This is a genomic window from Shinella yambaruensis (assembly GCF_050859155.1).
Classification (GTDB): Bacteria; Pseudomonadota; Alphaproteobacteria; order Rhizobiales; family Rhizobiaceae; genus Shinella; species Shinella yambaruensis.
Window position 1 is genome coordinate 4108679 of record NZ_CP150638.1, and the last position, 115343, is coordinate 4224021.

Consider the following 115343-nt stretch of genomic DNA (forward strand, 5'->3'; position numbering starts at 1 on the left):
GCGCCGCGGGCCGTCAGGATCAGGACGGCCGCCTTGCTCCGGCGGGCCCGCATGGCGCGCAGCACGTCGAGGCCGTCCATCTCGGGCAGCGTGAGGTCGAGGATGACGAGATCGAAGCTCTCCGACGCGATGGCGGCATCGGCGGAGGCGCCGTCGCGCACCACGTCCACCGCATGCCCGGTGCCCTTCAGGATGGCGGACAGGCCATCCGCCAGGGCTTCGTTGTCCTCGACCAGCAGAATGCGCACGTCGTTCGTCCTCCCGCCGTGAACTTAACGGCGGGCGGCGCACTTGTGAACGGCCTCGCGCTTTGGCAAGGTCGCCCCATGCGTCTTGTCCTCATGCTTCTCGCGCTCCTGGCGGCGCCCCTGCCCGCATTTTCCGAGCCGGCCTTCTTTCCGGCCCGCAACGGCGATGCGGATGCGCCGGTGCTCGTGGTCTATTCCTCGCTGGACGAACCGCTCGCCCGGCCGATGATCGAGGGCTTCCAGCAGGCCAATCCCGATGTCGCGCTGCGCTATGACGAGATGCTGACCGGCGAGGTCTACGACCGCATCGTGCGCGAGACGGACGCGGGGGAGAAGACCGCCGATTTCGCCTTCTCCTCGGCGATGGACCTCCAGGTCAAGCTCAGCAATGACGGCTATGCCCAGCGCAGCGACCTGCCGATGAGCGACCGCTGGCCGGCCTGGGCCAACTGGCGCAACACCGCCTATGCGCTGACCTTCGAGCCCGCCGTCTTCGTCTACCACAAGCCGAGCTTCAAGGACGAAAAGCCGCCGGCCTCGCGCGCCGAGTTCGTCGACTACCTCAAGCGGCAGGGCGAGACGGTCTACGGCCGCATCGGCACCTACGACATCGAGCGCTCCGGTGTCGGCTTCCTCTTCATGGCGCGCGACCAGGAGCAGTTCGGCGACATCTGGACGGTGATCCAGGCCATGGGGGCTGCGGGTGTGAAGCTCTATTCCACCAGCTCGGCCATCCTGGAGCGCGTCGCCGACGGACGCTTCGTGCTCGGCTACAACATCCTCGGCTCCTATGCGGCGGACTGGGCCTCGCGCCATCCCGATGTCGGCATCGTGCTGCCGAAGGACTATACCGTCGTCATGTCGCGCATCGGCCTCGTGCCGCAGGCCGCCGCCTCCCCCGAGCTCGGCCGGCGCTACCTTGCCTTCTTCATGTCGAAGGAGGGCCAGACGATCATGGCCCGCGAACTGCAGATCGCCGCCGTCAGCCCCGAAGTGTCGGGCACCAACACGGCGCGCACGATGAGCGCGCTGCTCGGCGCGCAGCTCAAGCCCGTACCGGTGAGCCCGGGCCTGATGGTCTATCTCGACCAGGTGAAGCGGGCCCGGCTGATCGCCCGCTGGAACGAGGTTCTGCGCACGCAGTAGCGTGAAGCGCGACCGTGCGGCAGCGCAATGTCAGGTAGATGTCAGCTTCCTGTGATGCCTTTGGGCTCTTCATCGTCCGTGGAGGCGGACGGAAGACCGGGAGGAGAATTCTGCCGAGATCGCGCCCGCGGACAGCCGTTCGCGCCGCCACCGGCCGCCCATCCTCCCGCCAGAGGCAACGATGCGCGCAAAGCCGCGCCTGACGGAGGATACACTCTTGAAACACTTCTTCCTGGCATCCCTCATCGCCGGCGCCATGGCGCTTCCGGCGCTTGCCGCCGATTACACGATCATCGCCCCGGCCGGCCCGGGCGGCGGCTGGGACCAGACGGCCCGTTCGCTGCAGACCGTCCTGCAGGACGAGAAGATCTCCGGCAGCGTGCAGGTGGTGAACGTTCCGGGCGCCGGCGGCACGATCGGCCTTGCCCAGTTCGCCAGCCAGAACAGCGGCAACCCGAACGCCCTCATCGTCGGCGGTTACGTCATGGTCGGCGCGATCCTCACCAACCAGTCACCGGTGACGCTCAACGACGTGACGCCGATCGCCCGCCTCACCGGCGAATATGAAGCGATCGTCGTTCCGGCCGCCTCGCCGATCCAGACCATGGACGACCTCGTGACGGCCCTGAAGGCCGATCCCGGCGCGGTTTCCTGGGCCGGCGGCTCGGCCGGCGGCACGGACCACATCACGGCCGGCCTGATCGCCAAGGCCGCCGGCGTCGATCCGACCAAGATCAACTACGTCGCCTATTCCGGCGGCGGCGAGGCGCTTGCCGCCATCCTCGGCAACCAGGTGACGGCCGGCATTTCCGGCTATGGCGAGTTCGAGGCCCAGGTGAAGGCCGGCACGCTGCGCCTGATCGCCATCTCCAGCGCCGAGCGCGTGGACGGCATCGACGCCCCGACCATCAAGGAAGGCGGCCTCGACGTCGTCGTCGAGAACTGGCGCATGGTCGCCGCGGCGCCCGGCCTTTCGGCCGAGCAGGTGGCAGCCATCAACACCGATATCGAGAAGGTTGTGAACTCCGCCGCCTGGCAGGACACGCTGAAGACCAAGGGCTGGCAGAACACCTATCTGGCCGGCGATGCCTTCAAGGAGCAGCTCGAAAAGGACGTCGCCGCGACGGAAAGCATCCTCAAGGACATCGGGCTCGTCAAATGAGCGGGGCCTCCTCCAACGAAAGGCGCCGCCCCGACCGGGCGGCGCTGGTCATCGCTCCCGTCCTCTTCGCCATCGCCGCCTTGATCTGGTGGGATGCCGGGCGCCTTGCGGAGATGAGCAACTATTCCCGCATCGGCCCCGCCACCGTGCCGCATGTCGTTGCCATCGGCCTTGCCCTGCTCGCCGTCTGGACGGGCTTCGAAGCCTGGCGCGGCGACTTCCCGGAGCGCGAGCCGATCGAGGTCAAGCCGGTCGTCTTCATCGTGGCGGGCCTTGCCGGGCAGATGCTGCTGCTCAAGACCGCGGGCTTCTCGATTGCGACGGGCGTGCTCTTCGCCCTGACCGCCTTCGGCTTCGGCCGGCGCAAGCTATGGATCTCGCTGCCGATCGGCATCGCCTTCAGCTTCGTCGTCTACATCATCTTCGGCCGCTTCCTGCAACTCTCGCTGCCCGCCGGGCCGCTGGAACACCTGTTCTTCTGAGGAGCTGACGATGGGTACATTCGAATTCCTGCTGCAGGGCGTCACCATCGCCGCCCAGCCGATGAACCTGCTCTATGCGCTGATCGGCGTGACGCTCGGCACCGCCGTCGGCGTTCTGCCAGGCATCGGCCCGGCCCTCACCGTGGCGCTCCTGCTGCCCGTCACCTACAAGCTCGATCCGGCCGGCTCCCTCATCATGTTCGCCGGCATCTATTATGGCGGCATGTATGGCGGCTCGACGACCTCGATCCTGCTCAACACGCCGGGCGAAAGCGCCTCCGTCGTTACCGCGCTCGAGGGCAACAAGATGGCCCGTGCCGGCCGCGGCGGTCCCGCGCTCGCAACGGCGGCGATCGGCTCCTTCGTCGCCGGGCTCATCGCCACGCTCTGTCTCGCCTTCATCGCGCCCTTCGTGGTCAAGTTCGCGCTCTCCTTCGGCCCGCGGGAATATTTCGCGCTGATGGTGCTCGCCTTCGTCACCGTCTCGGCCGCCTTCGGCGATTCGACGCTGCGCGGCCTAACCGCCCTCTTCATCGGCCTTGGCCTTGCCGTCATCGGCATCGACCAGCAGACCGGCCAGGCGCGGCTTTCCTTCGGCATTCCGGACCTGCTCGACGGCATCGAGGTGACGACGCTCGCCGTCGCCATGTTCGCCATCGGCGAGACGCTCTACGTCGCCAGCCAGGGCGACCGCATCCCCGACAAGGTCGAGGCGGTGAAGGGCTCGGTCTGGATGAGCGCGCAGGACTGGGCCCGCTCGTGGAAACCGTGGCTGCGCGGCACCTTCATCGGCTTCCCGATCGGCGCCATGCCGGCCGGCGGCGCCGATATCGCCAGCTTCCTCTCCTATTCGACGGAAAAGCAGTTCTCCAGCCACAAGGACGAGTTCGGCAAGGGCGCCATCGAAGGCGTTGCCGGCCCGGAAGCGGCGAACAATGCGTCGGCCGCCGGCACGCTCGTGCCGCTTCTCTCGCTCGGCCTGCCGACCACGGCGACGGCGGCGATCATGCTTGCCGGCTTCCAGCAATACGGCCTGCAGCCAGGCCCGCTGCTGTTCGCGACCAATCCGCAGCTCGTCTGGGGCCTTATCGCCAGCCTGCTCATCGCCAATTTCATGCTGCTGGTCTTGAACCTGCCGCTGATCGGCCTCTGGGTGAAGCTGCTGACGATCCCGAAACCCTGGCTCTATGCCGGCATCCTGCTCTTCGCGACGCTCGGCACGATCGGCGCCAACCCGTCGGTCTTCGAGCTCGGCATGCTGCTCGCCTTCGGCTTGCTCGGCTTTGCCATGCGCATCTTCGGCTATCCGATCGCGCCCGTCGTCGTCGGCCTCATCCTCGGGCCGATGGCGGAGCAGCAGCTGCGCCGGGCGCTGGCGATCAGCCAAGGCGACGTCTCCGCGCTCTTCCTGTCGCCGATCGCCGCCGTGCTCTTCGTGCTGGCCATCCTCGCCGTCGTCGTGCCGCTCATCCTGCGCGCCCGCGGCAAGGGCGAAGTGCTCTCGCAGTTCGCGGCCAACGAAGACTGAGCCTTACCGACGGTCCCTCCCGAGACCGAACAGGACGCAGGCCGGAAACACCCGTTTCCGGCCTGCGTCCGTTGCATGGCTGGGCTGAGATTCCGTCGCTTGTCCTTTGAGGCGCGAGACATCATCTTTTGCTCGTAAGCTAAAACAGAAAGCGAGCAATCCAATGACCACCCTCCGCAACTCCTTCGCCCAGGGCTTCTTCGGCCGGGCCTTCGCCGTACTGAGCGCTGCCAATGCAGCCGCCGCGGCTGTCGAAGGGCACCGCCGCCCGAAGGAACGCGACCTGAGAACGCTCGGCATCAACCCCGCCGACTTCCCGCGCGTCTGACGCCGTAGAAAGAATTCCTTGAACGAAAAGGCCCGCTGGTCGCAAGACCGGCGGGCCTTCTGTATTCGGAGCCTCGTCTTCTTCTAGAGCATTTCCAGCCGAAGCGAACTCGCTTCGGCGTCGGATAAAGCGGTAAAGACGAGGAAGCCGGCCGTCGGAACGGCCGGCCGATGGTGCCTCAGGCGCGTTCGCCGAGTTGGGCCGCCACACGGTCGGAGCCGTGCAGGTCGCCATGGCTTTCCCGCGCGCGTTCCCGCTTGTTGTAGCGGATCGACGACCAGAGCGAGATGCCGATCAGCGTCGCGCCGCCAAGGCCGGTGATGACTTCCGGGATGTGCACCAGCGTCTGGCAATACATGACCACCGAGAGGATCAGGATCGCGTAGAACGCGCCGTGCTCCAGGTAGCGGTATTCGGCAAGCGTGCCCTTGTCGACGAGCATGATCGTCATCGAGCGCACATACATGGCGCCGATGCCGAGGCCGATCGCGATGACGAAGAGGTTCTGCGTCAGCGCGAAGGCGCCGATGACGCCGTCGAAGGAGAAGCTGGCATCGAGCACTTCCAGGTAGATGAAGGCGCCGAGGCCGCCCTTGGCCGCTTCCGACATCGCCTTCTGCGAGGCATCGAGCAGGCCACCGACGACTTCCACCGCAAGGAAGGTCAGGAGGCCGTAGATGGCGGAGAAGACGAAGGTGTTGGCTTCCTCGCCCTCGAGCAGGTTCGAGAAGACCAGGATCAGGAGCAGCACGAAGGCGATCTCGATGCCCTTGACGGTGGCCGAGCGGGCCATGTGCTTCTCGATGAAGCCGATCCAGTGCACGTCCTTCTCATGGTTGAAGAAGTAGGTGAGGCCGACCATCATCAGGAAGGTGCCGCCGAAGGCGGCGATCGGCAGATGCGCCTCGTTCATGATGCGGGCATATTCCGCCGGCTCGCGGGCCGCCAGCATGATCGCCTCGAACGGGCCGATGCGCGCCGCGATCACCACGATCAGCAGCGGGAAGACGATGCGCATGCCGAAGACGGCGATGATGATGCCCCAGGTCAGGAAGCGGTGCTGCCACACCGGCGTCATGTCCTTGAGCTTGTTCGCGTTGACGATGGCGTTGTCGAAGGAGAGCGAGATCTCCAGCACCGCAAGCACGGCGCAGATGAAGAAGATCGTCGCCATGCCGGAGAGCGTTCCGGTCGTCTGCCAGCCGAGCCAGGCGCCGAGCACCAGGCCGATGGCGGTGAAGATGAATGCCCACTTCAGGTAGGAAAGAGTGGATTTGCCTTCGCCGTTACCGATCATGACAGCACCTCCTGGGTGGAAGCCACGGTGTTGCGGAAAAGGGAACAACGCATACCGGAAAGGGCATGCGGGTCAGGCATTGTCAGGATTTTCATGTTTTTGAATCCGCCGGCTCGATTGCTGGCGGTACCGACATCACGAGAGCGCCGTAAAACTCTCGCCAGAGGGGCCCGGCACCTAAGTTCACCGCGGCTACCGATGTCCAAGGCCGCGGTTATCCGGTGTTTTCACCGAAGTTGCCGTCCGCGTCAAGGGGCGGGGTGCCGCTTGGCCTACAAATGCCGCAGGCCGCGCGCCGGTTCCGTATTTTAAAGCCGCCACCCTGTACCAACCCCCTTCTCCATTCCTATATTCGCCGCACGGTGATTTGCCAGAAAGGACCAGACCCCATGACCGAAACGCGCATCGATCCCGCCCTCGTCGAGTGGACCGGCCTCAACGGCCTGCCGCGTTTCGATCTCGTGAAGGATGACGCCTTCGCGGACGGGTTTGCCGCCGCGCTCGCCGCGCACGAGGCGGAGATCGACGCCATCGCCGGCAATCCGGAGCCCGCGACCTTCGACAACACGATCGTCGCGCTCGAAACTGCCGGCGACGAACTTTCCCGCGTCTCCGCGCTCTTCTGGAGCCGGGCCGGCGCCAACACCAACGATATGATCCAGGCCCTGGAGCGCGACATCGCGCCCAAGATGGCGCGGCACTATTCGAAGATCGGCACCAATGCGGCGCTCTTCGCCCGCATCGACGCGCTCTGGGAGGGCCGCGAGGCGCTGAACCTCTCGCTGGAACAGACCCGCGTGCTGGAGCGGCACTGGAAGGGGTTCGTCAAGTCCGGTGCCAGGCTGGCCAAGCCGGAGCAGGACCGCCTCGCCGCGATCAACGAGACGCTGGCCGGGCTCGGCGCGAAATTCGGCCAGAACGTGCTGGCCGACGAGAAGAGCTGGGCGCTCCTGCTCGACGAGGGCGATGCGCTCGACGGCCTGCCGGACTTCCTGAAGGACGCCATGGCCGCTGCGGCCCGCGAACGCGGAGAGGACGGCCGCTTCGCCGTCACGCTGTCGCGCTCGATCATCGAGCCCTTCCTCACCTTCTCCGCCCGCCGGGACCTGCGCGAACAGGCCTTTCGCGCCTGGGTGGCGCGCGGCGAGAACGATGGTGAAACGGACAATCGCGGCATCGTCAGGGAAACGCTGGCGCTGCGCGCCGAAAAGGCCGGCCTGCTCGGCTATACGAATTTCGCCGCGCTGAAACTCGACAACACCATGGCCAAGACGCCGGAGGCGGTGAACGGCCTCTTGATGCAGGTCTGGGAAAAGGCCGTGGCGCGGGCGCGCGAGGAAGAGGCGGAGCTCGCCGCCCTCGCCGCGGAGGAAGGCCACAACCACGCGGTCATGCCCTGGGACTGGCGCTATTACGCCGAAAAGCTACGCGCGAAGAAGTTCAGCTTCTCAGAGGCGGAGCTGAAACCCTATCTGCAACTGGAAAAGATCATCGACGCCTGCTTCGACGTCGCCGGGCGGCTGTTCGGCATCCGCGCCGTCGAGAAGACCGTCGTGCCGGTCTATCACCCCGATGTCCGCGTCTTCGAGATCCGCGACCGCGACGACCGGCTCGTCGCCATGTTCCTCGGCGACTACTTCGCCCGCGCCTCCAAGCGCTCGGGCGCGTGGATGAGCGCCTACCAGAGCCAGCACCGCCTGCCGCTCAAGAACGGATCGGTCGGCGAACTGCCGATCATCTACAATGTCTGCAACTTCGCCAAGCCTGCGGAAGGCAAGCCGGCGCTGCTTTCGCTCGACGATGCGCGCACGCTCTTCCATGAATTCGGCCATGCCCTGCACGGCATGCTCTCCGACGTCACCTATCCCTCGGTCTCGGGCACCGGCGTCGCGCGCGATTTCGTCGAACTGCCCTCGCAGCTTTACGAGCACTGGCTGACCGTGCCGGAAATCCTGACGCGCTATGCGGTGCACTACCAGACCGGCGAGGCGATGCCCAAAACGCTGCTCGACAAGGTGCTCGCCGCCCGCACCTTCAATTCCGGTTTCGCGACGGTGGAGTTCACGTCCTCCGCCCTGGTCGACATGGCCTTCCACACGCGCGGCGCCGTCGAGGACCCGATGGCGGTGCAGCAGCAGGTGCTGGAGGCGATCGGCCTGCCGGCATCCATCGTCATGCGCCACGCCACGCCGCATTTCCAGCACGTCTTCTCCGGCGACGGCTATTCGGCAGGCTACTATTCCTACATGTGGTCGGAAGTGCTCGACGCCGACGCCTTCGCCGCCTTCACCGAGACGGGCGATGCCTTCGACCCGGCCATGGCCGCGCGGCTGAAGACCTATATCTACGCCGTCGGCGGCTCGGTCGATCCGGAAGACGCCTACAAGGCCTTCCGCGGCAAGCTGCCGAGCCCGGAAGCGATGTTGGAAAAGAAGGGGCTCGCCGCCTGAGGGCCATTCCGGCCGGGCAGCCTGTCTCAGCCGGCCTGCGCCGGCGCGCCGAGCGCCTTTTCGATGGCGGGATAGAGCCCGTCCTCGAGGCTCCTGTCGTCGAAGGGGCCGACCTTCTTGTAGAGGATCGTGCCGTCCGGCCCGACGAGGTAGGATTCCGGGATGCCGTAGACGCCCCAGTCGATCGCCATCTTGCCGACAGGGTCGAGGCCGATGGCGGAGAAGGGATTGCCAAGCTCGCCGAGGAAGCGCAACGCGTTCTCGCTGCCGTCCTTGTAGTTGACCCCGACGACATTGAGACGCGGATCCTTCGACAGCGCCAGGATGACCGGATGCTCCTGCCGGCAGGGCACGCACCAGGACGCCCAGAAATTGACGAGCGTCAGCTTGCCCTTGCCGCTCTCGGCCGTCAGCGCCGGCACCTGCGCGCCGTCCTTCATCGCCCCCACCAGCGGCTCGAGATCGCGGTAGGGCGCCTTGGTGCCGATCAGCGCGGAGGGGATTTCAGACGTGTTGCGGTTGGGGTCGGTCAGCATGGCAAAGAAGATCGCCGCCATGCCCGCGAAGATCGCCAGGGGAAGCGCCGCAAGGACGAGGCGCGTGCGCTTTCCGCCGCTCTGCGCATCGCCGTCGGTGCTGCTCATGGTTTTTCCCCGCTGCGCGCCGAACGGCGGCGGATGCCCGCCGCTTCGAGCTGCGCCAGCTCACGGTGGCGCGCGCGATGGTCCAGCCAGACCCAGAGGACAAGGCCCGCTACGACGGCGAAGGCGGCGACATAGGACGCCGTGACATAGAAGGCATGGCTCATGCCGCATCTCCCGAACGGCCGGCGGACCGGGCGGCATGCCGGCGCAGCACGGCGATGCGCCGGCGCAGGATCTCGTTGCGCATGGCAAGGACGTGCAGCGTGAAGAACAGGAGCGTGAAGGCGACCGCCATCACGAGGAGCGGCCAGAGGAATTCCGGGTCGATGGTCGGCCCGTCGAGCCGCACGACGCTGGCCGGCTGGTGCAGCGTGTTCCACCATTCGACGGAGAACTTGATGATCGGGATGTTGACGAAGCCGACGAGGATCAGCACGGCGCTGACCTTGGCCGCCCGCGTCGGGTCGTCCATGGCGCGGTTGAGCGCGATCAGGCCGAGATACATCAGGAACAGCACGAAGACGGAGGTGAGCCGCGCATCCCACACCCACCAGGTGCCCCACATCGGCTTGCCCCAGAGCGAGCCGGTGATGAGCGCGACGAGCGTGAAGCAGGCGCCGATCGGCGCGGCCGCCTTGGCGGAGACGTCGGCGAGCGGATGGCGCCAGACGAGCGTGCCGAGCGCCGAAAGCGCCATGACCGTGTAGCACATCATGGAAAGCCAGGCCGCCGGCACATGCACATACATGATGCGCACCGTCTCGCCCTGCTGGTAGTCGCCGAGCGTCGTGAAGGATAAATAGAGCCCCGCGGCGAAAAGACAGAGCGTCAGCCCGGCAAGATAGGGCCAGACGATCGCGACCAGCGCCAGGAACCGGGTCGGGTTGGCGAGGTCGCTGAATTTGCGGATGGCAAGGCTCGGTTCGCTCATGATGGTTCTTTAACGCGGAAGCCCCCCGGCTTCAATTGATCTGCCGCAATCACATTCCCGTCAATTCGTCGCGTCAGTCGCTCGAAAGCCGAAGCGCCGCCGCCGCCGCCACTGGCCCGATGACGGCGAAGAACAGGTTGAGCGCGACGAGGACGAGGAAGGGCGGCAGGAAGGGCGCCGGATCCTCGATCGCCGCATGGACTGCGCTGACGCCGAAGATCAGCACGGGAATGGCGAGCGGCAGAACGAGGATCGACACGAGCAGGCCGCCACGCGGCAGCGCCACGGCAATGCCCGCCCCCGCCGCCCCGATGAAGGTGAGCGCCGGCGTGCCGGCAAGCAGCGTCAGCGTCGTCGCCCCGATCACAACCTCGTCCATGTTCATGAACAGCCCGAGCAGCGGCGAGGCGACGACGAGCGGCAGGCCGGTCGCGATCCAGTGCGCCAGGCACTTGACGAACACGGTCAGCACCAGCGGTGTCTCCTGCATCAGGAGAAGGTCGAGCGATCCGTCCTCGCGCTCGGCCTGGAACAGCCGGTCGAGCCCGAGCAGCGCGGCCAGCAGCGCGCCGATCCAAAGGATCGCCGGGCCGATGCGCGAGAGCAGGTTGAGGTCGGGCCCGACGCCGAAGGGGATGACCGCGACGACCGTCATGAAGAACAGGACGCCGATCAGCGCGCCGCCGCCGGCACGCACGGAGAGTCTGATATCGCGCAGGAGCAGGGACATCATGCCCAGCTCCCCGCATCGACCAGCGCGAACCCGGTCATCTGCAATTCCCGCGCCCCCGTCAGCCCGAGCGGCTGGTGCGTCGCGGCAATAGCGAGGCCGCCGCGGGCAAGATGCGCCATGACGAGGCCGGAAAACATCTCCTCGGCGGCAATGTCGAGCGCCGCCGTCGGCTCGTCGAGGATCCAGACCGGCCGCCAGGCGACGAGCAGCTTGGCCATCGCCATGCGGCGCTGCTGGCCCGCCGAGAGGTAGCCGAACGGCAGGTGGGCGATGCCGCCGAGGCCGACGGCCTCCACCGCCGCATCGACCGCCATGCCCTGTCCGCCGGCAAAGTCGCCGAAGAAGGCCTTCCAGAAGGCGAGATTCTCCTCCACCGTCAGCTCGCGCTTCATCGCATTGCGGTGGCCGAGATAATGCGCGGCCTCGCCGACACGCTCGACCGGGTGCGCTGCAGCAAGAAGTTTCGCCGTTCCCGATTCGGCAGGCAGAAGGCCCGCGAGCACCCGCAGCAGCGTGGACTTGCCGGAGCCGTTCGGCCCCTTGACGACGAGCGCCTCGCCGTCGGCGATTTCGAAGGAAATATCTTGGAAAATCAGGTCCTCGCCGCGCTTGGCACTCAATCCTTCGGCGACGAGCCGCATGATGTTTCACTTTCCCTTACGACCTTGGTCGCAACGCAAAAAATTGTCCGATTGCCGGCCGGCACTCTGGAACGTTTCTTAGAAATTATCTATAACGCGGTCGCCACGCCAGCGGTCGGCGTGAATTTGATGTTCAGCGCCGAACACGGGGAGAGATTTCCGGGTACGGACAGCGGAAATGGCCGCACCCGCATCCCGCAGGCGCTTTGGCGCGAGGGCGTTCGTACGTCAGTTTCTGGCGACCAGACGGAACGGGGTATAACGTGTCCAGATCCCTAGACAGTTTCCATTGTCGTTCGACCTTGACGGTGAACGGCACCGACTATGTGTATTACAGCCTGCCGAAGGCCGAGGCGAACGGGCTTGCCGGGGTCTCCAAGCTGCCCTATTCGATGAAGGTGCTGCTGGAGAACCTGTTGCGCTTCGAGGACGGCCGCTCGGTAACGAAGGAGCACATCCTGTCGGTCGCCGAATGGCTTTCCAACAAGGGCACGGTCGAGAACGAGATCGCCTACCGCCCGGCGCGCGTCCTGATGCAGGATTTTACCGGCGTTCCGGCGGTGGTGGACCTTGCGGCGATGCGCGATGCGATGGTCTCGCTCGGCGGCGATCCGGAGAAGATCAACCCGCTGGTGCCGGTCGACCTCGTCATCGACCATTCGGTCATCGTCGACGAGTTCGGCACGCCGACCGCCTTTGCCCGCAACGTGGAGCTGGAATACGAGCGCAACGGCGAGCGCTACCGCTTCCTCAAATGGGGCCAGCAGGCGTTCAAGAACTTCCGCGTCGTTCCGCCCGGCACGGGCATCTGTCATCAGGTCAATCTGGAATATCTGGGCCAGACGGTTTGGACCAAGGACGAAGACGGCGAGATCATCGCCTACCCGGATACGTGCGTGGGCACGGACAGCCACACGACGATGATCAACGGCCTCGGCGTTCTCGGCTGGGGTGTCGGCGGCATCGAGGCGGAGGCGGCCATGCTCGGCCAGCCGGTCTCCATGCTGCTGCCCGAGGTCATCGGCTTCAAGCTGACGGGCAAGTTGAAGGAAGGCGTGACGGCGACCGACCTGGTGCTGATGGTCGTGCAGATGCTGCGCAAGAAGGGCGTGGTGTCGAAGTTCGTCGAGTTCTTCGGCCCCGGCCTTGACAACATGACGCTGGCCGACCGCGCGACGATCGGCAATATGGGCCCGGAATACGGCGCGACCTGCGGCTTCTTCCCGGTCGATGCCGAGACGGTCAACTATCTCACCATGTCGGGCCGCGAAGAACAGCGCATCGCGCTGGTCGAGGCCTATTCGAAGGCTCAAGGGATGTGGCGTGACGGCGACGGCTCCGACCTCGTCTTCACCGACACGCTGGAGCTGGACCTAGGCGACGTGGTTCCGGCCATGGCCGGCCCGAAGCGCCCCGAGGGCCGCATTCCGCTGGAGAACATCGCCTCGGGCTTTGCGAGCGCGATGGAGAACGACTACAAGAAGCCGGGCCAGCTCGAGAACCGCTATCCGGTCGAGGGCACGGACTACGATCTCGGCCATGGCGACGTGGCGATCGCCGCCATCACGTCCTGCACCAACACGTCGAACCCGTCGGTGCTGATCGCCGCCGGGCTTCTCGCCCGCAACGCGGTCGCGAAGGGTCTGAAGACCAAGCCGTGGGTGAAGACGTCGCTGGCGCCGGGATCGCAGGTCGTCGGCGAATACCTTGCCAAGTCCGGCCTGCAGGCCGATCTCGACGCGCTTGGCTTCAACCTCGTCGGCTTCGGCTGCACGACCTGCATCGGCAATTCCGGCCCGCTGCCGGCGCCGATCTCCAGGACGATCAACGACAAGGGGCTGATCGCCGCGGGCGTCCTGTCGGGCAACCGCAACTTCGAGGGCCGCATCTCGCCGGACGTGCAGGCGAACTACCTCGCCTCCCCGCCGCTCGTCGTGGCTTACGCGCTGGCCGGCTCCGTGCAGAAGGACCTGACGAGCGAGCCGCTCGGCGAGGACAAGGACGGCAAGCCGGTCTACCTCAAGGACATCTGGCCCTCCTCCAAGGAGATCCAGGCCTTCATCATGAAGTATGTCACGCGCGAGCTCTACGCCACGAAATATGCCGACGTGTTCAAGGGCGACGCCAACTGGCAGGACGTGCAGGTGCCGGCGGGCCAGACCTATGCCTGGGACGACCAGTCGACCTATGTGCAGAACCCGCCCTACTTCGTCGGCATGGGCAGGACCGGCTCGGGCCTTTCCGACATCAAGGGCGCGCGGGTGCTGGGCCTGTTCGGCGACAAGATCACCACCGACCACATCTCGCCGGCCGGCTCGATCAAGGCGGCCTCGCCGGCCGGTGCCTACCTGATCGGCCATGGCGTCGGCGTCGCCGACTTCAACCAGTACGGCACGCGGCGCGGCAACCATGAGGTGATGATGCGCGGCACCTTCGCCAATATCCGCATCCGCAACCACATGCTGGGGCCGAACGGCAAGGAGGGCGGCTACACGATCCACTATCCCTCCAAGGAGGAGATGTCGATCTACGACGCGGCGATGAAGTACAAGGAGGAGGGCGTTCCGCTCGTCATCTTCGCGGGCGTCGAATACGGCAACGGCTCCTCGCGCGACTGGGCGGCCAAGGGCACCAACCTTCTCGGCGTCAAGGCCGTGATCGCCCAGTCCTTCGAGCGCATCCACCGCTCCAACCTCGTCGGCATGGGCGTCGTGCCCTTCGTCTTCGAGGACGGCACGACCTGGGCGTCCCTCGACCTCAAGGGCGACGAGACCGTCACCATCGAGGGCCTGGAAGGCGACATCAAACCGCGCGAGAAGAAGATCGCGAAGATCACCTATGCCGACGGAACCGTCCGCGACATCCCGCTCCTCTGCCGCATCGACACCCTCGACGAGGTCACATACATGAACAACGGCGGCATCCTACAAACCGTCCTCAGAGACCTCGCTGCCTGAGCGGTTTCAGTGCCCACCCACCGCCGTCATCCTCGGGCTTGACCCGAGGATCCTGTGTGTTTGGTCTGATGTAAGATGGTTGCGGGAAGGAGGCCGAGAGGATCCAGGCCGCCGTTTGTGACGGCAGGCCGCGGCATGGCTTGGTCCCTTCCCGCTTCGCCCATCAACCTGAACAGTTGCACGGGGCTGTCGCCACAGACCCCGCACACAGGAGCAGGCGCCATGACGATACACCATACCTTCATCGGCTGCGACATCGGCAAGGACATGATCGACATCTTCGATCCGAAAACGGCCAGGTTCTGCCGCATTCCCAACGAGCAGACCGCGCTGTCCGCTTTTGCCCGTGGCCTCGACCCGGCCACCGACCTGGTCGTCTTCGAGGCGACAGGTCATTGCGACCGGCTGCTGCGCCTGTGTCTTTCGCAGGCCGGCATCGCCTTTGCCCGCGTCAACCCGAAGACGGCCCGGCGCTTTGCCGAAGCGCGGGGACGGCTGGCCAAGACCGACCGCATCGATGCCCGCTCGCTTTGCGAGATGGGAACCATGTTCGGCCTGACGGCCGAGGCGCCGCCTTGCCCGGTGCGCGAGCGGCTGGCGGCCCTTGCCCGCCGCCGGGACCAGCTCGTCGATGCCCGTGCAACCGAGCGCCGGCATCTTTGCGATGCCTTCGATCCCGCCGTCCGCGCCGACATCGAGGCCATGATCGCCATCCTCGGCGAGAGGATCGCCTCGATCCAGGCTGCGATCGACGAGCAGATGAAGAATGGACATCTCGCTCAGCAGGCGCACCGCCTTACCTCCGCGCCCGGCGTGGGCAAGGTGACAGCCTTGACCCTGCTGGCCCATATGCCCGAACTCGGCAGCCTTTCGCCCAAAACAGCCGCAAGCCTTGCCGGCCTTGCTCCCTTCAATGACGATTCCGGCAGGAGATCCGGCCGCCGCCGCATCAAGGGCGGCAGGCCACGCGTGCGAAAGGCCCTCTACATGGCGGCTCTCGGCGCGATCAAGGCTTCAGCGCGCCTGCGCGCCTTCCATCAGGCCGTCTCAGCCAGAACAGGTTCCGCAAAGGCCGGCATCATCGCCGTCGCAAGAAAGCTCATCACGATCCTCAATGCAATGCAGCGCGACAAAACCAACTTCGATTGAACACAGTTGCCATGCGGCACCTGCGGCTGTAGATGGTCGGGTCGAGCCCGACCATGACGGAGGGGAGGTTGGTGGACGTGATCAACAGTCCAATGCCGGGGTTGCAAACCCCGGCATTGCTATTTTCCAGAGCATTTTTCTCAGCTATGAAGCTCACTCCATCGTGACTTCCTGTTGAAGCGGCAAGCGCGTATGACGGGCTCAAAAGGCCGGTATTTGCCGGCGCTCCACTGGAATTGATCATGCCGAGACCGCACATACCGCATTGTCTGGCGATCCTGCTGATGCTGGGGGCCGGCATCGACGCCGCCCATGCCGGGGAGACCGTTCGGCCCAAGGGCGTGGTCGAGCTTTTCACCAGCCAGGGCTGTTCGTCCTGTCCGCCCGCCGACAAGGCGCTGGAGACGCTGGCACGCGAGGGCGAGGTCGTCGCGCTTTCCTACCACGTCGACTACTGGAACTATCTCGGCTGGGCCGACACGCTCGCTTCCAAGGACAATACCGACCGGCAATATGCCTATGCCCGCATGTTCGGCCGCAACGGCGTCTACACGCCGCAGGCCGTGTTGAACGGCCGCGAGCACTTGAACGGCGCCGACATCGCCGGCATCCGTTCGCGGATCAGCGCCATGCCCGGCGAGAGGAAGGGCCTCGAAGTACCGGTCGATGTCGAGGTGAAGAACGATGAATTGCGCATTCGCGTCGGCCCCGGCGAAGGCAAGGCCAATATCGTCATCGCCTATTTCGAGCGCGAGCGTACGATCAACATCGACAAGGGCGAGAACCGCGGCAAGACCGTGAACTATTGGCACGCCGTCACCGACATGGAGACGATCGGCATGTGGGAGGGCAAGGAGACCAACCTGGTGCTGCCTGCCGACATGCTGAAGAAGAAAAAGAAGTCCGGCGGCTGCGCCGTGCTGCTCCAGCGCATGCGCACGGCCGATACGCCCGGCGCCATCCTGGGCGCGACGGTGCTGACGGGCCACAAGGCCTCGCGGTAGGACAGCTGCACCCCGTGCAGCGCCTGCGGCGGCCTTGCGGAAACAGCATGGAGAAAACGAACACCCTGGGACGCGCGAGCGTTCCGGGGGAGGTCCGGTCCGGCTTCTTCGAGGGGCTTGGGGCTTGAGGGTTCGAAGAAAGACGGACCGGACCTGGACGAAGTCGCCGGCAACGGAATACAAGGCGACCTCGACAGACGCTTCCCATACCGGCCGCTTCCCGCACAAGGCAGCGGGCCGGCACGAGCTGCGACCGGCGAACTCTCTCCTGTAATTTGGGCGTCTGTTTGTCTGAATTGCGGCGAGACGGATTTTTGCGAGAACGCCCACGCCGACCATCCGCCTTGCATTTCGACACCGCTCAGGCACACTGTCATCGAGCCGTCATGGACGAAGCGCGGAGATTCGATGACCGACCAGCCGGATTTGCAGGCTTCCAACGTCGTGGTCGACCTGCTGGATTACCGAAACAGCAAGGATCCGCTGCCGGTAACCTTCCATCGACGCGAGCTCGACGCAATCCTCTGGGTCTATGGCCGCATGGTCGGCGAAGGGGAATGGCGTGACTACGCCATCGACCACCTGCGCGACAGGGCGGTGTTCTCCGTCTTCAAGCGTTCCGGCGAAATGCCGCTCTACCGCATCGAGAAGAACCCGAAGCTTGCCGCCAAGCAGGGAGCCTACAGCGTGATCAACACGCATGGCACCATCCTGAAGCGCGGCCACGAGCTGAAACAGGTGCTGAAGGTCTTCGACAAGGTGCTCCGTCTCGTCGAGACGTGAACCGCTACACCATCGTTCCCGGAAAATCCGTGGCGGACGGCTCGGTTTCCGCGCCGTCGCCGAGCGCGCGCTGCATGAAGACCGTATCGAGCCAGCGCCCGTGCTTGAAGCCGGTCGCCGTCATGTGGCCGCTATGCGCGAAGCCCGCCGCGCTGTGCACGGCGATGGAGGCCGGATGCGCCCCGCCGATGACGGCCACCATCTGCCGGAAGCCGAGCGCCGTGCAGCGGCGGATGAGTTCGGCGAGCAGCGCCCTGCCGACGCCCTTGCCGCGCGCGTCCGGCGCCAGATAGACCGAATCCTCGACCAGCCAGCGATAGGCCGGCCGCGTGCGGAAGGCCGACGCATACGCGTAGCCGAGGATGAGGCCGGTCTGCTCCACCGCGACGATATAGGGATAGCCCTTGCCGGTGATCGCCTTGAAGCGCGCCTCCATCTCGTCGAGCGACGGCGGGTCGATCTCGTAGCTCGCCACCCCGTTCAGCACGGATTCGCGGTAGATTTCGGTGAAGGCGGAGATGTCGCCGAGGGCGGCGGTGCGGATGATGAAGCTCATGGAAGCCTCAGGGTCTCGAAGGTGATTTCAGGAAAAGCGAGCGCCGGTTTTGCGTCCGAAATCATCCGAAAACAAGGGAAGGATGCGGAATGGAGCGCCCATCCCACATCCTTTCCTGGTTTTTTTTGAACGTCAGGCGCCGTAGACGATCAGCAGGTCCTTGGCGTCGATCTGATCGCCCGCTTTGACGAGGACCTCGGAGATCGTGCCGTCCTTTTCGGCATGGAGCGCCGTTTCCATCTTCATCGCCTCGATGGAGAGCAGCACGTCGCCGGCCTTGACCTCCTGGCCGGCCGAGACCGAGACCGTCGAGATGACGCCCGGCATCGGCGCGCCGAGATGGGCGGCATTGGCGGTATCGGCCTTGCGGCGGACGGCCGAGGTGGCGGCGCGGTTGCGGTCCGGCACCTTGATGAGGCGCGGTTGGCCGTTCAGCTCGAAGAACACCTTGACCATGCCCTGCGCATCCGGCTCGCTCCTCGCCTGGTGCAGGATGACGAGCGACTTGCCCTTCTCGATTTCCGGCTGGAGCTCCTCGCCCGGCGCAAGCCCGTAGAAATAGGCCGGCGTCGGCAGCACGCTGACCGGACCGTACATGTCGGCGGCCAACGCATAGTCGGTGAAGACCTTGGGATACATCAGGTAGGAGGCGAATTCGAAGTCGTCGACCTTGCGCTCCAGCTTCTCCTCGATGGCCTTGCGTTCGGCATCGAGATCGGCGGCCGGCAGCAGCGAGCCGGGCACGGCCGTATAGGCCGCCTCGCCCTTCAGCGCCTTCTTCTGCAGGCCCGCCGGCCAGCCGCCCGGAGGCTGGCCGAGATCGCCCTTCAGCATCGAGACGACCGATTCCGGGAAGGCGATGTCCTTGGCCGGGTTCTCGACGTCGGCGACGGTGAGGTCCTGGCTGACCATCATCAGCGCCATGTCGCCCACCACCTTGGAGGACGGCGTCACCTTGACGATGTCGCCGAACATCTGGTTGGCGTCGGCATAGGCCTGGGCGACGCGGTGCCACTTGGTCTCGAGGCCCAGCGAGCGGGCCTGTTCCTTGAGATTGGTGAACTGGCCGCCCGGCATTTCATGCAGGTAGACCTCCGACGCCGGTCCCTTGAGGTCGCTTTCGAAGGCGGCGTACTGGAAGCGCACGGCCTCCCAGTAGAAGGAGATGCGGCGGATCCATTCCGGATCGAGGCCCGGATCGCGCTCGGAGCCCTTCAGCGCCTCGACGATGGAGCCGAGGCAGGGCTGCGACGTGTTGCCGGAAAGCGCGTCCATGGCTGCATCCACCACGTCGACGCCGGCATCGACGGCGGCGAGCACGGTCGCGGCCGCGATGCCGGACGTGTCGTGGGTGTGGAAGTGGATCGGCAGGTCCGTCGCCTCGCGCAGCGCCTTGAACAGCACGCGCGCGGCCGCCGGCTTCAGAAGGCCCGCCATGTCCTTGACCGCGATCATGTGCGCGCCGGCCTTTTCGAGATCGGCGGCGAGCGCGGTGTAGTATTTCAGGTCGTATTTCGGGCGGGCGGAATTGAGGAGGTCGCCGGTATAGCAGATCGCCGCCTCGCAGATGCGATTCTCCTCGGCGACGGCGTCCATCGAGACGCGCATGTTGTCGACCCAGTTGAGGCAGTCGAAGACCCGGAAGACGTCGATGCCGCCCTTCGCCGCCTGGCGCACGAAATACTTCACGACATTGTCGGGATAGTTCTTGTAGCCGACGCCGTTGGCGCCGCGCAGCAGCATCTGGAGCAGCAGGTTCGGCGCATCCTCGCGGATGCGGGCAAGACGATCCCACGGGTCTTCCGTGAGGAAGCGCATGGAGACGTCGAAGGTCGCGCCGCCCCAACACTCCAGCGAGAAGAGCTGCGGCAGCGCCCGCGCATAGGTGCCGGCGATGCGGGCGATATCGTGGGTGCGCATGCGGGTGGCGAGCAGCGACTGATGGCCGTCGCGCATGGTCGTGTCGGTGAGGAAGACCTGGTTCTCACCGCGCACCCATTCGGCGAACTTCTTCGGCCCGAGTTCGTCGAGCTTCTGCTTGGTGCCGGCGGGAATGTCCCCGTCGATGAAGGGAACGACGGGCTTGGCGACATCGGCCGGCGGCTTCGGACGGCCCTTGGCCTCCGGGTGACCGTTGACGGTGACGTCGGCGAGGTAGGTGAGCAGCTTCGTCGCGCGGTCCTGGCGCTTCACCTGCTGGAAGAGTTCCGGCGTCGTATCGATGAAGCGGGTCGTATAGCTGTTGTCGCGGAACTTCTCGTGGCCGATGATCGCCTCGAGGAAGGTGAGGTTGGTGGCGACGCCGCGGATGCGGAATTCGCGCAGCGCCCGGTCCATGCGGGTGATCGCTTCCAGCGGACCCGGCGCCCAGGCCGTGACCTTGACGAGCAGCGGATCGTAGAAGCGGGTGATGACCGCGCCCGGATAGGCCGTGCCGCCGTCGAGGCGGATGCCGAAGCCCGAGGCCGAGCGGTAGCCGGTGATGCGGCCATAGTCGGGGATGAAGTTCTGCTCCGGATCTTCCGTTGTGATGCGGCACTGCAGCGCATGACCGTTGAGGCGGATATCCTCCTGCTTCGGCACGCCCGATTGCGGCGTGCCGATCGCCTCGCCGTCGAGGATGTGGATCTGCGCCTTGACGATGTCGATGCCGGTGACGACTTCCGTGACCGTATGCTCGACCTGGATGCGCGGATTGACCTCGATGAAGTAGAATTTGCCGGTATCGGCATCCATCAGGTATTCGACCGTGCCGGCGCCGACATAGTTGGTGGCGCGGGCGATCTTCAGCGAATAATCGGCAAGCTCCTGGCGCTGCGCCTGCGAAAGATAGGGCGCCGGCGCGCGCTCGACGACCTTCTGGTTGCGGCGCTGGATGGAGCAGTCGCGCTCGAAGAGATGCACGACATTGCCATGCGTGTCGCCGAGAATCTGGCTTTCGACATGGCGGGCGCGCTCGACGAGCTTTTCGAGATACACTTCGTCCTTGCCGAAGGCGGCCTTGGCCTCGCGTTTGGCCTCCGTCACCTCGCGGATCAGGTCCTTCGCATCGCGGATGGCGCGCATGCCGCGCCCGCCGCCGCCCCAGGAAGCCTTCAGCATGACGGGATAGCCGATCTCGGCGGCAAGGCGATGGATTTCCTTCTCGTCGTCGGGCAGCGGATCGGTGGCCGGCACGACCGGCACGCCGACGGAAATGGCAAGATTGCGGGCGGCGACCTTGTTGCCGAGCTGGCGCATCGTATCCGGCCGCGGGCCGATGAAGGTGATGCCAGCGGCATCGCAGGCATCGACGAATTCCGGGCTTTCCGACAGGAGGCCGTAGCCGGGATGGATCGCATCGGCCCCCGAAAGCCTGGCGACGCGGATCACCTCGTCGATGGAAAGATAGCTCTCGATGGGGCCGAGATCGCGCGTCAGATGCGGGCCGCGGCCGATCTGGTAGCTCTCGTCCGCCTTGAAGCGGTGCAGCGCCAGCTTGTCTTCTTCCGCCCATATCGCGACCGTTTTGAGCCCCAGTTCATTGGCCGCGCGGAACACGCGGATGGCGATTTCTGAACGGTTGGCGACAAGGATCTTGGAAATGGGCAAGTCGGACTCCTCAATGACTTGGAAGCGGGAAATGCTGCACCCGCGAAGAGGATTATTAGCGGGTAATTTTCAAAGTTCAATTTTGGAGTCGCCATCCGGCGAAAGATTTGCGGCTTGGAGAGCAAGTTCCGCAAAGGCATGCCGGGGCGCAGCGCAACGGAATTGCGCAAAACCGGACGGATGAAACGTTTTCGCAAAGCGCGGTGAGCCACGGCGGCTCAGGAAACGAGCCCCAGCCGGAAGGCGAGGGCGATGGCATGGTGGCGGTTGCGCGCACCCAGCTTCTCCTGGATCCCGTTCATGTACCAGTCCACCGTATGGCTGGAAATACCGAGCACCCGGCCGATATCGTGGGAGGTCATGCCTTCGGCCAGGAGGCTGAGCGCCTCCATTTCGCGGCGCGTCAGCTCCACGTCCACCACGGCGGAAAGGCGCGCGGCGGCTTCCGGATCGGCGGCATGGATGAGCTTCCAGTAGAGCCGCCGCGCAATGCTGTCGAACAGCCCGATCTCCACGCTTTCCAGGTCGATCGGCTTGCCGCCGAGGCTGAGGCTGCCGAGAAGCCCCCGCCGGCCGTGGACGGGAAACACATAGCCGTCCTCCAGCCCGTTCTGGCGGGCATCCACCATCATGCGCTCCATGCGTTTGCGATGGGGACTGAGACGGAAGGCGCCGAGCGTGTCGCGCCAGCGGAAACCCGCCTGCGCATGGCCGAGATAACGCATCGTCGGATCGACCTGCATGTAGCGCTTGCGCAGATAGGTTTCCGGCCAGCCCTTGGGCCAATGCCCCGCGAGCAGCAGGCTCGGCGGGCTCTCGACCGGCCTCGGCGCCTGGAGAAGGCCGTAGTAGTCGAACCCGTACAACTTGATGAGACGCTCGAACTCGGCCGTGGTTTCCTCCCGGCCGCGCAACTCGTCGATCAGTGCAAGAAACTGCACCAGCAAGTTGATCTTCATGTGCCCCGCGCTTGAATAGCTTTGTTAACCAACTGATAAAGCTGAACCCGGCCGCAATCGGCCCAAGCGCCCCATTCATTTTCCCCGTCTGACAGATGGCAGGAAGGCGGCGCGAAAATCAATCGCTTTGCATGCATCGAGGGCGTGAAATCGCATAATCACGCAAGATTTCAGTCGAGTCATGAAATTTGCTTGACCACGAAGAACTTTTGCCCCTTCCGCTGATTAATACGCTGAGCCAAGGGACAAAGGGTGCCAACGCTGCACCGCACAACAGGTATCGCCGGAAAGGCCCGCATTCGTGTCTTTGTTTCAGGTTTATGCAAGAGCCCTCAGCTATCTTGGGGTCTACAAGCTCCGTGTCGGCTCGGTGGTCGTCGCCAATATCGTGCTCGCGGTGATCACCATTGCCGAGCCGGTTCTGTTCGGCCGCATCATCGATGCCATTTCCACCAAGGGCGACGTGACGCCCATGCTGCTCCTGTGGGCGGGCTTCGGCCTGTTCAACACGATCGCCTTCGTTCTGGTCGCGCGCGAGGCCGACCGGCTGGCACATGGCCGGCGGGCGAGCCTGCTGACGGAAGCCTTCGGCCGCATCATCTCCATGCCACTCGCCTGGCATAGCCAGCGCGGCACCTCCAATGCGCTGCACACGCTGCTGCGTGCCTGCGAGACGCTGTTCGGCCTGTGGCTCGAATTCATGCGCACGCACCTTGCCACCGCCGTCGCGCTCGTCCTGCTCATCCCCACCGCGTTTGCGATGGACTATCGCCTCTCGCTGGTGCTGGTGGTGCTCGGCGTCGCCTATGTCATCATCGGCAAGGTGGTCATGAACCGCACGCGCGAAGGCCAGGCCTCGGTCGAAAACCACTATCACACCGTCTTCTCCCATGTGTCGGACTCGATCAGCAATGTCTCCGTCGTGCACAGCTACAACCGCATCGAAGCCGAAACGCGGGAGCTGAAACGCTTTGCCGAGCGGCTGATCAATGCACAGTATCCGGTGCTCGACTGGTGGGCATTGGCGAGCGCGCTGAACCGCATCGCCTCGACGATCTCGATGATGACCATCCTCGTCATCGGCACGGTGCTGGTGCAGCGGGGCGAGATCAAGGTGGGCGACGTCATCGCCTTCATCGGCTTCGCCGGCCTCCTCATCGGGCGCCTCGACCAGATGAAGGCCTTCGCCACGCAGATCTTCGAGGCCCGCGCCAAGCTGGAGGACTTCTTCACGCTGGAAGACGCCGTCAAGGACCGCGAAGAGCCGACCGGTGCCGGCGATCTCGGCGAGGTCAAGGGCAAGGTCGAATACCGCAATGTCAGCTTCGACTTCGCCAATGCCACCCAGGGCGTCAGCGACGTCTCCTTCACGGTGGAGGCCGGCCAGACCGTTGCCATCGTCGGCCCGACAGGCGCCGGCAAGACGACGCTCGTCAACCTGCTGCAGCGTGTCTACGAGCCGAAGTCCGGCCAGATCCTCATCGACGGCGTCGACATCTCCACGGTGACGCGCAAGTCGCTGCGCCGCTCGATCGCCACCGTCTTCCAGGATGCGGGCCTGCTCAACCGCTCGATCTCCGACAATATCCGCCTTGGCCGCGAAGGCGCGACACAGGCGGAAATCGAGGCGGCGGCCGAGGCGGCCGCGGCGGGCGACTTCATCGCCTCGCGCCAGGGCGGCTACGAGACCCATGTCGGCGAGCGCGGCAACCGCCTGTCGGGCGGCGAGCGCCAGCGCATCGCGATTGCCCGCGCGATCCTGAAGAACGCGCCGATTCTCGTGCTCGACGAGGCGACCAGCGCGCTCGACGTGGAGACGGAGGCGCGCGTGAAGGCGGCGATCGACCAGCTGCGCCGCAACCGCACGACCTTCATCATCGCACACCGCCTCTCGACGGTCCGCGAGGCCGACCTCGTCGTCTTCATGGATCACGGCAAGATCGCCGAAATGGGCACGTTCAACGATCTCAGCCAGAGCAACGGCCGCTTCGCCGCCCTGCTGCGCGCCAGCGGCATCCTGACCGACGACGACGTGCGCAAGAGCCACACCGCCGCCTGAACACCGTCGTCACTGCTTCGGCGTATCGCTTTTGACCGGCAGGGCCTGAAGGCCCTGCCGTTTTGCGTTCTGGGCGATCACGGCGGCCTGCCAGTCGAGGTAGCGCGCATAGGCGACGTGCAGCGCGATGCCGAGAAGCGCATAGAGCGTGCCGAGGACCGGGTTCTTGCCCGTCACGAACATCATCACCTGCCCCGCCATGGCGAGGATCGTGCCGAAGATGAAGACGGCCAGCGAATGCCGCCCGATCGCGACCAGCGGATGGGAGAGCGGCAGGGCGGCCCAGCTGGAGAGAACCGGAATCGTCGCCACCAGATAGGCCCCTGCCAGCACGTGGAGAAGACGGGTCGTCGAGAGGAACGTCTTGTCGAAGCCGGTCAGCACCGCCGGCAGGCCGTAGGAGAGGTCGATGTTCCACCAGGAGAACACGACCCAGGCCAGCGAGACGGCGAGGTAGGCAGCCGACAGCACCATCAGGATCGGATGACGGGGAATCCCCTTCCTCCTGGCGCGCAGCACGCCGACCATGCCGATGACGAAGAGGAACTGCCAGGAGAGCGGATTGAGGAACCAGTAGCCGTCATCGAGGAAATTCGACGGCGCGATCCGCCAGAGGCCGGCACAGAGCCAGAGCGTGCCGGAAACGGCGAGCAACAGCACGGCGCTGCGCTGGTAGAGCCAGAGGAAGCCCGGCAGCATCAGGAGCACCACGGCATACATGGACAGGATGTTGTTGTAGCCGAACTGGTGGCCGAGCAGCACCATGCTGACGACGCCCTGTTCCGTGCGGTCGACGACGGCACGCAGGTTGATTTCCGACAACAGGTCCGGCCGGCCGAACCACAGCGCCCCACCGGCGAAGATGGCGAAGGTGATGACGCTCGTCATGATATGGGCGACATAGAGCGTCAGCGCCCGGCGCAGGATACGCAGCGTCACCGCCAGACGCTCGCCGATGGCGAAGCGCGCGCCGTAGGCGAGGCCGACCGACATGCCCGAGATCAGCACGAAGGCCTCCGCCGAATCGGAGAAGCCGAAATTCTTGTGCGTCAGGTGCTCCAGATACTGGCCCGGAACGTGGTTGACGAAGATCGTCAGGAGGGCAAGCGCCCGGAAGACGTCGAGGCGCGTGTCGCGTTGCCGCGGCACGACGCCCGTCGGTCCATGTCTGTCTGTCATGGTGCTCTGATCCACTTGGCGTGGATCAGAGCAAATAGCCCTCGTTTGAAGATTTGATGACAGAGCCGTTCACACTTGCCTGCCATCCCCCGTCGCCGGCGCGCTCGACGCGGATCGACAGTTTCCTGCCCTCAAGGTCGAGCGTCGCCTCGTAACCGTCCCACGCCGCCGGCAGCACCGGATTGACGAAGAGGCGATCCCCCTCCTTGCGGATGCCCAGGATGCCCTCCACCGCCGCGCGGTAGAGCCAGCCCGCCGAACCCGTATACCAGGTCCAGCCGCCGCGCCCCGTGCGTTCGCCCTCGCCATAGACATCGGCGGCGACGACATAGGGTTCGACGCGGTAAAGCTCGGCGGCTTCCGGCGTCAGCGCGTGGTTGACGGGGTTGAGGATGTTGAAGCAGGTCCAAGCGTCCTCCGCCCGGCCGAGGCGGGCAAGCGCCAGCACGACCCAGGTCGAGGCATGGGTGTACTGGCCGCCATTCTCCCGCACGCCCGGCGGATAGGCCTTGATATAGCCCGGATCCTGCGGCGTCTCGACGAAGGGCGGGGTGAACAGGCGGATGACGCCGTTCTCCCGGTCGACCAGCTCGGCCATGACCGCGTCCATCGCCTGCCGCGAGCGCGCCGGATCGCCGACACCGGACAAGACGCTCCAGCTCTGCGCGATCGAATCGATCCGGCATTCGGCATTCCCGGCCGAACCGAGCGGCGTGCCGTCGTCGAAATAGCCCCGGCGGTAATAGGCACCGTCCCAGCCGGTCGTTTCCAGCACCACCTTGAGGCGGCCGAGATGTTCCTGCCACCGGTCTGCGCGCTGATGATCGCCGCGCTCGCGGGCGACGGAGATGAAGCCGCCGAGCGTACCGGCCAGGAACCAGCCGAGCCAGACGCTGGTGCCCCTGCCCGCCTCGCCGACGCGGTTCATGCCGTCATTCCAGTCGCCGCCGAGAATGAGCGGCAGGCCGTTCTCCCCGGTGCGGCGGAGCGCAAGGTCGAGCGCGCGGGCGCAATGCTCGTAGAGCGGCGCTTCTTCCGCCGAGCGCTCCGGCGTGTAGAAGGCGTCGTGCTGGCCCTCGGCGAGCGGCGCGCCCTCGATGAAGGCCAGCGTCTCGTCGAGGATCGCCCGGTCGCCGGTGGTGCGGCAGTAATATTCCACCGCATGGGCGAGCCACACCACGTCGTCGGAGATCATGGTGCGCACGCCCGCGCCGCTGTCGGGCAGCCACCAGTGCTGCACGTCGCCCTCGACGAACTGGCGCGCGGCCGCATTGAGGATCTGGCGACGGGCAAGCTCCGGCCGGTGCAGGACGAAGGCCAATGTATCCTGCAGCTGGTCACGGAAACCGTAGGCGCCGCTTGCCTGGTAGAAGGCCGAGCGGGCCTGGATGCGGCAGCCGAGCGCCTGATAGGGCAGCCAGTCATTGACCATCCGGTCCAGCGCCGCATCCGGCGTCTTCACCTGCAGCGTGCCGGTGAAATCGCTCCAATAGGCGCGGACGGCGGCCATGACATCGTCGAAATCGGCCTCGCGGCTTTTTTCCGCGAGCGCCCGGGCACTTTCCGCATCGGCGGTATCGCCGAGCACGAAGAGAAGTTCGCGCTTCTCGCCCGGCTTCAGGACGATATCGACGGCCAGCGCCGCGCAGGGATCGCCGATGCCTTCGGCGGAGCCGGACAGCGCCTGGCCCGTGGCGACGGCACCCGGCAGCACGATATCGCCGCCGCGGCCGATGAACTCGCGGCGCCTGGCGGTAAAGCCCGTCACCGGGGCATCGACGGCGAAGAAGCTGGTCCGGCCGGAAAAATCGAAGCTGTAGGGATTGGTCGCAAAGAGCGCGCCGCTCTCCTCGTCATGGCTGGTCAAGACGAACGGCGCGGTTTTCGCCGGGTTGTTGCCCAGCACCCATTCGACATAGCCGTAGACCGCCAGGCTGCGTTCCGTCTCGCCGGTGTTCTTGAGGACGAGGCGGGAATATTTGACCGGATCCTCGGGATCGACCGTCTGCACGAGGTCGAGCTCGATACCGTCCTCCCAGCTGCGGAAGGCGGAATAGCCGAGGCCGTGCCACGTCTCGAACCGGACCGAATTCTTCCGCGACAGGGCGGCGAAGGGCGCCATGACCGTGCCGCGCTCCTTGTCCCTGACATAGAAGGCTTCGCCCGGACGGTTGACGACGGGATCGTTGGTCCAGTGGGTGAGCTGGAAGTCGCGCGAATTGCGGCTCCAGGTATAGCTTGCGCCTTCCGCCGAGACGTGGAAGCCGAAATGCGGGTTGGCGATGACGTTGATCCACGGCTGGGGCGTCGCATCGCCGCCGCGAAGCCGCACGGCATATTCCCGGCGCTCCTCGTTGAAACCGCCGAAACCGTTCCAGAAGCTGAGGCCCTTGCCGTCGATCTCCACCGGCTCGCCGGCGGGCGCCGGCAGTTTCGGCACGGGTGCCGGCGTCGTCTCGGCCTTCGCCTCCTCCTCGCCGCGGGGCGTCGCGAAGAGGGAGACCGTGCGGGCGATCTGGTCGGAGAGCGTGCCATTGCGGGCGTGGAAGACCGCGCGGGCCGTCGCCAGCAGCGCCTGCCAGGTGGTGACGTCCATCAGGTCGCGGCGCACCGTGAAGACATGCTGGCGCGCACCGTCGGACTGGCTGCGGATGCGCAGGTTCTCGCACATATGGTCGAGCGTGTGCTGCATGTCCTGCGCATAGGAGGCGGCGCGCTCGTTGAGGATGACGAGATCGGCGATGACGCCGCGGTGGCGCAGGTAATCCTGTGCGCGCAGCGCCTCGCGGGCGACCTCCACGTCGATCTCGTCATTGATGCGCAGCACGAAGATCGGGAAATCGCCCGAGATCGCCAGCGGCCAGAGCGCCGACTGGGCGGTGAGGCCGTTCACGATCGTGCCGGTATCCGCTCTGAGGTGCATGTCCGGATAGGTGAGGTAGCGGCCGAGCATCTGGAAGCTCGCCGCCTCCTGCGAGGTGACGCCGACATGGCGCATATGCACCTGCGAGCGCGTCCAGGCATGGATCATCTCGTGGTTGAAGCTGTCCGGATGGCGGTAGCGGTCGATGGCGGCATCCACCTCCGCACGGCTCGGGGCCGCGATGGTCCAGAAGATGACCTTGACCTTCTTGCCCGCCGGCACGCGCACGACGCGGCGCAATGCCATGACCGGATCGAGCGTGAAGCCGTCCGTGCCGGAAAGCTGCGCGCCCGGATCGAAGGCGGCGGCGGTCGCCAGCGAGCGGCCGCGGCCGATGAAGCGGCGGCGGTCGGTCTCGATCTCGGTGCGGCGCGAGGGGCCGGCATTATCCACGATGAGGTGGGCGATCGACATGTCCGGTTCGTTCGGATTGCGCTTCTGGCGCTCGGCGCGGATGACGTCGCCGCGCTTGCCGATCTCCGTCTTGATGAACATCTTCGAGAACAGCGGATGGGCGTTGTCGGCGTCGTCGGTCGAAATGACGGGCTCCATATAGGAGGTCACCTCGATGAAGCGGTCCTCCGGCCCGGTATTGAGCAGCGTCAGGCGGCGGCCTTCGGCATCGTGCTCGGTGGCGACGATGCATTCGACCTCACTCGTCAGCGTGCCGACGGTCTTGATGAACTCCGCCTTGTCGTCGCCGAACTGGGTCTTCGTCACCTCGCCCTCGACCCGCTTCGGCTCCGCCGTGGCGGACCACCAGTCGTTCGTCGCGGTGTCGCGCAGGAAGATGAAGGAACCCCAGCGATCCTCGGTCGGGTCGGGCTTCCAGCGGGTGACGGACTGGCCGTTCCAGCGCGAATAGCCGGCACCGGTCGCCGTCAGCATCACGGCATAGTGGCCGTTCGACAGGAAGACGGTCTCGCGCTCCCGGAAGAAGGGTTCCTTGATGATGCGGATTTCCGGGCGCAGCAGGTCGGCCTGCGTGCTGCCGACGGTTTCCGGCTCGCGCTTGGCGTTGATGACCGGAATATCGCGCGGGGCCTTTTCCTGCAGCAGCAGTTCGGCCGCCTCGATGACGGGGTCCGCGTGGAAGCGCTCGCGCAGCGCGCCGTTGAAGACGACGTTGGCGACGGCGGCGATCGACATGCCGTGATGGTGCGCCATGTAGTTGCGCACGACGGCGCAGGTCTTGCCCTCCGGCACGCGGGTCGGGGTGAAATCGACGGCATCGTGGAAGCCGTAGACGCCGAGCGCGCCGAGCTTCCTGAGGCGCTCGAGGTTTTCCAGCGCCGCCTTAGGCGCATATTGCGTCGCCAGAAGCGAGGCATAGGGCGCGATGACGGCATTCTGGCCGAGGCCGCGCTTGAGGCCGAGCGTCGGCACGCCGAAATTGGTGTACTGGTAGGTCAGCTCGTGGTCGCGGGCGTTGAAGGCCGCTTCGGAAATGCCCCAGGGCGTGCCGAGACGGCGGCCATGGTTCATCTGCTCGACGACGACGAGGTTGTTCGTCTGGTTCAGGATGCCGCCCTGGCGCTCCTGCATGACGAGCGGCGGCATCAGATATTCGAACATCGAGCCGGACCAGGAGACCAGCGCGCCGCGCGAGCCGACCGGCACGACCGGACGGCCGAGCTTGTACCAGTGCTCGGTCGGAAGGTCGCCCTTGGCGATGGCGAAGAGGCTGGTGAGGCGCGCCTCGGAGGCGAGCAGGTCGTAGCAGGCCTCGTCGAGCTCGTTGGTCTCGACCCGGTAGCCGATCGACAGCAGCCGGCGTTCCGGGCGGAAGAGGAAGCCGAAATCCATCGAGAAGGCGATGTCGCGCGCGCGGTCGCGCAGCACGACGAGACGCTCGCGCAGGCCCTCGATGCTGCCGAGGTCGAAGACGCTGTCGGCGATATGCGCCTCGCAGGTGGAGACCAGCGCGCCGGCCCACCGGGCGAGCTCGCCGCTCTCGGCGGACTTGATCTCGTGGTCGAGATTGACGATCAGCTTGTTGACGTCGCGCGCCAGCACCGAGAGGTTGATGACGCGGATGGAGGCGAATTCGTGCTCGCGCTTGACGGCGGCGAGCGCATTGTGGAAGCCGACGATGCGCTCCTCGATGAGGCGGCGCAGCGGGCGCACGGTCTTCCGGTCGTCCGGCAGGTCCTTCAGCGTTTCAGAGAGGATCGAGGCGACGTCACCGATGCCGTCGAGGCTGCCCTGGAGATGCGCCGAGGGGGCTTCGGCCCATTCGCGGCACATCGAGGAGACGGCGATGAGGTGGCCGGCGAGGTTGCCGCTGTCGACCGCCGAGACATAGCGCGGCCCCAGCGTTTCCAGCGTGTTGGTGCGATACCAGTTGTAGAGATGGCCGCGATATTTCGGCATGCCGTCGATGGTGGCGATCGTCTGTTCGAGGCGGCGCACCGTCTCCTCGAAGCTGATCCAGCCGAAATCGCGGGCGGAGATGACCGAGAGCAGGTAGACGCCGATATTGGTCGGCGACGTGCGCTCGGCGAGCACCGGCTGCGGCGTTTCCTGGAAATTGTCCGGCGGCAGGTAGTGCTGCTCGGCGGTGACGAACTCCTCGAAGTAGCGCCAGGTGCGCCGCGCGATCTTGCGCAGCTCGTTGGCGACGTAGTCGGAGACGACGAGCTGGTCCTCGGTCTCGGCCGTCTGGCTGACATACCAGGCGATCATCGGCGAGAGCGCCCAGACGAGCGCGAAGGGAATGCCGATGAAGGGAAGGCCGGTGTCGGAAACCATGGCGAGCGCCACGGACAGGGCCGCGAGCGCCGGGGCCTGCCACATCGACTTGTAATGGGCGAGGATGCCGCCGCGCGCCGCGCTGTCGGCCTGCGCGGCCGTGCGCCATTCCAGCATCAGCTTGCGGCTGACGAGGGTGCGGTAGAGCGAACGCACGATGGCGTCGGCCATCAGCGCGGCCGAATGGGCGATGAAGGCGATGCGCAGCGCCACCTGCGCGTTCGCCGCGCGGATATCGGAGATCACGCGATGCACATGGGCCCGGGCGACGATATCGTTGCGGCGCGGCATGACGCCGGAAATCAGCGAGAGCGTCGGGGCGACGAAGAGCAGGAAGATCAGCACGAGCTGCCAGATCAGCGCCTGGCGCGGCTCCATGTAGTACCAGCCCATGACCGAGGCGACGAGCCAGCCGATCGGGATCAGGCTGCGGCGCAGGTTGTCGTACATCTTCCAGCGGCCGAGCATGGAAATGCCGCTCGATGGGCCGAAGATGTAGGGCAGCAGCTGCCAGTCGCCGCGCGCCCAGCGATGCTGCCGCGAGGTCTCGGTGCCGTAGCGGGTCGGGAAGTCCTCGACGAGCTCGACATCCGTCACCAGCGCGCAATGGGCGAGCGAGCCTTCGAGCAGGTCGTGGCTGAGGACGGAATTCTCCTCGATCCGGCCCTTCACCGCCGTCTCGAAGGCATCGACATGGTAGAGGCCCTTGCCGGTGAACGTGCCTTCCCCGACGAAATCCTGGTAGACGTCGGACACGGTGAAGACATAGGGGTCGATGCCGCGGTCGGCGGAGAAGATGCGCTGGAAGGTCGAGGCTTCCTTGCCCGTCGTCAGCGACGGCGTGACGCGCGGCTGCAGGATGCTGTAGCCGGCGGTGACCTCGCCCTTTTCCGCATCGATGACCGGGCGGTTGATCGGGTGGTGCAGCTTGCCGACGAGCTTCGTCACCGCATCGCGCATCAGGCGCGTGTCGGAATCGAGCGTCATGACGTATTTCACGTCCGCCGGCACGATGTTCGCGCCCGGCAGGAAGGTCGTGTCGCCGTCGCCGCGCAAGAGGAGGTTCAGCTCGTGCAGCTTGCCGCGCTTGCGCTCCCAGCCCATCCAGCAGCCTTCGGACGGATTGTAGAGGCGGCGGCGGTGCAGGAAATAGAAGCGCGTGCGGCCGTCATAGGCATAACGCGCCGAGAGCGTCGCGATCTCGCGCTTGGCATAGTCGAGCACGTCGAGGTCGGCGGGGGATTCTTCCGCCTGGCTGTCGGCCCAGTCGCTGAGCAGCGCGAAATAGATCTCGCCGCGCGGATTGGCGAGGTAGTGAACCTCCAGGTTGCGCACCAGCTCGTCGACATGGTCGCGCTTGGAGATCAGACACGGCACGACGACGAGCGTGCGCGCATCCTCGGGAATGCCGTCCTTGAACTCGTAGCCGACAAGGCGGGACGGCGTGACGAAGAAGGTGACGAGCGTGTTGAAGAGGCCCGTCGCTCCCTCGGAGGCCGGCAGCGCGAAGAGCACCAGCATGATCAGCCAGGCGCCATCCGGGATATCGAGCTGATCGAGGAAATAATAGACCGCGATCATCGCCAGAAGCGTCAGGACGATGTTGGGGCCGGCAATGGCGAACCAGTCGAGCTTGCGGCCGAAGCGTACGATGCGCTGGACGATCGACGGCCGGTAGCCGATGCGCTTTTCCAGCAGCTTGCGCTTCTTGCCGACGAGGAAAGCGGCGACATTGGCCTCGTAGTCGAGGTCCTCGACATGCGCCGCGGCGTCTTCCGCCGTCATCGCCAGCGCCGTCTCGGTCACCTCCAGCTCGGACTTGCCGGAGCGGCGGGCGAAACGCTCGATCGTGTTGCGGTACTTGTTGCGCGAGCCGAAATCGAGGTCGCTGTAGTCGGATCCCTGGCGCAGCGCCTCGTCGAGGCGGCTGACGCTCTCGAACCAGACGGGCCATTCCGTGTCGTCCACCGCGCGAAGGCTCTTGATGAGCGAGCTCATCGTGACATTGCCGGAGGAAAGCCGGTTGTTCTCCGCGACGATCAGCTCCTCGAGGTCGCTGCCGCGGCTCTCGATCTTGCGCTCTAGCCACTGGATCACCGCACCGGAGGCCTGCAGGCCGTCACGCAGGCGATAGAGCAGCTGGATGACGAAGGTGTTGTCCTCGATGAAGCTTTCCAGCGTCTGGAGATGCGCGATGGACTTTTCCGGATCGTTGAGGCGGATCAGCTCGTCGGCCACCTCATTGGCCTTGAAGCGCATCTTGCGCGAGCGCTCGACGCGGCTGGAAATGCGGCGCAGGTTCTCCAGCAGCACGAAGCGGATGAAGGAGGGCAGCGCCCAGAGTTCGCCGATCTTCAGCGCGTCGATCTTCTGGAAGCCCTGCACGAAGGCGGTGAGGCCCTCATGCGAGACGCCGCTATGGGTATGCGCGACATAGAGCCAGGCGAGCGCCAGCGTGCGCGGCATCACCTGCCCTTCGATCTCGATGGTCGGAAGCTGGCGATAGAAGCGGCGCGGGAAGTCGCGGCGGACCTCCTGGATCGCCTCTTCGACGACATAGTAGTTGTCGAGCAGCCATTCGGCCGCCGGGGTGATCTGGGCACCCGCCTCAACATCCTTGGCCGTGGCGCGATAGACGCGGAAGATTTCCTTCTCGTTTTCCTTGTGCCGGGCGCGGAATTCGAAGGGCTGGAAACCGGGCAGCGGCGCGCCCTTGTCGCGCGCCAGGGCCTCGCCGCAATCGGCCAGCTCCTCCAGCGTCAGATAGGTGGCGCGGATCGAATCGTTATAGTCGATCTGCTTGGCGTCAGCGTCGCGCGAGGAGGCTTGCGGCGTATTGTGAAGGGGCATGTTTCTGATTCTGGATCCGGCCATGTTGAACCATCCGGCAACGGCCTTTGTGCCGAACGGTTTTTTGCGGGCAGGCTTCATCTCGGTGCCGCGATCAGCCATGGGACCAAACGGCGCCCGGACGACGCGGCTGGGATGGACATGGCTCAAGCGACACGCTGGTTGGCATCCTGGCCGCGTGGTGCATGAAAACGGCATTTTTTAGCCGTAAGGACAGAGACTTGCAACATGTCAACAGGACCGGATGGCGCAGCATTGACCCTCATCTGCGGTTTTGGTGAATCGCACGCTCCGCGTATCGGGCGAAGGGGCGCATAGGACGGGCTGATGCCAAATGCGCGAGGGCGACAAAAGTTCCGGGCGCCCGTGCCGGCCTGTGCATGAGCGATCCCGCCATTGACTTGCAGCCCCGCCCAAGCCAGTCTGCCGGCGTCAGGGTCTTCCGAGTCGATTGGGCTCGGAGGCTAAGAGGGAAGCCGGTGCGATGCTCCGAAAGGAGCGCCAAGACCGGCGCTGCCCCCGCAACTGTGAACGGCGAGCTGCTGTCGCTCCAGGCCACTGGTGGATGTCACCGGGAAGGCGAGACAGACGCGATGACCCGCAAGCCAGGAGACCTGCCCTGACAGTCGTAACGTCCATGGGCGGGGTGTCCCAGTGGTGCGCTTGCTTGTCGCCTCGCGGCGACGTTCCAGCAGCGTGCGTCCGGTCATCCCCCAATTTTCCGATTGGGGAAGAAAATGCTTGCCATCACCAATGACGGTCCTGCCGGCACCGGAAAGCCGGAATCCATCTTCATCTCCTGGCTGCTCTGGCAGCCGCGCGGTGCCGACCTTGCCGTCGAGGCGCTGAAGGAGGTGCAGAAACTTTCGCGCTACGAAAAGGTCGATCCGGATATCGCCCGCCTGAAGGCGCTTTTCGCCTCGCTGGCCGGGTCGGATCGGTTGGTACACTGATCACAGTCGCATAAAGACATATTGACATAAAGATATCTTTATGTGATCTCCGGTGCAGGATCATTGCACCGGAGGGCTTTGCCATGGCCAAATCGCACCTGGACACCCTGTTCGGCCCCGAACTGCCGCGGCGCGACGGGCGCGAGATCCTCGCCGCCCTCAAGGCCGCCGCGCGCGAGCGCATCCTCGTGCTCGACGGCGCCATGGGCACCGAAATCCAGACGCTCAAGCTGGTGGAGGAGGATTTCCGCGGCGACCGCTTCGGCGACTGCGCGTGCCACCAGCAGGGCAACAACGATCTCCTGACGCTGACCCAGCCGGCCGCGATCGAGGACATCCACTACCGTTATGCGCTCGCCGGCGCGGATATCCTCGAGACCAACACCTTCTCCTCGACGACCATTGCCCAGGCCGACTACGGCATGGAGGACATGGTCTACGAGCTCAACCGGGACGGCGCGCGTCTTGCCCGCCGCGCCGGCCTCAGGGCCGCCGAGAAGGACGGCCGCCGCCGGTTCGTCGCCGGTGCGCTCGGCCCGACGAACCGCACCGCCTCCATCTCGCCGGACGTCAACAATCCCGGCTACCGCGCCGTCACCTTCGACGATCTGCGCATCGCCTATGCCGACCAGGTGCGCGGCCTCATCGACGGCGGCGCCGACATCATCCTCATCGAGACGATCTTCGACACGCTGAACGCCAAGGCGGCGATCTTCGCCACCCGCGCGGTCTTCGAGGAAAAGGGCATCGAACTGCCCGTCATGATCTCGGGCACGATCACCGACCTTTCCGGCCGCACGCTCTCCGGCCAGACGCCTGAGGCCTTCTGGAACTCGGTGCGCCACGCCGAGCCCTTCTCCATCGGCCTCAACTGCGCGCTCGGCGCCAATGCCATGCGCGCCCATCTCGCGGAGATCTCGTCCGTCGCCCAGACCTTCGTCTGCGCCTATCCCAATGCCGGCCTGCCGAACGCCTTCGGCAAATATGACGAGACGCCGGAGGAAATGGCCGCGCAGATCGAGGGCTTCATGCGCGATGGCCTCGTCAACATCGTCGGCGGCTGCTGCGGCTCGACGCCGGATCATATCCGCGCCATCGCCGCGGCCGCCACGCGCCACGCGCCACGCGAAATCCCCGACATCCCGCGCCACATGCGCCTCTCGGGCCTCGAACCCTTCACGCTGACCGAGGCCATCCCCTTCGTGAATGTCGGCGAGCGCACCAACGTCACCGGCTCGGCGAAGTTCCGCAAGCTGATCACGGCAGGCGACTATGCCGCGGCGCTCGATGTCGCCCGCGACCAGGTGGCGAACGGCGCGCAGATCATCGACATCAACATGGACGAGGGCCTGATCGATTCCACGAGGGCGATGGTGGAATACCTCAACCTCATCGCCGCCGAGCCCGACATCGCGCGCGTTCCGGTGATGATCGATTCGTCGAAATGGGAGGTGATCGAGGCGGGCCTGAAATGCGTGCAGGGCAAGCCGCTGGTCAATTCCATCTCGCTGAAGGAGGGCGAGGAGGCCTTCCTGCACCATGCCAGGCTCGTGCGCGCCTATGGCGCCGCCGTCGTCGTCATGGCCTTCGACGAGAAGGGCCAGGCCGACACGAAGGCACGCAAGGTGGAGATCTGCACCCGCGCCTACAGGCTGCTCACCGAGGTCGCCGGCCTTTCGCCGGAGGACATCGTCTTCGACCCCAACATCTTCGCCATCGCGACGGGCATCGAGGAGCACGACAATTACGGCGTCGACTTCATCGAGGCGACGGCCGAGATCACCGCGACGCTGCCGCATGTCCATGTGTCCGGCGGCGTCTCCAACCTTTCCTTCTCCTTCCGCGGCAACGAGCCGGTGCGCGAGGCGATGCACGCCGTCTTCCTCTACCACGCCATCCAGGCGGGCATGGACATGGGCATCGTCAATGCCGGCCAGCTCGCCGTCTACGACACGATCGAGCCGGAGCTGCGCGAGGCCTGCGAGGACGTTGTGCTGAACCGCGTGCCGAAGGCCGGCGGCACCGCCACCGAGCGCATGCTCGACATCGCCGAGCGCTTCAAGGGCGCGGCCGGCAAGGAAGCCAGGGAACGCGACCTCGCCTGGCGCGACTGGCCCGTCGAGAAGCGCCTCGAACACGCCCTCGTCAACGGCATCACCGAATTCGTCGAGATCGACACGGAGGAGGCACGGCAGAACGCCGAACGCCCGCTGCACGTCATCGAAGGTCCGCTGATGGCCGGCATGAACGTCGTCGGCGACCTTTTCGGCGCCGGAAAGATGTTCCTGCCGCAGGTCGTCAAATCCGCCCGCGTGATGAAGCAGGCCGTCGCCGTGCTGCTGCCCTACATGGAGGCCGAAAAGCTCGCCAATGGCGGCGGCGGCGAACGGCAGAGCGCGGGCAAGATCCTGATGGCGACCGTCAAGGGCGACGTACACGATATCGGCAAGAACATCGTCGGCGTCGTGCTCGCCTGCAACAATTACGAGATCATCGACCTCGGCGTCATGGTGCCGGCGACGAAGATCCTCGAGACGGCGAGGGCGGAGAAGGTCGACATCATCGGCCTCTCCGGCCTCATCACGCCCTCGCTCGACGAGATGGTGCATGTCGCCGCGGAGATGGAGCGCGAAGGCTTCGACATCCCGCTCCTCATCGGCGGGGCGACGACGAGCCGCGTGCACACGGCGGTGAAGATCCATCCACGCTACGACCGCGGCCAGGCGGTCTACGTCACCGACGCCAGCCGCGCCGTCGGCGTGGTCGGCTCCCTGCTGTCGCCGGAGATGAAGTCAGGCTATGTCGAGACGCTGGAGGCCGAATATCGCAAGGTCGCCGATGCGCATGCGCGTAGCGAGGCGGAAAAGCAGCGGCTGCCGATCGCCAGGGCCCGCGACAACGCCTTCAGGGCGGACTGGTCCGCCTATGAGCCGAAGACGCCCTCCTTCCTCGGCACCCGCGTCTTCCAGGACTGGGACCTGGCGGAGCTTGCCCGCTATATCGACTGGACCCCGTTCTTCCAGACCTGGGAGCTGAAGGGCGTCTATCCGAAGATCCTCGACGACGAGAAGCAGGGGCCTGCCGCCCGCCAGCTCTTTGCCGATGCCCGGGCGATGCTGGAGAAGATCATTTCGGAGAAATGGTTCACGCCGAAGGCCGTCGTCGGCTTCTGGCCGGCCGGCACCGTCGGCGACGACATCCGCCTCTTCACCGACGAGACGCGGAGCAAGGAGCTTGCCACCTTCTTCACGCTGCGCCAGCAGCTTTCCAAGCGCGACGGGCGGCCGAACGTGGCGCTCTCCGATTTCGTCGCGCCGCTCGACAGCGGCAAGCACGACTATCTCGGCGGTTTCGTCGTGACGGCCGGCATCGGCGAGATCGCCATTGCCGAACGCTTCGAGCGGGCGAACGACGACTACAATTCGATCCTCGTCAAGGCGCTCGCCGACCGCTTCGCCGAGGCCTTTGCCGAGCGCATGCACGAATATGTGCGCAAGGAACTCTGGGGCTATGCGGCGGAGGAGACCTTCTCGCCGACCGACCTCATCGGCGAGCCCTATGCCGGCATCCGTCCAGCGCCGGGTTACCCCGCCCAGCCGGACCATACGGAAAAGACGACGCTCTTCCGCCTGCTCGATGCCGAGAGGGAAATCGGCGTCGAGCTCACCGAAAGCTATGCGATGTGGCCCGGCTCCTCCGTCTCCGGCCTCTACATCGCCTCGCCGGAAAGCTACTATTTCGGTGTCGCGAAGGTGGAGCGGGACCAGGTGGAGGACTATGCCCGCCGCAAGGGCATGGCCGTCACGGAGGTGGAGCGCTGGCTCGGCCCGGTGCTCAACTATGTGCCGGTGACCGCGCGGGAAAACGCGGCCTGAGCTTCCTCAGGCCGTCGCAAGGTTCAAAAGCACGACCATTCCGTAGCTCACGACGACCAGCACGCCGAGCGACAGGACGACCGCGGCCGTCACCCGCGGGCCTGCCCGCATCACGCGCCTGAGGTCGATGCCGAGGCCGAGGGCGGCCATGGAGAGGATCGTCAGCACGGTCGCGGCACGCGCCATGCCTTCGGCAAGCCCCGCATCGATCACCCCGAAGCTGCGCGCGGCGAGCATGGCGAGGAAGCCGAGGATGAACCACGGCACCAGCCGGTGCAGCGCCGGGCGACGGCCGCTCTCCTTGCCCGCGGCAAGCGACAGGAGGAAGATCACCGGCCCCAGCATCAGCACGCGCACGAGCTTGACGAAGGTGCCGATCTGGATGCTGAGCGCGGAGACCGGGGCGGTGGCCGCCAGCACCTGGGGCACCGCATAGACCGTCATGCCCGCCATCACGCCGTAGCCCGTCGCCGACAGGCCGAGCAGCGGCACCAGCACCGGCAGCAGCAGCACCGTGACCATGCCGAGAACGGCGGTGAAGGCGATGGAGGAGGCGACGTCCTCCGCATCGGCGCGAATGACCGGCGCCGTCGCGGCGATCGCGGAATTGCCGCAGATCGAATTGCCGCAGGCAACCAGCAGCGCCACAGTGCGGGAGAGGCCGAGGCCGCGCCCGATGGCATAGCTTGCAAGGAGAACGGCGCCCACCACCGCCGCGATCGCCCCGATCAGCGGCCAGCCCATGCCGGCGATCGCCGTGGCGCTGACGCCCGCGCCGAGAAGCACGATCGCGATCTCGAGGAAGTATTTCGCGGAGAAGGCGATGCCGGGATCGAACACAGCCGGCCGCCTCAGCAGCAGCCGACAGGCGGCGCCGAGGAGGATCGCCAGCACGAGCGCCTCGATCCACGCCCCGCCGGCAAGCCGTATTTCCAGCCGTTCGGCGAGCACCGCGAGCCCCGACACGAAGCCGGACAGGAGCACGCCGGGCAGAAGTACGCGAATTCCAAGGATTGCTGTTTTGTTAGGTGAATTTTCCATGCGCGGACGATGCGCTTGAAAACCTATTCGATCCATCGGTAAATATCGGACATTTCATTCGACTGGATCGAACAGATGATGACGCTGGAACAGCTCCGGATCTTCGTCGCCGTGGCGGAACGGGAGCACCTGACCAAGGCCGCCGATGCGCTGAACCTCACCCCCTCGGCCGTCAGCTCGGCGATCCGCGTGCTGGAGGAGCGCTACGGCATCGCGCTGTTCCACCGCACGGGGCGGCGGATCGAGCTGACCGAGACGGGCGAGGCCTTCCTGCCGGAGGCGCGGGCCACGCTGGCACGGGCGGGCAGCGCGGACCTCTTCCTCACCGAGATCGGCGGCCTGAAACGCGGCACGCTGACGCTCGCCGCCAGCCAGACCGTCGCCGGCTACTGGCTGCCGCCGCGTCTCATGCATTTCCGCGACGCCTATCCGGCGATCGATATCCGCCTGACCGGCGGCAATACCGACGAGGCCGCCGAGGCGGTTATCGACGGGCGGGCGGAGCTCGGTTTCGTCGAAGGCGAGATCGACCATCCCGCCCTCGCCCAGCGCATCATTGCGCGCGACCGGGTGGTTATCGTCGCGCCATCGGACCATCCGCTCGCCGGCAAGCCCGGCATCGATGCGGAGGATCTGGCCGCCGTCCGCTGGGTGCTGCGCGAGCCGGGCTCGGGCACGCGACGCGCCCTGACGGCGGCGCTGCCCGAGGAGGCGCTGGACATCGCGCTTTCCCTGCCTTCCAACGAAGCCGTGCGCAGCGCCGTGCTCGCCGGCGAGGCGCTGACGGCGGTCTCCGAATTCGTCGTGGAGGACGACCTTGCCGCCGGCCGCATGGCCCGCATCGCCTTCGACCTGCCGGAACGCGCCTTCCGTCTGCTGCGCCACAGGGAACGCTACCGCTCGAGGGCCTCGCTCGCCTTCGAAACCCTATTGGCCTAAAGCCCGTCGCGTCCCCGGAACCGGCGCTGGTAGGCGGGGTCATAGAGCGAGCTTTCGCGAAAATCCTCCGCGCCGAGCGAGCGGCCGACGAAGATCAGCGCCGTGCGCTCGATCGGCTCCTCGGCGACCCTCGCCACGATATCGGCCAGCGTGCCGCGCACCACGCGCTCATCGGGCCAGGAGGCCTTGACCACGATCGCCACCGGGCAATCCGCGCCATAGAGCGGCGTCAGGTCCAGGACGACCTTGTCCAGCGCGTGGATGGCAAGATGGATCGCCAGCGTCGCCCCCGTCGCGCCGAAATTCTCAAGCGTCTCGCGGTTCGGCATCGGCGAGGCGCGGCCGGAGACCCGGGTGAGCACGAGGCTCTGCGCGACGGCGGGAATGGTGAGCTCGCGGCCGAGCGCGGCGGCGGCAGCGGCAAAGGAGGGCACGCCCGGCGTCAGCGTATAGGCGAGCCCGTGCTTTTCCAGCCGGCGGATCTGCTCGGCGACGGCGCTCCAGACCGAGAGATCGCCGGAATGCAGCCGCGCCACATCCTCGCCCGCCGCGGCGGCGCGCAGATATTCGGCCTCGATCTCGTCGAGCGACATCGGCGCCGTATCGACGATGCGCGCGCCCGGCGGGCAATATTGCAGGAGCTCCGGCGACACGATGGAGCCGGCATAGAGGCAGACCGGGCAGGCGCCGATGAGATCGCGGCCGCGCACGGTGATGAGATCGGCAGCGCCGGGGCCGGCGCCGATGAAGTGAACGGTCATTCCTCGTCCTCGATAGGTTGCGCCGGCTTCGCCCACGTCCACTGCGTGACCGGCATGGCCGGCCGCCAGCCCGTCATCTGCCCGACGGGCGATGCGCGCGCGATGTCGATCCGGATCAGCGAACCGCCGAGCCGGGCATGCTGGGCGAGGAGCACGGCTTCCATTTCCGTCGTCACCGCATTGGCGACAAGCCGGCCGCCCGGCTTCAGGCCGTCGATCGCCGCCGGCATGACGCCCGCCTCGCTGCCGCCGCCGCCGATGAAGATCGCGTCCGGCGCGGCAAGTCCCGCAAGCGCCTCCGGCGCCGCCCCCTCGACCACGGCAAGGCCCGGCACGCCGCAGCGCCCGGCATTGCGGCGGATGCGGGCGGCGCGCTCCGCATGGCCCTCGATGGCGATGGCCCGGAGCGATGGATCGGCCAGCATCCATTCGATGCCGATCGAGCCCGAGCCGGCGCCGATATCCCAGAGAAGCTCGCCGCGGCGCGGCGCAAGGGCCGAGAGCGTCAGCGCACGCACCTCGCGCTTGGTGATCTGGCCGTCATGCTCGAACAGTCCGTCGTCGAGGCCCGGCGTACAGGCGAGCACCCGCGCGCCATCTCCGGCGACAACCTCCACCGCGCAGACATTCAGCATGTCGGCTCCATCGAGGGCGAACCGGCCGGCCTGATGGTGGCTCACCCGCTCCCGCGCGCCGCCGAGCGCTTCCAGCACGGTCAGCGCCGAGCCGCCGAAACCACTTTCCGCCAGCAGCGCGGCAAGCGCCGCCGGCCCGTCGCTGTCCGAGGTCAGCGCCAGGATGCGGCAGCCGGGATGCAGGTGCGGGCGGACGAGATCGACGGGACGGCCGTGCAGCGAAACGCAGACCGTGTCCTGCAGGGCCCAGCCCATGCGCGATGCGGCAAGGCTGAAGGCGGAGGGCGCCGTGAAGACGCGCATCTCCGCCCGCGCGATGCGCCGGGAAAGCGTGACGCCGACGCCGTAGAAGAAGGGATCGCCCGAGGCGAGCACGACGACGGGCCGGCCCCGCGCGGCCAGAACCGCCTCCACCGAGCGTTCGAAGGGGCTGAGCCAGCCGTGGCGCACGCCGCGGATCGCCGCATCGGCTAGCTCCAGGTGCCGCGCGCCGCCGAAGACGATTTCGGCGCAGCCGATCGCGGCCTTGGCCTCGTCGCCGAGACCGGCTAGACCGTCTTCGCCGATCCCGACGATGGAAAGCCAGGGAGCGGCTGTCGAAAGGGGCTGATCAGGCGTGGACAAGCGACGCATCCTCATCTTGGGCGGCACGGCGGAGGCGCGGGACCTTGCCGGTGCGCTCGCCGGCAGGGCCGATCTTGCCGTCACGCTGTCGCTCGCCGGCCGCACGCTCGATCCCGCGCCGCAGCCCGTGCCCGTCCGTACCGGCGGCTTCGGCGGCGTCGAGGGACTTTCGGCCTATCTTTGCGAGAATTCCATCGATCTCCTGATCGACGCGACGCATCCCTTCGCCCGGCAGATCTCCGCCAATGCCCGCGCCGCCAGCGCGGCGACCGGCACCCCGCTGCTGCGGCTGGAGCGGCGCGGCTGGGACGCGGTGGAGGGCGACCGCTGGACATGCGTCGCCACGGTGACCGAGGCCGTCAGCGCGCTCGGCGAAGCGCCGCGTCGCGTGTTCCTCGCCATCGGCCGCCAGGAGGCGAAGGCCTTCGATGCCGCGCCGCAGCACCACTATCTCGTGCGCAGCGTCGATCCCGTCGATCCGCCGCTTGCCGCCCCCGACGTCGCCTACCTGCTCGCCCGCGGCCCGTTTGCCGTGGAAGCGGAGGTCGAACTTCTGCGCGACCATCGCATCGATGTCGTCGTCAGCAAGAATTCCGGCGGCGACGCCACCTATGGCAAGATCGTCGCCGCGCGCATTCTCGGCCTGCCCGTCGTTCTGGTCGAGCGGGCGGAAGCGCGCGATAGCCACCACGCGGGAACCGTCGAGGATGCGGTGCGGCTCGCCGATCATCTTGTCGGCTCTTCGAGGAAGCGCGGCGTATAGACGAGGTCCGGCAGGCCCGGGCGGGAAACGACGCGCGTTGCCGGCGAGCCGATGACGACGCAGGTCGCCATGTCGGCACGCTCCGCCTCGGCCTCGCCGAGCGGCATGACCAGCATGCGCTCGTCCGGCCGGCCCGCGGCGCGGCCGAAGATGACGGGTGTTGCGGCCGGCAGCGTCTCGCGCAGGATCTCGAAGGCCCGGCCTAGCTGCCAGGGGCGCGCCTTGCTGATCGGGTTGTAGAGCGCGATCACGAGGCCAGCCTCGGACACGAGGCGCAGCCGCGTCTCGATGACCTCCCAGGGTTTCAGGTTGTCGGACAGCGAGATGGCGCAGAAATCGTGACCAAGCGGCGCGCCGATGCGCGCAGCGACCGCCAGCATGGCGGTGACGCCGGGCACGATGGTAAGATCCACCCTCTTCCATTCGTCCGGCCCCGCATCGATCGCCTCGCAGACGGCGGCCGCCATGGCGAAGACGCCGGGATCGCCGCCCGAGACGACGCAGACATCGACACCCTCGGCCGTCCGTCTCAGCGCGGCCTCGGCCCGGTTCAGCTCCTCGCGGTTGTCGGAGGCGACCTTGATCTGGTCCGGCCGGAGGTTCAGCCGGTCGATATAGGGAAAATAGCCGAAGAATTCGCGCGCGGCCTCGACCGCCTGCCGTGCCTCCGGCGTCATCTGGTCCGGATTGCCCGGCCCGGTGCCGATCACGAAAAGCCGGCCCGTCATGCGCGGCCGCTCCAGCCCGGCACGAGGACCAGCGAGAAATAGGGCGCGGTATCGTCGAGCTTTTCGGAAAGCCGCATGGAGCGGCTCGTCGGCATGGTGCCGCGCTCGACATAGATCGCCTCGCCGAGCCGGCCGGCGCTTGCCAGCGCCCGGCGGATCTTCGGCAGGTTGCGGCCGACCTTCATGATGACGGCGGCCTCGGTGTCGACGAGGCGGCGCGACAGTTCCGCCTCGCCCATCGTGCCCGGCAGCACGGAGAGCACGTCGTCGCCCTGCACGATCGGCAGCCCCGACAGCGACCAGCAGCCGGACATGGCCGTGATGCCGGGAATGACCTCGGTCGGGAAACGGTCGGCGAGCCGCACATGCAGGTGCATGTAGGAGCCGTAGAACATCGGATCGCCTTCCGAGAGGATGGCGACCGTGCGGCCGGCGGCAAGGTGCTGCGCGACGGCGGCGGCCGAGGCGTCGTAGAAGGCCGTGATCTGGCGCTTGTAGTCGTCGTGGTCCTTGTCGATTTCCGTCGTCACCGGATAGTAGAGCGGCAGCTCCGCCATGCCGGGCCTCAACAGGCCCTCGACGATCGCCCGCCCATTGCCCGCACGCCCGGCCTTGGCGAAATAGGCGAGCACATCCGCCTCGCCGATCGCCCGCACCGCCTTGAGCGTCAGGAGTTCCGGATCGCCCGGTCCCGTGCCCACGCCGTAAAGTCGTCCCGTCACCGTCGCCACCATGTTCACAGTCCCGGCCTCGCCAGCGAATTGAGCGCCGCTGCCGTCATGGCGCTGCCGCCCAGGCGGCCGCGCACGATGGCGAAGGGCACGCCATAGGAATTTTCGGCGAGCGCATCCTTGGATTCCGCGGCGCCGACGAAGCCGACCGGCATGCCGAGGATCGCCGCCGGTTTCGGCGCGCCATCCCGCAGGAGTTCGAGCAGGTAGAACAGCGCCGTCGGCGCATTGCCGATGGCGACGACGGAGCCGGCGAGGCGATCGAGCCAGAGGCGGATGGCCGCGGCCGAGCGCGTATTGCCGATGTCCCGGGCAATGTCGGGCGTGCGCGGATCGCGCAGCATGCAGAGCACGTCGTTGCCGGCCGGCAGGCGCGCTGCCGTCACGCCGCGCGCAACCATCTCCGCATCGCAGAAGATCGGCGCGCCGGCCTGGAGCGCACCACGCGCCGCCGCGACGAAACCGGGCGAGAAGGCGAAATGCGGCGCCGCCTCGACGAGGCCGGCGGCATGGATCATGCGCACGGCGACATCCGACTCCTCTTCGGAAAAGCGCGAAAGATCGGCTTCCGCACGGATGATCGCGAAGGATTTCTCATAGATGGCCGTGCCATCCTTGATGTAGTCGTAATCGGTCATTGTTGGCCTTGGTAAGCGGAAACGAGGATGGCGGGCGCGGTGCGGTCTATGAGGTTTCCGGCCGTCTCGCCCTCCGCACGGCGCGCCCGCAGGAGGGCGCCGAGACGGTGCAGGGCGGGCCGCAACGCATCGGCGGGCAGGATCGCCGCGGCGGCATCGCCCGCGCGTCCATCAAGAACAAGGCCGACGCCGGCGGCAGTGCCGCACAGCGTGACGGCGGCGGCGGCCGGATGGGCGCAGCCCTTCGGGCAGCCGGAGACATGCACGTCGAAGGAGCCGTCCAGGAGATCGCCCGCCTCCGCCACAAGGGCATCGGCGACGGTATGGGTATCGAAGCTGGCCGCGGCGCAGCCGGCGGCACCGGCACAGACGGAGACGGCCCGTCCGGGCGCATCCTGCGTGCTCCAGACGCGCTCCCGCATCGCACAGGCCTGCGCGGCGGCAAGCGCTTCCGCACGGAGCCCGCGCACCAGCAGCGTGTGGTGCGGCGCAAGGCGGAATTCCGTCGCGCCGCAGCCGGCAAGCGCGCGCACCAGCGCGGCAAGTCGGTCGGCATGGATCTGGCCATAGGCCGGGGCAAGCCCCAGCACCGTTTCGGCGCCGATCCGGTGCACGCCGAGCGGATGGACGGATGAAGCGGCGGAAAGCGGCGGTACCGGATCCGCACGGAGCACGGCCGCCAGCAGCGCCGAATCGAGATCCCGTCCCCGCGCCGCCGGCCCGATGGCGGCAAGGGCGGCGGCGACCGTCATCACGCCTTCGACGGCCCTTTCGCCGGGCAGCAGCGCGACGGCCATCGCCGTGGCGCGATCACCACCGACGGAAAGCCGCCAGGCGAGGCCTTGTGCGCCGGCGACGGCGTCGAGCCGGATATCAGCGACCATGTCGGCAAGGGAAAGCACGCCCCCGCCATCGACGACGACGGCAAGCTTGGGCGCCAGGGAAAGGGCGGCATCGGCAAGGGCCGCGCGCAGCGCATCGGCAAGCGGCGCGGCATCAGCAAGCTCGGCCGGGTCGATGCCGGCAAGCGGCGGCACCTCGATGGCGACGCCCGTCTGCGGGGTAATGCCGGCCGCGGCAAGGCCGGCGGCAAGATGCGGAATGGAGGCTTCGGTGAGGCCGCGAAGCTGGAGATTGCCGCGCGCGGTGATCTCGATGAGGCCGTTGCCGTGCGCCCGCGCCAGATCGGCAAGGACGAGGAGGTCTTGTGCCGTCAGGGCCGTCGCGACGGGGCGCAGGCGCACCAGAAGGCCGTCGCCGGTCCGCATCGGGGCGGCGATGGAGGGGCACGCGCCGCGCCGCAACGCACCGGCTTCGCCCGGAAGTATCGCTGAGGTCGCCGTCATGCCGCGCCCTCCTCCGCCTCGGGTGCCGGGCGGCGGATCAGGTAGGTGTCCATGATCCAGCCGTGCGCCGCGCGCGCCTTGCGGCGGGTCTCGCTGATGGTGTCGGCGATATCGGCAAGCCGGCCGGACAGCAGGATCTCGTGCGGCGTGCCGAGATAGGCGCCCCACCAGATGTCCGCCTCCGGGTCCTCCACCCTGCGGAAGGCCTCGACGCCGTCGAGCATGACGAGCGCATCGCGCGCGGTGCCCGGCCAGGCCTCGGCGAGGCGGCGGCCGGTGGTGATCTCGACGGGCAGGCCGATGCGGTTGAGCGTGATGGCATGGCCGGCGCAGAGCGCCTGGATGCTGGTGATGCCCGGAATGACCTCGATCTCGAAGGCGACGCGGCCGGCCGTGCGCACATGATCGATGATACGCAATGTGCTGTCATAGAGCATCGGATCGCCCCAGACGAGCAGGCCGAGCGTCTCGTCCTCGCCGACGTCGTCAAGAAGGCTGCGTTCGTAGATGGCGGCGATGGCGCGGTGCCAGTCGTTGACGCCGTCCTCGTAGCTGCCATCGGCGCGGCGCACCGGCACAGCATAGTCGAGGATGCGGCAACGCGCATTCTCGAGGAACCGGTCACAGATCTCGCGGCGCGCATCGGCCAGAAAGGCCTTCTCGTCGCCCTTCGTCGGAATGAGCAGCACATCCGCCCGGTTCAGCGCACCCACCGCCTGAACGGTCATGTGCTCGGGATTGCCCGCGCCGATCCCGATGACCAGTATCTTTCTCAAAGTCCGTCTCCCGTGCGACCCCGCGCTCCCGGTTCGCGGCCCGAATTGGGTCCCGCACCTCTTCCTAATCCCAAAAGCCGGCGGAAAACAGTCCCCGGATCGCGTCCTTTGCCGGTCTTTTTGAGACTCAGGCGGCCGCGCGGCTGGTCAGATAGGCGCGCGGCGAGGCCCCCAGCATGCGCTTGAACATGGTGGTGAAGGCCGGCACGCTCTCATAACCGGCATCGAGCGCCACGCGCGTCACCGGCTCGCCGGCGGCAAGGCGCGGCAGGCAGGCGAAAAGACAGGCCTGCTGGCGCCAGGTGACGAAGCTGACGCCCGTCTCCTGCCGGAAGAAGCGCGTGAAGGTGCGCCGGCTCATGTTCAAGCGCCGTGCCCAATCGTCGATCTTGGCCACCGGCGAGGGCTGTTCGACGAAATCCCGGCAGAGTTCGGCCAGCCGGCCGCTTGCCGGAAAGGGCAGGCCGAGCCGGCGCTCCGGCAGGCGGCCGATCTCGTCGAGCAGCAGCGCCATGACGAGTTCGCTGCGCCCGCGGTCCTCCGCCAGGTCATCCTGCCGGACGGTTTCCGTGATGAGCTGGCGGGCAAGGTCGGTGACCTCCAGCACGGTGGGAACCAACGAGGCGGCCCGGCCTTCCGGCGAATAGATATAGACCGAGCGCATGCTGACATCGCTGAGCATCTCGACGGAATGTTCGAGACCGCGCGGGATGAGCAGCGCATGGCCGGGCGGAATCATCCAGCGCCCGCGATCTGTCCCCACCAGCACCACACCGGCGAAGACGCACAGGAACTGCGTGCGGCGATGGCGGTGCGGCGGCACCGTATAACCGCCCGGAATCTCCGAACTGTGGACCAGGACATCCGTATTCGCCTGTTCCATGCGGGAAAGGTTGCGGATGTGGTCGTCATCGAGCGCCTTGCGGCGCGCATCGGTCAGTTTTTCCATCTTTGGCCCACTCGCGTAAGAAATGGACCTCAGCACGAAAGCAGGCCGCTGGCAATCCCTGTATGGGAAGCAGCCATGACGCGGAATTCGCGCGTATCATTCGAGGCCACCATGTCGACAGTCGTTCCCGCAGCGCCCCGCAGCGCCGCCACCACCACCTATTCCATCATCGTCGCCGTCAGCGCCTGCCACATGCTGAACGACATCATGCAGTCGCTGCTGACGTCGCTCTATCCGCTGCTGAAGGAAAACTACGCGCTCGATTTCTTGCAGATCGGCCTTCTGACCATGGCCTTCCAGGTCACCGCCTCGCTGCTGCAGCCGGCCGTCGGCATCGTCACGGACCGCTGGCCGATGCCCTTCTCGCTGCCGGTCGGCATGGGCAGCACCTTCGTCGGCCTCATCATGCTCGCCTATGCGCACAGCTTCCCGGTCCTGGTCTTCGGCGCCTGCCTGATCGGCCTCGGCTCGGCGATCTTCCACCCGGAATCCTCGCGCGTCGCCCGCCTTGCCTCCGGCGGCCGCCACGGGCTTGCGCAGTCGATGTTCCAGGTCGGCGGCAATGCCGGCACGGCGATCGGGCCGCTGCTCGCCGCCTTCATCGTGCTGCCCTTCGGCCAGACGAGCGTCGCCTGGTTCTCGGCGGTCGCGCTCCTCGGCATGGTCATCCTCACCTGGGTCGGCAACTGGTATGCCGGCGAGCGGCGGCTTGCCGCGGGCCGTCCCGCCGTCAGCCGCGCGCTGCCGCTGCCGCGCGGCCGCGTCGCCTGGGCGCTTGCCGTCCTGGTGCTGCTGACGACGACGAAGAACGCCTATCTCGCCAGCATATCGAGCTATTTCACGTTCTACACGATGGAGAATTTCGGCCTCGGCGTGCGCGACGCGCAGCTCATGCTGTTCCTCTTCCTCGGGGCCTCGGCGCTCGGCGTGTTCATGGGCGGGCCGATCGGCGACCGGTTCGGCGCGCGCTTCGTCATCTGGTTCTCGATCCTCGGCGTCATCCCCTTCGCCCTGATGCTGCCCTATGCGAACCTGTTCTGGACGGGCGTGCTGACGGTGCTGATCGGGCTGATCTTCTCCTCCGCCTTCTCCGCCATCGTCGTCTTCGCGCAGGAGCTGATCCCGGGCCGCGTCGGCATGATCGCCGGCATCTTCTTCGGCTTCGCCTTCGGGGCGGGCGGCCTCGGCGCGGCGGTGCTCGGCATCTTCGCTGACAGCCACGGCATCAACTTCGTCTACCAGGTCTGCTCCTACATGCCGCTGCTCGGTATCCTCACCATCTTCCTGCCGCGCCTGCCGGCAAGCCACTGAGGCGATCGCAGACGTTCCCGAATATGAAAAGGCCGGCGTTTCGCCGGCCTTTCGTCGTCTTCGGCTCAGCCCATGCGCTCGGAGGCGTAGGAACCGGGGCTGGGCGGGAAGACGATGGTCTTGTTGCCGTTCATGAAGACGCGGTGGTGGATATGGGCATGCACCGCGCGGGCCAGAACCTGGCTCTCCACGTCCCGGCCGATCGACACATAGTCGTCCGCCGACTGCGCATGCGTGATGCGCGCCACGTCCTGCTCGATGATCGGACCCTCGTCGAGGTCTTCCGTCACATAGTGCGCCGTCGCACCGATCAGCTTCACGCCGCGCTCGAAGGCCTGCTTGTACGGGTTCGCCCCCTTGAACGACGGCAGGAACGAGTGGTGGATGTTGATGATCCGGCCCGACATCTTCTTGCACACCGCATCCGACAGCACCTGCATGTAGCGGGCGAGCACGATCAGCTCGGCGCCCGACTGCTCGACGATCTCCATCAGCCGCGCCTCGGCCTGCGGCTTGTTCTCCTTCGTCACCTTGACGTGGTGGAAGGGGATGTCGTGGTTGACGATGACCTTCTGGTAATCGAAATGGTTCGAGACGACGCCGACGATGTCGATCGGCAGCGCGCCGATCTTCCAGCGGTAGAGCAGGTCGTTCAGGCAATGGCCGAAGCGCGAGACCATCAGCAGCACCTTCATGCGCTCGTCGCTGTTGTGGAACTCGTAGGCCATGGCGAAGGCCTTGGCGACCGGCGCAAAACCCGCGTCGATATCGTCCTGGCTTGCGCCGCCTTCGCTCTTGAAGGTCAGGCGCATGAAGAACAGGCCCGTCTCCTGGTCGTCGAACTGCGAACTGTCGACGATGTTGCACTCCTTCTCGGCGAGGTAGCCGGTAATCGCGGCGACAATGCCGCGGGTCGATTGGCACGATACGGTCAGCACATAGGTCTTCATCGGTTCGTTTCTCGCGTTCGGCCGATGCGGAGGGCTGGCACCGGCGGATCCCCTTTCATACGCCGCATGGACGGCTTGGCGCATATTTCAGGCCGCTTGCCTTCGCGCAAGCCCCTGCAATGGCGAGAAGCTACCCCCGCTCTTGCAAGGAATCCCTCCGGTTCGCGACATTCAGTGCGTCGAAAATACCAACGGGGCCATTCCGGCGCGCGGCGGAAGCGCCCGGAGCATCCGGCCTGATGGACGCAACCGGCGGATTCTTTCAGCAATGCAAGCAGCGATGCAAGCCGCGCGGCACCGCATCGAAAATCCTTCTGGACACTATTATGGACAGATGTTCTATAAAATGGACAGATTTGCCGGGAGCACGCCATGCATCTTTCCATGTGGACCTATCCCTGGGACATCCAGGACCAGGGATTGCAGGCGTTCGCCGCCGATCTTTCCGGCCGGGCCGGCCTCAACACGGTGAGCCTTGCGACCGCCTACCATGCCGGCCGCTTCCTCCAGCCGCGCAGCCCGCAACAGAAGGCCTACTTCCCGGAAGACGGCACCGTCTATTTCCGGCCGGACGAAGCGCTGTGGCAGGGCAAGGAAATCCGCCCCCTGATGGCGCAGAACGTCACTGACCGCGGCGACATGCTGGACGCGCTGACAAAAGCGCGCGCGACGACCGGCCTTGCCGTCTCCTGCTGGACGGTCTGCCTGCACAATACCCGCCTCGGCATGCTGCATCCCGATCACGTGACCCGCAACGCCTTCGGCAATGCCAACCATTACAATCTCTGCCCCTCCAGCCCGGCGGCGCGCGACTATGTCGTGACGCTGGTGCGCGACATCACGGTGAACCACAGGCCGGACATGCTGGAGCTGGAAAGCCCCAACTTCATGGGCTTTGCCCACGAATACCACCATGAGAAGGATGGCGTCGGCCTCAATGCCGAGGACGACTTCCTCCTGTCGCTCTGCTTCTGCGACCATTGCACCGCCCGTGCCCGGAAGGCGGGCATACCGGTGGACGGCGCGCAGGAAACGGTGGCGCGCTTCATCGCCGAACTGTGCGAGCGCGCGGTGCCGGAAAAGCAGTTTCCCGATTTCCCCGCCGCCGGCATCGATGCTTTCCGCGATCACCCCGACCTGCATGCCTTCCTCGCCTGGCGCACCGAGCCGGTGACGAGCCTGATCGGCGAGATCAAGGCGGCCGCCGACCCGGCGACGCGCATCGTGCTGATCGACCTGAAGGACGGCTGGCTCGGCGGCGTCGACCTCGAAGCGGTCGGGAAGCTCTGCGACGGCGCAATCCTCTGCTGCTACGACATGGCGCCGGAGGCCGTCGGCGACGTCATCCGCACCGGCCGGGCGATGCTCGGCCCGGGCAAGTTCCTAGGGCTGGGGCTGCGCGTCTTCTATCCCGAGGTCGATGGCCCGGCCATCCTTTCCGCCCGCGCGAAGGCCGCCGTCGAGGCCGGCGCCGACGGCGTGAACTTCTACAATTACGGGCTCATTCCGGCAAAGCGCCTCGACTGGGTGAAGGAAGCCGTCGGCGCGATCACCTGAGGGCTCAGCCGTCGATCGGCTCGGCGACCTGGATCAGGCAGTCGCCGGCCTGGCTGTCGCAATGCAGCCGGTGCGAGATGACGATGCCGCTTTCGGCAAAGTGCAATTCCTCTTCCGGCTGCTCCAGCCGTTCGAGATCGTGATACCAGCCGGCAAGATCGCCCGCCGAGACGGTCGTGCCGAGCGGCACGGCGGGCTCGAACCAGCCGCGCCGGTCCGCATAGATGCCCTGGCTGTGCCGCGACAGCGACAGTAGCTGCAGCGCCGGCGGCGCCGCGAGCGGCGCGCGCGACAGCACCGGCTCTTTCGCAATGCCGAGTGCCATGAGCAGCCGGTCGATCGCCGCCGCCGTGAACGCCATGCTCTCCGGCGTCACCGTGCCGCCGCCGCCGAATTCGCCGGAAAGGCCGATCGTGCCGGCGCGTCCCGCCGCGCCCATCGAGGTCGGCGCCGCCGGTCCGTTGTCGGCGATGAAGGCATGCGCGGCGCCCATCGCCCGCATCAGCGCGACCGAGCGCGCAAAGCGCGCGGCATCCGCCTGCCGCTCGATCAGCGTGCAGGGCAGATGCGCCATGGAGGTGCCGCCCGAATGCAAGTCGAGCACCGCGTCATGGCGCGGAAAGAGATCGTGTTCGAGGAAATGCGCCAGCCGCGCCGTCGGCGTGCCGGCCGGATCGCCGGGAAAGGCGCGGTTGAGATTGCCGCCGTCGAAGGGCGAGCAGCGCCGCGCCGCCATCACCGCCGGCAGGTTGGCCATCGGCAGGATGGTGACGGCGCCGCGGATTTTCGTGATGTCGAGCCGGCGCATCAGCCGCCCGAGCTGGAGCTCGCCCTCGTATTCGTCGCCATGATTGCCCGCCATCAGCAGCAGGCTCGGCCCCTCGCCGTTCTTCAGCCGCAGGATAGGGATGCGGATCTGGTAATAGGGCGAGCGGTCGACCGAATAAGGGATGGCGAGATGCCCGGCCTGCCGGCCGTCCCGGGAAAGATCGATCGGATTGACGAGGCCGCTGTGCATGGTGGCTCCAGTTCGGGCGGGGGTGTCAGAGCGCGGCGACGGCGGTCATTTCGACGCGCAGGTCCGGATCGGCAAGGCGGGCTTCGACGCAGGCGCGGGCCGGCGGGTTTTCGGGATCGATCCAGGCATCGTAGACGCCGTTCATCGCCTCGAAATCGACGATCGCCGGCAGGAAGACATTGACGGCGAGCAGTTTCGAGCGATCCGTGCCGGCTTCCTTCAGAAGGGCGTCGATCTTGCCGAGCACGTCGCGCGTCTGGTCCTCGAGGCCGGCCTTGCGGTTCTCCGCGACCTGGCCGGCAATATAGACGAGCCCGCCATAGCTGACGGCCTGGCTCATGCGCGAGCCCTTCTGGTAACGCTGGATCATGGGGTATTTCCTTTCTTCTTGGGAGGATCAGCCGAAGCTGGTGGGATAGGCTGCCGTGACCGTGTGGTCGGGGGCAAGGCCATAGAGGATCGCGTGCCGGTCGAGGCAGGTGCAGGGATGCGAGATGCCGAACTCGACCACGTCGCCGATGCGCATGTCGCTGCCGGCGGGAAGCGACATGAAGGCATGCTGGTCGTTGAGGCGGAGCACGTCGGCCCCGGCAAGGCGGCCAAGCAATGCGCCGTCGCGATAGAGCGCCAGCGGCCGCGGCAGGCCCTGGTCCATCGCGACATCGCGCAGGCCCATGCCGCAGATCGCAAGGCCCGGCTCGGGCAGCGAGAGCACCTCGGCCCAGACCCGCAGCGCCGGCCTGAAGCCGCTGCCGGCCGAGCGGACCTGCCCGCCGAAGCGGAAGCCCGCGCGGGCATCCAGCCCGGCAAGGCCGCGCTCGTAGACGCCGTGGTCATGGAAGAAGATCGCGCCGCTGCGCAATACGAGCCGGCTGTCGGGATCGGCGGCGACCGCGGCGGAGAGGCCGGCCACCACCCGGTCGAAGAAGACCGAGCCGCCCGCCGTGACGATCAGCGGGCGCGCATCACCGACCCGGGCGCGGACCTCTGGCAGGAAGGCCGCCGTCAGCGCCACCAGCCCGTCGATCCGGCGCAGGGTCTCTTCCGCGTCCGCCGTTGCGGCGGCGCCCTCATAGGTCGCGATGCCGGTGAGCCGGAAGGCGGGCGTTTCCGCGGCGAGGATGGCATCGAGGATCGCGCCCGCCGCTTCGGCGCTGCGTGCCCCGGCACGGCCGGCGCCGAGCTCGACGAGAAGGCCGAGCGGCGGGAGACCCTTGCGCCCCTGCCAGGCGGCCCGCAGGGCTTCGACCAGATCGACCGAATCGACGAAGACGTGCAGTTCCGCATCGGGATGGTTTGCGGCAAGCGCCGCGAACCGGCGCGCGGCCGCCGCACCGCCGATCTCGTTGGCGAGGATCAGCCGGCGCTGGCCGGCCTTCAGCAGCACGGCGGCCTGGCGGATATCGGCCACCGTGGTGCCCCAGGCGCCGGCCGCCAGCAGCGCGCCGGCAAGCGCCGCCGACATCGGCGTCTTCGCATGGGGCGCGATGGCAATACCGTGATCGCGCACATAATCCATCATCAGCGCGACATTGCCGGCAAAAGCCTCCCGGTCGAGCGAGATCAGCGGCAGGGCCATCGCGCCGTCATAGGGCTTCCAGCCCTGCGCCCCGATAGCATCGAGCGGCAGAGCCGCCTGGCCCGGCGGAAAGCCGCGGATGCGATCGTCGATCACCGGATTGTCCGGTCCGGTCACGGAAAGGTCAGGCATGGTTTTCTCCCTTGGCCGCGACGGGATCGGCGATCCCGAGGCGATAGGTGTCGTTGGCGGTCGTGAAGAAGAGGGCGCGCTGTTCATCGAGCGACAGCGGCCCGGCCGCGGCGCGAAAGACGGCGTAGATCGCGTCGAACGAGGCGTGCAGGCCGGTGACGGGAAAATCGCTGGCGAACATCGCCCGGCGAGGGCCGAAACAGGCGAGGCAATGCTCGATTACCGGGTGCAGGCTTTCCGGCGTCCAGTCATTGTCATAGGCGACGAGGTCGGAAATCTTCAGCCGCACATTCGCTTCGCGGCCGAGCGCCGCAAGGCCCTCGCGCCAGAGCGCCATCCCCTCCGCGCTGCGGTCGGCCGGGCTGCCGCCATGGTTGAGCACGAACAGCGTCTGCGGAAAGGCGCGCACGAGATCGAGCGCCTCGTCCATCTGCCAGGGATAGAGCATGAGGTCGAAGACAAGATCGTGCCGGGCGAGATGGGACAAGCCGGCGCGCCAGGCGGGATCGGCCATGCGGTGGGCGCGGGAGGCGAAGCTCTTTGCCGGCTCCGGATGCCAGCTGACGATATCGCGGATGCCGGCGACATCGGGATTGGCCGCCTCCGCCTCGATCAGGCGGGCGGCGTCCGGGCTGTCGAGCGGAACGCGGGCAACGCAGCGCTTCGCGACGCCGGACGTCCGGTCGAGACCGGCAAGCCAGCGGCTTTCCTCCAGCGGATGGGCGTCGGACCAGCCGGCCTCGACATGCACGCTGGCCACCACGTTCTGGTTCGCCGCATCCCGGCGGTAGTCTTCCACGCCGTAGTCCCGCAGGATCGGCGCAAGGCTGCCATAGACCATTTCCCCGCCCTCCGTCCGCGCCTTTTCCAGCCAGGGGTGACGCTTCAGCGAGAGGTCCCAGAGGTGGTGGTGCGGGTCGATCACCGGCCCGTCATAGCGCACCGTCATCGCCGCGCCTCGCGGCCGGAGATGAGCAGAAGCGCGAGGATCAGCGAACCGAACATGATGGAGCGCCAGCCCGGCGAGGCATTGACGACGGTGATCAGCGCCGTGGTGGTGACGAGCAGGATGGCGCCGGGAATGGTGCCGGCATAGGTGCCGCGCCCGCCGAGGATGGAGGTGCCGCCGAGCACGACGGCGGCGATCGACATCAGGAGATAGGGATCGCCGATGCCGACATAGCCCTGCCGGTTCATGCCGAGCACCAGGATGCCGGCAAGCCCCGCGAAGAAGCCGGACAGCGCATAGAGGAGCAGCGTGTTCCGCGCAACGCTGACGCCGGAAAGCCGCGCGGCCAGCGGATTGGCCCCGAGCGCGAGGAAGCGCGCGCCGAGCGGCATGCGGTGGATGATGAGGAGCACGACGACCGAGACGACGATCCAGAGGAGGATGCCGGCGGGAATGCCGAGGGGGCGGGCCTGGCCGAGCAGGATGACCGCGGGATTGCTGACGGTGACGGCGCTGCCGCCTGCGACGATGACGAGCAGCCCCTGGAGAAACGTCGCCATGGCGAGCGTCATGATGATCGGCGGCACGCGCAGATAGGCCGCGCCCGCCCCATTGAGGAGGCCGATTCCGGTGGCGAGGGCAAGGGCGAGCACGATGCCGACGAGGCCGGTCGGGTCGGCGGCCGGCGAGATCAGCGGCAGCAGGATCGCCGTAACGGTGATGACCGCCCCGACGGAGAGGTCGATGCCGCCCATCAGGATGACCAGCGTCTGCCCGGCCGCGACGATGCCGATGACGGCGGCAAGCTCCAGGAGATAGCGCAGGTGCCCATAGGCGCCGAAACCGCGCAGCGTGAGGCTGGCGACGAGCCAGACGAGGGCCACCAGGAGGAAGGTCAGGAGCGGCGGATTGCGGAACACGGCTTTCACGGCCTTCATCGCCTTGCCCTCCATTGCTTCAAGAGTTCCGGCACCGCCACGGCGCCGACGATGATCAGGCCCTGCGCGACATATTGCGCGACCGGCGGGAAACCGAGGAAGAACATGACGTTGATCATGACCGAGAGCAGGAGGCTGCCGCAGATCGCGCCGCGCATCGTGCCCTTGCCGCCGAGGAAGCCGACGCCGCCGAGCACGGCGGCCGCAATCGAATTCAGCGTGAAGGGCGTGCCGATGACCGGATCGCCCGAGCCCGTCTGCGCCGCGACGAAGAGACCGGCCAGCGCCGCCAGCAGGCCGGACAGCGCGAAGGCGACGATTTTCACCCGATCGACCGGAACGCCGGAGCGGAAGGCGCCGATCGGGTTGTCGCCGGCGGCATAGATGCCGATGCCGAGCGGCGTCGCCAGGAACGCCTTCCAGGCAAGGAGGATGGCGACGAGCAGCAGGAAGGCGACCGGCGTATGGCCGGCCAGCGTCGTCGACAGCCAGTCCGGAATGAAGCCGCCCGGACGCGGCAGCAGGATCAGCGCGACGCCGGTGATGATGAAGGAGCCCGCCAGCGTGACGATGATGGCCGGCAGCCGCAGATGCGCCACGATGGCGCCGATGACGGCACCGATGGCAAGGCCGGCAAGCGCGACGGCGAGGATGCCGCCGGGAACGCCCAGCGCGCCGCCCATGGTCGTCGCCGCGATCACCGCGCCGAGGCTGACCAGCGGGCCGATGGCAAGCGTGATGCCGCCATTCAGCATCAGGAGCGCCTGCGCCATGGTGACGAGTGCCAGCGGGAACCAGTTCTGCGTGAACTTGGAAAAGCCGCTGACGGAGAGGATGCCGGGAAACAGCACCGCATAGAGGACGAGGAAGGCGGCGACGACCAGGTAGAGGCCGCCGAGGCCGCGATTGCGGCCGCGCTGGATGGCCCCGTAAAGCCAGCCGGAGGACGGAACGGCGCTCATGCGGCCTCTCCCTTTTCGTGGATGCCCATGGCGGCGCCGACGATGGCCTCCTCGCTGATCGCCGCGCCGGAAAGCCGGGCAGCGACATGCCCCTCGCGCAGCACGACGACGCGATCGCACAGATGCACGAGTTCCGGCGTATCGGAGCTGGCGAGGATGACGAGCCGCCCTTCGGCGGCAAACGCGCGCAGCATGAGGTAGATCTCGCGCTTGGTCTCGATATCGACGCCGCGCGTCGGATCGTTGAGCAGCAGGATGGACGGATCGAGCGGCAGCCACTTGGCGAGCGCCACCTTCTGCTGGTTACCGCCGGAGAGCGCCTGCACCGGCCGGGCGACGTCGCCCTTGATCGTCAGGCGCCGCGCCAGGTCGGCGATCAGCCCGGCCTCCGCCGCACGGTCGCGAAAACCGCGCCGGGCGAGCCGGCCGAGCGAGGGCAGGATGAGATTGGCGGCGATGGAATGGGGCAGGACCAGCCCCTCATGCTTGCGATCCGCCGGCACATAGACGATGCCTGCGGCATTCGCCTCGCCGACATGGGCGGGCAGGCGGGGAAGGCCGGAGACCTCGGCATGGTCGGCCCTTGCGGGAATGGCACCGTAAAGACCGAGCAGCAGGTCTTCCTGCCCCTGCCCGACGAGGCCGCCGATGCCGACGATCTCGCCGGCGCGGGCGGAAAAGCCGATCTCGCGCACGAGGCCGGCCGAGAATGTCTCGACGTTTATACGCGTCGCACCGGGAGCGGTGGCGGAACGCGGCGGGAAGAGATCGCCCGTCTCGCGGCCCACCATGAGACGCACCAGGCCCTCGCCGTCGATGCCGGCCAGCGACTGGTCCGCGGTGACGCCGCCGTCCTTCAGCACGGTGACATGGGCGCAGAGCGCCTGCACCTCGTTGAGCCGGTGGGAGATGTAGAGGAGCGCCGTGCCGCGGTCGCGCAGCGTCCCGATGAGGCGGGCGAGAATGCCGGCCTCATGCGCGGAAAGCGAGGAGGTCGGCTCGTCGAGGATCAGCACGCGCGGCTTGCGGAACAGCGCCTTGGCGATCTCCACCATCTGCCGGCGGCCGAGCGAAAGATCGGCGACCGGCATGTCGAGCGGCTCGGTGAGCCCCACCATGGCGCAGACCTCCCGCACGCCCTTCTGAAGCGCGGCATAGTCGATGAGGCCGAAACGGCGCGGAAAGGCGCCGAGCCCGATATTCTCGGCGATCGACAGGTCGGCAGTCAGGCTCAGCTCCTGCTGCACCACGGCGATGCCCGCGGCGCGGGCGGCGGCCGGGCTGAAACGCCCGACCGGCCGGCCATCGACGAGGATGGCGCCGCTGTCCGGCTGGAGAGCGCCGGAAAGGAGATTGATCAGCGTGGATTTTCCCGCGCCGTTCTCCCCGAGCAGGGCATGGACCCTGCCCGGATGAAGGGCTATGTCGACGCCCTTCAGAACGGGATTGCCGAAAAACCCCTTGAACACCTGCCGGGCCTCCAGCAGGGGTCTTGTTTCCGTCATGACGGCATCCTTCACGGGATTACTGGGCGAGCAGCTTGTCGAACAGCGCCTTGTCGTAATCCGAGTAGATGTAGCCGTCGGCCGGGAACTGGTCCGCGCGGGCGAGGTAGGTGTCGATGGTGCTGTCGTCGATGACGGGCAGCGGCACCTTGACGAAGGCCGGCACGTCCTTGCCTTCCAGCGCCTGCACGGCCGTGTAGACCGAGAGCGCGCCGAGCCAGTTCGGCTGCATGGTGGCCCACCCCTTCAGGCCCTTTTCCTTCCACAGTTCGAGGAACTGGCGGGCATTCTCGCCGGTGATCGGCACCTGCTCGCGGCCCTGGCGGTCGAAGGCCATGACGGAACCGGCCGAAATCGCGCCGCCGAGCGAGAGCACGCCGTCGATTTCCGGATTGGCGAAGAGCAGGCTGGTCATCGCCTCCTGCGCCGGCGCGACATTGTATTCCGTGTTGGTCTCGGTGATGATTTCGAGGCCCGGATTGGCGTCGAGCACCGGCTGGGCGCCCTTGCGGCGGTCATCGCTGACGGAAATCCCGGCCGGGCCGTTCATGACGATGATCTTGCCCTTGCCGCCGAGCTGGTCGGCAAGCCACTTGGCAGCGCCCGCGCCCCATTCGCTGGAATCGGTGTTGATCTTCGCCGTCACCTTTTCCGTGTTGACGAGGCTGTCGAAGTTCACCACCGCGATACCCTTGTCGCAGGCATCCGAAATGACGCGGTCGAGCGCGTTGGAGGAGCCGGCGATGACCACGATCGCATCGACATTGGCGTCGATCATCGACTGGATGTGCTGGATCTGCGTCTGGGCGTTGCCCTGCGCGTCCGTGATCATCAGGTTCTTCACGAGTCCGGCCTTCTTCAGCTCCTCGACCTCGGCAGCAATCGTGCCTTCGGTCTGCTTCATCCAGGTCGGCACCGAATAGATGTTCGCCCAGCCGACCGTATAGGGCGCCTTGCGGTCGCCCTTGATGCAATTGGCGGCGGCCGAGGCGCTGCCGGCCGAAAGGGCAAGGATGGCCGCAGCGGCGGCGGCGCCCGCGAGAAGGCGGCTGCGCCGCGAAACGGTCGGGCTGTTTTCAAGCGTTTTCATGTCGTTCCCCTTTTTTGCGGCAGCGGATACGGGCTTGCCATCCGTCAATGTCCAATATATTGAACATATGATCTTTATAATGGACGATGCGATCTTATGCCGAATTTTCCGCCCCGCAAGGGGAGGTCGAAAATTTCGTATGCGACGACGGCCGGCCGCCGCGGATTGACAGATCGCGCGGGCGGCGTGAGAAGTTTGACGAGGACGAAGGCAGGAACGGACGAGATGGATGCTATTGCGGACGATGCTGGCGGCAAGCGGGCCCGGGGACTCGATCGCGCCTTCGAGATCCTCGATTTCCTGCGCCAGAAGCGGCAGGCGCTGAAGCCGAACGAGATTGCCGCGCAGATCGGCGCGCCGCGCTCATCGGTCTACGAGCTGGTGAACCTCCTCCTGCGCAACGGCATCCTGGAATTCACCGGCGGCGACGGCCGCGTCTATCTCGGGCGGAAACTCTATTTCCTCGGCGCGGCCTACGAGAACCATTTCGACTTCACCCGCGAATGCGAGGCGGCGCTGGAGCGGCTGGCCGGCGAAACGCGCGAGACCGCGCAGTTCTGCATGCTGGACGGCAACAAATACACCGTCGTGCACATGCGCGAGGGCGCAAGGCCCTTTCGCATCTCCACCGATATCGGCCAGTCGGTGCCGATCCCGTGGACCGCTTCCGGCCGCCTGCTCGTCGCCCACATGACGGACGAGGAAATCCTCGCCTTCATCCCGCCGCAGGATTTCCAGCTGCCGGGCGGCGAATGGCTCGACCCGCAGGCCTTCCTCACCGAGGTGCGCCAGGCCGGGCACGAAGGCTTCTTCACCTTCAACAGCATCGTCGACAGCTTCACCCATTGCTTCGCCGTGCCGGTCATGGACGAGGGGCATGCCGCCGCCACGCTGTGCCTCGTCACCCCGCGCGACGACGGACTGGCCAACCGCGATCGCTACCTCGCCTGCCTGAAGGATGCGGCCGCCAGCCTCGGCCAGGCGCCGACGCGGCCGAAGCGCAGCTGACCGTGTCGGCTCAATCCGCCCGATTGGATAGCCAGCGATCGATCCCCTCCGCTGCCGCCCGCCCGGTCGCAAGGCAGGCCGTCAGCAGATAACCGCCGGTCGGCGCCTCCCAGTCGAGCATTTCGCCGGCCACGAAGACGCCCGGCAGGGCCTTCAGCCCATAGTCCGCATCGATGGCATCGAACCGGATGCCGCCCGCCACGGAAATCGCCTCCGCGATCGGCCGCGGCCGGACGAGGGAGATGGCCAGGGCCTTGATCGCCGCGGCCAGCGCGTCCGGGGGCAAGATGTGGACATCCCGAACGCATTCCCGTAGCAGGGCCGCCTTGACCCCGTCGAGGCCCGCGCCCTTGCGGAGCCGGCTGGAAAAGCTCGCCTTGCCGCCCTGCCGGGCGAGGTCGGCCGCAAGCCGCGCGAGACTGCGCCCGGGTGCAAGATCGAGCGTGAGGGAGGCCGCGCCCGACGCCTCCAGCGCATCGCGCAGAACCGCCGCATGGGCATAGACGAGGCTGCCCTCGATACCCGTCTTCGAGACGACGAATTCGCCGGGGATCGTGCCCGCCGCGGACTGCGCCGTGACGCCCTTGACCGGCGCGCCGGCAAAGCGCTCGGCGAAGACCGGCGACCAGTCCACGTCGAAGCCGCAATTGGCCGGGCGGAAGGGCGCGATGCCGACGCCCCGTTCCGCAAGGCCATCGATCCAGGCCGCATCCGAGCCGAGCCGCGGCCAGCTCGCGCCGCCGAGCGCCAGCAGGACCGCATCGAACGCCATCACGGCCACGCCGTCGGGCGTCTCGACACGCAGCCCTTCCGGCGCAAATCCCGTCCAGCGATGGCGCACGCGGATGGCGACGCCCTGCCCTTCCAGCCGCGCCCGCCAGGCCCGCAGCAACGGCGAGGCCTTCATGGCGACCGGAAACACCCGTCCGGAGGATCCGACAAAAGTCTTCGTGCCAAGCCCCTCCGCCCAGGCCCGCAGGTCCCCGGGCGTGAAGGCATCGAGCGCCGGCCGCAGATGCGCGCCTGCCGCGCCGAAGCGGGCGGCGAAACGGTCATAGGGCTCGGAATGGGTGATGTTGAGGCCCGACTTTCCGGCCAGCAGGAACTTTCGCCCGATGGTCGGCATGGCTTCCAGCACGCTCACCGCATGGCCGCGCGCCGCAAGCACCTCCGCCGCCATCAGCCCGGCCGGCCCACCGCCGACGATCCCGATCCGCCGCTTGTCCATTCCACACCGCCTTGAAACCTTGCGTCGTTCTCATAAATCGTCTCCGGCGGCTCCGCCAGCACTCTTGCCGGTATAGGATCCGCACAGCAGAATCAGGAGACGGATATGGACATCAAGCGCAACGGCACCAGCCCCTCGACGCCAGGCCCGGCCGACTACTTCACCGGCAAGGTACGCCTCGACACGCCTTTCAAGGCGGAAGCCCCCGGCCGCGCCGGCGGCGCTATCGTCACCTTCGAACCCGGCGCCCGCACTGCGTGGCACACCCACCCGCTCGGCCAGACCGTCATCGTCACCGCCGGCCTCGGCTGGGCGCAGCGCGAGGGCGGGCCGATCGAGGAGATCCGCCCGGGCGACGTCGTCTGGTTCCCGCCCGGCGAAAAACACTGGCACGGCGCGACGGACAGGACCGCGATGACCCATGTCGCCATCGCCGAAGCGCAGGACGGCTCGCCCGTGACCTGGCTGGAACAGGTGACGGACGAGCAGTATCTCGGCAAAGGCTGAGAACTGGCCCCTCGCCCCTTAGTTCAATTCGGCAGCCCGGGCGCCTCGTGGCCGGTCTGGGCGACGTATTCGGTATAGCCGCCCGGATATTGATGCACGTCGTCGCCGTTGAGCTCGAGCACGCGGTTCGACAGCGCGCCGAGGAAATGGCGGTCGTGCGACACGAAGAGCATGGTGCCCTCGTATTCCGAGAGCGCCTTGATCAGCATTTCCTTGGTGTCGAGGTCGAGATGGTTCGTCGGCTCGTCGAGGATCAGGAAGTTCGGCGGATCGAACAGCATCGCCGCCATCACAAGCCGCGCCTTCTCGCCGCCTGACAGCACCCGGCACTTCTTCTCCACGTCGTCGCCGGAAAAGCCGAAGCAGCCGGCCAGCGTGCGCAGCGGCCCCTGCCCCGCGCGCGGAAACTCCGCCTCCAGCCACTGGAAGACGGTCAGGTCCCCGTCGAGCAGATCCATAGCATGCTGTGCAAAATAGCCGACCTTGACGCTCGCCCCGATCGTCACGCTGCCCGTATCCGGGCTTGCCGCCCCGGCGACGAGCTTCAGCAGCGTGGACTTGCCGGCCCCGTTGATGCCCATCACGCACCAGCGCTCCTTCCGGCGGATGAGGAAGCTGAAATCCCGGTAGACGGACCGGCTGCCATAGGCCTTGTCGACATTCCTGAGGCTGACGACGTCCTCGCCCGAGCGCGGCGCCGGCTGGAACTCGAACATGACGGCCTGGCGGCGGCGCGGCGGCTCGACCCGCTCGATCTTGTCGAGCTTCTTGACCCGGCTCTGCACCTGCGCGGCGTGGGAGGCGCGCGCCTTGAAGCGCTCGATGAACTTGATCTCCTTGGCGAGCATCGCCTGCTGGCGCTCGAACTGCGCCTGCTGCTGCTTCTCGTTCTGGGCCCGCTGCTGCTCGTAGAAGGCATAATCGCCCGAATAGGTGGTAAGCGAGCCGGCATCGATCTCGATGATCTTCGTCACGATGCGGTTCATGAACTCGCGGTCGTGCGAGGTCATCAAAAGCGCCCCGTCATAGCCCTTCAGGAACTGCTCCAGCCAGATCAGGCTTTCGAGATCGAGATGGTTGCTCGGCTCGTCGAGCAGCATGACGTCCGGCCGCATCAGCAGGATGCGCGCCAGCGCCACCCGCATCTTCCATCCGCCGGAAAGCTTGCCGACATCGCCGTCCATCATCTCCTGGCTGAAGCTCAGGCCCGCCAGCACCTCGCGCGCCCGGCTCTCCAATCCGTAGCCGTCGAGCTCCTCGTAGCGCGCCTGCACCTCGCCATACCGCTCGATGATCGCGTCCATCTCGTCAAGCCGGTCGGGATCGACCATCGCCGATTCGAGCGCGCGCAGCTCCGCGGCGACCGAACTCACCGGCCCTGCCCCGTCCATCACCTCGGTGACGGCGCTGCGGCCTTCCATCTCGCCGACATCCTGGCTGAAATAGCCGATCGAAACCGCCTTCTCGACCGAGACCTGCCCCTCGTCCGGCGCCTCCTGCCCGGTGATCATGCGAAAGAGCGTTGTCTTGCCGGCCCCGTTCGGCCCGACAAGCCCGATCTTCTCCCCCCGGTTCAACGCGGCGGACGCCTCGATGAACAGGATGCGGTGGCTGTTGGACTTGCTGATGTTCTCGATGCGGATCATGAAAAACCGGGCCTCGTCGTGTCCCGCGCCCTATGCCATGAGGCGGCGCATCAAGTCCATGCCGCCGGCGCGCCCGACAGAAATGAAAAATTCCGCTTCGATGGAATAAGCCGCCACGCGCGCCGTTCCTCCCGCGCAACACGGCAATTCTGCCCGTCGACGAAGGAGTTTTCACATGGTTACGAAACGCGGAAATGACGACGACAACCGTATCATCGGTACGAACCAGAAAGACCATCTCTATGGCCGCTCGGGCGATGACTTGCTTTTTGGCCATGGCGGTAACGATTTCCTCTATGGCGGGGAAGGCAACGATCGCATCGATGCGGGTAGTGGCCGAAATCATGTGTGGGGCGGCGAAGGCAACGACCGGATCGTATCGGGCGGCGGCGACGACAAGCTATGGGGCGGGGACGGCAACGATGTCCTGCGCGCCGGCGACGGCGACAACCACCTCGTTCTCGGCGAGGGCAACGACCATGCCGTCGCGGGCAGGGGTCGCGATCAAATCAGCGGCGGCGAAGGCAATGACGTGATCTATGCCGGGGCCGGCAGCGATGTGATCTCTGGCGGCGAGGGCGACGACAGGATCTGGGGCCAGTCCGGCAACGACCGCATCGTCGCGCATGAGGGCAACGACGTTCTGAACGGCGGCGCCGGAAACGACAGGATGACCGGCGGCGAAGGCGCCGACGTCTTCGTCTTCAACGGCGGCCGCGACATTATCACCGACTTCGAAAACGGCGACGACCGCATCGACCTTTCCCACTACGACCGGTTCGACAGCTATGCGGCCATCCGCGCGGCCGCCAGCCAGTCCGGCAACAACGTCATCATCCGCGCCGGCGACGACAATCTGGTCCTTGAGAACACGCGGCTCGGCGAACTCAGCCGTGACGACTTCAGCTGGTAAGACCGATGGGCAGATAACGATGCACAAAACCAAACATGAGGTAGGGTACCGCCGATCCGTTCGGCGGCGCTTGCCGGGAACCGAAATATCGGGCGATTATGGCGGAGAGGGTGGGATTCGAACCCACGATACCCTTGCAGGTATGCCGCATTTCGAGTGCGGTGCATTCGACCTCTCTGCCACCTCTCCGCATCGGGTCGACGCTTTCCAGCGCGGGCGGTACATAGCGGGTGTCGGGCGGGGTTGCAAGGGGGCTGGCGCGCGGAAAGTTCATCTATTTGTCATGGTGACGGAAATCCCCTTGACAGTTTTCATGGCCTCACCTATTGCGCAAGGTGCAGTGGCATAGGTCCGACCTGTGCCGCTACGTTGGTTCTTTGTGCCATGCCGAGAGGCTATCCCGCAAGGAACCGCTTGAGCCGGCGGTGCGCCAATGCATCGCCATTACCGACTGACAAAAAGACGGCCTTGCCTTCAGAGGCAAAGAGCCGGCACGAACATGAAAGGATAAAATATGTTCGCAGTCATCAAGACCGGCGGTAAGCAGTACCGCGTGGCCGCCAACGACGTCCTGACGATTGAAAAGCTGTCGGGTGACGCAGGCGCCAAGATCGAATTCACCGAAGTGCTGATGGTCGGCGTCGGCGCCGATGCCACGATCGGCGCGCCCTTCGTCGAAGGCGCCGTCGTGACCGCCGAAGTCGTCGAGCATGGCCGTGGCAAGAAGGTCATCGCCTTCAAGAAGCGCCGCCGCCAGAACTCAAAGCGCTCGCGCGGCCATCGTCAGCACAACACGACCGTCCGCATTCTCGACATCGCCGCAGCCGGCAAGGCCAAGAAGGCTTCCAAGAAGTCCGAAGCCGCCGCTGAAGCCGCAGCCGAATAATCTGGACAGGTAAAGGAGAACTCCCATGGCACACAAAAAAGCTGGCGGCTCCTCGCGCAACGGTCGCGATTCCGAGTCCAAGCGCCTTGGCGTGAAGAAGTTCGGCGGCGAAGCCGTCGTCGCAGGCAACATTATCGTCCGTCAGCGTGGCACGCAGTGGCATCCCGGTGCCAATGTCGGCCTCGGCAAGGATCACACGATCTTCGCCCTTACGGCTGGCAATGTGAATTTCCGTACGAAGGCCAACGGTCGCGTCTACGTGTCTGTAGCCCCGAAAGCGGAAGCAGCGGAATAAGCCGGTAGCGCTCTAAAACAGCCGGCGTCTCATCGACCCGGCTGACGCTACAGGTTCAGACCTGAAGAAAAAAGGGGAGATGGGGCAAGACCTTATCTCCCCTTTTTGCTCTGGAGGACTGAACCATGCAGACCGAATTGTTAAGGGAAGGCCAATCACGGTCTCCCAAGGAACGGCTGAGGCCTGAACGGTCGAGGACCGATTGCCCGATCTTGCTGTCGCAGAGGCTCGTCATGAGAGCCCCGCACGAAGACGACATCGACGCCCTTGCCCATCTCGCCAACAACGCCAATATCGCCAACATGGTCGCCCGCATGCCGCACCCCTACACGGTCGCGGATGCTGCCGATTTCGTGCGACGCACACGCGCCGGCGCGATTGGCAAGTGCGTCTATGCCATTACGAAAGCCGACAACGGCGCCTTCCTCGGATGCTGCGGGATCGAACCGCACGAGGACGGGCGGACGGTCGAACTCGGCTATTGGCTGGGCGAGCCCTACTGGAACCAGGGATATGTCACCGAGGCGACCCACGCGCTGATCGACATGGCCTTCCGCACCCGCGACATCGAGCAGATCGATGCGCGCTGCCGGGTCATGAACATCCCCTCGCGGCGGGTCATCCAGAAGTGCGGCTTCCAGTTCCAGGCGACCGGCATGGTGCAGAGCCTTGCCGTCGGCGGCATGGTGCCCGTCGAATGGTACCGGCTGGACCGCAAGACCTGGGTCTCGCTGAAGAGCTGGGGAGGCATGCGATGAACGTCCTGCAGACCCAGACGGAAGGCGCGCGCATCGTCGGCCCCGGGCCCTGCCCGACCGTCGCGACGGCGCGCCTCGTCCTGCGCCCGCACCGCATGTCCGATGCGCAGGCGATCGCCCAGTCGCTGAACGACTTCCAGGTCTCGCGCATGCTGGCGCGGGTGCCCGCGCCCTATGACCGGCAGGATGCGGCCGAATGGCTTTCCGTCGCCACCACCGATCTCAACGAGGGCTGGGCCTTCGCCATCACCGCGGGAGACGACGTGCATATCGGCTGCGTTTCCTTCGAGCGCCGCAATGGCGGTTGGGAGCTCGGCTACTGGCTGAACCGCTTCTACTGGGGGCGGGGCTACATGAGCGAGGCCGTGCATGCGGCGACGGCACGCTTCCTGATGCGCATGCCCGGCACGGACATCCGGTCCGGCATCTTCGCCGACAACGTCGCCTCGCTCAGGGTGCAGGAGAAGGCGGGCTTCCGCATCACCGGATGCAGCGATCTCTTCTGCGTCGCCCGCGGCGCGATGGTGCCGCATATCGAAACGCGGCTGGAGCCGGGCGATTTCCGCCCGGCGGCACCGCGGCACTGAAAAGGGACCGGGGCGGAGACATCCGCCCTGTCCCCCACCGACGTCATCCTCGAGCTCGACCCGAGAATCCACGCAGCTAGCGTGGCGTGGATGGTCGGGTCGAGCCCGACCATGACGGAGGAGAGGGTTTCCCGGTTTTAGAGTGTTCGGCTCGTTTCACTCACGAAAGCTCGAACCAGACCGGCATATGGTCCGAGCCGTAGGCGGTCTCGTCGACCCAGGCGTCCGTCAGCCGTTCCACGAGGCCATGGCTGAGGAAGCAGTAATCGAGGAAGAGGCGCTCGGCATGGTTCTTCGGATCGACCCAGCTGTAGCTGGCGGCATGGCGCTTGCCGAGGCCGGCCAGCGCGTCCACCGGATGGGTAGCGCGAATCTGGCGGCCGTAGAGCGCATCCACGCCGCCGACCATCTCGCAATATTCCGGCGATTCCGGCACCATGTTGAAATCGCCCATCAGCACGTAGTCCTCCGGCACCGGCGGCTCGGCAAGGTCGAATTCATGGGCGCCGGAAATCGCGCCGCCCTCGGCGGGGTAGAGCCGGGCACGGTCCTTCAGATACCGGATCTGCGCGATGCGCTCGTCGCGGTGCACATGGTCGAGATGCACGGAATAGACGCGGAGCGGCCCCCTGGGCGTGGCGATCACCGCCTCGGTCGCGCCGCGCTGCAGGTTCAGCTTGTCGAGGGTGCGCGTGCGCGGCAGGAGGATGGTGCGGGTCGACAGGATCGGCCAGCGCGAGAAGATCATGTTGCCGAACTGGAAGCGGCGGTTGACCACGCGGCCCTGCTCGATCGCAGAGCCCGCATCGAGATCGCAGGCCGCGCCGAAGACGGAATAGTGATTGGCAAGCAGCGTCTGCAACTCGGCGACCATGTCGACATGGCCGTTGCGGCTGAAATTGCGGGTCACTTCCTGCAGCGCGATGATATCGGCGCCGTGAATGCTGGAGACGATGCGCGGCAGGTCGAACCGGTTGTCGAGACCGATGCCGTACTGGACGTTGTAGCTGACGAATTTCACGATAGTCTTTGACCTCTCACGGAAGCGGCTATATCGAAGACGGCACTATGAAAATACGAGAAAAGCGAACGGCGAGCCGATGAAGTTCCTGGACGAAGCAAAAGTCTATATCCGGTCCGGTGACGGCGGGGCAGGGGCTGTCTCGTTCCGTCGTGAAAAATTCGTCGAATTCGGCGGCCCCGATGGCGGCGATGGCGGGCGTGGCGGCGATGTCTGGGTGGAAGCCGTCAACGGCCTCAACACGCTGATCGACTTCCGCTACCAGCAGCATTTCAAGGCCGCGACCGGCACGCACGGCATGGGACGCAACCGCACCGGCGCGAACGGCGCCAGCGTGACGCTGAAGGTGCCGGTCGGCACGCAGATCTTCGAGGAAGACAACGAGACGCTGATCGTCGACCTCGTCACGGAAGGCCAGCGCTTCAAGCTGGCCGCCGGCGGCAATGGCGGCTTCGGCAATGCGCATTTCAAGTCGGCGACCAACCAGGCGCCGAACTGGGCCAATCCGGGCCTGGAGGGCGACGAGAAGACCATCTGGCTCCGATTGAAGCTGATCGCCGATGCAGGCCTTGTCGGCCTGCCCAATGCCGGGAAATCGACCTTCCTCGCCACCTGCACGCGGGCCCGGCCGAAGATCGCCAACTATCCCTTCACCACGCTGCACCCCAATCTCGGCGTCGCGACGATCGACGGCAGCGAGTTCATCCTCGCCGACATTCCCGGCCTCATCGAGGGCGCGCATGACGGCATCGGGCTTGGCGACCGGTTCCTCGGCCACGTCGAGCGCACGCGCGTGCTGCTGCACCTCGTCTCCGCGCAGGAAGAGGACGTCGCGAAGGCCTATAGGACGGTGAAGCACGAGCTGGAAGCCTATGGCGGCGGCATCACCGACAAGCCGGAGATCGTCGCGCTCTCGCAGATCGACCTGCTCGACGAGGACGAGCTGAAGAAGAAGACCAAGGCGCTGGCGAAGGCGAGCGGGCAGACGCCGTTCCAGATTTCCGCCGTCGCCAATGTCGGCATGACGGGCACGCTCAGGGCGCTGCGCGACATCATCGTTGAGGCGAAGAACTCCGGATCCGACGACTGAGATGACGAAGCACCGCAAACCGCTCGGAAAATACCGCCGGATTGTGATCAAGATCGGCTCGGCCCTGCTCGTCGACCGTGCGAGCGGCCTGAAAAAGGCCTGGCTCGATGCCATGTGCAGGGACATCGCGGCGCTGCGCGCCGGCGGCACGGAGGTGCTCGTCGTCTCCTCCGGCGCCATCGCGCTCGGCCGCTCCGTGCTGAAGGTGCCCTCGGGCGCCCTGAAGCTGGAGGAGAGCCAGGCCGCCGCCGCCGTCGGCCAGATCGCGCTGGCCCGCGCCTGGTCGGAAAGCCTCTCGACGGACGGCATCGTCGCCGGCCAGATTCTCCTGACGCTCGGCGACACGGAGGAACGGCGTCGCTACCTCAACGCCCGCGCCACGATCAACCAGCTCCTGAAACTCGGCGCCGTGCCCATCATCAACGAGAACGACACGGTCGCGACGACCGAAATCCGCTACGGCGACAATGACCGGCTCGCCGCGCGCGTCGCCACCATGACCGGCGCCGACCTGCTCGTCCTGCTCTCCGATATCGACGGGCTCTATACCGCCCCGCCGCATCTCGATCCGGAAGCGCGTTTCCTCGAAACGATCGCGGCGATCACGCCCGAGATCGAGGCCATGGCCGGCGGCGCGGCCTCGGAACTGTCGCGCGGCGGCATGCGTACCAAGATCGATGCCGGCAAGATCGCGACGGGCGCGGGCTGCGCCATGATCATCGCCTCCGGCAAGGTCGACCACCCGCTGCGCGCCGTCGAGCAAGGCGCGCGCTCCTCCTGGTTCGCGCCCTCGGGCTCGCCGGTGACGGCGCGCAAGACCTGGATCGCCGGGCAGCTGCAGCCGGCCGGCCGGCTGGAGATCGACGCCGGCGCGGAAACGGCGCTGACCTCGGGCAAGAGCCTGCTGCCCGCCGGCGTGCGCGGCGTCTGGGGCACGTTCTCGCGCGGCGACACGGTCTCGATCTACGGCACGAACGGGCGCGAGATCGCCCGCGGGCTTGCCGGCTACGACGCGGACGAGGCCCGCATGATCATCGGCAAGAAATCGGCGGAGATCGCCGCCATCCTCGGTTATGCCGGCCGCGCCGCCATGGTGCACAGGGACGACCTCGTGGTGACCGGCCTTTCCGCGCCGCTCGCCGACGAGGCGAAAAGGGACGTCAGCCATGCTTGACCAGGTCAGGACCGATATCGACAGCCTGATGGCCGAAATCGGCCGCAATGCCCGCGCCGCGGCGCGGCCGCTCGCCATCGCCACCGCCGATGCGAAGAACCGCGCACTCGACGCGATGGCCGCGGAAATCCTTGCCGGCCGCGATGCCATCCTCGCCGCCAATGCCGTCGACCTTGCCAATGCCCGGGAAAGCGGCGTCGCCGCTTCCTTCATCGACCGGCTGACGCTGACGGCCGAGCGCATCGAGGGCATTGCGGGCGCGATCCGCGACATTGCCGGCCTGAAGGACCCGGTCGGCGACGTCATCGCCGAATGGGACCGGCCAAACGGCCTGCATATCGAGCGCGTGCGCACGCCGCTCGGCGTCATCGGCGTCATCTATGAAAGCCGGCCGAACGTGACGGCGGATGCCGGGGCGCTGTGCCTCAAGGCCGGCAATGCGGTGATCCTGCGCGGCGGCTCGGACAGCGTGAATTCATCGCAGGCGATCCATTCCTGCCTCGTCGCCGGCCTCAAGGCCGCCGGCCTGCCGGAACACGCCATCCAGTACGTGCCCGTCACGGACCGTGCCGCCGTCGGCGCCATGCTGTCCGGTCTCGGCGGCACGATCGACGTCATCGTGCCGCGTGGGGGAAAAAGCCTCGTCGCGCGCGTGCAGAGCGAGGCGCGCGTGCCGGTCTTCGCCCATCTCGAAGGCCTGTGCCACATCTATGTCGACAAATCCGCCGATCTCGACATGGCAAAGACGATCGTCGTCAACGCGAAGATGCGCCGCACGGGCATCTGCGGCGCGGCGGAGACGCTGCTGATCGACCGCGTCGCGGCCGACACGCATCTCGCGCCGCTTCTCGAAGGCCTGCGCGCCGCCGGCTGCGAGGTGCGTGCGACGGACGAGATCCGCGCCCGCATCGAGAACCTTGTCGCCGCGACGGAGGCGGACTGGTCGACCGAATATCTCGACGCCATCATCTCCGTCACGCTCGTCGACGGCATCTCCGGCGCAATCGAGCATATCAACCGCTGGTCCTCCGCCCATACGGAAGCCGTGGTCGCCGAGGATCCCGCGGTCGTCGAGCGCTTCTTCACGGAGATCGATTCGGCGATCCTGCTGCACAACGCCTCCACCCAGTTCGCCGATGGCGGCGAGTTCGGCATGGGCGGCGAGATCGGCATCGCGACGGGCAAGATGCATGCGCGCGGCCCCGTCGGCGTCGAGCAGCTCACCTCCTTCAAATACCGCGTGCGCGGCACCGGACAGGTGCGGCCCTAAGGTGACGTCGGACGCGATTGCAGAGCGCTACCTGAGAATGCCGCATGCGGAAAAGGGCATGGCGATCGGCCTGTTCGGCGGCTCGTTCAACCCGCCGCACGAGGGCCATGCGCTGGTCGCGGAAATCGCCCTGCGCCGCCTCGGCCTCGACCAGCTCTGGTGGATGGTGACGCCCGGCAACCCCTTGAAGAACCACCGCGAACTCGCTCCGCTCAGCGAGCGCATCCGGCTCAGCGAGGACATCGCCCCCGGCCCGCGCGTCAAGGTGACGGCCTTCGAGAAGCGGCTCGGCCAGAGCTATACGGCAAGGACACTCCAGCGCGTGCAGGCGCTGAACCGCGGCGTCCACTTCGTCTGGATCATGGGCGCCGACAATCTCGGCACCTTCCACCGCTGGCAGAACTGGCAGAAGATCGCCTGCACCTTCCCCATCGCCGTCATCGACCGGCCGGGCTCGACGCTCGCCTATCTCTCCTCGCGCATGGCCAAGACCTTCGACTATGCGCGCATCGACGAGGAGGACGCGATGTCGCTTGCCCGCCGCCGGGCGCCGGCCTGGACCTTCATCCACGGCCCCCGCTCGCCGCTCAGCTCCACGGCGCTGCGCAGCCAGGCGGCGCTAGAGAAAACCATCCCTCAGAAGTGACGTCTTGAAAGTGGTAACCTTTGATGCCTACATTTGGTAGGTGCCGGCCCGACACGCCGGCACAAGACGTGCTTGTCCTGTTACACAGAAAGGAACGAACCTGACAACAGTGCACGCGAAGGGAAACGTCATCGGCGTTTTCTCCAAGAGCGCGGGAAGGGGCGACGATGCCGCCGACCGTGCCCTTCAACTGGTCCTCGCAAGCCTCGAGGACTCGAAGGCAGAAGATATCGTCACCATCAACATTGCCGGCAAATCGGCGCTGGGCGACTACATGGTGGTCGTGTCCGGACGCTCGAACCGTCATGTCATGGCGATTGCCGACCATCTCATCTCCGATCTCAAGGACGAAGGCCTGGGCAATGCCCGCGTCGAGGGCCTGGAGGCGGGTGACTGGGTGCTGATCGACACGGGCGATATCATCGTTCACGTGTTCCGGCCGGAAGTCCGGGAGTTCTACAACATCGAACGGATGTGGGCAGCTCCCGAGATCGAGGACGGCACCGTCCATTGAAATGACGCCGGGCGCCTGTCCGGCAAGGAAAACGGTGGCGCGGCTTAGGCGTCACCCGAACGGGCAGGGCTTGGGGCGATGCGGGTTGGACTTTTTGCGGTTGGACGGCTGAAGGCCGGCCCTGAGAAGGATCTTGCGGCCCGCTACATGGACCGTTTCGCCAAGGCCGGCCCCGCGATCGGCCTCGAGCTCGGCAAGCTCGCCGAGGTCGGCGAAAGCCGCGCCGGCAATGCCGAGACGCGCAAGCGCGAGGAAGCGGCCATGCTGCAGAAGGCGCTGCCCGACGGCGCCGTGCTGATCCTGCTCGACGAGCGCGGCAAGGCGCTCGACTCCCCCGCCTTCGCCGATCTCATCGGCGGGTTTCGCGATGCCGGCAAGCGCGAGCTGATGATCGCCATCGGCGGTGCCGACGGGCTCGATCCCGCCCTCTACGAGCGCGCCGACGCCACGCTCTGCCTCGGCAAGATGACCTGGCCGCACCAACTCGTGCGCATCCTCATCGCCGAACAGCTCTATCGCGCCGTCACCATCCTCTCCGGCCACCCCTATCACCGCAGCTGACGCAAGCGTCACCGCCGCGCAAGGCTGAAGGCACAGGATGGGCGCAGCCGTATTTTCGGCGCGGTTTGTTGGCCAAGTGACGTTCTTGGCGAAAGCGCCAAATCAGCATAGAGCGGGAAGAACGGACGTTCGGGAAGCGATGAGGAAAGCCCATACAGCCAATCGGGGGGAAGGCGTCGGCCGCCTGCTGCGGCCGGCTTGGCTTTGTGCTGCCCTGGTGCTGGCCCTTCTGCCCCAACCCATTGCCGCCGAGCCGAACGAGACCGGCGTCGCGCAGGAAAAGACGGGATCGCTGCCGAAGGCCGAGTCCGATCCGGCCGCCGCCCTGACGCTGCGCCGCGACAGCACGCGCCGCGAGCTGGAAACATTGTCCCGGTCGCTCACGGTTTCCGAAGAGAAGACGAAAGAGCTCGAAGCCGAGATCGCCAAGCTGGAGAAGACCCGCCAGACCCTGCGCGAGGAAATCGTCAAATCGGCCGCCATGCGCAAGAGCATGGAGGAAAAGATCCTCGCCGGCGAAAAGCGGCTGGAGGGCATGCGCGAGCGGGAGGCGGGCGTTCGCGCCTCGCTGCACGAGCGCCGCGGCCTCCTGGCGGAGGTTCTCGCCGCGCTCCAGCGCATGGGGCGAAATCCGCCGCCTGCCCTGCTCGTCAACCCCGAGGATGCCCTGTCTTCGGTCAGGAGCGCCATTCTCCTCGGCGCGGTCGTTCCGGGCATCCGCAAGGAGACGGAAGAGCTCGTCGACGACCTGGCGGCGCTGATGGACATCAAGAGCGATATTGACCGCGAGCGCACGGAACTGACCGATGCCATGCAGCTGCGCATCGAAGAGGAGAAGCGCTCCGAACTGCTTGTCGCCCAGAACGAGGCGCTGGCGCAGACCAACGGCCGCACGCTGGCCGCCGAACGCCGCCGCGCCGAGGAGCTCGCCGCCCGCGCGACCAGCCTCGAGGGCCTGATCGGCAGCCTGGAGCGCGACATCGGCTCGGTGCGCGACGCCGCCGCGCTCGCCCGCGCCAAGGAGGAGGAACGCCGGAACCAGAGCGCGGCCGAACGAGAGAAGGCGAGGGCGCTCGCCCGCGACGGCGTGCCCGACAAAAACCGCATTGCTCCGGCATATGAATTCTCCGAACTGCAGGCAAAACTGGACTTTCCCGTGGCCGGCGACGTTCTGCGCCAATTCGGCGAAGCGGACGGCACCGGCCATGATTCGCAGGGGCTGACGCTGGCGGCCAATCCGGGCGCGCTCGTCACGGCCCCCGCCGATGGATGGATCGTCTTTGCCGGCACGTTCCGCAGTTATGGGCGCATGATCATCCTGAACGCCGGGGAGGGCTACCATCTGGTGCTCGCCGGCATGGATCGGGTGAGCGTGCGGGAGGGTCAATTCGTCGTGGCGGGAGAACCGCTCGCCGTGATGGGTGAAAAAAGGGTGGCGAGTGTCAACGCTTTGACGCTGGAAACGGACAAGCCGACACTTTACATTGAATTCCGAAAGAACGGAAAACCGGTTGATTCCCGGCCGTGGTGGTCCGCAAAAAATTCTGGAAAGGCACGCAATGATACGTAGGGCTTCTCTTGTTCTCGTCGGTGCACTCATGGGTGCCACGGCGATGAGCGTCATCAACACGGCCACGCTGCCGGCCGAAGCCGCCGGCTCGTCGACCTATCGCGAGCTTTCCATCTTCGGCGACGTCTTCGAGCGCGTGCGCGCGCAATACGTGACGCCGCCCAAGGAAGACCAGCTCATCGAGAATGCCATCAACGGCATGCTTACCTCGCTCGACCCGCATTCCTCCTACATGAATGCCAAGGACGCCGAGGACATGCGCACCCAGACGCGCGGCGAATTCGGCGGCCTCGGCATCGAGGTCACGATGGAGGACGAGCTCGTCAAGGTCATCACGCCGATCGACGACACGCCGGCCGCCCGCGCGGGCGTTCTTGCCGGCGACTTCATTTCCAAGATCGACGGCCAGGACGTGCGCGGCCTGAAGCTTGAGGAAGCGGTCGAGAAGATGCGCGGCGCGGTCAACACGCCGATCAAGCTGACGCTGATCCGCAAGGGCGCCGAAAAGCCGATCGAACTGACCATCATGCGCGACATCATCGCCGTGAAGGCCGTCAAGTCCCGTGTCGAGAACGATGTCGGCTATCTGCGCGTCATCTCCTTCACGGAGAAGACCTATGACGACCTGGAAGCCGCGATCACCAAGATCAAGGAAGAGGTTCCGGCCGACAAGCTGAAGGGCTACGTGCTCGACCTCCGCCTCAACCCGGGCGGCCTGCTCGACCAGGCGATCAACGTCTCCGACGCCTTCCTGGAGCGCGGCGAGGTCGTTTCGACCCGCGGCCGCAACGAGGACGAGACCCGCCGCTTCAACGCGACGCCGGGCGACATCACCGACGGCAAGCCGGTCATCGTCATGGTCAATGGCGGCTCGGCATCGGCATCGGAAATCGTCGCCGGCGCGCTGCAGGACCTGCGCCGCGCCACCGTGCTCGGCACGCGCTCCTTCGGCAAGGGCTCCGTCCAGACCATCATCCCGATGGGCGATGCCGGCGCGCTGCGCCTGACGACGGCGCTCTATTACACGCCGTCCGGCAAGTCGATCCAGGGCACCGGCATCACGCCGGACATCACGGTCGAGCAGCCGCTGCCGCCCGAATTGCAGGGCAAGCTGGAATCCGCAGGCGAATCGAACCTGCGCGGTCACATCCAGGGCCAGAGCGAGACGGAGGCCGGCTCCGGCTCCTCCGCCTATGTGCCGCCGGAAGCCAAGGACGACCTCCAGCTTCAATATGCGCTGGAACTGCTGCGCGGCCAGAAGACCGACAAGGCCTTCCCGGCAAATCCGGAAAAGGCCGAGCTGAACAAGTAACCCGCTTCCTCCGGGCCCGTGACCGCACGGGCCCGGATTTCTTCATGCACCAGACGCATGTCGTGATCGCAAAACAGCCGCTGCTTTTGCGCGACATGCCCTAGAGTCTTGTTTTTACCGCATTCTCCGATGCCGAAGCGCTGCCGCTTCGGCTGGAAATGCTCCAGCGGCCGGCGCGGACTGACCTTGGGCACAGACATTCACGCACCTCTCGGCCAGGACCGCAAGGCAAGGCCCCGACCGGCGGGACCGCCGCGGTTCTCCGCCGGCACGATCCTGTTCACGCTTGCCGCCATCGGCCTCATCGGCTTTTCCGGCTGGACCGCAACCGCCCCGAGCGGCCTCGGCACCACGCCTTACACCCCGCCGGCAGAAGAAACCGCCGCGCAGGCGACCGCCGGAACCGGAGCCGACCAGAAGGCCGTTGCGGCAAGGGACGGCGTGCGCCGGGCGAACGGCCTTTCCGGCGCCCGCGTCCAGGAAACGCTGACCGACGACGGCAATGTCGTGCGCACCTATACGCCCGGCACGCGCACCGGCACCGGCCCGCTCATCATCGAGACGAATCGTATCGGCCAGGACGCGCGCTCCGCCGCCTTCCCGAACGAGGACCTGCTGGAGGAAACCTCCGACGGCAAGATCCCGATCATCGGCCTCGACGGCACGCGCCCGATGGATCAATATGCAAGGCCGTGGTCCGGCGCGCGCGGCACGCGCATCGCCATCGTGGTCGGCGGGCTCGGTCTCAGCCAGACGGGCACGCAGCGCGCCATCCGCGAACTACCGGGCGAGGTGACGCTCGCCTTCGCCGCGAGCGGCAACAGCCTGCAACGCTGGATGCAGGAGGCCCGCCGCGGCGGCCACGAGATCCTGCTGCAGATGCCGCTCGAGCCCTTCGACTACCCGCAGAACGACCCCGGTCCCTATACGCTGCGCACCGATCTCGGCGAGGCCGGCAATCTCGCGGAACTGCACCGCGCCATGGCGCAGATCACCAACTATACCGGCATCGTGAACTTCATGGGCGGCCGCTTCCTGTCCGATGCCGACGCGCTGGAGCCGGTCATCCGCGACATTTCGAGCCGTGGCCTCCTCTTCCTCGACGACGGCAGCTCGGCACAGTCGCTGTCCGGCACCCTTGCCGGCGCCGTCGAGGCGCCGCACGCCTTTGCCGACCTCCAGCTCGACGGCGACTTGTCGCGCGAGGCGATCTTGAAGAAGCTCGACGAGCTGGAGCGCATCGCCCGGCGCAACGGCACGGCGATCGGCATGGCATCGGCCTTCGATGAAAGTGTGGACGCGATCCGCGAATGGTGCGAGGAAGCAGGCGGCCGCGGTATCGAGATCGTCGGCGTCGCGTCGCTCGCAGCGGTTCCCACCAAACAATAGGAATTTTCGATGGGCAAGGAAAAGGACAGGGTGGTTCGGACCGAGGACCTGCCGTACCGCCCCTGTGTCGGCATCATGGTGCTGAATGCCGAGAACAAGGTCTGGGCTGGCCGGCGGCTTGCCGTCGGCAATTCCGAATATGACGGTTCGCCGCAGCTCTGGCAGATGCCGCAGGGCGGCATCGACAAGGACGAGGACCCGCTGGCAGCGGCCTATCGCGAACTCTACGAGGAAACCGGCATCAGGAATGTGTCGTTGCTTGCCGATGCCGGCCGCTGGATCAACTACGACCTGCCGGCCCATTTGATCGGCATCGGCCTCAAGGGCAAGTATCGCGGCCAGACGCAGCGTTGGTATGCCTTCCGCTTCGAAGGCGCGGAGGACGAGATCGCCATCAACCCGCCGCCGGGCGGCCACGAGGCGGAGTTCGACGCCTGGGAATGGAAACCGATGCGCGACCTGCCGGATCTCATCGTGCCGTTCAAGCGCAGGGTCTACGAAGAGGTCGTCGCGACCTTCGCATATCTGGCGCCCTGAAGCGCAAACGAAAACCCCGGCCGCAGGACCGGGGTTTTCTGTATCGGGCGTATGGCTGCGCCTTACTCGGCTTCGTTCGCCGGCGCCGCGTTGAGCTGGCCGTACTTCTCCTCGCCAAGCTTGTCGAGCAGTTCCAGCTGGGTTTCGAGGAAGTCGATATGGCCTTCCTCGTCGATCAGCAGCTCCTCGAACAGCTTCATGGTGACGTAGTCACCGGCGTCATGACAGATGTCGCGCGATTTCTTGTAGGCCGTGCGGGCATCGTACTCGCCGGCAAGGTCGGCCTCCAGCACTTCCTTGACGTTCTGGCCGATGCGAAGCGGCGCGACGGTCTGGAGGTTCGGGTGGCCTTCGAGAAAGATGATGCGGGCGACGAGCTTGTCGGCGTGCTGCATCTCTTCGATCGACTCGGCGCGCTCCTTCTTGGCAAGAAGCGTGTAACCCCAGTCTTCCAGCAGACGATAGTGAAGCCAGTACTGGTTGACGGCACCGAGTTCGAGATAGAGCGCTTCGTTAAGCTGCTCGATGACTTTTTTGTCGCCTTTCAAGGTCCGCTCTCCTGTTTTCCTCATGGAATTGTTTGAGGCGGATCATGAAATCAAATATCTCGGCGTCCGTCGAGTCGCGGCGGGCGTGGTACTGCTCGGTCGTGCGGATGATGATGTCCACGACGTTCGGGAAACAGCCGCAGCAGCGGCCCCGTTTTTGCATCGCATGGTAGACTTTTGCAGGCACGATGAGCTGCCAACAGTCCTCGTCGAGGAGGCTGTTGATCACGTCGACAATTTCCTTATCGGTGATGAAGTTGCAGCTGCAAACCAGCATTTCGTCTTGCCTGCCATACGCAAAGTACTGAGTTTCCGGGATTAAGCAAAAGACGACCTTCGTTGTCAAGAATGAACAGGTCAGCCTTGTTGACTCATAAATTTAGAGTCATTCTAATCTTGATTTAAAATGTCGTCTTTTCAGAAGGTTACGGCTTCCCGCCAGGCACGAAAGGCACCGCCACCTGCGGCAAACTGACCGATCACATTTTGTTGCAAAACGCCTGTGGACAACGATTTTGCGCCCGCGCCCGTTTCGGCCGGGAACGGGCCGGGCATCCGAATCGTCCCGCCCTGCGCAGGCAGGCCATGCAAATTCGACCCTCGAAAAACGCTGGAAATCGTCTATATGACGGGCAAAGGAGAGCCCATGGCCCGCATTGACCAGACCGATGATTGGCGCACGCGCCATGCCCCGACCATCAGCACGTTCGAATCCCTGGCGCTGGAGGCCTACGGCCACCTGCCGGAGGAGTTCCGTGCGCTGACGGGCAACCTCATCATCGAGATCGCCGAGTTCCCGAGCGACGACGTTTTCGAGGACATGGCGCTGGAAACGCCCTTCGACCTGCTGGGCCTCTTCGAGGGTCGCGGCATCACCGAGCGCTTCACCGTCGAGACCGGCGAGATGCCGAACCGCATCACCCTCTATCGTCGCCCGATCCTCGACTACTGGGCCGAGAACGAGGAGACGCTGGGCGACATCATCACCCATGTCCTCATCCACGAGATCGGCCACCATTTCGGCCTGTCGGACGACGACATGGAACGCATCGAGGCGAGCGCGGAGATCGCGGCGGGCTGAGCCGCCATCACCGAACCACAGCCGTCTCTCTCGTCATGGCCGGTCCTCGGGTTAAACCCGAGAATGGCGAAGGTGCGCGAGGCCGAAGTGTCGGCGGCACAGGGCGCACGGGAGCATGGTCTCAGCCTACTGCTCGGAAAGCTTGATATCCGGCGTGTAGTCCTTGCCCGGAACGTCCTTCACCACCGCCTGACCGCATTGCATCAGCTTGGTTTCGCCGTTGTAGGCATAGGTCGGCGAGCCGTGCAGCGCCCAGCCCTTGTTCAGCGCCAGCGTCACCTTGTGGCAGAACGAGGCGTCGTCGGGGCCGGTGAGGAAGCGGTAGACTTTCATGCTTTCTTCTTTCTCTCGTTGATCAGGTCGGCCTTGGCGATGAGGCGCCGGGCCTGGTCGGCATGGAGCTTTTCGACCATGCGGCCGGCAAGGCTCACCACCGCCTTGCCCGCATTTTCCGGCGCCGCGAAGGCCGCGACGATGGCGAGCGCTTCGGCGGCCTCCGCCTCCGTGACGCCGAAGACATCGTTGGCGGCGGCGATCTGCGCGGGATGGATCAGCATCTTGCCGTCAAAGCCCATCTGCCGGCCCTGCCGGCATTCCGCCTGAAGGTTCTCGTCGTCGGAGAAATCGTTGAAGACGCTGTCGATGACGTCGAGGCCGCAGGCCCGCGCCGCCACGACGACCTGGAGCAGCAGCGGCACGAGGAAGGGGCGCCCGGGAATATCGGCGATGCCGGTTTCCTTGCGCAGGTCGTTGAGGCCGACGACGAAGCAATCGAGCCGGCCGCCATGCGTGCGGCCCGTCTCGGCGATGGCGGGAAGGTTGAGGAGGCACGCCGCCGTCTCGATCATCGCCCAGAGGCGCGGGCCCTCATCGGCCCCCGCCTCGGAAAGCCAGTCGGCGACGGCCAGCACATCCTGCGGCTCGCAGACCTTCGGCAGGAGCACCGCGTCGGGCATGCACTCGAGCACCGCTTCGAGATCGAGCGCACCGTCCGGCCCCTCGAGCGGGTTGATCCGGATGACATGCTCGCGGCCGGGGGAACGGTCGAGCGCCTTGAAATGACGGATGAGGGCCGCGCGGGCTTCCGCCTTCTTCTCCGGCAGAACGGAATCCTCGAGATCGAAGATGATCGCGTCGCAATCGAGCAGGGCGGACTTGGCGAGCGCCCGGGCATTGACGGCGGGAACGCTGAGCACCGAGCGGCGCAGGCGAAGCGGGTGATGGTGCGGTGTCCTGTTCATCCGTCCTTTTTGCCGCGCTTTGCCGCGGTCGGCAAGCGCTGCGGCACCGCGCGTCCTCCACGACGCCCGCGGGACGCCGCAGCGGCGGCAAATCAAGCCCTTTCGGCCTTGCAATGGACAAAATCGCTCCCCACATTGCCTTTCAGAGAAAGGGCAAATCAAAATGCAGCGCATCCGCTCCATCGTCTTTACCGTCTTCACCATGCTTGTCGCAGGCGCGACCTTCCTGTTCGCCGCCTCCGTGGGCCTTGCCATCGCCGGCATCGTCGCCGTGCTGATGCTCGGCTCCATGCTTGCCGCCAAGCTTCAACCGGCTCCGGTCCGCGCCAGCGCGCGCAACGACCGCCGGGCGCCCGGCCAGCGCGAACCACGCATCTGGAACGACGGCCGCGGCACGATCATCGACCTTTAAAAGAGGTTTTGCTCCCCAAGGGGATGCACCGGGCGCTTTTCCGCGCCCGGCATTTGCGTTTGACACCCGGCTTTTGCGAAGATTCTCCTTCAAATCCGGGGAAAACTCATCTAAACGCTTGCATCAACCGACATCACTGCATTTCGAGGGTTCTTCGCATGGAAAAGTTCGTCAAGCTGACCGGCGTCGCCGCGCCGCTTCCCGTCGTCAACATCGACACGGACATGATCATTCCGAAGGACTACCTCAAGACGATCAAGCGCACCGGCCTCGGCAAGGGCCTCTTCGCCGAAGCACGCTATAACGAGGACGGCAGCGTCAACCCGGACTTCGTGCTGAACAAGCCGGCTTACCAGAACGCCACGATCCTCGTTGCCGGCGACAATTTCGGCTGCGGCTCCTCGCGTGAGCATGCGCCCTGGGCGCTGCTCGATTTCGGTATCCGCTGCGTCATCTCCACCAGCTTCGCCGACATCTTCTACAACAACTGTTTCAAGAACGGCATCCTGCCGATCGTCGTCAGCCAGGACGACCTCGACAAGCTGATGGACGACGCCAGCCGCGGTTCCAACGCCATCCTGACCGTCGACCTGGAGACCCAGGAGATCACCGGCCCCGACGGCGGCCGCATCACGTTCGAGATCGACGCCTTCCGCCGCCATTGCCTGCTGAACGGCCTCGACGACATCGGCCTGACGCTGGAGAAGGCGGCCTCGATCGACAGTTTCGAGAAGCAGACCGCGACCTCGCGCCCCTGGGCGTGAAGAGCATGCGCCGGCTGATCTCGTCCGGCTCCCCCTTTGAAGCGACGGCGGGTTATTCGCGCGCCGTCGTGGAAGGCAACTGGTGCTTCGTGTCGGGCACGACCGGCTACGACTACGCCACGATGACCATGCCCGAAAGCGTCGAGGACCAGACGCGCAACGCACTCGCCACCATCGGCAAGGTTCTGCAGGACGCCGGCTTTTCTTTCGCCGACGTCGTGCGCTGCCACTATTACGTGACCGACGCCGCCTTCGCCGACCGCGTCTTCCCGATCCTCGGCGAGACCTTCGGAACGATCCGCCCCGCCGCGACCATGATCGTCTGCGGCCTTATCCGGCCGGAAATGCTCATCGAGATCGAAGTCACGGCGCTGCGCGCGAACTGAAACATGCCGCGCAAAAGTGTGCAGCGGTTTTGCGATAACGACATGCGAAAAATCAAGGACCTAAAGCGCGGGAATGAATCTGGAAGATCGCGACGCGCTTAGCCGAAAGGCGCAACGCCTCGCGCAAAATTCTTTCTTTTCGACGATTTTCCTTGAACGGAAGTTGCGCTAAGAAGCGCGCGACCATTCCGTGACATCAAGGACAATCCCATGACAGCGCGCACCCTCCTCCTTCTGCCCGGCGACGGCATCGGCCCGGAAGCCATGGCGGAAGTCCGCAAGATCATCGCCTACATGAATGCCGAACGCGGCGCGGGTTTTGAGACCGACGAGGGCCTCGTCGGCGGCTCGGCCTACGACGCGCATGGCGCGGCGATCTCGGAAGGCGACATGGAGAAGGCGCTGGCGGCCGACGCGGTGCTGTTCGGCGCCGTCGGCGGCCCGAAATGGGATGCCGTGCCCTATGAGGTACGCCCGGAGGCCGGCCTCCTGCGCCTGCGCAAGGACCTGAAGCTGTTCGCGAACCTGCGCCCGGCCATCTGCTATCCGGCGCTCGCCAGCGCCTCCTCGCTGAAGCCGGAACTCGTCGAAGGCCTTGACATCCTCATCGTGCGCGAACTGACGGGCGGCGTCTATTTCGGCGAGCCGAAGGAGATCATCGACCTCGGCAACGGCCAGAAGCGCGGCATCGACACGCAGGTCTACGACACCTACGAGATCGAGCGCATCGCCGGCGTCGCCTTCGAACTGGCGCGCACTCGCCAGAACCGCGTCTGCTCCATGGAGAAGCGCAACGTCATGAAGTCCGGCGTTCTCTGGAACCAGGTGGTGACGGAAACGCACAAGCGCAGCTATTCCGACGTCCAGCTCGAGCACATGCTCGCCGATGCCGGCGGCATGCAGCTCGTGCGCGCCCCGAAGCAGTTCGACGTCATCGTGACGGACAACCTCTTCGGCGACATGCTCTCCGACGTCGCCGCCATGCTGACCGGCTCGCTCGGCATGCTGCCGTCCGCCTCGCTCGGCGCGCCCGATGCCAAGGGGCAGCGCAAGGCGCTCTACGAGCCCGTGCACGGCTCGGCGCCGGACATTGCCGGCAAGGGAATCGCCAACCCGATCGCCATGATCGCCTCCTTCGCCATGTGCCTGCGTTACTCGTTCAACATGGTCGCGGACGCCGACAACCTGGAGAAGGCGATCGCCGAGGTGCTCGACAGCGGCATCCGCACCGGCGACATCATGGCCGAAGGCTGCCGCAAGGTCGGCACCGCCGAAATGGGCGACGCCATCCTCGCCGCGTTCAGGAAGCTTTCGGCCTGAACCTGACGTCATTGCGAGAAGGCTCCCGGCGCGATCGGCGGGGAGCCTTTTTCGTTTGCCTCCCTTGAAATGCCGGCGCTCGCCAACACATGGAAGCAACGCCGTTATCAGGGTATGCTCATGAACCGATCGCTCGCGACCTCCTCGCTCTGGATCCTCGCCGCCACCGCCATTCTCGTCGTGGCTCTCGTTCCTCTCGATCCCATGCTGTCGCAGCGCGCGCAGGGCCTTCCCGACGCGATCGTGACCTTCAACGCGCGCATCACCGATTTCGGCACTTTCGCCTGGATGATCTACGGCTCCGGCTTCATCGTGATCCTCGCCTATATCGTGCGTCGGGTAAGCCGCAACGAAACGCTCGCCGGCCGGGCGCGCACCGCCCGGCGGCTGTCGCTCTACTTCTTCCTGACCATCGGCGCGACGAGCGCCCTCGTGCATCTCTTCAAGCTGATCGTCGGCCGGGCGCGCCCTGAACTCTTCGCCGAACTGGGTGCCTACAGCCTGACGCCCTTTGCCTATGACAATCTCTATGCCAGCTTTCCCTCCGGGCATTCGGCGGCGGCCGGGTCGTTCTTCGGGGCCTTTTCGATGCTGGCGCCGCGGCTGCGCCCGTTGTTCCTGCTCGGGGCGCTGGCGATCGGCATCTCCCGCGTCATCGTCGGGGCGCACTATCCGAGCGACGTCGCCGCCGGCCTTCTGCTCGGCCTGTGGGCCGCCATCGCCACGGCCTTCTTCTTCGCCGGCAGGGAATGGCTCTTCCGCTTCGATGCGCGCGGCTGGCCGATGCCGAAATCCCTGCTGCCGCCCAAGGGCCAATAAAGAACCCGGCCCGTGTCGCCACGAGCCGGGTCGCCATGAACTATCGGAAGGGGGAGATCAATCCATGGCGTGGATGTCGCGGTCCTTCGTTTCCGGCAGGAAGAGAAGACCGATGACCAGCGTGATGCCGGCGAAGACGATCGGGTACCAGAGGCCGTAGTAGATATCGCCCTGGGCCGCGCTCATCGCGAAGGCCGTCGCCGGAAGCAGGCCGCCGAACCAGCCGTTGCCGATATGGTAGGGCAGCGACATGCCGGTGTAGCGGATGCGGGTCGGGAAGAGCTCCACCAGGAGCGCGGCGATCGGGCCGTAGACCATCGTGACGTAGATCACGAGCACGGTCAGCACGGCGATGATCGTGATCCAGTTCACGCGCGCCGGGTCGGCCACCATGGTGAAGGCACCGCCCTTGTCGATCGTGTAGACCGCCATGTCGGTGACCCCGGCGGCTTCCTCGGCCGTCAGCAGCTTGGCCGTGACGAGGTCGGCAGCCGGCATGGTCGCCTTCTCGCCGGCGCGGATGGCGGCGGCATCGAGGGCGAGTTCCGGGTTGCCTGCGACGAAGGCATCCAGCTTGGACTCCGGAACCTTGACCGCGCCGCGGACCAGCGGATAACCGTTCGCCTGGAGGGCCAGGTTGGTTTCCTTCTGGAAGGCCGCGTCGAGCGTCTTGACCTGATCGGCCGAAGCGATGGCATCGTAGCTCGAGATCGTCTTGTCGCCGATCTGGACCGTTGCGGCCGTGCCGGCAGCCGCCGTGGTGACGACGTCATAGGGCACCGAGTTGCGGGTCAGGAACGACGTCGCGATGTCGCATGAGGTGGTGAACTTCGCCGTGCCGGTCGGGTTGAACTGGAACTTGCAGTCGCCCGGAGCAGCGGTGACCGTTGCGCGGATCGTGTCCTGCGCCGTTGCCAGCGCCGGGTTGCCGGCCCAGGTCAGAGCCTTGAACAGCGGGAAGTAGGTCAGCATGGCGAGCACCAGGCCGGCCATGATGATCGGCTTGCGGCCGATCTTGTCCGACAGCCAGCCGAAGAAGACGAAGAAGCCGGTGCCGATGAGCAGCGAGCAGGCGACCATGATGTTGGCCGACTGGCTCTCGACCTTGAGAACGCCCGTCAGGAAGAAGAGCGCATAGAACTGGCCGGAATACCAGACGACGGCCTGGCCGACGACGGCGCCGAAGAGTGCGAGCAGCGCGATCTTGGCGTTGCGCCACTGACCGAAGGCTTCCGTCAGCGGTGCCTTGGAGCCCTTGCCTTCTTCCTTCATCTTCGCGAAGGCCGGCGATTCGTTCATCTTAAGACGGATCCAGACGGAAACGCCGAGGAGCACGACCGACAGCAGGAACGGAATGCGCCAGCCCCATTCGGCGAAGGCTTCCTTGCCGACGATGAACTGCACCGCGAGGATGACGATCAGCGACAGGAACAGGCCGAGCGTCGCCGTCGTCTGGATCCACGAGGTGAAGTAACCGCGTCTGCCGTCCGGAGCGTGCTCGGCCACGTAGGTCGCGGCACCGCCATATTCCCCGCCGAGCGCCAGACCCTGCAGCATGCGCAGGATGATCAGGATGATCGGCGCGGCGATGCCGATGGTGGCGGCACCGGGCAGGAGGCCCACGACGAAGGTCGAGACGCCCATGATGAGAATGGTGATAAGGAAGGTGTACTTGCGGCCGACGAGGTCGCCGAGGCGGCCAAACACCAGCGCGCCGAACGGACGCACAAGGAAGCCGGCGGCGAAGGCGAGCAGCGCGAAGATGTTGCGCGTCGTCTCGGGATACTGGCTGAAGAAGGTGGCGCCGATATAGATCGCCAGCGAGCCGTAAAGATAGAAGTCGTACCATTCGAAAACGGTGCCGAGCGAAGAGGCGAAGATCACCTTCTTCTGCTCGCCCGTCATGGGCGCGGCCTTGGCGTTGCCCACCGTCGAAACATTTGCCATTTCATTGTCCTCCACGAAAACGGCGTATCGGGGCAGCCCATGACAGTCCGGAGTTTCTCCCTAAAAACGCCGGACGGGGTGCGCCTGATGAAAGGATGGCAGAAAACGCCTTGCCGCATCAGCGCTGCTTTGGGCTTATGACTTTCGGCGTAAGACTTAAGTCGAGGGCCTTGGCGAAATCCCGGATCGTTCACGCAAGGCTTGACTCTTCGGCAGATGAGCGTATGCAGCACGCACGCAAAGGAACCGCCATGTATCGCTGTGGTCTCGCCATCGCCCGCATGATCGCTCCGGCCTTCAACGCCGGACGGGTTCGTCGTTGCGTATCGATTTCCAAAACAATGGCCAAAACGACGACGAAAACCGTCTGACGTCTCTGGCCACCGCTCTCTCCCCGGTACGGCCGGGGACCGAAACCCGCGTCATGGCCGGCGGGTTTCACCTCCTGAACCCGCGGAGAGACAGAGAAAGAGAGCTTTAGACATGGGTTTCAAGATCGCAGTCGCCGGCGCGACCGGCAATGTCGGCCGCGAAATGCTGAACATCCTTTCCGAGCGCGGCTTCCCGGCTGACGAAGTCGTGGCGCTGGCCTCCAGCCGCTCGATCGGCACCGAGGTCTCCTTCGGCGACAAGACGCTGAAGGTGCAGAACCTCGAGAACTACGATTTCTCCGACACGGACATCTGCCTGATGTCGGCCGGCGGCACGGTTTCCCAGAAGTTCTCGCCGAAGATCGGCGCGCAGGGCTGCGTCGTCATCGACAATTCCTCCGCCTGGCGCTACGACGCCGACGTTCCGCTGATCGTTCCGGAAGTGAACCCCGACGCCGTCGCCCAGTTCACCCGCAAGAACATCATCGCCAACCCCAATTGCTCGACCGCCCAGCTCGTCGTGGCGCTGAAGCCGCTGCATGACCGCGCGACGATCAAGCGCGTCGTCGTCTCGACCTACCAGTCCGTCTCCGGCGCCGGCAAGGACGGCATGGACGAGCTCTTCAACCAGACCCGCGCCGTCTTCGTCGCAGATCCGGTCGAATCGAAGAAGTTCACCAAGCGCATCGCCTTCAACGTCATCCCGCATATCGACGTGTTCATGGAGGACGGCTACACGAAGGAAGAGTGGAAGGTCCTCGCCGAGACCAAGAAGATGCTCGACCCGAAGATCAAGGTGACCTGCACGGCGGTGCGCGTGCCCGTCTTCATCGGCCATTCCGAATCGGTCAACATCGAGTTCGAGAAGGAGATCACCGCGGACGAGGCGCGCGACATCCTGCGCGAAGCGCCGGGTTGCCAGGTCATCGACAAGCACGAGAACGGCGGCTACATCACCCCGTACGAATCGGCCGGTGAAGACGCCACCTACATCTCGCGCATCCGCGAGGACGCCACGGTCGAGAACGGCCTCAACATGTGGGTCGTCTCCGACAACCTGCGCAAGGGTGCCGCCCTCAACGCCATCCAGATCGCCGAGCTGCTCGTCAACCGCGGCCTGATCAAGGCGAAGAAGCAGGCCGCCTGACCGGCCAGGCGCCACGGAAAGACGGAACGCTTTCTGCCTTTTGGAAAAATTGGCAACGCTCCGTTAATCGACTTTAAATAAAAGTCCCGGTTGTTCCGTCTGAGGACAATCGGGACTTCGCTTTGAGGCGGTCCCGGCGGCATCGCCGGAACGGTTCACGGCAAGGTGCGGTGACAGGAACAGGGGAGCATGGCATGCTCCCGCAGAATTGACGAGATCACGGGGTTTTTCATGGGCATGACAAAGAGCGTGGCCAAGGTGCTGGCCGCAATGATCGCCGCGGCAGCAGTGCCGGCGGCGGCAGAGGCTGCAAAATGCGGCAATGATGCAAGCGGGTTTCCGGCCTGGGTGGAAGCCTTCAAGGACGAGGCGGCCGGACGCGGCATCAGCCGCTCGACCATCGACAAGGCCTTCGCCAATGTCAGCTATGCCCGCGCCACGATTCGCGCCGACCGCGGCCAGAAGAGCTTCAAGCTCTCGCTCGAGCAGTTCATGCAGAAGCGCGGCGGCCAGGCGATCATCCGCCGCGGCAAGAGCCTGAAGAAGCAGAACGCCGCGCTCTTCCAGCGCATCGAGGCGCGCTACGGCGTGCCGGCCGGCCCGCTGCTCGCCATCTGGGGCATGGAAACCGGCTTCGGCGGCTTCCTCGGCAAGGAACACACGATCTCGGCCGTCGCGACGCTTGCCTATGACTGCCGCCGTTCCGAATATTTCACGAACCAGCTCTACGCCACGCTGCAGCTCGTGCAGAAGGGCGTCCTGAGCCCCTCGGCCCGCGGCGCGGCGCATGGCGAAATCGGCCAGACGCAGTTCCTGCCGGCCAACGTGCTGAAATACGGCGTCGACGGCGACGGCAACGGCCGCATCGACCTTGTCGGCTCCAAGGCCGACGCGCTCGCCTCCACGGCGAACTTCCTGCGCGGCCATGGCTGGAGCGCCGGCGGCGGCTACCAGCCGGGCCAGGGCAATTTCGGCGCATTGCAGGGCTGGAACGCGGCCAGCGTCTACCAGCGCGCAATCGCCATCATCGGTGCGGAAATCGACGGCGAATAAACGCCGCGAACCGTCCCTCGCCAGGCCCCGGCAAGCCGGGTGACGTCGGGGACGGGCGGCATTGCCGGTCGTGACGACATGAACCCAGCCGGGCGACCGCGCCGGGTTTTCCGTTACGCGCCGGGGCGCTGGAAATCGCCGCTCTTGGCGTCCATGATCCACAATTCGCCGGTCGAGATGTCGAACCAGGCGCCATGGAGCTGGAGGCGGCCGCGCTCTTCCAGGATGCGCACGCAAGGGAAGGTGCGCAGGTTGGCGATGGAATTGCGGATCGAGACGCGCTCCAGTGCGCGCTGGCGCTCGCCCTGCGTCAGGATTTCGGCGCCTTGGATCTGTTCGGCGACCGGCTTGAGCATGCCCATCCACTTGCCGATGAAATCGCCGGGCGACAGCGGCTCGGCATCCGGGTCGAGCGCGGCGGAAATGCCCCCGCAGCGGCCATGGCCCATCACCACGATATCGCTGACCTTCAGCGACTGCACGGCGAATTCGAGCGCCGCCGAGGTCGCATGGAAATTGCTGTCCGGCTCGTAGGGCGGCACGAGGTTCGCGACGTTGCGCACGACGAAGAGCTCGCCCGGCCCGCTGTCGAAAATCGTCTCCGGCGCGGCACGGGAGTCGCAACAGGCGATCACCAGCGTCTTCGGTTTCTGCCCGGTCTCCGCCAGGGCCTTGTAGCGCGCCGACTGCTCGACATAGCGGCCGGACATGAAGTTGCGGTAGCCATTCAGAAGACGATCGGGAAAGCGGTTCATGGTGTCAAAGTACCCCCGGGTGCGAGCGATCTGCTGGATGAGGCCCCATCCGGCTTCCGCATAAACCACTCTGCAAGGCATGGCGCAAGGCCGGATCGTCAAGAACGCCGCGGCTGCGCCGGATGCACGAGACGGCGCATGTGCACCATGGCCATGGGTGTGGAGATGCTGGACGCGTCCTGTTCCAGCGTCAATTCGTCGGCGCCGCGCTTGGCGGTGCGCGCGACGATCTCGAAGACGCTGGCGGTGGCCATCATCAAGGCACGTTCCTCCGGCAGGCCCTCCATCAGCCGCGACAGGAAGATGGCAGCCAATAGGTCCCCGGTGCCGTTCGGCGGGTTCGGCACGAGCCGGTGTTCCGCCAGCAGCGCATGGCGTCCGGAGAGATAGAGATTGCCGGTGCTTCCCGTCATCAGCGCCAGCGAGGAGGTGACGAGCATGCGGGAAGGCCCGAGCGACAGCGCCGCCTCCATGATCGCCGCATTGGTCTCGAGCGGCGCGCCGGCAAGCCAGGCAAGCTCGAACCGGTTGGGCGTGGCGATGGAAGCAAGCGGGATCAACGCGTCGCGGATCGCCGCCGCCGTCTCCTCCGGCACGTAGAGGCCGCGATCGTCGCCGCAGACCGGATCGCACATATAAAGCAGGTCGGGATTTTCCGCCCGCAGGGCCGTGACGAGCCGTGCCACCGAATGCGCCTGCGCCGCGCTGCCGAGATAGCCGGAAAGCACCGCCTTGACCTCGCCCCGCCAAGGCGCGCGGATGAGATCGGAGATCATCGCGTCGAAATCGTCCGCCGAGATCGCCACGCGGGTCGAGCGCCCGCGACCGGGATGCCAGGGCAGGATAACCGTCGGCAGCGCCCAGACCGGATGGCCGAGCGTTTCGAGCGCGAAGACGGCGGCGCGGTTGCCCACCGTGCCGCGCACCACATGGCTCGAAATCACGATGACCGCGCCCTTGTCGCTCTCGTTCATAACCGGCTCCCCTGGTTCCGGCGAAGTGATGACAAGGGGGTCATTTCCTGTCAACGCCCGCCCCTTTTCCGGCCACCGGCCGAAAAGCGGAAAAATGCCGCCGCAGCCGATTTTGGGCTGCTTTTCGACGAAAAAACATGAATTTCGCGACAAAACGACAGCAAAACTGACCTATCTCGGACAAAATCGATTGAATTTTCTCGCAAATGCACAAATTCCGTCGCGCGTATTTTTTCTTCTGCTAACGTCCGGCCATCGGATTCGAGGGAGAATTCCATGGGTGCCAGGACCAACGTGAAACGAGAAAAACACATCGAGGCCGCAAAGGCCGCAGCCGCAGCCCTCGGCGCGAAGACGCTGAACCCGGACATCCTCTTCGGGCGGGCCAGCAAGGACGATATCGAGCACTATACCGGCGAGATGCTGGCCGTTGCCGCCGCCCATGCCATGGCCGAAATCGAGGCCTGGGACGGCACCGGGCCGCGCGTCACGGTCACCACGCTTGCGGATGTGCGCCCGCAGGGCGAGCCCGTCTCCGTGCTCTCCGTCACGGACCGCAACCAGCCGTTCCTTTACGATTCGGTGATGGGCGAGGTGACGAGCACCCATCGCGACATCCATCTGGCGATCCACCCGATCCTCGTCGTGGCACCCGGCGAGACGCCGAAGCTTTTCTCGCCGGACGAAGACAGCGATCCGGCCCAGCGGGTCAGCCATATCGAGATCCACCTTTCCGAGCGGGCGCCGAACGAAGCCGCCGCGCTCGCCGAGCGGATCGGAACCGTGCTCGACCAGGTCCACCTCGCCGTCGACGACTGGCCTTCCATGCTGGAAAAGCTCGATAGCACCATGGCCGACATGGAGCGCTACGCCAAGGAAAAGCCGGGTAAGGAAGAGGCGCTCGCCTTCCTCGACTGGCTGCGCGGCAACAACTTCACCTTCCTCGGCATGCGCGAATACAGCTATTCCGGCAAGGGTGAGGCGGCCACCGTCGAACGGGGCGGCGAAGGCCTCGGCATCCTGTCCGATCCGGACGTGCGCGTGCTGCGTCTCGGCAAGGACGCTGTGACGACGACGCCGGAGATCCTCGAATTCCTCGAAGGTCCGGATTTCCTGATCGTCACCAAGGCCAATGTGAAGTCGCTCGTGCATCGCCGGGCCTATATGGACTATGTCGGCCTCAAGCGCTTCAACGAGAAGGGCAAGGTGATCGGGGAATTGCGCATCGTCGGCCTCTTCACCTCGACGGCCTACACCCACGCCGCCGGCCAGATCCCGCTGCTGCGCTCCAAGGTGGCCGCGGTCATCGAGCATTTCGGCTACGACCCGAAGAGCCATTCCGGCAAGATGCTGATCAACACGCTGGAATCCTATCCGCGCGACGACCTCTTCCAGATCGACACCGGCCTGCTCGCCACCTTCTGCGAGCAGATCAACGAACTTTCCGACCGGCCGCGCATCCGCGTGCTGCCGCGTATCGACCGCTTCGACCGCTTCGTCTCGGTCATCGTCTACGTGCCGCGCGAACAGTACGATTCCGACGTGCGCGAAAAGATCGGCAACTATCTGAAGTCGGCTTACGATGGCCGCGTCTCGGCCTATTATCCGGCGTTCCCGGAAGGCGGCCTTGCCCGCGTGCACTTCATCATCGGCCGCTCCGGCGGCAAGACGCCACGCCTTCCGCAGCAAAAGCTAGAGCAGGCGGTGCGCGAGATCGCCACCCGCTGGACCGACCGCTTCGAAGCGCTCTCCAATGCGGACGGCGTGCGGCTCGTCACCGACCGCGGCTACCAGGAGGATTTCACGCCCGCCGAAGCCCATGCGGACCTCGCCCTGATCACCACGGCGACGCCCGAAAACCCGATCAGCATCGCCTTCTACCGCAAGGCCTGGCACACGGATCTTGCCACCGTCGAATTGAAGATCTTCCATGCCGGCGAGCCCGTTTCGCTGTCGCGGCGCGTGCCTCTGCTGGAAAACCTCGGCTTCAACGTCATCAGCGAGCAGACGCACGACCTGACGCTCGCCAGCCTCGACGGCGGCGAGCGCCGCGTCATCCTGCATGACATGGAGCTGCGGCATCGCGACGGCATCGAGATCAACCTCGCCAAGCTGAGCCCGATGCTGGAGGAAGCGTTCCTCGCGGCCTGGCACGGCGAGGTGGACGACGACGCCCTGAACCGCCTCATCCTCACCGGCGGCCTTTCCGCCCGCGAGATCATGGCGCTGCGCACCTATTCGCGCTACCTGCGCCAGACCGGCATCGCCTATTCGCAGGGCTATATCGCCGATACGCTCAACAAGTACCCGACGATCGCCGCCGATCTCTTCCGCCTGTTCGAGACCCGACTCGACCCGAAGCTTTCCGAGCGCCAGCGCGAGAAGAAATCCGCGGATGTGGCGGCGGCGATCGAGGACGCGCTGGCGAACGTGCCAAGCCTCGACGAGGACCGCATCCTGCGCCGCTACGTCAACGCCATCCAGGCCACGTTGCGCACCAACTATTTCCAGCGCGACGCGGACGGAAAGCCGCGCAAAACGCTGGCCATCAAGCTCGACCCGAAGGCCCTCGACGGCCTGCCGGAACCGCGCCCCTTCCGCGAGATCTTCGTCTACGGCGCCGAGGTCGAGGGCGTGCACCTGCGCTTCGGCAAGGTCGCCCGCGGCGGCCTGCGCTGGTCCGACCGCGCGCAGGACTACCGCACGGAAGTGCTCGGCCTCGTGAAGGCCCAACAGGTCAAGAACTCGGTCATCGTGCCGGTCGGCGCCAAGGGCGGCTTCTATCCGAAGCAGCTTCCCGCCGGCGGCAGCCGCGACGCCGTCTTCAAGGCCGGCACCGAGGCCTACAAGACCTATATCCGCACGCTGCTCTCCGTCACCGACAACATCGTCGGCCTGGACGTCGTGCCGCCGGCCGATACGGTGCGGCTCGACGGGGACGACCCCTATTTCGTCGTCGCCGCCGACAAGGGCACCGCGACCTTCTCCGACACGGCGAACGGCCTGGCGCAGGAAGCCGGCTTCTGGCTCGACGACGCCTTTGCCTCCGGCGGCTCGGCCGGCTACGACCACAAGAAAATGGGGATTACCGCCCGCGGCGCCTGGGAAACCGTCAAGCGCCATTTCCGCGAGATGAACATCGACATCCAGAAGACGCCGTTCACCGTCGCCGGCGTCGGCGACATGTCGGGCGACGTCTTCGGCAACGGCATGCTGTTGTCGCGCAAGATCCGGCTCGTCGCGGCCTTCGACCACCGCGACATCTTCATCGATCCCAACCCGGACACCGACACGTCCTTCGCCGAGCGGCGGCGCATGTTCAACCTGCCGCGCTCCAGCTGGCAGGACTATGACCGCTCCGTGCTCTCCAAGGGTGCGATGATCATCCCGCGCACGGAAAAATCCGTGACGCTGACGCCGGAAGCCATGGTCGTCATCGGCATCGACAAGGCCAAGGCGACGCCCTTCGAGATCATGACGGCGATCCTGAAGGCGCCGGTCGATCTCCTGTGGTTCGGCGGCATCGGGACCTATATCCGCGGCCAGAACGAGACGGATGCGGAGGTCGGCGACCGCGCCAACGACCCGATCCGCATCGTCGCCGACGACGTGCGCGCCAAGGTGATCGGCGAGGGCGCGAACCTCGGCGTCACCCAGCGCGGCCGCATCGCCTTCGGCCTCAAGGGCGGACGCTGCAATTCCGACGCCATCGACAACTCGGCCGGCGTGAATTCGTCCGACGTCGAGGTCAACATCAAGATCGCGCTCGCTTCGGCCATGCGCGACGAGCGGCTGACGCGCGCCAAGCGCAACGTGCTGCTCGCCTCGATGACGGATGAGGTGGGCCATCTCGTGCTGCGCAACAACTACCTGCAGTCCCTGGCAATCTCGCTGACGGAACGGCAGGGCGCGGCCAACCGCGCGCCGCTGACCCGCCTGATGGATCGCCTGGAGGCCGCTGGCCAGCTCAACCGCAAGGTCGAGACGCTGCCCGACGACCGCACCATGGCCGAGCGCTACCAGGCCGGCAAGCCGCTGACGCGGCCGGAGATCGGCGTGCTGCTCTCCTATGCCAAGCTGGTGCTGTTCGACGAGCTCATCCATACCGGTCTGCCGGACGAACCCTATTTCGAACCGGCGCTGACCGGCTACTTCCCGGCCAAGATGCAGAAGGCCTATGCGGACGACATCCGTTCGCACCGCCTGCGCCGCGAGATCATCGCGACGATCCTCGCCAACGAGGTGATCAACCGCGGCGGCCCGGCCTTCGTCAACACGCTGACGGACGGCACCGGCTTCGGCCCGGCGGACGCCGTGAAGGCCGCCGTCATCGCCCGTGACGGCTACGGCCTCGCCGCGCTCTACGCCGGCGTGGACGCGCTGGACAATGTGGTATCCGGTTCGGTGCAGAACGAGCTCTACGAGGAGATCGGCCGCATCTACGCCTCCGTCACCAGCCTGCTCCTGACCACCGGGGCCGTTTCGGGCCCGATGAGCGAGGCCGTGCACAAGCTCAGGCAGGCGCTGAAGCAGCTGCGTCCGCATCTTTCCACCCTCATCTCCGAACAGGCCGGCGACGAGGCCCGCCGCAAGGCCCATGCCTATGAGGACGAGGGCGTGCCGGCAGAGCTTGCGGAGGAGATCGCCACCCTCTCCATGCTGACCTTCGTGCCGGAGGTCATGCTGATCGCCGGGGCGACGGGCGATACGCTCGGCAAGACGGCGCAGACCTTTGCCGGCATCAGTGCGACGCTCAATATCGGCCGGCTGCTTTCGGCGGCCAGCCGCATCCCGACCGGCGATCTCTACGAGGCGCTCGCCCTGCAGCGCAGTCTCACCGACATCGCCAATGCCCGCCGCGACCTCGCCACCGTGGTGCTGACGCGCCACAAGGGCGACAAGGCACCGCTTTCCGCCTGGCAGCAGGGCGGCCGCGAGCGTCTCGCCCGCGTCACCGCCAACCTCTCGGCGCTGACGGAAGCCGGCGAGGCCACGCTCGCCAAGGTCAGCGTCGCCGCCGGCATCCTGAGCGACCTCGCACAGGAGCGGGCACGGTAAGGCAAGCCTTGCCTCACCGCAGCCGCCTCACGCGGCTGCGGCTATCCCACGGTTGCATAATTCCAATCGCGACTACCCCCTTTGCCCGGCAACGCAGAGGGGGTCCTAACCACACCCGTTGAATCCCGCCGCCGGCAAATGCTAGCCTCTCGCCGGAACCGGCGTGAGAACCCGCCGCAGCGATTCGAGAAACGAGGGCGGGCGTGGCGGAAGCGGCAGCAGGGCGGACGAGCCGCCTCGGCATAACGGGCTGGATGCTATTCGACTGGGCGGCACAGCCCTTCTTCACGGTCATCACCACCTTCATCTTCGGCCCCTACCTCGTCTCGCGCCTCACCGAGGACCACGCGGCCGGGCAGGCGGCCTGGAGCTACACGCTCACCATCGCCGGCGTCGCCATCGCGCTGCTCGCGCCCGTCATGGGCTCCATCGCCGATGCTTCCGGCGCGCGAAAACCCTGGATCGCCGCCTTCGCCGCCATCAAGATCCTGTCGCTCCTCGCCCTCTGGTATGCGGCGCCCGGCAGCAGCCTCGTCTTCGCCATGGCGATGATCGTGCTCGCCACCGTGGCGGCGGAATTCTCCATCGTCTTCAACGATTCGATGATGCCGCGCCTCGTCAGCCCGGCGGATGTCGGCCGCATCTCCAACATCGCCTGGGGCCTCGGTTATCTCGGCGGCATGATCGTGCTGATCGCGGTCGTCGCGCTGCTGGCCGCAAACCCGGAGACCGGACGGACGGCGATCGGCATCAGCCCGCTCTTCGGTCTCGACGCCGCCGCCGGCGAGGACGCCCGCATCACCGGGCCGATCTCGGCGCTCTGGTATCTCGTCTTCATCCTGCCGATGTTCTTCTTCACGCCGGACCAGAGCCGGGGGCTGCCCATTGCGGCCGCGGTGCGCGCCGGCTTTGCCGACCTCTCCGTCGCCCTCGGGGAATTGCGCAGGAAGCCGGGCATCCTGCGCTTCCTCATTGCCCGGATGATCTACCAGGACGGGGTCAACGGACTGCTGGCGCTTGGCGGAACCTTCGCCGCCGGCATGTTCGCCTGGCAGACCTTCGAACTCGGCATCTACGGCATCATCCTCAACGTTGTGGCGATCGGCGGCTGCCTCTATGCCAGCCGCATGGACAGGCGCCTCGGCTCGAAGGCCGTCGTCGTGATGAGCCTTGTCTGCCTGATCCTCGCCACCATCGGCATCGTCTCCACCGGCCCGGGCTTCACGCTGTTCGGCCTCGTGCCGCTGCCGACCGCCGATTCCGGCGGCCTGTTCGGCACGGCGGCGGAAAAGGCCTATATCGTCTACGGCCTCATGATCGGCGTCGCCTTCGGCCCTGTCCAGGCCTCCGCGCGGTCCTATCTTGCAAGAAGCATCCATCCCGACGAAGCGGGCCGCTATTTCGGCCTCTATGCCCTGTCCGGCCGGGCCACGTCCTTCCTCGCGCCGCTCTCCGTCGCGCTCGTCACCACCGCGACGGGCTCCGCCCGCCTCGGCATGATGGCACTCATCGCCTTTCTCCTCGCCGGCTTCCTGCTCCTGCTGCGCACGCCCTATCCCGCGGCAAAGGTCGAGGCCTGAGACGCAAGACGCCCGGAAAGCGGGGCGTCAGGGGGATGACAGACATCGCCCCACCCACTGTCGTCATCCTCGGGTTTAACCCGAGGATCCACACGCCACCTGCGGCCATGGACGGTCGGGGCAAGCCTCGACCATGACGGAGGAAAGCAGAGGTCTGCTAAGAATCCGGCTCAGTGACGGAAATGGCGCATGCCGGTGAAGACCATGGCGACGCCGGCCTCGTCGGCCGCGGCGATCACCTCCGCATCGCGCATCGAGCCGCCCGGCTGGATAACCGCCGTGGCGCCTGCGGCAATCGCCGAGAGCAGGCCGTCGGCGAAGGGCAGGAAAGCTTCCGACGCGACGGCCGAGCCACGCGTCAGCGGCTCGGCAAGGCCCATGGCCTTGGCCGCTTCCTCGGCCTTCAGGCCGGCGATGCGGGCGGAATCGACGCGGCTCATCTGGCCGGCGCCGATGCCGGCCGTCTGGCCGTCCTTGGCATAGACCACGGCATTCGACTTGACGTGCTTGGCGACCTTGAAGGCGAACTTCATGTCTTCCAGCTCCTGCGCCGTCGGCGCACGCTTGGTCACGACCTTCAGTTCGAGGTCCTCGACCATGCCGTTGTCGCGGCTCTGTACCAGGAGGCCGCCCGACACCGTCTTGGCGGAAAGGCCCGGCACGCGCGGATCGGGCAGGGCGCCCGTCACCAGCAGGCGCAGGTTCGGCTTGCCGGCGATGACGGCGCGGGCCTTCTCGTCCGCGTCCGGCGCGATGATGACCTCGGTGAAGAGCTTGACGATCTCTTCCGCCGTCTCGCCGTCCAGCACCGTGTTGAGCGCGATGATGCCGCCGAAGGCCGAGACCGGATCGCAGGCGAGCGCCCGCGCATAGGCCTCCTTCAGCGTCCTGCCGGTAGCCACGCCGCAGGGATTGGCATGCTTGATGATCGCGCAGGCCGGGCCGTTTTCCGGCAGGAACTCGGCAACGAGCTCGAAGGCGGCGTCGGTGTCGTTGATATTGTTGTAGGAAAGCTGCTTGCCCTGCAGCAGCGTGGCGGTCGCGACGCCCGGGCGGTTTTCGCCGGTCACGTAGAAGCCCGCCTTCTGGTGCGGGTTCTCGCCGTAGCGCATCTCCTCCTTCAGGACGCCGCCGAGCACGCGGTGGCGCGGCATGGGTATATCGAGCGCATCGGCGAACCAGTTGGAGATCGCCGCGTCATAGGCTGCCGTGCGGGCATAGGCCTTCGCCGCCATGCGCTGGCGGAAGGCGTAGGAAGTCGAACCGTCCGCAAGTTCCTCCAGCAGCGCGGGATAATCGGCGGGATCCGTGACGATAGTCACATAGGCGTGGTTCTTGGCCGAGGCGCGGATCATCGCCGGCCCGCCGATGTCGATGTTCTCGACCGTCGTCGGATAGTCGCCGCCCTTGGCGCGTACCTCCTCGAAGGGATAGAGGTTGATGACGGCAAGGTCGATCGCGCCGATGCCATGCGCCTTCATCGCCTCGACATGCTCCGCATCGTCGCGGATCGCCAGCAGGCCGCCATGCACGGTGGGATGCAGCGTCTTGACGCGGCCATCCATGATTTCCGGAAAGCCCGTGACCTCGGAAACGTCGGTGACGTCGAGCCCGGCATCGCTGAGCGCCTTGTGCGTGCCGCCGGTCGACAACAGCCGCACGCCCTTTTCGGCAAGGGCGCGGGCGAGATCGACGACACCGGCCTTGTCGGAGACGGACAGCAGCGCCGTGCGCAGGGCGACCCGGTCTGGGGCGGGGATTTTCTTGGAAATGACGGCCATGGGACGCTCCGTTCTGACGGCCCGGAAGAGGGGGCCGGATGGTCATGCGCCCCGTTATCACAGGCCCGGCCCCGAGAAAACCGCCAAAAGCCGGGAATTCTCAACGCTGCCGCATCAGCGACCACTGGACTTCCGCCACCTTGGCAAGCGGCATGGTCAGCGTGAGCTGGCGCGACGCCCGGACGCCGGAGGGATCGGCGAAGAAGACATCCTCCTCCTCTTCCACGGCAACGTCGATGCAGGTCAGCGCCCAGGCCTCGCCGTCCGGCGCGATCAGCCGCATCTCGTTGGCCGATACCCGGTAGAGCTGGATCGTCGGATGAATGTGGAAGCGCACCACGGCCGTGCCCTTCTCGATCGCGCCGTCGGGGTCGGCGGGCTTGTAGAAACGCTCCCGGCCGCGGATCTCGCTGCCCGTCGCCGCCACGAGGATGTCCCGTTCGTAGAGAAGGCCGAAGCGCTTGAGATAACCGTCATGGGTCGCCGTCACGCTGTCGGCGCCAGACTGGCGCTCGGCACGCGACACGTCCACCTTGCTGACGCCGCCGACGACGATCGGCCCGAGGAAACGGGACGTGGAGATGCGCGAGGAGGAGGTATCGTTGAGCGTGGCGACGGAATGGGCCGCGGTGGTGCGCGCCATCTGCCTGAGCGCCTCGCCGGCAAAGCGCGGTCGTCCGGAATTGACGATGAAGCGGTTCCTGCCCGAGGACATCTCGATGGAAAGCGCACCGGCGGCGGCCGTCGCCGAAAGATCGACCGACTTGGGCGCGCCCGTATCCATCAGCACGACCGTTTCCTTGACGGCCAGGCGGTCGTACCGGCTCTGCGGCAGCGCCTTGAAGGGCGCGCCGCCGGTCTCGTCGTAGCGCAGCACCGACATCAGCTCGTTCGCCAGCGTATAGGTCGCGCCGTTGAACAGCGCGAGCTCGCCGCCCTGGTGGCGGAAGAAGCGCAGCGCCGGGAAGATGCGGTCGATGGAGGGGATGAGCTGCGCGGGCACGTCATGGCCGAGATTGACATAGGTCTGGCGCAGCGGAAGCAGGTCGAGCAGCACGTCGAGCGCGGCCCGCGGATTGCGCGAGGAATGGCCGCCATCGGGCAGGATCTGCCGGTCGAGCTCCTCGTCGAGATGGCGGGCGGCCCTGCGCATGCGCGAGGCGGAGGCCGGCATGGCGATGGAGGCCATGGCAAGCGCGATGCGCACCCGCAGCCGCGGCTCGCCGTCGCGCGTCGTGTCGGCGACATGGCGCAGATAGCGGACCTGGAAGGCGAGGCTCTTCAGGAAGCGGCGATAGAAGGGATAGTCGGCATCCTTCAGGACCACCGGCGAATGGGACAGCCAGGCGATGATGCGTTGCGCGACGACATCGGGCCGCCAGGCAAGCCCGCCGATGACCCGCCCATGGCTCTGCAGCCAGTCGTCCACGATGAAGCGAGCCGTATGGGCGGCCTTTTCCGGATCGACCAGCCGCATATGGCGCAGCCAGCCGAAGGAATGCAGGCGCACGGCGAACTCCTCCGAGGGAAGCTCCAGTGCGAAGGGTGATTCGCCGTCGCATTCGAGAACGCGGCCGGCCAGCGGGAAACGCCCGGCGACGATTTCTTCGCCGGCAAACGAATCAGCGGGGTGAAGGTCCGTCGGCGCGACGACCAGCCGGTCCGGCGTGCCGCCGGAAAAGCGCATCGCGCTGATTCGCCCGAGGGCGAGCCTCCGCGAAAACCGGCGCCAACCCTCACGCATATACAGATAGAGAAGCCGCTGCCTGTCGGAAAGCTGCATGGTTAACGAACGCCTCCTTGGCCTATAGCTAGGCCGAGAAGGCAAGCGGCGTCAATTGACCGGCGGTCGATGGGCTGTTGACGACGGCATATGTCTTTCGGAGGAGCCTGTGCAGCTCAGCCGGCACGGACGAGCCGAACGGCATAAAACCCGTCCACGCCGCCGGCATGGCCGAGTGTCGCGGGCAGCATGGCAGGCGTGGTGCGGAATTCGCCGCGCGGGGAGATCGCCGCTTCCAGACCCGGCCAGTCGGCGGGATCGACCGGCGCAATGCGCCAGTCCGGATTGTCGGCGAGAACCCGGGCGACCATGTCCTCCCCCTCGCTCGGATCGAGCGAGCAGTTGGAGAAGACCAGCTCCCCGCCGGGACGCACGAGCGTCAGCGCGTGGCGCAGCAGGCGCTCCTGCAGGCCGGCCAGCTTGCCGATATCCTCCGGCCCCTTGGTCCACAAGACATCGGGATGGCGGCGGATCGTGCCCGTCGAGGAGCAGGGCGCATCGAGCAGCACGGCATCGAACAACTCGCCCGGACGGTATTCCGCCATGTTCGCCTCGACCGTCTCGGCCGAAAGACGCAGCCGGTCGAGATTGCCGATGAGCCGCTTCAGACGGTTGCCGGACTGGTCGAGGGCGGTGACCCTCGCGCCGGCGGCGGCAAGCTGCGCGGTCTTGCCGCCGGGCGCGGCGCAGAGATCGGCGACCCGCTTGCCGGCAAGGTCCGAAAACAGTTTTGCCGGCAGGCTCGCCGCGGCATCCTGCACCCACCACTCCCCGGCCTCGAAGCCTTCGAGCGCCGGAATGGCGCCGGACGCGACCGGCAGGCGCACCGAACCGGTCGGCAGCACCAGGCCGCCGAGCCGCGCGGCCCAGCCTTCCGGGTCCGATTTTACGGTGAGGTCGACAGTGGAGGGTTCGAGCAGCGCATCGGCAATGCGCGCGGCATGGTCACGGCCATAGACGGCGGAGAGCCGCTCGTGGAACCAGGCCGGAATGACGGAAACCGCCTGCGTCGCCGTCAGGTGCGAGGCCTTTTCGCGCGACAGGCGGCGCAGCACCGCATTGGTGAGGCTGGCGAAGCGGCGGTTGCGCGGGTCGATCTGCGCCTGCTCGACCGCAAGGTCGACGGCGGAATGATCGGGCACGTCGAGATAGAGGATCTGCGCCGCCGCGACCGTCAGCACATGATGCAGCGCGCGGGCGCCGTCCGGCAGCGGCGTGCCGACGAGCATATCCAGGATGGCCTCGATACGGGGGAGGTGGCGCAACGCCGTGTTGAGGATGGCCCGGACGAGCGCGCGGTCGGCATCGTTCAGCTGGCGGTAGGCCGGGTTGCCGTTTTCGAGGTCGAGCATGCCGTCGAGCGGCGTCTTGCGATCGACAACCGCCGCCAGGATCTTGGCCGCGGCCTGCCGGGCTCGAAGGCCCGGCTTTTCCGGATGGTTCGCAGCAGGCCCCGGAAGCGGCCCCTTGCCGGGGCGATAGCGTTTCGAATGCGTTCTGTTTTTGTGTTTGTCGTCGTTCAAGACCAAGGACCTTTGGGCGGTTCGGAACCACCGCGTCCCCAGCCGGTCGACGGGACGGAGCGCGATTTGCGCACCGGATTATCAGCCCGCACCGGCTCCGTCGAGCGTGTCTGCATGCCGCGGGCCATTTCCTCGAGCGCCGCTATGCGGTTCTCCGTGTTCGGGTGGGTGGAGAACAGGTTGTCCATGCGCTCGCCCGACAGCGGATTGATGATGAACATATGGGCGGTCGCCGGATTGTGCTCGGCGGCCTCGTTGGGAATGCGGCCGGCGGCGATGGCGATCTTCTTCAAGGCGGAGGCGAGCCAGAGCGGGTTGCCGCAGATCTCCGCCCCGCGCTTGTCGGCGGAATATTCGCGCGTCCGGCTGATCGCCATCTGCACCAGCATGGCGGCGAAAGGCGCGACGATCATGGCGATGAGCACGCCGATGAAACCGAGCGGATTGTTGTTTTCCCGATTGCCGCTGCCGCCGAAGAACATGGCGAAGTTGGCAAGCATCGAGATCGCACCGGCGATCGTCGCCGTCAGCGTCATGGTCAGCGTGTCGCGGTTCTGGATATGGGCGAGTTCATGCGCCATCACGCCCGCCACCTCTTCATAGCTCAGGGCCTGAAGCAGGCCCGTCGAGGCGGCGACGGCGGCGTTCTGCGGGTTGCGGCCGGTGGCAAAGGCATTCGGCTGGTCGCTGTTGATGACATAGACGCGCGGCATGGGCAGGCCGGCACGTTTGGCGAGATCGCGCACGATGCCGTAATATTCCGGTGCCGAGCGCTCGTCGACCTCCTTGGCGCCGTACATGGACAGCACCATGCGGTCGGAATTCCAGTAGGAGAAGAAGTTCATGGCGATCGCGACGAGAAGCGCGATCATCATGCCGCCCTTGCCGCCGATGAGCAGGCCCACGCCCATGAAAAGCGCCGTCATGGCGGCAAGAAGCATGGCTGTTCGAACGATGTTCATGCGTTTTCGGCTCCTGTCTGGTCTCTTGCCGGGTTGCCACTCCCTGTTGTCAAGGGAATGTTTCACGTGAATCAGCGCTTTCCACAGCGCCTTCATACCTAGCTTTTGCATGTCGTTATCGCAAAACCGCTGCACACTTTTGCGCGACATGTCTTATATGATGGGAAGCGAACAGGAATTCTTCAATATCCGGGAAGGATGCCCAATTTCATGCAAAGCGACAACGACAATCATGCCGACGGCCGGAAAGTGCTGCCGCCCGCCGCCCTGCGCGCCCTCCAGGAAGCCGAGGAGCGGCGCAAGGCCGCCCCGCAGGCCGAGCCCGCGCCGGAGATCGGCGGACGCGGCGGCGCCGACCCGGCACGCTTCGGGGACTGGGAGATCAAGGGCCGGGCGATCGATTTCTGAGAGGAAATTCGGCGAGCGGCCGTGACACATCGCCTCCCTCTCCATCGTCATGGTCAGGCTTGACCCGATCATCCACGGCCACGGGTGCCGCACGGATCCTCGGGTCGAGCCCGAGGATGACGTAGAGAGGAGGAACGAAAACGGCGGCCAAATGGCCGCCGTTTCGCTTCATGCTTCAAACTCAGCCGGCAGCCTTGTTCTGCCGGTTGGCGATCAGGTCGTCCACGACGGCCGGATCGGCGAGGGTCGAGGTGTCGCCGAGCGAACCGAAATCGTCCTCGGCGATCTTGCGCAGGATGCGGCGCATGATCTTGCCGGAGCGTGTCTTCGGCAGGCCGGGCGAGAACTGGATCTTGTCGGGCGTCGCGATCGGGCCGATCTCCTTGCGCACATGCTTGACGAGGTCTTGGCGCAGCGCATCGGTGCCTTCCTCGCCGGCCATCAGCGAGACGTAGCAATAGATGCCCTGGCCCTTGAGGCTGTGCGGATAGCCGACGACGGCGGCTTCCGAGACGAGGTGGTGCGAGACGAGGGCCGATTCGATTTCCGCCGTGCCGAGGCGGTGGCCGGAAATGTTGAGCACGTCGTCGACACGGCCGGTGATCCAGTAGTAGCCGTCCTCGTCGCGCCGGCAGCCGTCGCCAGTGAAGTACTTGCCCTTGTAGGTCGAAAAATAGGTTTCGACGAAGCGCTTGTGGTCGCCGTAGACCGTGCGCATCTGGCCCGGCCAGCTGTCGATGATGCAGAGGTTGCCATCAGCCGGTCCTTCCAGCACCTTGCCCTCGTTGTCGACCAGCTGCGGCTTGATGCCGAAGAACGGCCGCGTGGCGGAGCCCGGCTTGAGCTCCGTCGCGCCCGGCAGCGGGGTGATCAGGATACCGCCCGTCTCCGTCTGCCACCAGGTATCGACGATCGGCGAACGGCCCTCGCCGACGACGTTGTAGTACCACTCCCAGGCTTCCGGGTTGATCGGCTCGCCGACCGAACCGAGCAGGCGCAGCGACGAGCGCGACGAGCGCTTCACGAAGGCATCGCCGGCCCCCATCAGGGCGCGGATCGCCGTCGGTGCGGTGTAGAAGATGTTGACCTTGTGCTTGTCGACCACCTCCCAGAAGCGGCCGGCATCCGGAAAGTTCGGCACGCCTTCGAACATCAGCGTGGTCGCGCGGTTCGCCAGCGGGCCGTAGACGATATAGGAATGGCCGGTGACCCAGCCGACATCGGCCGTGCACCAGTAGACATCGCCGTCCTGGTAGTCGAAGACGTATTTGTGCGTCATCGAGGCATAGACGAGGTAGCCCGCCGTGGTGTGCAGCACGCCCTTCGGCTTGCCGGTCGAACCGGACGTGTAGAGAATGAAGAGCGGATCTTCCGCCTTCATCTTTGCCGGCGGACAATCGCGCGGCACCGTCAGCACCTCCTGGTGATGCCAGATGTCGCGGCCCGGCGCCCAGCCGGTCTTGCCGCCGGTGCGGCGCACGACGAGCACCTTGTTGACGATGACATGGTTCTTGGCGGCGATGTCGATCGCGGTATCGGTGTTTTCCTTGAGCGGGATCGGCTTGCCGCCGCGCACGCCCTCGTCGCAGGTGACGACGAAGGTGGATTCGCAGTCGACGATGCGGCCGGCCAGCGCATCCGGCGAGAAGCCGCCGAAGACGACGGAATGCACGGCGCCGATGCGCGCGCAGGCGAGCATGGCATAGGCCGCCTCCGGGATCATCGGCATGTAGATGGTGACGCGGTCGCCCTTCTTGACGCCGTGCTTCTTCATCACGTTCGCCATGCGGCAGACGTGTTCGTAGAGCTCGTTATAGGTGATCTTCTTGTCGATATAGGGATTGTCGCCTTCCCAGATGATGGCGACGTCGTCGCCATGCGCCTTGAGGTGGCGGTCGATGCAATTGTAGGAGACGTTGGTGATGCCGTCCTCGAACCACTTGATCGGCACCTTGCCGGTAAACGACGTGTTCTTCACCTTGGTATAGGGCTTGAACCAGTCGATGCGCATGCCGTGCTTGTCCCAGAAGCGCTCCGGGTTCTCGATGCTTTCGCGGTACCAGTTCTGATAGGTCTCGTTGTCGATCAGCGCACGGCTTTTCGCGGATTTCAGCACCGGATAGGTCTTTGCGGACATGGATTCCTCCTCACTGCGCATAGGCGGGAAAGCCGCGTCTCCTCCAGCTCCCCGCATCTCCGTTGCCATACATATCAGGTCAAATCCCTCGGGCAATTAGACAAAAGGTCATTTGCGCTTGAAGAATTGCATTTCTGCGACAGTGATTGTATAGAGGGCGCAATTCCCGGAACATAGTGGTTACACCCCACGGCCCGCGACACCGGCGCGGACGGACAGAAGGACTATATCCATGGCTCAGCAGCTCCTCATGCCAAAGGCGACCGCGGTCTGGCTGGTCGACAACACGGCGCTGTCGTTCGACCAGATCGCCACATTCTGCAAACTGCACCCGCTCGAAGTGAAGGCGATCGCCGACGGCGAATCGGCCCAGGGCATCAAGGGCCTCGACCCGATCTCGACCGGCCAGCTGTCGCGCGAGGAGATCGCCCGCGCCGAAGCCAATCCGAATCACAAGCTGAAGCTTTCCGAACCGAAGGTCCGCGTGCCGGAATCCAAGCGCAAGGGCCCGCGCTACACGCCGGTCTCCAAGCGCCAGGACCGCCCCAACGCCATTCTCTGGCTGGTGCGCAACCATCCCGAACTCAAGGATGCGCAGATCTCGCGTCTCGTCGGCACGACCAAGTCGACGATCGAGCAGATCCGCGAACGCACCCACTGGAACTCGACCAACCTGACGCCGATGGACCCCGTGACGCTGGGCCTGTGCTCGCAGATCGACCTCGACCTCGAAGTCGAACGCGCTTCGAAGGGCCGTCCGCTGCCGACCGCCGCCGAGCTCGGTGCGACGCTGGAATCCGCGCAGGAAACGGAAAAGCTGCCCTACAGCACCGACCGCGAGGACGAGAAGGAAATCGACGCCGACGCCGTCTTCGCCAAGCTGAAGTCGCTGAAGTCGGCCACGCCGGACGAAGACGAGGACGACCGCTTCTGAGCGGTGAAACAAAGGCTGCTCACCTCTCCTTCGTCATGGTCGGGCTTGACCCGACCATCCACGCCACGCTCGCTGCATGGCAACTGTGTTCAAGCGAAGTTGGTTTTGTCGCGCTGCATTGCATTGAGGATCGTGATGAGCTTTCTTGCGACGGCGATGATGCCGGCCTTTGCGGAACCTGTTCTGGCTGAGACGGCCTGATGGAAGGCGCGCAGGCGCGCTGAGGCCTTGATCGCGCCGAGGGCCGCCATGTAGAGGGCCTTTCGCACCCTTGGCCTGCCGCCCTTGATGCGGCGGCGGCCGGATCTCCTGCCGGAATCGTCATTGAAGGGAGCAAGGCCGGCAAGGCTTGCGGCTGTTTTGGGCGAAAGGCTGCCGAGTTCGGGCATATGGGCCAGCAGGGTCAAGGCTGTCACCTTGCCCACGCCGGGCGCGGAGGTAAGGCGGTGCGCCTGCTGAGCGAGATGTCCATTCTTCATCTGCTCGTCGATCGCAGCCTGGATCGAGGCGATCCTCTCGCCGAGGATGGCGATCATGGCCTCGATGTCGGCGCGGACGGCGGGATCGAAGGCATCGCAAAGATGCCGGCGCTCGGTTGCACGGGCATCGACGAGCTGGTCCCGGCGGCGGGCAAGGGCCGCCAGCCGTTCGCGCACCGGGCAAGGCGGCGCCTCGGCCGTCAGGCCGAACATGGTTCCCATCTCGCAAAGCGAGCGGGCATCGATGCGGTCGGTCTTGGCCAGCCGTCCCCGCGCTTCGGCAAAGCGCCGGGCCGTCTTCGGGTTGACGCGGGCAAAGGCGATGCCGGCCTGCGAAAGACACAGGCGCAGCAGCCGGTCGCAATGACCTGTCGCCTCGAAGACGACCAGGTCGGTGGCCGGGTCGAGGCCACGGGCAAAAGCGGACAGCGCGGTCTGCTCGTTGGGAATGCGGCAGAACCTGGCCGTTCTCGGATCGAAGATGTCGATCATGTCCTTGCCGATGTCGCAGCCGATGAAGGTATGGTGTATCGTCATGGCGCCTGCTCCTGTGTGCGGGGTCTGTGGCGACAGCCCCGTGCAACTGTTCAGGTTGATGGGCGAAGCGGGAAGGGACCAAGCCACGCCGCGGCCTGCCGTCACAAACGGCGGCCTGGATCCTCTCGGCCTCCTTCCCGCAACCATCTTACATCAGACCAAACACACAGGATCCTCGGGTTAAACCCGAGGATGACGACAATGGACGGGGCGGTTCTTCCCGTGTCCCAACCCGGCCTTTCGGCCGGGTTTTTTGTTGCTCAAACGATCCGCCGCCCGGACAGGACCTCGGCGATCTCGTCCAGGATGGCCGGATCGTCGATGGTCGCCGGCATCTTCCAGTCCACCCCGTCGGCGATCTTCTGCATGGTGCCGCGCAGGATCTTCCCGGAGCGTGTCTTCGGCAGGCGCTTCACGCAGATCGCCGTCTTGAAGGCGGCGACCGGGCCGATGCGCTCGCGCACGAGGCCCACCACCTCCTGCTCCACGAGCGATGATTCACGTGAAACACCGCTCTTCAGCACGAGGAAACCGGCCGGCAACTGGCCTTTCAGCGCATCGGCGACGCCGATGACGGCGCATTCGGCGACATCCGGATGGCTGGCGCAGACCTCCTCCATCGCCCCCGTCGAGAGACGGTGGCCGGCGACGTTGATGATGTCGTCGGTGCGCGACATGATGAAGACGTAGCCGTCCTCGTCGACATAACCGGCATCGGCGGTCTTGTAATAGCCCGGGAATTCCGAAAGGCAGGCCGAGCGGAACCGTTCGTCGGCATTCCAGAAGGTCGTCAGGCAGCCCGGGGGGAGGGGCAGCTTGATGGCGATGTTGCCGAGCGTGCCGGGCGAAACCTCATGGCCGGCATCGTCCAGCACATGCAGTTCGTAACCCGGCATGGGCACGGTGGGGGAGCCGTGTTTCACCGGCAGCCGGCCGAGGCCGAGCGGATTGCCGACGATCGGCCAGCCGGTCTCCGTCTGCCACCAATGGTCGATGACCGGCACGCCGAGCACCGCCTCGGCCCAGCGGATCGTGTCCGGATCGGCCCGCTCGCCGGCAAGGAACAGCGCGCGCAGACTGGAAATGTTGTGCCGCTTGACGAGCGCGCCCTCCGGATCCTCCTTGCGGATGGCGCGGAAGGCCGTCGGGGCGGTGAAGAGCACCGAGACCTTGTAGTCCTCCACCACGCGCCAGAAGGCGCCGGCGTCGGGCGTGCCGACCGGCTTGCCCTCATAGAGCACCGTGGTGCTGCCGTTGAGAAGCGGCGCATAGACGATGTAGGAATGGCCGACGACCCAGCCGATATCCGACGCCGCCCAATAGACCTCGCCGCGCTCCACGCCGTAGAACGCCTGCATCGTCCAGGCGAGCGCGACCATGTGGCCGCCATTGTCGCGGATGACGCCCTTGGGCTGGCCGGTCGTGCCCGACGTATAGAGGATATAGAGCGGATCGGTGGCCGCCAGCGGCGCACAGGGAATGACGCGCCCCGCATCCCGCGCCGCCGCAAGCGCGGGGCCGAGATCGACGTCGCGCCCGGCCTTCAGCTCCGCCGCCAGTTCCGGCCGCTGCAAGACGAGGCAGCGTTCCGGCTTGTGTGCGGCAAGCTCTATCGCCGTATCCAGCAGCGGCTTGTAGGCGACCACGCGATTGGGCTCGATGCCGCAGCTTGCGGTGACGACGAGCTTGGCGGTGGAATCATCGATGCGCGCCGCAAGCTCGCTCGCGGCGAAGCCGCCGAACACCACCGAATGGATCGCCCCGATGCGCGCGCAGGCGAGCATGGCGAAGACAGCCTCGGGAATCATCGGCATGTAGAGAATGACGCGGTCGCCCTTTTCCACGCCCTGATCGACGAGCACCGCCGCCATGGCGTTCACATGGGTGAGGAGTTCGTCGTAGCTGTAGCGCGCCTTGCGGCCGGTCACCGGGCTGTCATAGATCAGCGCGGCGTCCGCGCCATGCCCCGCCGCCACATGCCGGTCCACGCAATTGTGACAGGTATTGCCGACCGCATCGGGAAACCAGCGCCCGTAGACGCCCTGCTCTCCGTCGAAAATATCCGCCGGCTCGCTGAACCAGTCGATTGCCCGGGCCGCCTCGGCCCAATGACCCCTGTGGTCATTCTTCCACGCCCGATAGATCTCGGCATAGGTCTTCTGCATCGCATCCTCCATGTCCGGCCTCCTGAAACGGCCGGCTCCTCCAGAAGGAAGAATAGGAGAGGACGGTGCATCGGAAAAGCCAGACGAAAGCCTCAAGCGGCACATCGCGCCTTGCGCTTCGTCAAGCGAGGATGTCAGCGTGTGCCGAAAATCGCCGAACCGACGCGCACGCTGGTCGCGCCGAAGCCGATGGCGACATCATAGTCGCCGGACATGCCCATCGACAGCCGGTCGAGATTGCAGCGTTCGGCGAGCTTGGCGAGCAAGGCGAAATGCGGGCCTGGATTCTCGTCCGCCGGCGGAATGCACATCAGCCCCTCGATGGTGAGGCCGAGCTCGTCGCGGCAGAGGGCGACGAAGGCGACCGTATCGTCCGGCGCGATGCCGGCCTTCTGCGGTTCACGCCCGGTATTGACCTGGACATAGAGCCGCAAGGCGCGCCCCTGCCGCGCCATCTCGGCGGCGATCGCCCGGGCGATCTTTTCCCGGTCCACCGTCTCGATGACATCGAAGAGCGCCACGGCCTCGGCCGTCTTGTTGGATTGCAGCGGGCCGATCAGGTGAAGCTCGATGCCGGCCGCCTCGGCGCGCAACGCGGGCCACTTGCCCTGGGCCTCCTGCACGCGGTTCTCGCCGAACACCCGCTGGCCGGCCGCGATCGCCGGGCGAATCGCCTCGGCATCGAAGGTTTTCGAGACCGCCACCAGCGTCACCGCCTCGGGCCTGCGGCCGACCTCGGCAGCCGCCTTGCGCATCCGGTTGCGAACGTCTTCGAGACGGTCCTGAAGGTCCATGCTCATTCTCCATCGGCATCTGGTTCCGGACCTAGCGAAATCGGCACGGTTTGCCAAGCGTGCGCGTGCCGCATCTCTTTGGCCCGGGGGCCGGAAAACTTGACGCTTCGGCGGTTTCATGATGAAGGTCTCGGCACCATATTCGCATGGGCGCACCGCCCTCCAAGACTCCCAAAAGACTTCCGGAACATCAAAGACATGGCCACCGAACGTTACAATCCGCGCGATGCCGAACCCCGCTGGCAGGCAAAATGGAACGACGACAGCGTCTTCCTGACCAATAACGACGACCCGCGCGAAAAGTACTACGTGCTTGAGATGTTCCCCTACCCGTCGGGCCGCATCCATATGGGCCATGTGCGCAACTATGCGATGGGCGACGTCGTCGCGCGCTACAAGCGCGCCCGCGGCTACAACGTGCTGCATCCGATGGGCTGGGACGCCTTCGGCATGCCCGCCGAGAACGCCGCCATGCAGAACAAGGTGCACCCCAAGGGCTGGACCTACGACAACATCGCGACCATGCGCAACCAGTTGAAGTCCATGGGCCTGTCGCTGGACTGGTCGCGCGAATTCGCCACCTGCGACGTGGAATATTACCACCGCCAGCAGCACCTCTTCCTCGACTTCCTGGAAAAGGGCCTCGTCTACCGCAAGCAGTCCAAGGTGAACTGGGACCCGGTCGACCATACGGTGCTTGCCAACGAGCAGGTCATCGACGGCCGCGGCTGGCGCTCCGGCGCGCTCGTCGAGCAGCGCGAGCTGACCCAGTGGTTCTTCCGCATCACCGATTTCAGCCAGGACCTGCTCGATTCGCTGGAAACGCTCGACCAGTGGCCTGAAAAAGTCCGCCTGATGCAGAAGAACTGGATCGGCCGTTCCGAAGGCATGCTGGTGCGCTGGGAAATTTCCGAAGGCGCGGGCCTGACGGGCGAAAAGGACGTCACCGTTTACACGACCCGTCCCGACACGCTGTTCGGCGCCTCCTTCATCGCCATCTCCGCTGACCACCCGCTTGCCCGGGAGGCGTCTGCGAAGAACCCCGAGATCATGGCCTTCGCCGAGGAATGCCGCCGCGCCGGCACCTCGCTCGCGGCGCTGGAGACGGCGGAGAAGAAAGGCATGGACACCGGCATCCGCGTGCGCCATCCCTTCGACGCGACCTGGGAGCTCCCCGTCTACATCGCCAACTTCGTGCTGATGGACTACGGCACGGGCGCCATCTTCGGCTGCCCCTCCGGCGACCAGCGCGACCTCGACTTCGCCCGCAAATATAACCTGCCGGTCGTGCCCGTCGTCATGCCGAAGGATGGCGACGCGGCTACCTTCGCTATTGCCGACGAGGCCTATGTCGGCGACGGCGTGATGATCAATTCCGGCTTCCTCGACGGCCTTGGCACCGAGGAAGCCTTCGAGGAGGTCGCGAACCGCCTCTCCGCCATCACGCTCGGCAACGCCCCGCAGGGCGAGCGCAAGGTGAACTTTCGCCTGCGCGATTGGGGTATTTCGCGCCAGCGCTACTGGGGCTGCCCGATCCCGGTCATCCATTGCGAGCAGTGCGGCGTGGTGCCCGTGCCGAAGGCCGACCTGCCGGTCAAGCTGCCCGACGACGTCACCTTCGACAAGCCGGGCAACCCGCTCGATCGCCATCCGACCTGGCGCCACGTCGCCTGCCCGCAGTGCGGCGGGGACGCCCGCCGCGAAACGGACACGATGGACACCTTCGTCGATTCGTCCTGGTACTTCGCCCGCTTCACCGCCCCGTGGGAAAACGACCCGACGGACCCCGCCGCCGCCAACGCTTGGCTGCCGGTCGACCAGTATATCGGCGGCATCGAGCATGCGATCCTGCACCTGCTCTATTCGCGCTTCTTCACCCGCGCCATGCAGGTTTCCGGCCATCTCGACCTGAAGGAGCCCTTCAAGGGTCTCTTCACCCAGGGCATGGTGGTGCACGAGACCTACAGCCGCAGCGTCGCCGGCAAGCGCGAATGGGTGACGCCCGCCGAAATCCGCATTGAGGAGGAGAGCGGCAAGCGCCGCGCGGTCCATCTCGAATCCGGCGAAGAAATCGCCATCGGCTCGATCGAGAAGATGTCGAAGTCGAAGAAGAACGTCGTCGATCCGGATGACATCATCGCCTCCTACGGCGCCGATACCGCCCGCTTCTTCGTGCTCTCCGACTCCCCGCCGGACCGCGACGTCATCTGGTCGGAAGCCGGCGTCGAAGGGGCCCATCGCTTCGTCCAGCGCGTCTGGCGCCTCGTTTCCGAGGCGGCGCCGGCCCTGAAGGCCGCGGAAAGCCGTCCCGGTACGGAGGGCGAGGCACTCGCCGTCTCGCAGGTCGCGCACAAGACGCTGAAGGCCGTGC

At 66.1% G+C, this 115343-nt stretch carries 98 protein-coding genes, 1 tRNA gene and 1 riboswitch (2 of these 100 running past the window's edge); of the genes, 50 read left to right on the forward strand and 49 right to left on the reverse strand.

Annotated elements, in window-relative coordinates:
* A protein-coding gene (locus WMC41_RS20050; RefSeq protein WP_064331887.1) for a response regulator crosses the window boundary here: on the reverse strand, positions 1-248 show its 5' end (the start). It extends 427 nt beyond the left edge of the window; only the first 248 of its 675 coding nucleotides appear in the window; it begins with the start codon at positions 246-248; the stop codon falls past the left edge of the window.
* A gap of 78 nt (positions 249-326) precedes the next feature.
* Between WMC41_RS20050 and WMC41_RS20055 the strand changes: the two genes are divergently transcribed.
* The 5 genes from WMC41_RS20055 (at position 327) to WMC41_RS20075 (ending at position 4894) form a co-directional block, all read left to right on the forward strand.
* On the forward strand, positions 327-1394 hold the full coding sequence (locus tag WMC41_RS20055) for an ABC transporter substrate-binding protein (protein ID WP_380686142.1): 1068 nt from the start codon (positions 327-329) through the stop codon (positions 1392-1394).
* Positions 1395-1611: 217 nt separating this feature from the next.
* Entirely contained in the window at positions 1612-2556 is a 945-nt protein-coding gene (locus WMC41_RS20060) for a Bug family tripartite tricarboxylate transporter substrate binding protein (RefSeq protein ID WP_432345928.1), read from the forward strand.
* Positions 2553-3038 carry a tripartite tricarboxylate transporter TctB family protein gene (locus WMC41_RS20065; protein WP_432345930.1) on the forward strand — a complete coding sequence of 162 codons (486 nt, stop codon included), beginning with the start codon at positions 2553-2555 and terminating at the stop codon, positions 3036-3038. The genes WMC41_RS20060 and WMC41_RS20065 overlap by 4 nt, the downstream gene beginning before the upstream one ends.
* Before the next feature lie 10 nt (positions 3039-3048).
* Positions 3049-4566, forward strand: coding sequence for a tripartite tricarboxylate transporter permease (locus WMC41_RS20070; RefSeq protein ID WP_244769159.1), 1518 nt, complete (start codon positions 3049-3051; stop codon positions 4564-4566).
* Between the two features lie 163 nt (positions 4567-4729).
* The gene (locus WMC41_RS20075; protein ID WP_024270181.1) at positions 4730-4894 is read left to right on the forward strand and encodes a hypothetical protein; all 165 of its coding nucleotides are present in this window, start codon (positions 4730-4732) and stop codon (positions 4892-4894) included.
* Between the two features lie 178 nt (positions 4895-5072).
* Here the strand turns inward: WMC41_RS20075 and WMC41_RS20080 are convergent, their stop codons facing one another.
* Entirely contained in the window at positions 5073-6191 is a 1119-nt protein-coding gene (locus WMC41_RS20080) for a DUF475 domain-containing protein (protein ID WP_272807069.1), read from the reverse strand.
* A 389-nt stretch (positions 6192-6580) separates the two neighbouring features.
* Between WMC41_RS20080 and WMC41_RS20085 the strand changes: the two genes are divergently transcribed.
* The gene (locus WMC41_RS20085; RefSeq protein ID WP_432345933.1) at positions 6581-8641 is read left to right on the forward strand and encodes a M3 family metallopeptidase; all 2061 of its coding nucleotides are present in this window, start codon (positions 6581-6583) and stop codon (positions 8639-8641) included.
* A gap of 26 nt (positions 8642-8667) precedes the next feature.
* Here the strand turns inward: WMC41_RS20085 and WMC41_RS20090 are convergent, their stop codons facing one another.
* The 5 genes from WMC41_RS20090 to ccmA all read right to left on the reverse strand — a co-directional run bounded on the left by WMC41_RS20090 (position 8668) and on the right by ccmA (position 11590).
* Positions 8668-9285 carry a DsbE family thiol:disulfide interchange protein gene (locus WMC41_RS20090; RefSeq protein WP_432345935.1) on the reverse strand — a complete coding sequence of 206 codons (618 nt, stop codon included), beginning with the start codon at positions 9283-9285 and terminating at the stop codon, positions 8668-8670.
* The gene (gene ccmD / locus WMC41_RS20095; protein ID WP_244769155.1) at positions 9282-9449 is read right to left on the reverse strand and encodes a heme exporter protein CcmD; all 168 of its coding nucleotides are present in this window, start codon (positions 9447-9449) and stop codon (positions 9282-9284) included. Before ccmD ends, WMC41_RS20090 begins: the two co-directional genes overlap by 4 nt.
* A complete protein-coding gene (locus WMC41_RS20100; protein ID WP_272807073.1) occupies positions 9446-10216 on the reverse strand; it encodes a heme ABC transporter permease in 771 nt (256 codons plus the stop codon). The genes ccmD and WMC41_RS20100 overlap by 4 nt, the downstream gene beginning before the upstream one ends.
* 73 nt (positions 10217-10289) lie before the next feature.
* The gene (gene ccmB / locus WMC41_RS20105; RefSeq protein ID WP_272807074.1) at positions 10290-10949 is read right to left on the reverse strand and encodes a heme exporter protein CcmB; all 660 of its coding nucleotides are present in this window, start codon (positions 10947-10949) and stop codon (positions 10290-10292) included.
* Positions 10946-11590 carry a heme ABC exporter ATP-binding protein CcmA gene (ccmA, locus tag WMC41_RS20110; protein WP_272807075.1) on the reverse strand — a complete coding sequence of 215 codons (645 nt, stop codon included), beginning with the start codon at positions 11588-11590 and terminating at the stop codon, positions 10946-10948. The genes ccmB and ccmA overlap by 4 nt, the downstream gene beginning before the upstream one ends.
* A 263-nt stretch (positions 11591-11853) precedes the next feature.
* On the opposite strand from ccmA, the gene acnA reads away from it, so the two are divergent.
* The 4 genes from acnA (at position 11854) to WMC41_RS20130 (ending at position 17483) form a co-directional block, all read left to right on the forward strand.
* Entirely contained in the window at positions 11854-14547 is a 2694-nt protein-coding gene (gene acnA, locus WMC41_RS20115; RefSeq protein WP_432345939.1) for an aconitate hydratase AcnA, read from the forward strand.
* Positions 14548-14769: 222 nt separating this feature from the next.
* A complete protein-coding gene (locus tag WMC41_RS20120; protein ID WP_432345941.1) occupies positions 14770-15696 on the forward strand; it encodes an IS110 family transposase in 927 nt (308 codons plus the stop codon).
* A 284-nt stretch (positions 15697-15980) separates the two neighbouring features.
* A complete protein-coding gene (locus tag WMC41_RS20125; RefSeq protein ID WP_245083271.1) occupies positions 15981-16700 on the forward strand; it encodes a DUF1223 domain-containing protein in 720 nt (239 codons plus the stop codon).
* Between the two features lie 408 nt (positions 16701-17108).
* Complete coding sequence (locus tag WMC41_RS20130) at positions 17109-17483, forward strand: DUF2794 domain-containing protein (protein ID WP_245083202.1); 375 nt, start codon at positions 17109-17111, stop codon at positions 17481-17483.
* A gap of 4 nt (positions 17484-17487) precedes the next feature.
* Here WMC41_RS20130 and WMC41_RS20135 read toward each other — a convergent pair whose 3' ends face one another.
* The 3 genes from WMC41_RS20135 to WMC41_RS20145 all read right to left on the reverse strand — a co-directional run bounded on the left by WMC41_RS20135 (position 17488) and on the right by WMC41_RS20145 (position 22589).
* On the reverse strand, positions 17488-18039 hold the full coding sequence (locus WMC41_RS20135; protein WP_432345943.1) for a GNAT family N-acetyltransferase: 552 nt from the start codon (positions 18037-18039) through the stop codon (positions 17488-17490).
* A 132-nt stretch (positions 18040-18171) separates the two neighbouring features.
* Positions 18172-21630 carry a pyruvate carboxylase gene (gene pyc / locus WMC41_RS20140; protein ID WP_432345945.1) on the reverse strand — a complete coding sequence of 1153 codons (3459 nt, stop codon included), beginning with the start codon at positions 21628-21630 and terminating at the stop codon, positions 18172-18174.
* A 218-nt stretch (positions 21631-21848) separates the two neighbouring features.
* Entirely contained in the window at positions 21849-22589 is a 741-nt protein-coding gene (locus WMC41_RS20145; protein WP_432345947.1) for an autoinducer binding domain-containing protein, read from the reverse strand.
* Between the two features lie 301 nt (positions 22590-22890).
* Here WMC41_RS20145 and WMC41_RS20150 point away from each other — a divergent pair, with 301 nt between their 5' ends.
* Positions 22891-24648, forward strand: coding sequence for a glucan ABC transporter ATP-binding protein/ permease (locus WMC41_RS20150; protein WP_272807079.1), 1758 nt, complete (start codon positions 22891-22893; stop codon positions 24646-24648).
* 9 nt (positions 24649-24657) lie between these two features.
* Here the strand turns inward: WMC41_RS20150 and WMC41_RS20155 are convergent, their stop codons facing one another.
* Both WMC41_RS20155 and WMC41_RS20160 read right to left on the reverse strand, forming a co-directional pair.
* A complete protein-coding gene (locus tag WMC41_RS20155) occupies positions 24658-25827 on the reverse strand; it encodes an OpgC family protein (RefSeq protein WP_432345949.1) in 1170 nt (389 codons plus the stop codon).
* Between the two features lie 25 nt (positions 25828-25852).
* A complete protein-coding gene (locus WMC41_RS20160; RefSeq protein ID WP_432345951.1) occupies positions 25853-34351 on the reverse strand; it encodes a GH36-type glycosyl hydrolase domain-containing protein in 8499 nt (2832 codons plus the stop codon).
* Between WMC41_RS20160 and WMC41_RS20165 the strand changes: the two genes are divergently transcribed.
* The 3 genes from WMC41_RS20165 (at position 34350) to metH (ending at position 39179) form a co-directional block, all read left to right on the forward strand.
* Entirely contained in the window at positions 34350-34556 is a 207-nt protein-coding gene (locus tag WMC41_RS20165; protein ID WP_272807082.1) for a hypothetical protein, read from the forward strand. The genes WMC41_RS20160 and WMC41_RS20165 overlap by 2 nt on opposite strands.
* A 213-nt stretch (positions 34557-34769) precedes the next feature.
* Positions 34770-34987: riboswitch (cobalamin riboswitch) on the forward strand.
* Positions 34988-35088: 101 nt separating this feature from the next.
* Positions 35089-35304: a hypothetical protein gene (locus tag WMC41_RS20170; protein WP_245083228.1), complete on the forward strand. Its 216-nt coding sequence runs from the start codon at positions 35089-35091 to the stop codon at positions 35302-35304.
* An 83-nt stretch (positions 35305-35387) separates the two neighbouring features.
* Positions 35388-39179: a methionine synthase gene (gene metH / locus WMC41_RS20175; RefSeq protein WP_432345953.1), complete on the forward strand. Its 3792-nt coding sequence runs from the start codon at positions 35388-35390 to the stop codon at positions 39177-39179.
* Positions 39180-39185: 6 nt separating this feature from the next.
* Here metH and WMC41_RS20180 read toward each other — a convergent pair whose 3' ends face one another.
* The gene (locus WMC41_RS20180; protein WP_432345955.1) at positions 39186-40220 is read right to left on the reverse strand and encodes a YeiH family protein; all 1035 of its coding nucleotides are present in this window, start codon (positions 40218-40220) and stop codon (positions 39186-39188) included.
* A gap of 78 nt (positions 40221-40298) precedes the next feature.
* Here WMC41_RS20180 and WMC41_RS20185 point away from each other — a divergent pair, with 78 nt between their 5' ends.
* Entirely contained in the window at positions 40299-41159 is an 861-nt protein-coding gene (locus WMC41_RS20185; protein ID WP_432348381.1) for a LysR substrate-binding domain-containing protein, read from the forward strand.
* Here the strand turns inward: WMC41_RS20185 and cobM are convergent.
* The gene (cobM, locus tag WMC41_RS20190) at positions 41156-41920 is read right to left on the reverse strand and encodes a precorrin-4 C(11)-methyltransferase (RefSeq protein ID WP_432345957.1); all 765 of its coding nucleotides are present in this window, start codon (positions 41918-41920) and stop codon (positions 41156-41158) included. The genes WMC41_RS20185 and cobM overlap by 4 nt on opposite strands.
* Positions 41917-43188, reverse strand: a complete 1272-nt coding sequence (gene cbiE / locus WMC41_RS20195; protein ID WP_432345959.1) for a precorrin-6y C5,15-methyltransferase (decarboxylating) subunit CbiE — start codon at positions 43186-43188, stop codon at positions 41917-41919. Before cbiE ends, cobM begins: the two co-directional genes overlap by 4 nt.
* Between cbiE and WMC41_RS20200 the strand changes: the two genes are divergently transcribed.
* Entirely contained in the window at positions 43172-43942 is a 771-nt protein-coding gene (locus WMC41_RS20200) for a cobalt-precorrin-6A reductase (protein ID WP_432345961.1), read from the forward strand. The genes cbiE and WMC41_RS20200 overlap by 17 nt on opposite strands.
* Here the strand turns inward: WMC41_RS20200 and WMC41_RS20205 are convergent.
* The 6 genes from WMC41_RS20205 to WMC41_RS20230 all read right to left on the reverse strand — a co-directional run bounded on the left by WMC41_RS20205 (position 43906) and on the right by WMC41_RS20230 (position 49110).
* A complete protein-coding gene (locus tag WMC41_RS20205; protein ID WP_432345963.1) occupies positions 43906-44670 on the reverse strand; it encodes a precorrin-3B C(17)-methyltransferase in 765 nt (254 codons plus the stop codon). The two genes, WMC41_RS20200 and WMC41_RS20205, sit on opposite strands and share 37 nt — an antisense overlap.
* Positions 44667-45404 (reverse strand): precorrin-2 C(20)-methyltransferase, encoded by a 738-nt coding sequence (locus WMC41_RS20210; RefSeq protein ID WP_245083250.1) that lies wholly within the window; start codon positions 45402-45404, stop codon positions 44667-44669. The genes WMC41_RS20205 and WMC41_RS20210 overlap by 4 nt, the downstream gene beginning before the upstream one ends.
* A 2-nt stretch (positions 45405-45406) precedes the next feature.
* Entirely contained in the window at positions 45407-46039 is a 633-nt protein-coding gene (locus WMC41_RS20215; RefSeq protein WP_432345965.1) for a precorrin-8X methylmutase, read from the reverse strand.
* The gene (gene cobG, locus WMC41_RS20220) at positions 46036-47385 is read right to left on the reverse strand and encodes a precorrin-3B synthase (RefSeq protein WP_432345967.1); all 1350 of its coding nucleotides are present in this window, start codon (positions 47383-47385) and stop codon (positions 46036-46038) included. The genes WMC41_RS20215 and cobG overlap by 4 nt, the downstream gene beginning before the upstream one ends.
* Positions 47382-48161 carry a precorrin-6A synthase (deacetylating) gene (gene cobF, locus WMC41_RS20225; RefSeq protein WP_432345969.1) on the reverse strand — a complete coding sequence of 260 codons (780 nt, stop codon included), beginning with the start codon at positions 48159-48161 and terminating at the stop codon, positions 47382-47384. Before cobF ends, cobG begins: the two co-directional genes overlap by 4 nt.
* 127 nt (positions 48162-48288) lie before the next feature.
* Positions 48289-49110 (reverse strand): AraC family transcriptional regulator, encoded by an 822-nt coding sequence (locus WMC41_RS20230; protein ID WP_432345971.1) that lies wholly within the window; start codon positions 49108-49110, stop codon positions 48289-48291.
* Positions 49111-49221: 111 nt separating this feature from the next.
* Between WMC41_RS20230 and WMC41_RS20235 the strand changes: the two genes are divergently transcribed.
* The gene (locus tag WMC41_RS20235) at positions 49222-50421 is read left to right on the forward strand and encodes an MFS transporter (protein WP_432345973.1); all 1200 of its coding nucleotides are present in this window, start codon (positions 49222-49224) and stop codon (positions 50419-50421) included.
* Between the two features lie 65 nt (positions 50422-50486).
* Here the strand turns inward: WMC41_RS20235 and purU are convergent, their stop codons facing one another.
* Entirely contained in the window at positions 50487-51371 is an 885-nt protein-coding gene (purU, locus tag WMC41_RS20240; RefSeq protein ID WP_263195050.1) for a formyltetrahydrofolate deformylase, read from the reverse strand.
* A 372-nt stretch (positions 51372-51743) separates the two neighbouring features.
* Here purU and WMC41_RS20245 point away from each other — a divergent pair, with 372 nt between their 5' ends.
* Positions 51744-52928 carry a hypothetical protein gene (locus tag WMC41_RS20245; protein ID WP_432345976.1) on the forward strand — a complete coding sequence of 395 codons (1185 nt, stop codon included), beginning with the start codon at positions 51744-51746 and terminating at the stop codon, positions 52926-52928.
* A 4-nt stretch (positions 52929-52932) separates the two neighbouring features.
* Here WMC41_RS20245 and WMC41_RS20250 read toward each other — a convergent pair whose 3' ends face one another.
* Genes WMC41_RS20250 through WMC41_RS20285 form a run of 8 tightly spaced genes read right to left on the reverse strand, consistent with a single transcriptional unit; the run spans position 52933 to position 61101 of the window.
* The gene (locus tag WMC41_RS20250; RefSeq protein ID WP_432345978.1) at positions 52933-53946 is read right to left on the reverse strand and encodes a succinylglutamate desuccinylase/aspartoacylase family protein; all 1014 of its coding nucleotides are present in this window, start codon (positions 53944-53946) and stop codon (positions 52933-52935) included.
* Positions 53947-53971: 25 nt separating this feature from the next.
* Entirely contained in the window at positions 53972-54316 is a 345-nt protein-coding gene (locus WMC41_RS20255; protein ID WP_023514656.1) for a RidA family protein, read from the reverse strand.
* A 27-nt stretch (positions 54317-54343) separates the two neighbouring features.
* Complete coding sequence (locus tag WMC41_RS20260; protein WP_432345980.1) at positions 54344-55657, reverse strand: alanine racemase; 1314 nt, start codon at positions 55655-55657, stop codon at positions 54344-54346.
* Positions 55650-56606 carry an amidohydrolase family protein gene (locus WMC41_RS20265; protein WP_432345982.1) on the reverse strand — a complete coding sequence of 319 codons (957 nt, stop codon included), beginning with the start codon at positions 56604-56606 and terminating at the stop codon, positions 55650-55652. Before WMC41_RS20265 ends, WMC41_RS20260 begins: the two co-directional genes overlap by 8 nt.
* Complete coding sequence (locus WMC41_RS20270; protein ID WP_398433245.1) at positions 56603-57559, reverse strand: ABC transporter permease; 957 nt, start codon at positions 57557-57559, stop codon at positions 56603-56605. The genes WMC41_RS20265 and WMC41_RS20270 overlap by 4 nt, the downstream gene beginning before the upstream one ends.
* On the reverse strand, positions 57541-58506 hold the full coding sequence (locus WMC41_RS20275) for an ABC transporter permease (RefSeq protein ID WP_432345985.1): 966 nt from the start codon (positions 58504-58506) through the stop codon (positions 57541-57543). The genes WMC41_RS20270 and WMC41_RS20275 overlap by 19 nt, the downstream gene beginning before the upstream one ends.
* Positions 58503-60011 (reverse strand): sugar ABC transporter ATP-binding protein, encoded by a 1509-nt coding sequence (locus WMC41_RS20280; RefSeq protein WP_432345987.1) that lies wholly within the window; start codon positions 60009-60011, stop codon positions 58503-58505. The genes WMC41_RS20275 and WMC41_RS20280 overlap by 4 nt, the downstream gene beginning before the upstream one ends.
* 19 nt (positions 60012-60030) lie before the next feature.
* Complete coding sequence (locus tag WMC41_RS20285) at positions 60031-61101, reverse strand: ABC transporter substrate-binding protein (RefSeq protein ID WP_432345989.1); 1071 nt, start codon at positions 61099-61101, stop codon at positions 60031-60033.
* A gap of 225 nt (positions 61102-61326) precedes the next feature.
* Here WMC41_RS20285 and WMC41_RS20290 point away from each other — a divergent pair, with 225 nt between their 5' ends.
* Positions 61327-62109, forward strand: a complete 783-nt coding sequence (locus WMC41_RS20290; protein WP_245083164.1) for an IclR family transcriptional regulator — start codon at positions 61327-61329, stop codon at positions 62107-62109.
* A 10-nt stretch (positions 62110-62119) separates the two neighbouring features.
* Here WMC41_RS20290 and WMC41_RS20295 read toward each other — a convergent pair whose 3' ends face one another.
* Positions 62120-63337, reverse strand: a complete 1218-nt coding sequence (locus tag WMC41_RS20295; protein ID WP_432345991.1) for a TIGR03862 family flavoprotein — start codon at positions 63335-63337, stop codon at positions 62120-62122.
* Between the two features lie 105 nt (positions 63338-63442).
* On the opposite strand from WMC41_RS20295, the gene WMC41_RS20300 reads away from it, so the two are divergent.
* Positions 63443-63844 (forward strand): (R)-mandelonitrile lyase, encoded by a 402-nt coding sequence (locus tag WMC41_RS20300; protein WP_432345993.1) that lies wholly within the window; start codon positions 63443-63445, stop codon positions 63842-63844.
* A 23-nt stretch (positions 63845-63867) separates the two neighbouring features.
* Here WMC41_RS20300 and abc-f read toward each other — a convergent pair whose 3' ends face one another.
* Positions 63868-65490, reverse strand: a complete 1623-nt coding sequence (gene abc-f / locus WMC41_RS20305) for a ribosomal protection-like ABC-F family protein (RefSeq protein WP_432345995.1) — start codon at positions 65488-65490, stop codon at positions 63868-63870.
* A 175-nt stretch (positions 65491-65665) separates the two neighbouring features.
* Between abc-f and WMC41_RS20310 the strand changes: the two genes are divergently transcribed.
* Positions 65666-66403: a calcium-binding protein gene (locus WMC41_RS20310; RefSeq protein ID WP_432345997.1), complete on the forward strand. Its 738-nt coding sequence runs from the start codon at positions 65666-65668 to the stop codon at positions 66401-66403.
* Between the two features lie 99 nt (positions 66404-66502).
* Here the strand turns inward: WMC41_RS20310 and WMC41_RS20315 are convergent.
* Positions 66503-66592, reverse strand: a tRNA-Ser gene (locus WMC41_RS20315).
* Between the two features lie 325 nt (positions 66593-66917).
* Here WMC41_RS20315 and rplU point away from each other — a divergent pair.
* From rplU to WMC41_RS20335, 4 genes are all read left to right on the forward strand, one after another.
* On the forward strand, positions 66918-67289 hold the full coding sequence (rplU, locus tag WMC41_RS20320; protein WP_064331927.1) for a 50S ribosomal protein L21: 372 nt from the start codon (positions 66918-66920) through the stop codon (positions 67287-67289).
* 25 nt (positions 67290-67314) lie between these two features.
* Entirely contained in the window at positions 67315-67584 is a 270-nt protein-coding gene (gene rpmA, locus WMC41_RS20325) for a 50S ribosomal protein L27 (RefSeq protein ID WP_064331928.1), read from the forward strand.
* 125 nt (positions 67585-67709) lie between these two features.
* Positions 67710-68342 (forward strand): GNAT family N-acetyltransferase, encoded by a 633-nt coding sequence (locus WMC41_RS20330; RefSeq protein WP_432346000.1) that lies wholly within the window; start codon positions 67710-67712, stop codon positions 68340-68342.
* A complete protein-coding gene (locus WMC41_RS20335) occupies positions 68339-68929 on the forward strand; it encodes a GNAT family N-acetyltransferase (protein ID WP_432346002.1) in 591 nt (196 codons plus the stop codon). Before WMC41_RS20330 ends, WMC41_RS20335 begins: the two co-directional genes overlap by 4 nt.
* Positions 68930-69089: 160 nt before the next feature.
* Here the strand turns inward: WMC41_RS20335 and WMC41_RS20340 are convergent, their stop codons facing one another.
* Positions 69090-69950 carry an endonuclease/exonuclease/phosphatase family protein gene (locus tag WMC41_RS20340; RefSeq protein WP_288082316.1) on the reverse strand — a complete coding sequence of 287 codons (861 nt, stop codon included), beginning with the start codon at positions 69948-69950 and terminating at the stop codon, positions 69090-69092.
* Between the two features lie 79 nt (positions 69951-70029).
* Here WMC41_RS20340 and obgE point away from each other — a divergent pair, with 79 nt between their 5' ends.
* From obgE to WMC41_RS20390, 10 genes are all read left to right on the forward strand, one after another.
* On the forward strand, positions 70030-71040 hold the full coding sequence (obgE, locus tag WMC41_RS20345) for a GTPase ObgE (RefSeq protein ID WP_432346004.1): 1011 nt from the start codon (positions 70030-70032) through the stop codon (positions 71038-71040).
* A 1-nt stretch (position 71041) separates the two neighbouring features.
* Positions 71042-72214 (forward strand): glutamate 5-kinase, encoded by a 1173-nt coding sequence (gene proB, locus WMC41_RS20350; protein WP_432346006.1) that lies wholly within the window; start codon positions 71042-71044, stop codon positions 72212-72214.
* Positions 72207-73484: a glutamate-5-semialdehyde dehydrogenase gene (locus WMC41_RS20355; RefSeq protein ID WP_432346008.1), complete on the forward strand. Its 1278-nt coding sequence runs from the start codon at positions 72207-72209 to the stop codon at positions 73482-73484. The genes proB and WMC41_RS20355 overlap by 8 nt, the downstream gene beginning before the upstream one ends.
* A gap of 37 nt (positions 73485-73521) precedes the next feature.
* On the forward strand, positions 73522-74130 hold the full coding sequence (locus tag WMC41_RS20360) for a nicotinate-nucleotide adenylyltransferase (protein ID WP_244770816.1): 609 nt from the start codon (positions 73522-73524) through the stop codon (positions 74128-74130).
* A gap of 40 nt (positions 74131-74170) precedes the next feature.
* Positions 74171-74644, forward strand: a complete 474-nt coding sequence (gene rsfS / locus WMC41_RS20365; RefSeq protein WP_398432870.1) for a ribosome silencing factor — start codon at positions 74171-74173, stop codon at positions 74642-74644.
* Positions 74645-74722: 78 nt separating this feature from the next.
* The gene (rlmH, locus tag WMC41_RS20370) at positions 74723-75205 is read left to right on the forward strand and encodes a 23S rRNA (pseudouridine(1915)-N(3))-methyltransferase RlmH (protein WP_023514273.1); all 483 of its coding nucleotides are present in this window, start codon (positions 74723-74725) and stop codon (positions 75203-75205) included.
* Positions 75206-75344: 139 nt separating this feature from the next.
* The gene (locus WMC41_RS20375) at positions 75345-76775 is read left to right on the forward strand and encodes a murein hydrolase activator EnvC family protein (protein ID WP_432346011.1); all 1431 of its coding nucleotides are present in this window, start codon (positions 75345-75347) and stop codon (positions 76773-76775) included.
* Positions 76765-78087 (forward strand): S41 family peptidase, encoded by a 1323-nt coding sequence (locus tag WMC41_RS20380; RefSeq protein WP_244770718.1) that lies wholly within the window; start codon positions 76765-76767, stop codon positions 78085-78087. The genes WMC41_RS20375 and WMC41_RS20380 overlap by 11 nt, the downstream gene beginning before the upstream one ends.
* A 186-nt stretch (positions 78088-78273) precedes the next feature.
* The gene (locus WMC41_RS20385; RefSeq protein WP_432346014.1) at positions 78274-79476 is read left to right on the forward strand and encodes a divergent polysaccharide deacetylase family protein; all 1203 of its coding nucleotides are present in this window, start codon (positions 78274-78276) and stop codon (positions 79474-79476) included.
* Between the two features lie 9 nt (positions 79477-79485).
* Complete coding sequence (locus WMC41_RS20390; RefSeq protein WP_432346016.1) at positions 79486-80013, forward strand: RNA pyrophosphohydrolase; 528 nt, start codon at positions 79486-79488, stop codon at positions 80011-80013.
* 62 nt (positions 80014-80075) lie between these two features.
* Here WMC41_RS20390 and bfr read toward each other — a convergent pair whose 3' ends face one another.
* Positions 80076-80561, reverse strand: a complete 486-nt coding sequence (bfr, locus tag WMC41_RS20395; RefSeq protein ID WP_244770721.1) for a bacterioferritin — start codon at positions 80559-80561, stop codon at positions 80076-80078.
* Positions 80527-80838 (reverse strand): (2Fe-2S)-binding protein, encoded by a 312-nt coding sequence (locus WMC41_RS20400; RefSeq protein ID WP_244770722.1) that lies wholly within the window; start codon positions 80836-80838, stop codon positions 80527-80529. The genes bfr and WMC41_RS20400 overlap by 35 nt, the downstream gene beginning before the upstream one ends.
* A 369-nt stretch (positions 80839-81207) precedes the next feature.
* On the opposite strand from WMC41_RS20400, the gene WMC41_RS20405 reads away from it, so the two are divergent.
* The gene (locus WMC41_RS20405; protein WP_244770723.1) at positions 81208-81642 is read left to right on the forward strand and encodes a metallopeptidase family protein; all 435 of its coding nucleotides are present in this window, start codon (positions 81208-81210) and stop codon (positions 81640-81642) included.
* A 126-nt stretch (positions 81643-81768) separates the two neighbouring features.
* Here WMC41_RS20405 and WMC41_RS20410 read toward each other — a convergent pair whose 3' ends face one another.
* Positions 81769-81975, reverse strand: coding sequence for a DUF1737 domain-containing protein (locus WMC41_RS20410; RefSeq protein ID WP_244770724.1), 207 nt, complete (start codon positions 81973-81975; stop codon positions 81769-81771).
* Positions 81972-82883 carry an HpcH/HpaI aldolase/citrate lyase family protein gene (locus WMC41_RS20415; RefSeq protein WP_432346019.1) on the reverse strand — a complete coding sequence of 304 codons (912 nt, stop codon included), beginning with the start codon at positions 82881-82883 and terminating at the stop codon, positions 81972-81974. Before WMC41_RS20415 ends, WMC41_RS20410 begins: the two co-directional genes overlap by 4 nt.
* A 163-nt stretch (positions 82884-83046) precedes the next feature.
* Here WMC41_RS20415 and WMC41_RS20420 point away from each other — a divergent pair, with 163 nt between their 5' ends.
* The 5 genes from WMC41_RS20420 (at position 83047) to WMC41_RS20440 (ending at position 86584) form a co-directional block, all read left to right on the forward strand.
* Positions 83047-83295, forward strand: coding sequence for a hypothetical protein (locus WMC41_RS20420; protein WP_432346021.1), 249 nt, complete (start codon positions 83047-83049; stop codon positions 83293-83295).
* A gap of 158 nt (positions 83296-83453) precedes the next feature.
* Positions 83454-84059 (forward strand): 3-isopropylmalate dehydratase small subunit, encoded by a 606-nt coding sequence (gene leuD, locus WMC41_RS20425; RefSeq protein WP_244770726.1) that lies wholly within the window; start codon positions 83454-83456, stop codon positions 84057-84059.
* A 5-nt stretch (positions 84060-84064) separates the two neighbouring features.
* Complete coding sequence (locus tag WMC41_RS20430; protein ID WP_288082308.1) at positions 84065-84445, forward strand: RidA family protein; 381 nt, start codon at positions 84065-84067, stop codon at positions 84443-84445.
* 210 nt (positions 84446-84655) lie between these two features.
* Positions 84656-85765, forward strand: a complete 1110-nt coding sequence (gene leuB, locus WMC41_RS20435) for a 3-isopropylmalate dehydrogenase (RefSeq protein ID WP_272807118.1) — start codon at positions 84656-84658, stop codon at positions 85763-85765.
* 120 nt (positions 85766-85885) lie between these two features.
* On the forward strand, positions 85886-86584 hold the full coding sequence (locus WMC41_RS20440; RefSeq protein ID WP_272807119.1) for a phosphatase PAP2 family protein: 699 nt from the start codon (positions 85886-85888) through the stop codon (positions 86582-86584).
* 57 nt (positions 86585-86641) lie between these two features.
* Here the strand turns inward: WMC41_RS20440 and WMC41_RS20445 are convergent, their stop codons facing one another.
* Entirely contained in the window at positions 86642-88531 is a 1890-nt protein-coding gene (locus WMC41_RS20445) for an MFS transporter (RefSeq protein ID WP_272807120.1), read from the reverse strand.
* A gap of 95 nt (positions 88532-88626) precedes the next feature.
* Between WMC41_RS20445 and WMC41_RS20450 the strand changes: the two genes are divergently transcribed.
* The 3 genes from WMC41_RS20450 to WMC41_RS20460 all read left to right on the forward strand — a co-directional run bounded on the left by WMC41_RS20450 (position 88627) and on the right by WMC41_RS20460 (position 91102).
* Complete coding sequence (locus WMC41_RS20450) at positions 88627-88902, forward strand: hypothetical protein (protein WP_432346025.1); 276 nt, start codon at positions 88627-88629, stop codon at positions 88900-88902.
* 112 nt (positions 88903-89014) lie between these two features.
* Entirely contained in the window at positions 89015-90049 is a 1035-nt protein-coding gene (locus tag WMC41_RS20455; protein ID WP_244770731.1) for an aspartate-semialdehyde dehydrogenase, read from the forward strand.
* A gap of 231 nt (positions 90050-90280) precedes the next feature.
* Positions 90281-91102, forward strand: coding sequence for a lytic murein transglycosylase (locus tag WMC41_RS20460; protein ID WP_432346027.1), 822 nt, complete (start codon positions 90281-90283; stop codon positions 91100-91102).
* Between the two features lie 113 nt (positions 91103-91215).
* Here WMC41_RS20460 and WMC41_RS20465 read toward each other — a convergent pair whose 3' ends face one another.
* Positions 91216-91857 carry a carbonic anhydrase gene (locus tag WMC41_RS20465; protein ID WP_244770733.1) on the reverse strand — a complete coding sequence of 214 codons (642 nt, stop codon included), beginning with the start codon at positions 91855-91857 and terminating at the stop codon, positions 91216-91218.
* A gap of 98 nt (positions 91858-91955) precedes the next feature.
* Complete coding sequence (gene pdxY / locus WMC41_RS20470) at positions 91956-92831, reverse strand: pyridoxal kinase PdxY (RefSeq protein ID WP_272807122.1); 876 nt, start codon at positions 92829-92831, stop codon at positions 91956-91958.
* Here pdxY and WMC41_RS20475 point away from each other — a divergent pair.
* From WMC41_RS20475 to WMC41_RS20485, 3 genes are all read left to right on the forward strand, one after another.
* Positions 92803-93129 carry a hypothetical protein gene (locus WMC41_RS20475; RefSeq protein ID WP_288082302.1) on the forward strand — a complete coding sequence of 109 codons (327 nt, stop codon included), beginning with the start codon at positions 92803-92805 and terminating at the stop codon, positions 93127-93129. The genes pdxY and WMC41_RS20475 overlap by 29 nt on opposite strands.
* Positions 93108-97889 carry an NAD-glutamate dehydrogenase gene (locus tag WMC41_RS20480; RefSeq protein WP_432346030.1) on the forward strand — a complete coding sequence of 1594 codons (4782 nt, stop codon included), beginning with the start codon at positions 93108-93110 and terminating at the stop codon, positions 97887-97889. The genes WMC41_RS20475 and WMC41_RS20480 overlap by 22 nt, the downstream gene beginning before the upstream one ends.
* Before the next feature lie 254 nt (positions 97890-98143).
* Positions 98144-99469, forward strand: a complete 1326-nt coding sequence (locus WMC41_RS20485) for an MFS transporter (protein ID WP_432348384.1) — start codon at positions 98144-98146, stop codon at positions 99467-99469.
* Between the two features lie 170 nt (positions 99470-99639).
* Here the strand turns inward: WMC41_RS20485 and purH are convergent, their stop codons facing one another.
* The 4 genes from purH to htpX all read right to left on the reverse strand — a co-directional run bounded on the left by purH (position 99640) and on the right by htpX (position 105518).
* Entirely contained in the window at positions 99640-101250 is a 1611-nt protein-coding gene (gene purH / locus WMC41_RS20490) for a bifunctional phosphoribosylaminoimidazolecarboxamide formyltransferase/IMP cyclohydrolase (RefSeq protein ID WP_432346032.1), read from the reverse strand.
* Between the two features lie 100 nt (positions 101251-101350).
* Positions 101351-103033, reverse strand: a complete 1683-nt coding sequence (locus tag WMC41_RS20495) for a heparinase II/III family protein (protein ID WP_432346034.1) — start codon at positions 103031-103033, stop codon at positions 101351-101353.
* A gap of 116 nt (positions 103034-103149) precedes the next feature.
* A complete protein-coding gene (locus WMC41_RS20500) occupies positions 103150-104562 on the reverse strand; it encodes an RsmB/NOP family class I SAM-dependent RNA methyltransferase (protein WP_432346036.1) in 1413 nt (470 codons plus the stop codon).
* Positions 104553-105518 carry a zinc metalloprotease HtpX gene (gene htpX, locus WMC41_RS20505; RefSeq protein WP_288082297.1) on the reverse strand — a complete coding sequence of 322 codons (966 nt, stop codon included), beginning with the start codon at positions 105516-105518 and terminating at the stop codon, positions 104553-104555. Before htpX ends, WMC41_RS20500 begins: the two co-directional genes overlap by 10 nt.
* Before the next feature lie 210 nt (positions 105519-105728).
* On the opposite strand from htpX, the gene WMC41_RS20510 reads away from it, so the two are divergent.
* Positions 105729-105926, forward strand: a complete 198-nt coding sequence (locus WMC41_RS20510) for a DUF1674 domain-containing protein (RefSeq protein ID WP_244770739.1) — start codon at positions 105729-105731, stop codon at positions 105924-105926.
* A 181-nt stretch (positions 105927-106107) separates the two neighbouring features.
* Here the strand turns inward: WMC41_RS20510 and acs are convergent, their stop codons facing one another.
* Entirely contained in the window at positions 106108-108063 is a 1956-nt protein-coding gene (gene acs, locus WMC41_RS20515; RefSeq protein ID WP_272807129.1) for an acetate--CoA ligase, read from the reverse strand.
* 232 nt (positions 108064-108295) lie between these two features.
* Here acs and WMC41_RS20520 point away from each other — a divergent pair, with 232 nt between their 5' ends.
* Positions 108296-108997, forward strand: coding sequence for a DUF1013 domain-containing protein (locus WMC41_RS20520; RefSeq protein WP_064331962.1), 702 nt, complete (start codon positions 108296-108298; stop codon positions 108995-108997).
* 89 nt (positions 108998-109086) lie between these two features.
* Here the strand turns inward: WMC41_RS20520 and WMC41_RS20525 are convergent, their stop codons facing one another.
* The 3 genes from WMC41_RS20525 to WMC41_RS20535 form a co-directional block, all read right to left on the reverse strand.
* Positions 109087-110013, reverse strand: coding sequence for an IS110 family transposase (locus WMC41_RS20525; RefSeq protein ID WP_432343942.1), 927 nt, complete (start codon positions 110011-110013; stop codon positions 109087-109089).
* 260 nt (positions 110014-110273) lie between these two features.
* Entirely contained in the window at positions 110274-112178 is a 1905-nt protein-coding gene (locus WMC41_RS20530) for a propionyl-CoA synthetase (protein ID WP_432348386.1), read from the reverse strand.
* Between the two features lie 134 nt (positions 112179-112312).
* Complete coding sequence (locus tag WMC41_RS20535) at positions 112313-112972, reverse strand: YggS family pyridoxal phosphate-dependent enzyme (protein WP_432346039.1); 660 nt, start codon at positions 112970-112972, stop codon at positions 112313-112315.
* A 198-nt stretch (positions 112973-113170) separates the two neighbouring features.
* On the opposite strand from WMC41_RS20535, the gene leuS reads away from it, so the two are divergent.
* A protein-coding gene (gene leuS, locus WMC41_RS20540; protein WP_432346041.1) for a leucine--tRNA ligase crosses the window boundary here: on the forward strand, positions 113171-115343 show its 5' portion. It continues 458 nt past the right edge of the window; only the first 2173 of its 2631 coding nucleotides appear in the window; the start codon lies at positions 113171-113173; its stop codon lies off the right edge, out of view.

Excerpts from the sequence above, each read along its gene's own strand:
- WMC41_RS20055 (WP_380686142.1), top strand. The coding sequence starts at position 327 with ATGCGTCTTGTCCTCATGCTTCTCGCGCTCCTGGCGGCGCCCCTGCCC.
- WMC41_RS20065 (WP_432345930.1), top strand. The coding sequence starts at position 2,553 with ATGAGCGGGGCCTCCTCCAACGAAAGGCGCCGCCCCGACCGGGCGGCG.
- WMC41_RS20070 (WP_244769159.1), top strand. The coding sequence starts at position 3,049 with ATGGGTACATTCGAATTCCTGCTGCAGGGCGTCACCATCGCCGCCCAG.
- WMC41_RS20075 (WP_024270181.1), top strand. The coding sequence starts at position 4,730 with ATGACCACCCTCCGCAACTCCTTCGCCCAGGGCTTCTTCGGCCGGGCC.
- WMC41_RS20080 (WP_272807069.1), bottom strand. The coding sequence starts at position 6,191 with ATGATCGGTAACGGCGAAGGCAAATCCACTCTTTCCTACCTGAAGTGG.
- WMC41_RS20085 (WP_432345933.1), top strand. The coding sequence starts at position 6,581 with ATGACCGAAACGCGCATCGATCCCGCCCTCGTCGAGTGGACCGGCCTC.
- WMC41_RS20090 (WP_432345935.1), bottom strand. The coding sequence starts at position 9,285 with ATGAGCAGCACCGACGGCGATGCGCAGAGCGGCGGAAAGCGCACGCGC.
- ccmD (WP_244769155.1), bottom strand. The coding sequence starts at position 9,449 with ATGAGCCATGCCTTCTATGTCACGGCGTCCTATGTCGCCGCCTTCGCC.
- WMC41_RS20100 (WP_272807073.1), bottom strand. The coding sequence starts at position 10,216 with ATGAGCGAACCGAGCCTTGCCATCCGCAAATTCAGCGACCTCGCCAAC.
- ccmB (WP_272807074.1), bottom strand. The coding sequence starts at position 10,949 with ATGATGTCCCTGCTCCTGCGCGATATCAGACTCTCCGTGCGTGCCGGC.
- ccmA (WP_272807075.1), bottom strand. The coding sequence starts at position 11,590 with ATGCGGCTCGTCGCCGAAGGATTGAGTGCCAAGCGCGGCGAGGACCTG.
- WMC41_RS20120 (WP_432345941.1), top strand. The coding sequence starts at position 14,770 with ATGACGATACACCATACCTTCATCGGCTGCGACATCGGCAAGGACATG.
- WMC41_RS20125 (WP_245083271.1), top strand. The coding sequence starts at position 15,981 with ATGCTGGGGGCCGGCATCGACGCCGCCCATGCCGGGGAGACCGTTCGG.
- WMC41_RS20130 (WP_245083202.1), top strand. The coding sequence starts at position 17,109 with ATGACCGACCAGCCGGATTTGCAGGCTTCCAACGTCGTGGTCGACCTG.
- WMC41_RS20135 (WP_432345943.1), bottom strand. The coding sequence starts at position 18,039 with ATGAGCTTCATCATCCGCACCGCCGCCCTCGGCGACATCTCCGCCTTC.
- WMC41_RS20145 (WP_432345947.1), bottom strand. The coding sequence starts at position 22,589 with ATGAAGATCAACTTGCTGGTGCAGTTTCTTGCACTGATCGACGAGTTG.
- WMC41_RS20155 (WP_432345949.1), bottom strand. The coding sequence starts at position 25,827 with ATGACAGACAGACATGGACCGACGGGCGTCGTGCCGCGGCAACGCGAC.
- WMC41_RS20165 (WP_272807082.1), top strand. The coding sequence starts at position 34,350 with ATGTTTCTGATTCTGGATCCGGCCATGTTGAACCATCCGGCAACGGCC.
- WMC41_RS20160 (WP_432345951.1), bottom strand. The coding sequence starts at position 34,351 with ATGCCCCTTCACAATACGCCGCAAGCCTCCTCGCGCGACGCTGACGCC.
- WMC41_RS20170 (WP_245083228.1), top strand. The coding sequence starts at position 35,089 with ATGCTTGCCATCACCAATGACGGTCCTGCCGGCACCGGAAAGCCGGAA.
- metH (WP_432345953.1), top strand. The coding sequence starts at position 35,388 with ATGGCCAAATCGCACCTGGACACCCTGTTCGGCCCCGAACTGCCGCGG.
- WMC41_RS20180 (WP_432345955.1), bottom strand. The coding sequence starts at position 40,220 with ATGGAAAATTCACCTAACAAAACAGCAATCCTTGGAATTCGCGTACTT.
- WMC41_RS20185 (WP_432348381.1), top strand. The coding sequence starts at position 40,299 with ATGACGCTGGAACAGCTCCGGATCTTCGTCGCCGTGGCGGAACGGGAG.
- cobM (WP_432345957.1), bottom strand. The coding sequence starts at position 41,920 with ATGACCGTTCACTTCATCGGCGCCGGCCCCGGCGCTGCCGATCTCATC.
- cbiE (WP_432345959.1), bottom strand. The coding sequence starts at position 43,188 with ATGCGTCGCTTGTCCACGCCTGATCAGCCCCTTTCGACAGCCGCTCCC.
- WMC41_RS20205 (WP_432345963.1), bottom strand. The coding sequence starts at position 44,670 with ATGACGGGCCGGCTTTTCGTGATCGGCACCGGGCCGGGCAATCCGGAC.
- WMC41_RS20210 (WP_245083250.1), bottom strand. The coding sequence starts at position 45,404 with ATGGTGGCGACGGTGACGGGACGACTTTACGGCGTGGGCACGGGACCG.
- WMC41_RS20215 (WP_432345965.1), bottom strand. The coding sequence starts at position 46,039 with ATGACCGATTACGACTACATCAAGGATGGCACGGCCATCTATGAGAAA.
- cobG (WP_432345967.1), bottom strand. The coding sequence starts at position 47,385 with ATGACGGCGACCTCAGCGATACTTCCGGGCGAAGCCGGTGCGTTGCGG.
- WMC41_RS20230 (WP_432345971.1), bottom strand. The coding sequence starts at position 49,110 with ATGGAAAAACTGACCGATGCGCGCCGCAAGGCGCTCGATGACGACCAC.
- WMC41_RS20235 (WP_432345973.1), top strand. The coding sequence starts at position 49,222 with ATGTCGACAGTCGTTCCCGCAGCGCCCCGCAGCGCCGCCACCACCACC.
- purU (WP_263195050.1), bottom strand. The coding sequence starts at position 51,371 with ATGAAGACCTATGTGCTGACCGTATCGTGCCAATCGACCCGCGGCATT.
- WMC41_RS20245 (WP_432345976.1), top strand. The coding sequence starts at position 51,744 with ATGCATCTTTCCATGTGGACCTATCCCTGGGACATCCAGGACCAGGGA.
- WMC41_RS20250 (WP_432345978.1), bottom strand. The coding sequence starts at position 53,946 with ATGCACAGCGGCCTCGTCAATCCGATCGATCTTTCCCGGGACGGCCGG.
- WMC41_RS20255 (WP_023514656.1), bottom strand. The coding sequence starts at position 54,316 with ATGATCCAGCGTTACCAGAAGGGCTCGCGCATGAGCCAGGCCGTCAGC.
- WMC41_RS20260 (WP_432345980.1), bottom strand. The coding sequence starts at position 55,657 with ATGCCTGACCTTTCCGTGACCGGACCGGACAATCCGGTGATCGACGAT.
- WMC41_RS20265 (WP_432345982.1), bottom strand. The coding sequence starts at position 56,606 with ATGACGGTGCGCTATGACGGGCCGGTGATCGACCCGCACCACCACCTC.
- WMC41_RS20270 (WP_398433245.1), bottom strand. The coding sequence starts at position 57,559 with ATGGAGGGCAAGGCGATGAAGGCCGTGAAAGCCGTGTTCCGCAATCCG.
- WMC41_RS20275 (WP_432345985.1), bottom strand. The coding sequence starts at position 58,506 with ATGAGCGCCGTTCCGTCCTCCGGCTGGCTTTACGGGGCCATCCAGCGC.
- WMC41_RS20280 (WP_432345987.1), bottom strand. The coding sequence starts at position 60,011 with ATGACGGAAACAAGACCCCTGCTGGAGGCCCGGCAGGTGTTCAAGGGG.
- WMC41_RS20285 (WP_432345989.1), bottom strand. The coding sequence starts at position 61,101 with ATGAAAACGCTTGAAAACAGCCCGACCGTTTCGCGGCGCAGCCGCCTT.
- WMC41_RS20290 (WP_245083164.1), top strand. The coding sequence starts at position 61,327 with ATGGATGCTATTGCGGACGATGCTGGCGGCAAGCGGGCCCGGGGACTC.
- WMC41_RS20295 (WP_432345991.1), bottom strand. The coding sequence starts at position 63,337 with ATGGACAAGCGGCGGATCGGGATCGTCGGCGGTGGGCCGGCCGGGCTG.
- WMC41_RS20300 (WP_432345993.1), top strand. The coding sequence starts at position 63,443 with ATGGACATCAAGCGCAACGGCACCAGCCCCTCGACGCCAGGCCCGGCC.
- abc-f (WP_432345995.1), bottom strand. The coding sequence starts at position 65,490 with ATGATCCGCATCGAGAACATCAGCAAGTCCAACAGCCACCGCATCCTG.
- WMC41_RS20310 (WP_432345997.1), top strand. The coding sequence starts at position 65,666 with ATGGTTACGAAACGCGGAAATGACGACGACAACCGTATCATCGGTACG.
- rplU (WP_064331927.1), top strand. The coding sequence starts at position 66,918 with ATGTTCGCAGTCATCAAGACCGGCGGTAAGCAGTACCGCGTGGCCGCC.
- rpmA (WP_064331928.1), top strand. The coding sequence starts at position 67,315 with ATGGCACACAAAAAAGCTGGCGGCTCCTCGCGCAACGGTCGCGATTCC.
- WMC41_RS20330 (WP_432346000.1), top strand. The coding sequence starts at position 67,710 with ATGCAGACCGAATTGTTAAGGGAAGGCCAATCACGGTCTCCCAAGGAA.
- WMC41_RS20335 (WP_432346002.1), top strand. The coding sequence starts at position 68,339 with ATGAACGTCCTGCAGACCCAGACGGAAGGCGCGCGCATCGTCGGCCCC.
- obgE (WP_432346004.1), top strand. The coding sequence starts at position 70,030 with ATGAAGTTCCTGGACGAAGCAAAAGTCTATATCCGGTCCGGTGACGGC.
- proB (WP_432346006.1), top strand. The coding sequence starts at position 71,042 with ATGACGAAGCACCGCAAACCGCTCGGAAAATACCGCCGGATTGTGATC.
- WMC41_RS20355 (WP_432346008.1), top strand. The coding sequence starts at position 72,207 with ATGCTTGACCAGGTCAGGACCGATATCGACAGCCTGATGGCCGAAATC.
- WMC41_RS20360 (WP_244770816.1), top strand. The coding sequence starts at position 73,522 with ATGCCGCATGCGGAAAAGGGCATGGCGATCGGCCTGTTCGGCGGCTCG.
- rlmH (WP_023514273.1), top strand. The coding sequence starts at position 74,723 with ATGCGGGTTGGACTTTTTGCGGTTGGACGGCTGAAGGCCGGCCCTGAG.
- WMC41_RS20375 (WP_432346011.1), top strand. The coding sequence starts at position 75,345 with ATGAGGAAAGCCCATACAGCCAATCGGGGGGAAGGCGTCGGCCGCCTG.
- WMC41_RS20380 (WP_244770718.1), top strand. The coding sequence starts at position 76,765 with ATGATACGTAGGGCTTCTCTTGTTCTCGTCGGTGCACTCATGGGTGCC.
- WMC41_RS20390 (WP_432346016.1), top strand. The coding sequence starts at position 79,486 with ATGGGCAAGGAAAAGGACAGGGTGGTTCGGACCGAGGACCTGCCGTAC.
- WMC41_RS20400 (WP_244770722.1), bottom strand. The coding sequence starts at position 80,838 with ATGCTGGTTTGCAGCTGCAACTTCATCACCGATAAGGAAATTGTCGAC.
- WMC41_RS20405 (WP_244770723.1), top strand. The coding sequence starts at position 81,208 with ATGGCCCGCATTGACCAGACCGATGATTGGCGCACGCGCCATGCCCCG.
- WMC41_RS20410 (WP_244770724.1), bottom strand. The coding sequence starts at position 81,975 with ATGAAAGTCTACCGCTTCCTCACCGGCCCCGACGACGCCTCGTTCTGC.
- WMC41_RS20415 (WP_432346019.1), bottom strand. The coding sequence starts at position 82,883 with ATGAACAGGACACCGCACCATCACCCGCTTCGCCTGCGCCGCTCGGTG.
- WMC41_RS20420 (WP_432346021.1), top strand. The coding sequence starts at position 83,047 with ATGCAGCGCATCCGCTCCATCGTCTTTACCGTCTTCACCATGCTTGTC.
- leuD (WP_244770726.1), top strand. The coding sequence starts at position 83,454 with ATGGAAAAGTTCGTCAAGCTGACCGGCGTCGCCGCGCCGCTTCCCGTC.
- WMC41_RS20430 (WP_288082308.1), top strand. The coding sequence starts at position 84,065 with ATGCGCCGGCTGATCTCGTCCGGCTCCCCCTTTGAAGCGACGGCGGGT.
- leuB (WP_272807118.1), top strand. The coding sequence starts at position 84,656 with ATGACAGCGCGCACCCTCCTCCTTCTGCCCGGCGACGGCATCGGCCCG.
- WMC41_RS20440 (WP_272807119.1), top strand. The coding sequence starts at position 85,886 with ATGAACCGATCGCTCGCGACCTCCTCGCTCTGGATCCTCGCCGCCACC.
- WMC41_RS20445 (WP_272807120.1), bottom strand. The coding sequence starts at position 88,531 with ATGGCAAATGTTTCGACGGTGGGCAACGCCAAGGCCGCGCCCATGACG.
- WMC41_RS20450 (WP_432346025.1), top strand. The coding sequence starts at position 88,627 with ATGGCAGAAAACGCCTTGCCGCATCAGCGCTGCTTTGGGCTTATGACT.
- WMC41_RS20455 (WP_244770731.1), top strand. The coding sequence starts at position 89,015 with ATGGGTTTCAAGATCGCAGTCGCCGGCGCGACCGGCAATGTCGGCCGC.
- WMC41_RS20460 (WP_432346027.1), top strand. The coding sequence starts at position 90,281 with ATGGGCATGACAAAGAGCGTGGCCAAGGTGCTGGCCGCAATGATCGCC.
- WMC41_RS20465 (WP_244770733.1), bottom strand. The coding sequence starts at position 91,857 with ATGAACCGCTTTCCCGATCGTCTTCTGAATGGCTACCGCAACTTCATG.
- WMC41_RS20475 (WP_288082302.1), top strand. The coding sequence starts at position 92,803 with ATGACCGCGCCCTTGTCGCTCTCGTTCATAACCGGCTCCCCTGGTTCC.
- pdxY (WP_272807122.1), bottom strand. The coding sequence starts at position 92,831 with ATGAACGAGAGCGACAAGGGCGCGGTCATCGTGATTTCGAGCCATGTG.
- WMC41_RS20480 (WP_432346030.1), top strand. The coding sequence starts at position 93,108 with ATGGGTGCCAGGACCAACGTGAAACGAGAAAAACACATCGAGGCCGCA.
- WMC41_RS20485 (WP_432348384.1), top strand. The coding sequence starts at position 98,144 with ATGCTATTCGACTGGGCGGCACAGCCCTTCTTCACGGTCATCACCACC.
- purH (WP_432346032.1), bottom strand. The coding sequence starts at position 101,250 with ATGGCCGTCATTTCCAAGAAAATCCCCGCCCCAGACCGGGTCGCCCTG.
- WMC41_RS20495 (WP_432346034.1), bottom strand. The coding sequence starts at position 103,033 with ATGCAGCTTTCCGACAGGCAGCGGCTTCTCTATCTGTATATGCGTGAG.
- htpX (WP_288082297.1), bottom strand. The coding sequence starts at position 105,518 with ATGAACATCGTTCGAACAGCCATGCTTCTTGCCGCCATGACGGCGCTT.
- WMC41_RS20510 (WP_244770739.1), top strand. The coding sequence starts at position 105,729 with ATGCAAAGCGACAACGACAATCATGCCGACGGCCGGAAAGTGCTGCCG.
- acs (WP_272807129.1), bottom strand. The coding sequence starts at position 108,063 with ATGTCCGCAAAGACCTATCCGGTGCTGAAATCCGCGAAAAGCCGTGCG.
- WMC41_RS20520 (WP_064331962.1), top strand. The coding sequence starts at position 108,296 with ATGGCTCAGCAGCTCCTCATGCCAAAGGCGACCGCGGTCTGGCTGGTC.
- WMC41_RS20525 (WP_432343942.1), bottom strand. The coding sequence starts at position 110,013 with ATGACGATACACCATACCTTCATCGGCTGCGACATCGGCAAGGACATG.
- WMC41_RS20530 (WP_432348386.1), bottom strand. The coding sequence starts at position 112,178 with ATGCAGAAGACCTATGCCGAGATCTATCGGGCGTGGAAGAATGACCAC.
- WMC41_RS20535 (WP_432346039.1), bottom strand. The coding sequence starts at position 112,972 with ATGGACCTTCAGGACCGTCTCGAAGACGTTCGCAACCGGATGCGCAAG.